96 protein-coding genes and 6 pseudogenes (1 of these 102 cut by a window edge) are annotated in these 113,385 nt (G+C 62.8%); 57 read left to right on the top strand and 45 right to left on the bottom strand.

Annotation, left to right across the window (positions count from 1 at the left end):
- The 3 genes from ACOKS3_RS14455 to ACOKS3_RS14445 all read right to left on the bottom strand — a co-directional run.
- Positions 1-655, bottom strand: the 5' portion of a protein-coding gene (locus tag ACOKS3_RS14455) for an anti-sigma factor (protein ID WP_422764005.1). 44 nt of this gene lie to the left of the window's left edge; 655 of the gene's 699 nt are visible here — the first part of the coding sequence; its start codon is at positions 653-655; the stop codon falls past the left edge of the window.
- The gene (locus ACOKS3_RS14450) at positions 652-1,200 is read right to left on the bottom strand and encodes a sigma-70 family RNA polymerase sigma factor (RefSeq protein WP_422764004.1); all 549 of its coding nucleotides are present in this window, start codon (positions 1,198-1,200) and stop codon (positions 652-654) included. Before ACOKS3_RS14450 ends, ACOKS3_RS14455 begins: the two co-directional genes overlap by 4 nt.
- A gap of 104 nt (positions 1,201-1,304) precedes the next feature.
- The gene (locus ACOKS3_RS14445; RefSeq protein WP_422764003.1) at positions 1,305-1,832 is read right to left on the bottom strand and encodes a DUF3455 domain-containing protein; all 528 of its coding nucleotides are present in this window, start codon (positions 1,830-1,832) and stop codon (positions 1,305-1,307) included.
- A gap of 176 nt (positions 1,833-2,008) precedes the next feature.
- Between ACOKS3_RS14445 and ACOKS3_RS14440 the strand changes: the two genes are divergently transcribed.
- The 3 genes from ACOKS3_RS14440 (at position 2,009) to ACOKS3_RS14430 (ending at position 3,919) form a co-directional block, all read left to right on the top strand.
- Positions 2,009-2,584 carry a sigma-70 family RNA polymerase sigma factor gene (locus tag ACOKS3_RS14440; protein ID WP_181004553.1) on the top strand — a complete coding sequence of 192 codons (576 nt, stop codon included), beginning with the start codon at positions 2,009-2,011 and terminating at the stop codon, positions 2,582-2,584.
- Positions 2,581-3,285, top strand: a complete 705-nt coding sequence (locus ACOKS3_RS14435; RefSeq protein WP_422764002.1) for an anti-sigma factor — start codon at positions 2,581-2,583, stop codon at positions 3,283-3,285. Before ACOKS3_RS14440 ends, ACOKS3_RS14435 begins: the two co-directional genes overlap by 4 nt.
- 73 nt (positions 3,286-3,358) lie before the next feature.
- Positions 3,359-3,919 (top strand): fasciclin domain-containing protein, encoded by a 561-nt coding sequence (locus ACOKS3_RS14430; protein ID WP_422764001.1) that lies wholly within the window; start codon positions 3,359-3,361, stop codon positions 3,917-3,919.
- Between the two features lie 190 nt (positions 3,920-4,109).
- Here ACOKS3_RS14430 and ACOKS3_RS14425 read toward each other — a convergent pair whose 3' ends face one another.
- Both ACOKS3_RS14425 and ACOKS3_RS14420 read right to left on the bottom strand, forming a co-directional pair.
- The gene (locus ACOKS3_RS14425; protein ID WP_422764062.1) at positions 4,110-5,126 is read right to left on the bottom strand and encodes an alpha/beta hydrolase; all 1,017 of its coding nucleotides are present in this window, start codon (positions 5,124-5,126) and stop codon (positions 4,110-4,112) included.
- A gap of 103 nt (positions 5,127-5,229) precedes the next feature.
- Complete coding sequence (locus ACOKS3_RS14420) at positions 5,230-6,030, bottom strand: iron-containing alcohol dehydrogenase (protein ID WP_422764000.1); 801 nt, start codon at positions 6,028-6,030, stop codon at positions 5,230-5,232.
- 26 nt (positions 6,031-6,056) lie between these two features.
- On the opposite strand from ACOKS3_RS14420, the gene ACOKS3_RS14415 reads away from it, so the two are divergent.
- Complete coding sequence (locus ACOKS3_RS14415) at positions 6,057-6,314, top strand: hypothetical protein (protein ID WP_422763999.1); 258 nt, start codon at positions 6,057-6,059, stop codon at positions 6,312-6,314.
- 83 nt (positions 6,315-6,397) lie between these two features.
- On the opposite strand, the gene ACOKS3_RS14410 is transcribed toward ACOKS3_RS14415, so the two are convergent.
- Positions 6,398-7,078, bottom strand: coding sequence for a nitroreductase (locus tag ACOKS3_RS14410; protein WP_422763998.1), 681 nt, complete (start codon positions 7,076-7,078; stop codon positions 6,398-6,400).
- 280 nt (positions 7,079-7,358) lie between these two features.
- Here ACOKS3_RS14410 and ACOKS3_RS14405 point away from each other — a divergent pair.
- Both ACOKS3_RS14405 and ACOKS3_RS14400 read left to right on the top strand, forming a co-directional pair.
- Positions 7,359-7,963 (top strand): annotated as a pseudogene (locus tag ACOKS3_RS14405) (integrase); the annotation flags it as partial.
- A 513-nt stretch (positions 7,964-8,476) separates the two neighbouring features.
- Complete coding sequence (locus tag ACOKS3_RS14400) at positions 8,477-9,379, top strand: alpha/beta fold hydrolase (protein ID WP_422763997.1); 903 nt, start codon at positions 8,477-8,479, stop codon at positions 9,377-9,379.
- Between the two features lie 34 nt (positions 9,380-9,413).
- Here the strand turns inward: ACOKS3_RS14400 and ACOKS3_RS14395 are convergent, their stop codons facing one another.
- Positions 9,414-10,364 (bottom strand): GlxA family transcriptional regulator, encoded by a 951-nt coding sequence (locus ACOKS3_RS14395; RefSeq protein ID WP_422763996.1) that lies wholly within the window; start codon positions 10,362-10,364, stop codon positions 9,414-9,416.
- Positions 10,365-10,469: 105 nt separating this feature from the next.
- Here ACOKS3_RS14395 and ACOKS3_RS14390 point away from each other — a divergent pair, with 105 nt between their 5' ends.
- From ACOKS3_RS14390 to ACOKS3_RS14375, 4 genes are all read left to right on the top strand, one after another.
- Positions 10,470-11,267, top strand: a complete 798-nt coding sequence (locus ACOKS3_RS14390) for an SDR family NAD(P)-dependent oxidoreductase (protein WP_422763995.1) — start codon at positions 10,470-10,472, stop codon at positions 11,265-11,267.
- A gap of 23 nt (positions 11,268-11,290) precedes the next feature.
- Positions 11,291-11,809 (top strand): carboxymuconolactone decarboxylase family protein, encoded by a 519-nt coding sequence (locus tag ACOKS3_RS14385; protein WP_422763994.1) that lies wholly within the window; start codon positions 11,291-11,293, stop codon positions 11,807-11,809.
- Between the two features lie 134 nt (positions 11,810-11,943).
- A complete protein-coding gene (locus ACOKS3_RS14380) occupies positions 11,944-12,951 on the top strand; it encodes a zinc-binding alcohol dehydrogenase family protein (protein WP_422763993.1) in 1,008 nt (335 codons plus the stop codon).
- Positions 12,952-13,014: 63 nt separating this feature from the next.
- A complete protein-coding gene (locus ACOKS3_RS14375; protein ID WP_422763992.1) occupies positions 13,015-13,275 on the top strand; it encodes a carboxymuconolactone decarboxylase family protein in 261 nt (86 codons plus the stop codon).
- Positions 13,276-13,294: 19 nt separating this feature from the next.
- Here ACOKS3_RS14375 and ACOKS3_RS14370 read toward each other — a convergent pair whose 3' ends face one another.
- On the bottom strand, positions 13,295-14,920 hold the full coding sequence (locus tag ACOKS3_RS14370) for a mechanosensitive ion channel family protein (RefSeq protein ID WP_422763991.1): 1,626 nt from the start codon (positions 14,918-14,920) through the stop codon (positions 13,295-13,297).
- 165 nt (positions 14,921-15,085) lie between these two features.
- On the opposite strand from ACOKS3_RS14370, the gene ACOKS3_RS14365 reads away from it, so the two are divergent.
- Positions 15,086-15,952 carry a patatin-like phospholipase family protein gene (locus ACOKS3_RS14365; RefSeq protein WP_422763990.1) on the top strand — a complete coding sequence of 289 codons (867 nt, stop codon included), beginning with the start codon at positions 15,086-15,088 and terminating at the stop codon, positions 15,950-15,952.
- Positions 15,953-16,175: 223 nt separating this feature from the next.
- Here ACOKS3_RS14365 and ACOKS3_RS14360 read toward each other — a convergent pair whose 3' ends face one another.
- The 3 genes from ACOKS3_RS14360 to ACOKS3_RS14350 all read right to left on the bottom strand — a co-directional run bounded on the left by ACOKS3_RS14360 (position 16,176) and on the right by ACOKS3_RS14350 (position 19,275).
- A complete protein-coding gene (locus ACOKS3_RS14360; protein ID WP_422763989.1) occupies positions 16,176-17,702 on the bottom strand; it encodes an FAD-dependent oxidoreductase in 1,527 nt (508 codons plus the stop codon).
- Positions 17,703-17,718: 16 nt separating this feature from the next.
- Positions 17,719-18,342: a dTMP kinase gene (locus tag ACOKS3_RS14355; protein WP_422763988.1), complete on the bottom strand. Its 624-nt coding sequence runs from the start codon at positions 18,340-18,342 to the stop codon at positions 17,719-17,721.
- Between the two features lie 180 nt (positions 18,343-18,522).
- Complete coding sequence (locus ACOKS3_RS14350) at positions 18,523-19,275, bottom strand: SDR family NAD(P)-dependent oxidoreductase (RefSeq protein WP_422763987.1); 753 nt, start codon at positions 19,273-19,275, stop codon at positions 18,523-18,525.
- Positions 19,276-19,379: 104 nt separating this feature from the next.
- Between ACOKS3_RS14350 and ACOKS3_RS14345 the strand changes: the two genes are divergently transcribed.
- Complete coding sequence (locus ACOKS3_RS14345; protein ID WP_422763986.1) at positions 19,380-20,303, top strand: LysR family transcriptional regulator; 924 nt, start codon at positions 19,380-19,382, stop codon at positions 20,301-20,303.
- 156 nt (positions 20,304-20,459) lie between these two features.
- Here the strand turns inward: ACOKS3_RS14345 and ACOKS3_RS14340 are convergent.
- A pseudogene (locus tag ACOKS3_RS14340) lies at positions 20,460-20,780 on the bottom strand (flavohemoglobin expression-modulating QEGLA motif protein); the annotation flags it as partial.
- A gap of 32 nt (positions 20,781-20,812) precedes the next feature.
- Positions 20,813-21,754 (bottom strand): GlxA family transcriptional regulator, encoded by a 942-nt coding sequence (locus tag ACOKS3_RS14335; RefSeq protein WP_422763985.1) that lies wholly within the window; start codon positions 21,752-21,754, stop codon positions 20,813-20,815.
- A 118-nt stretch (positions 21,755-21,872) separates the two neighbouring features.
- On the opposite strand from ACOKS3_RS14335, the gene ACOKS3_RS14330 reads away from it, so the two are divergent.
- From ACOKS3_RS14330 to ACOKS3_RS14320, 3 genes are all read left to right on the top strand, one after another.
- Positions 21,873-22,664 (top strand): SDR family NAD(P)-dependent oxidoreductase, encoded by a 792-nt coding sequence (locus tag ACOKS3_RS14330; RefSeq protein WP_422763984.1) that lies wholly within the window; start codon positions 21,873-21,875, stop codon positions 22,662-22,664.
- A 147-nt stretch (positions 22,665-22,811) separates the two neighbouring features.
- Positions 22,812-23,837, top strand: coding sequence for an HlyD family secretion protein (locus tag ACOKS3_RS14325; protein WP_422764061.1), 1,026 nt, complete (start codon positions 22,812-22,814; stop codon positions 23,835-23,837).
- Entirely contained in the window at positions 23,834-25,399 is a 1,566-nt protein-coding gene (locus tag ACOKS3_RS14320) for a DHA2 family efflux MFS transporter permease subunit (protein WP_422763983.1), read from the top strand. Before ACOKS3_RS14325 ends, ACOKS3_RS14320 begins: the two co-directional genes overlap by 4 nt.
- 62 nt (positions 25,400-25,461) lie before the next feature.
- Here the strand turns inward: ACOKS3_RS14320 and ACOKS3_RS14315 are convergent, their stop codons facing one another.
- The gene (locus ACOKS3_RS14315) at positions 25,462-26,955 is read right to left on the bottom strand and encodes an aldehyde dehydrogenase (RefSeq protein ID WP_422763982.1); all 1,494 of its coding nucleotides are present in this window, start codon (positions 26,953-26,955) and stop codon (positions 25,462-25,464) included.
- Positions 26,956-27,222: 267 nt separating this feature from the next.
- On the opposite strand from ACOKS3_RS14315, the gene ACOKS3_RS14310 reads away from it, so the two are divergent.
- Positions 27,223-28,596 carry an APC family permease gene (locus ACOKS3_RS14310; RefSeq protein WP_422763981.1) on the top strand — a complete coding sequence of 458 codons (1,374 nt, stop codon included), beginning with the start codon at positions 27,223-27,225 and terminating at the stop codon, positions 28,594-28,596.
- 109 nt (positions 28,597-28,705) lie between these two features.
- Positions 28,706-29,893, top strand: a complete 1,188-nt coding sequence (locus ACOKS3_RS14305) for an MFS transporter (RefSeq protein ID WP_422763980.1) — start codon at positions 28,706-28,708, stop codon at positions 29,891-29,893.
- 132 nt (positions 29,894-30,025) lie between these two features.
- Here the strand turns inward: ACOKS3_RS14305 and ACOKS3_RS14300 are convergent, their stop codons facing one another.
- Entirely contained in the window at positions 30,026-30,949 is a 924-nt protein-coding gene (locus ACOKS3_RS14300; RefSeq protein ID WP_422763979.1) for a LysR substrate-binding domain-containing protein, read from the bottom strand.
- A gap of 328 nt (positions 30,950-31,277) precedes the next feature.
- Between ACOKS3_RS14300 and cprA the strand changes: the two genes are divergently transcribed.
- Complete coding sequence (gene cprA / locus ACOKS3_RS14295) at positions 31,278-32,426, top strand: cationic peptide resistance protein CprA (protein ID WP_422763978.1); 1,149 nt, start codon at positions 31,278-31,280, stop codon at positions 32,424-32,426.
- A gap of 15 nt (positions 32,427-32,441) precedes the next feature.
- Here cprA and ACOKS3_RS14290 read toward each other — a convergent pair whose 3' ends face one another.
- The 14 genes and pseudogenes from ACOKS3_RS14290 to ACOKS3_RS14225 all read right to left on the bottom strand — a co-directional run bounded on the left by ACOKS3_RS14290 (position 32,442) and on the right by ACOKS3_RS14225 (position 48,263).
- A complete protein-coding gene (locus ACOKS3_RS14290; protein ID WP_422763977.1) occupies positions 32,442-33,416 on the bottom strand; it encodes a 2-hydroxyacid dehydrogenase in 975 nt (324 codons plus the stop codon).
- A 17-nt stretch (positions 33,417-33,433) separates the two neighbouring features.
- A pseudogene (locus tag ACOKS3_RS14285) lies at positions 33,434-34,718 on the bottom strand (MFS transporter).
- Positions 34,719-34,781: 63 nt separating this feature from the next.
- The gene (locus tag ACOKS3_RS14280) at positions 34,782-35,732 is read right to left on the bottom strand and encodes a sugar kinase (RefSeq protein ID WP_422763976.1); all 951 of its coding nucleotides are present in this window, start codon (positions 35,730-35,732) and stop codon (positions 34,782-34,784) included.
- Positions 35,725-36,504 carry a sugar phosphate isomerase/epimerase family protein gene (locus ACOKS3_RS14275; protein ID WP_422763975.1) on the bottom strand — a complete coding sequence of 260 codons (780 nt, stop codon included), beginning with the start codon at positions 36,502-36,504 and terminating at the stop codon, positions 35,725-35,727. Before ACOKS3_RS14275 ends, ACOKS3_RS14280 begins: the two co-directional genes overlap by 8 nt.
- A 69-nt stretch (positions 36,505-36,573) precedes the next feature.
- The gene (locus tag ACOKS3_RS14270; RefSeq protein WP_422763974.1) at positions 36,574-37,596 is read right to left on the bottom strand and encodes a LacI family DNA-binding transcriptional regulator; all 1,023 of its coding nucleotides are present in this window, start codon (positions 37,594-37,596) and stop codon (positions 36,574-36,576) included.
- A gap of 264 nt (positions 37,597-37,860) precedes the next feature.
- The gene (locus ACOKS3_RS14265) at positions 37,861-39,099 is read right to left on the bottom strand and encodes a c-type cytochrome (protein ID WP_422763973.1); all 1,239 of its coding nucleotides are present in this window, start codon (positions 39,097-39,099) and stop codon (positions 37,861-37,863) included.
- Between the two features lie 12 nt (positions 39,100-39,111).
- Complete coding sequence (locus ACOKS3_RS14260) at positions 39,112-40,896, bottom strand: GMC family oxidoreductase (RefSeq protein ID WP_422763972.1); 1,785 nt, start codon at positions 40,894-40,896, stop codon at positions 39,112-39,114.
- Between the two features lie 3 nt (positions 40,897-40,899).
- Entirely contained in the window at positions 40,900-41,646 is a 747-nt protein-coding gene (locus ACOKS3_RS14255) for a gluconate 2-dehydrogenase subunit 3 family protein (RefSeq protein ID WP_422763971.1), read from the bottom strand.
- Between the two features lie 250 nt (positions 41,647-41,896).
- Complete coding sequence (locus ACOKS3_RS14250; protein WP_422763970.1) at positions 41,897-43,180, bottom strand: OprD family porin; 1,284 nt, start codon at positions 43,178-43,180, stop codon at positions 41,897-41,899.
- A 41-nt stretch (positions 43,181-43,221) separates the two neighbouring features.
- Positions 43,222-44,538, bottom strand: a complete 1,317-nt coding sequence (locus ACOKS3_RS14245; protein WP_422763969.1) for an MFS transporter — start codon at positions 44,536-44,538, stop codon at positions 43,222-43,224.
- A gap of 67 nt (positions 44,539-44,605) precedes the next feature.
- A complete protein-coding gene (locus tag ACOKS3_RS14240) occupies positions 44,606-45,130 on the bottom strand; it encodes a gamma carbonic anhydrase family protein (protein ID WP_110638521.1) in 525 nt (174 codons plus the stop codon).
- The gene (locus tag ACOKS3_RS14235) at positions 45,131-46,333 is read right to left on the bottom strand and encodes a CaiB/BaiF CoA transferase family protein (RefSeq protein ID WP_422763968.1); all 1,203 of its coding nucleotides are present in this window, start codon (positions 46,331-46,333) and stop codon (positions 45,131-45,133) included.
- Entirely contained in the window at positions 46,333-47,253 is a 921-nt protein-coding gene (locus tag ACOKS3_RS14230; RefSeq protein ID WP_422763967.1) for a hydroxymethylglutaryl-CoA lyase, read from the bottom strand. Before ACOKS3_RS14230 ends, ACOKS3_RS14235 begins: the two co-directional genes overlap by 1 nt.
- 98 nt (positions 47,254-47,351) lie before the next feature.
- Entirely contained in the window at positions 47,352-48,263 is a 912-nt protein-coding gene (locus ACOKS3_RS14225; protein WP_422763966.1) for a LysR family transcriptional regulator, read from the bottom strand.
- 90 nt (positions 48,264-48,353) lie between these two features.
- Between ACOKS3_RS14225 and ACOKS3_RS14220 the strand changes: the two genes are divergently transcribed.
- Both ACOKS3_RS14220 and ACOKS3_RS14215 read left to right on the top strand, forming a co-directional pair.
- Positions 48,354-49,205: a LysR family transcriptional regulator gene (locus ACOKS3_RS14220; protein WP_422763965.1), complete on the top strand. Its 852-nt coding sequence runs from the start codon at positions 48,354-48,356 to the stop codon at positions 49,203-49,205.
- 99 nt (positions 49,206-49,304) lie between these two features.
- Complete coding sequence (locus tag ACOKS3_RS14215) at positions 49,305-50,300, top strand: aldo/keto reductase (RefSeq protein WP_422763964.1); 996 nt, start codon at positions 49,305-49,307, stop codon at positions 50,298-50,300.
- 24 nt (positions 50,301-50,324) lie between these two features.
- On the opposite strand, the gene ACOKS3_RS14210 is transcribed toward ACOKS3_RS14215, so the two are convergent.
- The 4 genes from ACOKS3_RS14210 to ACOKS3_RS14195 are packed head-to-tail and all read right to left on the bottom strand — an operon-like array spanning position 50,325 to position 54,581.
- Positions 50,325-51,671 (bottom strand): MFS transporter, encoded by a 1,347-nt coding sequence (locus ACOKS3_RS14210; RefSeq protein WP_422763963.1) that lies wholly within the window; start codon positions 51,669-51,671, stop codon positions 50,325-50,327.
- Between the two features lie 50 nt (positions 51,672-51,721).
- Positions 51,722-52,039 (bottom strand): NIPSNAP family protein, encoded by a 318-nt coding sequence (locus tag ACOKS3_RS14205; RefSeq protein ID WP_422763962.1) that lies wholly within the window; start codon positions 52,037-52,039, stop codon positions 51,722-51,724.
- Positions 52,039-53,757 (bottom strand): FAD-dependent oxidoreductase, encoded by a 1,719-nt coding sequence (locus ACOKS3_RS14200; protein WP_422763961.1) that lies wholly within the window; start codon positions 53,755-53,757, stop codon positions 52,039-52,041. Before ACOKS3_RS14200 ends, ACOKS3_RS14205 begins: the two co-directional genes overlap by 1 nt.
- On the bottom strand, positions 53,754-54,581 hold the full coding sequence (locus tag ACOKS3_RS14195; RefSeq protein ID WP_422763960.1) for an SDR family NAD(P)-dependent oxidoreductase: 828 nt from the start codon (positions 54,579-54,581) through the stop codon (positions 53,754-53,756). Before ACOKS3_RS14195 ends, ACOKS3_RS14200 begins: the two co-directional genes overlap by 4 nt.
- 177 nt (positions 54,582-54,758) lie before the next feature.
- On the opposite strand from ACOKS3_RS14195, the gene ACOKS3_RS14190 reads away from it, so the two are divergent.
- The gene (locus ACOKS3_RS14190) at positions 54,759-55,637 is read left to right on the top strand and encodes a helix-turn-helix domain-containing protein (protein ID WP_422763959.1); all 879 of its coding nucleotides are present in this window, start codon (positions 54,759-54,761) and stop codon (positions 55,635-55,637) included.
- 35 nt (positions 55,638-55,672) lie between these two features.
- Here ACOKS3_RS14190 and ACOKS3_RS14185 read toward each other — a convergent pair whose 3' ends face one another.
- The 8 genes from ACOKS3_RS14185 to ACOKS3_RS14150 all read right to left on the bottom strand — a co-directional run bounded on the left by ACOKS3_RS14185 (position 55,673) and on the right by ACOKS3_RS14150 (position 65,205).
- On the bottom strand, positions 55,673-56,737 hold the full coding sequence (locus ACOKS3_RS14185) for a lipocalin-like domain-containing protein (RefSeq protein WP_422763958.1): 1,065 nt from the start codon (positions 56,735-56,737) through the stop codon (positions 55,673-55,675).
- Entirely contained in the window at positions 56,727-59,174 is a 2,448-nt protein-coding gene (locus ACOKS3_RS14180; RefSeq protein WP_422763957.1) for an ABC transporter permease, read from the bottom strand. Before ACOKS3_RS14180 ends, ACOKS3_RS14185 begins: the two co-directional genes overlap by 11 nt.
- A complete protein-coding gene (locus ACOKS3_RS14175; RefSeq protein ID WP_422763956.1) occupies positions 59,174-59,830 on the bottom strand; it encodes an ABC transporter ATP-binding protein in 657 nt (218 codons plus the stop codon). The genes ACOKS3_RS14180 and ACOKS3_RS14175 overlap by 1 nt, the downstream gene beginning before the upstream one ends.
- A gap of 96 nt (positions 59,831-59,926) precedes the next feature.
- On the bottom strand, positions 59,927-60,700 hold the full coding sequence (locus ACOKS3_RS14170; protein WP_422763955.1) for an IclR family transcriptional regulator: 774 nt from the start codon (positions 60,698-60,700) through the stop codon (positions 59,927-59,929).
- Between the two features lie 69 nt (positions 60,701-60,769).
- The gene (locus ACOKS3_RS14165; protein ID WP_422763954.1) at positions 60,770-62,227 is read right to left on the bottom strand and encodes an amidase; all 1,458 of its coding nucleotides are present in this window, start codon (positions 62,225-62,227) and stop codon (positions 60,770-60,772) included.
- The gene (locus ACOKS3_RS14160) at positions 62,224-63,534 is read right to left on the bottom strand and encodes a citrate-proton symporter (protein ID WP_422763953.1); all 1,311 of its coding nucleotides are present in this window, start codon (positions 63,532-63,534) and stop codon (positions 62,224-62,226) included. Before ACOKS3_RS14160 ends, ACOKS3_RS14165 begins: the two co-directional genes overlap by 4 nt.
- An 84-nt stretch (positions 63,535-63,618) precedes the next feature.
- Positions 63,619-64,794: a M20 aminoacylase family protein gene (locus tag ACOKS3_RS14155; RefSeq protein ID WP_422763952.1), complete on the bottom strand. Its 1,176-nt coding sequence runs from the start codon at positions 64,792-64,794 to the stop codon at positions 63,619-63,621.
- 246 nt (positions 64,795-65,040) lie between these two features.
- Positions 65,041-65,205, bottom strand: a complete 165-nt coding sequence (locus ACOKS3_RS14150) for a hypothetical protein (protein WP_422763951.1) — start codon at positions 65,203-65,205, stop codon at positions 65,041-65,043.
- Between the two features lie 505 nt (positions 65,206-65,710).
- Here ACOKS3_RS14150 and ACOKS3_RS14145 point away from each other — a divergent pair.
- From ACOKS3_RS14145 to ACOKS3_RS14025, 25 genes and pseudogenes are all read left to right on the top strand, one after another.
- Positions 65,711-66,460 carry a hypothetical protein gene (locus tag ACOKS3_RS14145; protein WP_422763950.1) on the top strand — a complete coding sequence of 250 codons (750 nt, stop codon included), beginning with the start codon at positions 65,711-65,713 and terminating at the stop codon, positions 66,458-66,460.
- 64 nt (positions 66,461-66,524) lie between these two features.
- On the top strand, positions 66,525-67,058 hold the full coding sequence (tssB, locus tag ACOKS3_RS14140) for a type VI secretion system contractile sheath small subunit (protein ID WP_422763949.1): 534 nt from the start codon (positions 66,525-66,527) through the stop codon (positions 67,056-67,058).
- Between the two features lie 14 nt (positions 67,059-67,072).
- Positions 67,073-68,573 (top strand): annotated as a pseudogene (gene tssC / locus ACOKS3_RS14135) (type VI secretion system contractile sheath large subunit).
- A 32-nt stretch (positions 68,574-68,605) separates the two neighbouring features.
- Entirely contained in the window at positions 68,606-69,088 is a 483-nt protein-coding gene (gene tssE, locus ACOKS3_RS14130; RefSeq protein ID WP_422763948.1) for a type VI secretion system baseplate subunit TssE, read from the top strand.
- Complete coding sequence (gene tssF, locus ACOKS3_RS14125) at positions 69,088-70,920, top strand: type VI secretion system baseplate subunit TssF (protein ID WP_422763947.1); 1,833 nt, start codon at positions 69,088-69,090, stop codon at positions 70,918-70,920. Before tssE ends, tssF begins: the two co-directional genes overlap by 1 nt.
- Complete coding sequence (gene tssG / locus ACOKS3_RS14120) at positions 70,884-71,954, top strand: type VI secretion system baseplate subunit TssG (RefSeq protein WP_422763945.1); 1,071 nt, start codon at positions 70,884-70,886, stop codon at positions 71,952-71,954. The genes tssF and tssG overlap by 37 nt, the downstream gene beginning before the upstream one ends.
- Positions 71,951-74,548: a type VI secretion system ATPase TssH gene (gene tssH, locus ACOKS3_RS14115; RefSeq protein ID WP_422763944.1), complete on the top strand. Its 2,598-nt coding sequence runs from the start codon at positions 71,951-71,953 to the stop codon at positions 74,546-74,548. Before tssG ends, tssH begins: the two co-directional genes overlap by 4 nt.
- An 83-nt stretch (positions 74,549-74,631) precedes the next feature.
- The gene (gene tssJ, locus ACOKS3_RS14110; RefSeq protein WP_422763942.1) at positions 74,632-75,354 is read left to right on the top strand and encodes a type VI secretion system lipoprotein TssJ; all 723 of its coding nucleotides are present in this window, start codon (positions 74,632-74,634) and stop codon (positions 75,352-75,354) included.
- The gene (tssK, locus tag ACOKS3_RS14105; protein ID WP_422763941.1) at positions 75,351-76,694 is read left to right on the top strand and encodes a type VI secretion system baseplate subunit TssK; all 1,344 of its coding nucleotides are present in this window, start codon (positions 75,351-75,353) and stop codon (positions 76,692-76,694) included. The genes tssJ and tssK overlap by 4 nt, the downstream gene beginning before the upstream one ends.
- Positions 76,691-77,404: a type IVB secretion system protein IcmH/DotU gene (gene icmH / locus ACOKS3_RS14100; protein ID WP_422763940.1), complete on the top strand. Its 714-nt coding sequence runs from the start codon at positions 76,691-76,693 to the stop codon at positions 77,402-77,404. Before tssK ends, icmH begins: the two co-directional genes overlap by 4 nt.
- A gap of 21 nt (positions 77,405-77,425) precedes the next feature.
- Positions 77,426-81,337, top strand: a complete 3,912-nt coding sequence (locus ACOKS3_RS14095; protein WP_422763939.1) for a type VI secretion protein IcmF/TssM N-terminal domain-containing protein — start codon at positions 77,426-77,428, stop codon at positions 81,335-81,337.
- A gap of 34 nt (positions 81,338-81,371) precedes the next feature.
- Positions 81,372-82,292 (top strand): type VI secretion system-associated protein TagF, encoded by a 921-nt coding sequence (gene tagF / locus ACOKS3_RS14090; RefSeq protein WP_422763938.1) that lies wholly within the window; start codon positions 81,372-81,374, stop codon positions 82,290-82,292.
- Positions 82,292-84,784 carry a type VI secretion system membrane subunit TssM gene (gene tssM, locus ACOKS3_RS14085; protein ID WP_422763937.1) on the top strand — a complete coding sequence of 831 codons (2,493 nt, stop codon included), beginning with the start codon at positions 82,292-82,294 and terminating at the stop codon, positions 84,782-84,784. The genes tagF and tssM overlap by 1 nt, the downstream gene beginning before the upstream one ends.
- Before the next feature lie 107 nt (positions 84,785-84,891).
- Complete coding sequence (locus tag ACOKS3_RS14080) at positions 84,892-85,410, top strand: Hcp family type VI secretion system effector (protein WP_028687575.1); 519 nt, start codon at positions 84,892-84,894, stop codon at positions 85,408-85,410.
- 101 nt (positions 85,411-85,511) lie between these two features.
- Positions 85,512-86,606 (top strand): type VI secretion system protein TssA, encoded by a 1,095-nt coding sequence (tssA, locus tag ACOKS3_RS14075; RefSeq protein ID WP_422763936.1) that lies wholly within the window; start codon positions 85,512-85,514, stop codon positions 86,604-86,606.
- 35 nt (positions 86,607-86,641) lie between these two features.
- Complete coding sequence (locus ACOKS3_RS14070) at positions 86,642-86,896, top strand: PAAR domain-containing protein (RefSeq protein ID WP_145192806.1); 255 nt, start codon at positions 86,642-86,644, stop codon at positions 86,894-86,896.
- An 11-nt stretch (positions 86,897-86,907) separates the two neighbouring features.
- Positions 86,908-88,029, top strand: a complete 1,122-nt coding sequence (locus ACOKS3_RS14065; RefSeq protein WP_422763935.1) for a hypothetical protein — start codon at positions 86,908-86,910, stop codon at positions 88,027-88,029.
- Complete coding sequence (locus tag ACOKS3_RS14060; protein ID WP_422763934.1) at positions 88,029-88,439, top strand: hypothetical protein; 411 nt, start codon at positions 88,029-88,031, stop codon at positions 88,437-88,439. The genes ACOKS3_RS14065 and ACOKS3_RS14060 overlap by 1 nt, the downstream gene beginning before the upstream one ends.
- 113 nt (positions 88,440-88,552) lie before the next feature.
- Positions 88,553-89,350 carry a hypothetical protein gene (locus ACOKS3_RS14055; protein WP_422763933.1) on the top strand — a complete coding sequence of 266 codons (798 nt, stop codon included), beginning with the start codon at positions 88,553-88,555 and terminating at the stop codon, positions 89,348-89,350.
- Positions 89,351-89,385: 35 nt separating this feature from the next.
- Positions 89,386-90,513, top strand: a pseudogene (locus tag ACOKS3_RS14050) (type VI secretion system Vgr family protein); the annotation flags it as partial.
- A 245-nt stretch (positions 90,514-90,758) separates the two neighbouring features.
- The gene (locus ACOKS3_RS14045; RefSeq protein ID WP_422764652.1) at positions 90,759-92,159 is read left to right on the top strand and encodes an esterase/lipase family protein; all 1,401 of its coding nucleotides are present in this window, start codon (positions 90,759-90,761) and stop codon (positions 92,157-92,159) included.
- 76 nt (positions 92,160-92,235) lie between these two features.
- The gene (locus tag ACOKS3_RS14040) at positions 92,236-93,114 is read left to right on the top strand and encodes a T6SS immunity protein Tli4 family protein (protein ID WP_422764651.1); all 879 of its coding nucleotides are present in this window, start codon (positions 92,236-92,238) and stop codon (positions 93,112-93,114) included.
- A gap of 263 nt (positions 93,115-93,377) precedes the next feature.
- Positions 93,378-94,139 (top strand): hypothetical protein, encoded by a 762-nt coding sequence (locus tag ACOKS3_RS14035; RefSeq protein WP_422764654.1) that lies wholly within the window; start codon positions 93,378-93,380, stop codon positions 94,137-94,139.
- Positions 94,140-94,227: 88 nt separating this feature from the next.
- Positions 94,228-95,208, top strand: coding sequence for a T6SS immunity protein Tli4 family protein (locus tag ACOKS3_RS14030; RefSeq protein ID WP_422764650.1), 981 nt, complete (start codon positions 94,228-94,230; stop codon positions 95,206-95,208).
- A 219-nt stretch (positions 95,209-95,427) separates the two neighbouring features.
- A complete protein-coding gene (locus ACOKS3_RS14025) occupies positions 95,428-96,315 on the top strand; it encodes a T6SS immunity protein Tli4 family protein (protein ID WP_422764649.1) in 888 nt (295 codons plus the stop codon).
- A gap of 338 nt (positions 96,316-96,653) precedes the next feature.
- Here ACOKS3_RS14025 and ACOKS3_RS14020 read toward each other — a convergent pair whose 3' ends face one another.
- A complete protein-coding gene (locus tag ACOKS3_RS14020) occupies positions 96,654-96,944 on the bottom strand; it encodes a hypothetical protein (protein WP_103449915.1) in 291 nt (96 codons plus the stop codon).
- A gap of 113 nt (positions 96,945-97,057) precedes the next feature.
- Between ACOKS3_RS14020 and uvrA the strand changes: the two genes are divergently transcribed.
- From uvrA to ACOKS3_RS13995, 5 genes and pseudogenes are all read left to right on the top strand, one after another.
- Positions 97,058-99,574, top strand: coding sequence for an excinuclease ABC subunit UvrA (gene uvrA, locus ACOKS3_RS14015; protein WP_422764648.1), 2,517 nt, complete (start codon positions 97,058-97,060; stop codon positions 99,572-99,574).
- A 141-nt stretch (positions 99,575-99,715) separates the two neighbouring features.
- Positions 99,716-101,470, top strand: a pseudogene (locus tag ACOKS3_RS14010) (L-lactate permease).
- A 77-nt stretch (positions 101,471-101,547) separates the two neighbouring features.
- Positions 101,548-103,197: an MFS transporter gene (locus ACOKS3_RS14005; protein ID WP_422764647.1), complete on the top strand. Its 1,650-nt coding sequence runs from the start codon at positions 101,548-101,550 to the stop codon at positions 103,195-103,197.
- On the top strand, positions 103,194-104,336 hold the full coding sequence (locus ACOKS3_RS14000) for an HlyD family secretion protein (RefSeq protein ID WP_422764646.1): 1,143 nt from the start codon (positions 103,194-103,196) through the stop codon (positions 104,334-104,336). Before ACOKS3_RS14005 ends, ACOKS3_RS14000 begins: the two co-directional genes overlap by 4 nt.
- Positions 104,337-104,450: 114 nt before the next feature.
- Positions 104,451-105,092 (top strand): hypothetical protein, encoded by a 642-nt coding sequence (locus ACOKS3_RS13995; RefSeq protein WP_103447263.1) that lies wholly within the window; start codon positions 104,451-104,453, stop codon positions 105,090-105,092.
- 3 nt (positions 105,093-105,095) lie between these two features.
- Here the strand turns inward: ACOKS3_RS13995 and ACOKS3_RS13990 are convergent, their stop codons facing one another.
- Entirely contained in the window at positions 105,096-105,971 is an 876-nt protein-coding gene (locus ACOKS3_RS13990) for an AEC family transporter (RefSeq protein WP_103447262.1), read from the bottom strand.
- A 413-nt stretch (positions 105,972-106,384) separates the two neighbouring features.
- Between ACOKS3_RS13990 and ACOKS3_RS13985 the strand changes: the two genes are divergently transcribed.
- The 3 genes from ACOKS3_RS13985 (at position 106,385) to ACOKS3_RS13975 (ending at position 108,700) form a co-directional block, all read left to right on the top strand.
- On the top strand, positions 106,385-107,683 hold the full coding sequence (locus tag ACOKS3_RS13985) for an MFS transporter (RefSeq protein WP_422764645.1): 1,299 nt from the start codon (positions 106,385-106,387) through the stop codon (positions 107,681-107,683).
- Positions 107,684-107,794: 111 nt separating this feature from the next.
- On the top strand, positions 107,795-108,100 hold the full coding sequence (locus ACOKS3_RS13980; RefSeq protein WP_103447260.1) for a hypothetical protein: 306 nt from the start codon (positions 107,795-107,797) through the stop codon (positions 108,098-108,100).
- Positions 108,101-108,148: 48 nt separating this feature from the next.
- A complete protein-coding gene (locus ACOKS3_RS13975) occupies positions 108,149-108,700 on the top strand; it encodes a YbhB/YbcL family Raf kinase inhibitor-like protein (protein WP_103447259.1) in 552 nt (183 codons plus the stop codon).
- Between the two features lies 1 nt (position 108,701).
- Here ACOKS3_RS13975 and ACOKS3_RS13970 read toward each other — a convergent pair whose 3' ends face one another.
- Complete coding sequence (locus tag ACOKS3_RS13970; RefSeq protein WP_103447258.1) at positions 108,702-109,634, bottom strand: LysR family transcriptional regulator; 933 nt, start codon at positions 109,632-109,634, stop codon at positions 108,702-108,704.
- Between the two features lie 125 nt (positions 109,635-109,759).
- Here ACOKS3_RS13970 and ACOKS3_RS13965 point away from each other — a divergent pair, with 125 nt between their 5' ends.
- On the top strand, positions 109,760-110,020 hold the full coding sequence (locus ACOKS3_RS13965) for a DUF2790 domain-containing protein (protein ID WP_103447257.1): 261 nt from the start codon (positions 109,760-109,762) through the stop codon (positions 110,018-110,020).
- 1 nt (position 110,021) lies between these two features.
- Here ACOKS3_RS13965 and ACOKS3_RS13960 read toward each other — a convergent pair whose 3' ends face one another.
- The gene (locus ACOKS3_RS13960; protein WP_103448252.1) at positions 110,022-110,717 is read right to left on the bottom strand and encodes a tRNA (adenine(22)-N(1))-methyltransferase; all 696 of its coding nucleotides are present in this window, start codon (positions 110,715-110,717) and stop codon (positions 110,022-110,024) included.
- 134 nt (positions 110,718-110,851) lie between these two features.
- On the opposite strand from ACOKS3_RS13960, the gene ACOKS3_RS13955 reads away from it, so the two are divergent.
- On the top strand, positions 110,852-111,217 hold the full coding sequence (locus ACOKS3_RS13955) for a RidA family protein (protein ID WP_103447256.1): 366 nt from the start codon (positions 110,852-110,854) through the stop codon (positions 111,215-111,217).
- 59 nt (positions 111,218-111,276) lie between these two features.
- Entirely contained in the window at positions 111,277-113,373 is a 2,097-nt protein-coding gene (locus tag ACOKS3_RS13950; protein ID WP_422764644.1) for a TonB-dependent receptor family protein, read from the top strand.
- Positions 113,374-113,385 lie beyond the last annotated feature (12 nt).

Genomic DNA, 113,385 nt, shown 5'->3' with positions numbered 1-113,385 from the left:
TCGGCAGCCCGGTAGGTGAACCGCTGGATTTCTCCAGTGTAAGCTCGAACAACTGGTTGGCCTCCAGCGGTGGTAGGCTCTGTAGCGGAACACGATAGGGCTCTCCGGGCTTGACCAGGCCCAGTGAAACTGGTGCGCGCCACTGTTCACCCTTGGTCCAGAACTGAAGGGCCATGCCTTCGGGGACAACATCCAGGCCAAGCGGGATCAACTCGATCATGCGGCTGTCGCTGGTCTGCATCACCCAGCCGGCTGTCTGGCTGCTGGGTGCCACCAGTACCACCACGAATTGAGTGGTGGGCGGGGGCGCAGTAAGCAATGTAAACGCTAGGGCCGCGCTTGCAGCCAGCCCCGCAGCACTCAGCCCTTGCCAAAGGCCGAGGCGTCGCCACCATTTGACTCGCTGTTGTACGGCGGGTGCGGCCAGTTCACTCAGGCTGCGCTGGATACGGCCCCACAGGCGAGCGCTTGCTGGTTGCGGCGCAGCCAGCGCGGTCAGCTCCAGCAAACGTGCCTCCCAGGTATCCACGGCGGCGCGCAAAGCCGGATCGCTGCCCAGGCGCTCAATCACTGTGGCATGTTCCTGTGGCGACAGGGTTCCCAGCACAAACTCGCCGGCGAGGCTGTCCAGTTCCTCGGCGGTATCTGGCTTCATTCCAGGCACTCCCGCAATGCCTTGAGGCTGCGCTTGATCCAGGCTTTGACGGTGCCCAATGGCGCCCCCAGAAGCCCAGCGATTTCGGCGTGGCTGCAGCCGTCCACATAGGCGTGCAGGATGCAACGCTGCGGTGCAGGCTGTAGTTTTTCGAGGCAACGGTAGATCTTCGCCGATCCCGACCAGAGGTCAATGTCATCGAGCCCTTCGTGCACGGTGGGCGCCGTATCCATATCAGCTTCGTCCAGCACGGTTTCACGGCGTGAATCACGGATCGAATTCAGTGCCAGGTGGCGGGTGATGCTGTAGATCCAGCCGCGCGCAGAACCGCGTGCGGGGTTGAAGCTGGCGGCGCGGGTCCAGATGCGGATGAACGCATCGTGGACGATGTCTTCTGCACTCGCGTCGTCACGCGCGATGCGCCGGGCAACGCCCAGCAGGCGCGCGCCTTCATGGTCGTAGAGCGCCTGCAGGGCGCGCCGGTCGCCCTGTGCGCAGGCCTGCAGGCAGCGGTGGAAGTCGAACGGGGCGACAGGCGAGTTCAACGTGTGCGGCTTCCTTGTGTCATGCAAGGTACCCCGGCCATCCGGCCGGGGGGCTTGCCAACGAGCGTAGATGAACAATTGCAAGGTGTCTGCTCAAGTGCGTCTTACTTGGCTGTCCAGAACACATAGTCGGCCTGGTACTGGACGACCTGCTTGGTACCTTTGTTCTGCGCTGTGCAGTCGCTTGCCGGTGCCACGCCGCCGCGGGTGGCCAGGCGCTGGATATAGCTGACCCCTTGCATGGCGCCTTTGCCTTCGGCCGGGTTGGCCTTGACCAGTTGATAGGGTATGGCTCCTTTGTCTGCGGGTGACACCGCCAGCTGGGTACCGGTGACTTTCGAACCATCCTTGGCTTGCCAGGTGGCGGGGGGGCCGAAGTAGTCGCCCACCTGTTTGCCTGCACGGTCATTGAGCACGGCCTTGGGGCCGACGAAGGTCCATTCGGTTTGGCCAGGAGTGTTGGCCTTGTCGCGGCACTCGTAGGTGATTTCGCCGACGCCGACGGTCTCGAGTAAGACGCGATGGCCATCGGGCACCTTGACCGAATCTGGCACTGCGGATTGGGCGTGAGCGGGTTGCACCGCCAGGGCGAGGCAGCAGGCGAACAGACAGGCGGAGTGTTTGAGGCTCATGGGTAGTGCTCCTTACAGGTCATTTGGTTGGGCAGTCACAAGGCTGCCCATTCAGCAATACCCGCCAACGGTCGAACTGGATGCACCGGATGGAAAAAAAGCTGCGCCATGGCCACCCGAGCAGCGCCTGCAAAGCAGGCTAGAGTGAATGAATGCATCGCAGGAGACCGCCCACTTTGCCTATCAGACCGAACACTGCGGAGTCCGCCCCACGGGAACCCGAGGTCCAGGCACAGGATGTGCTACTGCAGGCGTGCGGCAGCGGTAACCGCCTGGCCTTCGAAACCTTGTACTGCGCCACTTCGGCCCGACTGTTCGGGATCTGCCTGTACTACCTGGGCAACCGCGCCGAGGCAGAAGAGGTACTGCAGGAGGCCTACACCAGTATCTGGCTCAAGGCTTCCAGTTTCGACCCCGGGCTCGCCAGCGCCTACACATGGCTTGCGACCATCACTCGGCACAAGGCCATCGACCGGCGCCGCGCCCGGCGTGTACACGAGCCACTTGAAGCCGCCACGCAATGGGCTGCCAAGGACACGGTCATCGACAGCATCGAGCGCGAACGCCAGGGCAATGCGATCGATCGCTGCCTGGCAACGCTGGCGGAGGATCAGCAACGCTATATCCGCGTGGCATTCTTCGAGGGCTGCTCGTATGCCGAACTGGCCGAACGCCACAGTATCCCGCTGGGCACCATGAAAAGCTGTATCCGTCGGGGGCTGCTGGTCTTGCGTGGGTGCCTGGGCCTATGAACGAGCAAGGTGTGCCATCCGACGAACGCGATCAGTTGATCGCCGAATACGTGCTGGGCGTGCTCAGCGCCGAGGACCGCGCCCAGGTCGAGGCCATGGCTGCACGGGACCCCAATGCTCAGGCGGCAATTGCAGCATGGCAGTCTCACTTTGCGTGCTGGCTTGATCGACTGCCCGAGGTCAGCCCGCCAGCGCATGTCTGGCAGGTGATCGAGGCGAAACTGTTCCCAGTAATCGGCCAGCCGCAGCGCGAACGACCGGTTTGGTGGCGCAGCCTCGGGTTCTGGCGCTGGACTTCGGCGGCTCTGGCGGCCTGCCTGCTCGCAAGCGTTATCACGCTCGTACAGCCGCCACACCCAACGCCGCCTGCAATGCTTGCCCGGCTGGAGCAGAGCGACGGGGTTACACTTTTCGCCGCGACGGTTCAAACCGGTGGCACCAGCGTGCTGTTCGTCCCCACCCGAACCAGCACCTGGCGATACCGCACTGCCCAAGCCTGGGTGATCGGCGGCGATGGCACGCCACGTTCGCTCGGTCTCTTGGCGGCCAATGCAGCCACTGCACTGACCGTGCCTTCGGAGCTTGCTGGAGCACTCACCGACGGTGCGGTGCTGGCGGTATCTCTGGAGCCTCTGAAAGGCTCGCCGACCGGGCTGCCGACCGGGCCGGTCATCGCTCAAGGAAAAATATCGTCGTTGTGATGCATCCGTTGGGATTGCTGCTCCGTATATTCCTCACCTTCATCCGAAGGCCAAAGAATCGAGGAGACGCATCATGCTTACCTTTGTTCAACGTGTTACCGCGACCTGCCTAGTCGCCCTTTGCCTGACGGCATCCCCTAGCTTCGCCGCCAGCCCGCTTATGGTCGGCGGTGCGCCGATGTACCCCAACAAGACCATTGTCGAAAACGCGGTGAACTCCAAAGACCACACCACGCTGGTGGCGGCTGTCAAAGCAGCGAGTCTGGTGGACACCCTCAACAGTAAAGGTCCTTTCACTGTCTTTGCACCGACCAACGAAGCCTTCGCCAAGCTACCTGCCGGTACAGTCGACACCTTGGTGAAACCTGAGCACAAAGCGGATCTGACCAAGATACTGACCTACCACGTTGTGTCCGGCACCCTCACTGCCAAGCAATTGATGACCGAGGCCAAGGCACACGGCGGCAAGATCATGCTGAAAACCGTCCAGGGTGAACCTCTAACCGTCATGCTACATGGCAGCCAGCTTTGGGTGATGGACGCCAAAGGTGGTAAGGCCGCGGTCACCATCGCCGATGTGATGCAGGCCAATGGCGTGATTCATGTGGTCGATACGGTGTTGATACCGAAGTAGCGTTGTTGGCCATGGCGGGCATTCTGGCGATGTCCGCTATGGGTCGATTGCGGTCGGTGGTGAGCGGGTGCTCTCGCCCTATTGCGGACGCTGAATTGAACTTGGCCAGGGATGGTTTGGAAATGCCGGCGAACCGGTTTATCGGCAGTTGAGCCAGACGTACCGGCGCTCGGTAACCACCAGAGACGACTTAGCTTTTCAGATACTTGTTGAAGAACGTGGTCATCGCATCGAAAGGAATTTTGTTCTTGTTGTCGTATAGGTCGACGTGAGTGGCGCCTTTGACGATCAGCAGTTCCTTCGGCTGTTCCGCTGCTGCGTATGCGGTTTCAGAGAAGTAGCGTGAGTGTGCCTTCTCGCCATGCACAAACAGAATGGGGCGCGGCGAAATCTCCTTGATGTAGGTCAGAATTGGCATGTTCATGAATGCCTGCGGGGTCGTGATCGTCCAGGAGTTGCCAGAGTTGACTGCGCGGGGGTGATAGCCACGAGGGGTCATGTAGTAATCGGCGTATTCGACCAGGAATTGCGCCTCACCACCTTTGAGCTTGTTGTAAGCAGGTTGATAAGCAGGGGTTCCGTTCTTGGCGTCTTCCCAGCGTTGCCGGCTCAACTGTTCCAGAGCCTGCGTGCGCTGCTCAGCCGTCACGCTGTCGTTGTAGCCTTTAGACATGACCCGGCTCATGTCGTACATGGTGCTGGCGACAACCGCCTTGACTCGCTTGTCGACGGCTACGGCATTCAACGCCATACCGCCCATGCCGCAGATGCCGATCACGCCAATGCGCTCCCGATCAACGTAGGGCTGCAACCCTATTAAGTCCACTGCCGCCATGAAGTCTTCGGTGTTGATATCTGGCGAGGCAACGTTGCGAGGCTCACCGCTGCTTTCGCCGGTATAGGACGCATCAAAAGCCAGGGTGACGAACCCGCGCTCGGCCATCGTTTGTGCGTATAAGCCAGAAGCTTGCTCTTTGACTGCACCGAAAGGACCGCCGACGACGATCGCTGCCAGTCGCTGATTGCCACGGTGTTTGGGGATATAAACATCGGCCGCGAGCGTGATGCCGTAGCGGTTTTTGAAGGTGACCTTCTGGTGATCGACCTTGTCACTTTTCGGGAAGGTCTTATCCCAGGTCTGGACCAGATGCGTTGAAGGATCAGCGGGGCTGGTCTGGGACTGAGCCGTGGCTGACTCGATACCCATCATCCCAACGGCAAACGCAAGGAGGGTGGCTTTGAACAGGTTCGTGGGGACGTAGTTGAGTGTCATGACGGTGTGCCTGTCAGTAATGATGGTCAAAGGTGTGTTACAGCGCGCGCTTGAGGATGTCGGTCACAACCTGCGGCGGGTAAGCCTCGGCGATGCCAAACGCCCTCACATTGATCTGGACGTTATCAACGATTGCGGGGAGGTCCGACTCCTCGATGCCTAATTGCCCGAGCCGCGTCGGCGTACCGATTTCATCGAACCAGTGCTCAAGAGCAGTGATGCCTTCCTCGGCAGAATCCAGGCCGAACACGTACTTCGCGAAACGCTCGAACTGAGCCTTGTTCTGGCCCTGATACCATTTCATCCACGCGGGCATTACGACCGATAGTCCTGCACCGTGGGGCACATTGAAGAGCGCCGACAATGAGTGCTCTATCGCGTGGTTGGGGTAACTGAACCCGGCACAGCCAGAGAAGGTCAGGCCGTTCTGCGCCAGCGTCGCGGCCCAGGCGAACTCTCCGCGCGCAGCATCATCCGAAGGGTTTTTTAGCAGCACTTGAGTGGTATCGATTACGGTATTGATCAGAGACTCGACCAGCCTTGACTGCAGCTTGGGCTGCACCTTGGCGGTAAAGTAAACCTCGATCAGATGAGAAATGATGTCGGCCGCTGAGTACACCAGGTACTCGCGCGAGACGCCGGCCATGAGCGCCGGGCTCAGGATCGATATTTTGGGGCGCGTGTTGTCATTGCCAATAGATGGCTTCTCCTGGGTCGCCTCATTAGTGACCACGCCATAGCCGTTCGCTTCACTGCCCGTGGCGGCAATGGTCAGAATTGCAAACAAGGGCAAGGCAGATGTCTGGCTGTGGCGATGGGGTCCATTACGAGGTCCCATCGCCTGCGTAACTTAGGAGGTTCAACATGAATGCGAGCCCGCTACCTACTCCGCAAATCTGCTTTCCCGGAGGGAACTATCTATACTTCAATGTAATCGCCAAAAATTTCAACGTACCGGTTCAGGATCAGCTCACACGGATCAAAACAAAAGTCTTGAAAACAATCAAGGGTATTGACGACATCCACCTCGGCCTTAACCACATGACGATCCTTTACAACCCCTATTTGATTTCTCCGATCAGCTTGGCGAACGATCTGCGGAAACACTGGCTTGCCACGTGATCGCCGAAGGTAACTCCGACTCAAACCTTTTGTACTCCAAAGCGACGCCCGGTAAGAAGATCGGACGTCGTGAGGAGTCGATCTTAACCGTGGAAGGTTACGCTTTGCGAAACCGGAATTCGACCTACGGTGATGTCATTGGCAACTGCAGCTCGGTCTGCATAGCCGAAAGAAATACCAAAAAGCATTTTCATATCCGAGTCAATACCCAGCACCTCGCGGACAGTATGGGCATACATTCCCAAAAGCGTCTGCGGGATACCTGCCAATCCATGGGCAGTCAATGACAACAAGAATGTCTGGCCGTACATGCCTAGGTCACTGGCCACCCGAACGCTGTCCCCTAGCGCTGGCATGAAGAGTAAGGCCACATGTGGCGCGCCGAAGAAATTCAAGTTCTGACGCATAGCTTTAGCACGGCCTTCTTTATCCTCACGAGTGACATGGATGGCATCGTAACGCGCTTTCGCGCTGGATCGAGCCCGCGCCGCATAGATTTCAGGGTATTCAGTCATATCAAAGTAGTAGTCCGGCGTGAAGCGCTCGGCATCATCAGCAGCCGACAGTGCCATAGCGAGCTCGTCACGTTTAGCGCCTGACACCACGTGGACCTGCCATGGCTGAGTGTTGCAGTTGGAGGGGGCCTGCTGGGCGTCTTCTAGCACCGCCTGGATCAGTTCGGAAGGAATCGCCTGCGGCAGAAACTCACGCATGGATCGACGATGACGTACTACATGGCTGAAATGGTGGCTCGACGTATTCATTGAATTGACTCAGGTAATGAAAAGGTCGAGCAGGCTAAGCCGGTTCAATGTGTGGATAAATAGTTAACGGGTCACAACTTTAACTACTCGCAGTTGTTAATAGATTAGCGCTGAAGCGGTATGTATCGGCGCTGCCTTGCGCTCGGATCACGCCAGCTTGGTAGGTCAGGACCTGCGTTAATCGGGCGCGCATCTGGGAGCAGTTCCGAATCTGAATACTGACAGCACCTCCCTCACCTCGCTATATTAGGTCTGATAAGCCACAGGTTATTCGATCCAGATGCCCTCCTGCCAGCCGCTGGTGCTAGCAGAGTTGGCCGACAGCACCCGCGCCGCGGCCGAGGCATTCATTGCGGCCGGCACCGCAGCCAATACCGTGCGCAGCAACCAGAGCGCCCTCACCTACTGGTCCGCGTGGCTGCGTTTGCTTTATCGCCGCTCGCTCAGCGACGGCGCCTTGCCATCCGAGGTCGCCGTGCAATTCTTCGTCGACCATTTCGCCAGGCCCGATACTTCTGGTAACTGGACACACCTGCTGCCGCCGGCCGTCGATACCGCGTTGGTGGAAGCCAAGATCAAGGCCAAGCCGGGGCCACTGTCGTTTAGCACAGTTACCCATCGCTTGGCAGTTTTGGCTAAATGGCATCGCCTCCGACGCTGGAATAACCAAGTGATGCTCCTGCGGTGAAGACGCTTCTTCGCGAAGCACGTAAGGCCCAGGCGCGCCAAGGCGTATCCGTGCGGAAGAAAACCGCGGTGGTGTTGGAGCCGCTGCAGGCGATGCTCGCCACCTGCACTGACGGCGTGCGTGGCACGCGCGATCGAGACCCGCTGTTGCTGGCCTGGAGCGGCGGTGGCCGGCGCCGCTCGGAAATCGTGGGTTTGTAGATCGGAGACCTGCGACGTCTGTACGCCGACACCTGGCTGTATGCACTCGGAGCCGTGTAACGGATACACGAAAAATGACAGAAAACATGTTCGCCAGATACTTTTTATAACGTTACGACATATGACGTTACAGTACGCATCTTCTGCAGCTCAAAAAGGATAAATCCCTAAGATTTTGCTAATTTTTTATCCTTTATGGATTTCACTTTTGCTAACGACTTGATTTTATTGAATATACGTTTTCATCATTTATGGATAACAGTCACACCCTGTCATCGTCGTGGACTTTACAAAATCGGCTTCGGGTGTGAGTACCCGAAACGATTACTCCGCCGAGGTAACGCGTTGAGCAACAGCTTTGGCGAGTACAGTTCCGGGTTGCTGCACAACGATTGAATGAGCACTGCATCTACCACCTCCTGAGCGTTTCACTCGCCGCTGGCTCACTTCGTTCGGTTGTCAGCGACATGTTGTTTGACGCGTCCTGAATCACACCCCTAAACGACGTTTATGGACCTTCGTGTCGAGGTCAGGATTGCAGACAACCTCATCCAGGATGTGCAAATCATGAATGCTTCAGTCACAGCCATTACCGCTCCAACCCAATTTGTTGAAGTAAATGACCGTCGCCTGGCTTATCGAACCATCGGTAGCGGCCAGCCACTGGTACTGCTGGTTCGATACCGCGGCACGATGGACGATTGGGACCCGCTGTTCCTCGACAACCTGGCCGAGCGCGGTTTTCAGGTGACCGTCTTTGACTACAGCGGACTGGGCCAGTCTAGCGGCACTCGTAGCTACAATCCCGGAGCACTGGCCAAGGATGCAATAGAACTCATTCAGGCGCTGGGGCTTGGTAAAGTTGTGATTGGCGGGTGGTCGCTTGGTGGAATTGCCGCTCAGGTGGTACTGACGCAGGCGCCACAACTGGTAAGCCATGCCGTACTGATGGGTACGACGCCACCGGGTCTGTTGGCCAAACCCGGTGAAGCCCTGTTCTACGAACTCGCTCGTCGAGAGAATGACTTCGAGGACTTCGTAAGCCTTTTCTTCGAGCCAGCCTCGGATACCAGTCGAGCATCAGCAGAAAGGGCCTGGGCACGACTGGCTTCACGCGTGGCGGATCGCAGCCCCCAAGTGCCTGTCGACTGGGCGGCCCAGCAACTCGGAGACGGCCCCAAGAACACGGTCTTTCCTGTTGAAGCGGTGTTGCATGCACTGAAGAGTACTACTATCCCCCTACTCCACCTGGGCGCCGACCACGACATCGTATTCCCGGTCGAGAACTGGTACGCCCTGAACAGCCAGCTGCCGACGCTGACTGTCGTGAGCTTCCCAAGCGCTGGCCACGGCCCCCATATGCAGTATCCGGAGGCGGCTGCTGGTCACATTGCTGCTTTCTTCTCGGCTTAGGCTACTCGCGGGGCCACACGAGTGGCCCCTTTTATCAGCCGACTACCACTCGCCTGGCATCTCTGCGCACTGCCTGAGGCGGCACGCCAAAACCGCGAACAAACACTTCTCGCATGTGTCGGCGATCCCGGAAGCCTGTCTCCTTGGCCACCACATCCAGGCTGTGCCGGCTTTGCTCGATCATCAACCGAGCTGCCTCCAGACGCAGGCTTTCCACTGCCTTGGCCGGTGATTGCCCAGTCTCTGCGGTGAATACGCGAGTGAATTGCCTGGGGCTCAAGTGCGCGACTTCAGCAAGTTCGTCGACACTCAACTGACGGTTCAAGTGCTTGCGGGCGTAATCCAGCGCCATCTGGATGCGATCGGACTTTGGCGAAAGCGACAGCAACTCGGAGTGTTGGGATTGCCCGCCGGAGCGGCGCTGGTGCATCACCAACTTGCGCGCCACCGACCGGGCCATGTCGGCTCCCAAGTCCTTTTCCACCATGCCCAACGCCATATCCAGGGCGGCGGTCATGCCTGCAGACGTCCATATGGGCCCATCCACGATGAAAATCCGGTCTTCTTCGACTTCTATTTTCGGGTGGTGCTCGCGCAGCTTGTTGGCATAGGCCCAGTGTGTCGTTGCCCGCCGATTATCGAGGACGCCTGCCTGCGCCAACACGAAGCAGCCTGTGCACAGGCCTGCCGTGCGCCGCGCCCCGTCGACAAAACCTCGCACACTGGCAAGTACCTCTTCACTCGGCGGCGTCAGCGGAGTAAACGTCCCGGTAATCATCCAGGTGTCGGCCAAGCCGGGCGCGCCCAAGGGAAGCGTGTCGATGTACATCCCCAGCGAGGAGCGCACCGTTCCGCCCTCGATGGAAAAATTCTGGATCTTGTAAGCCGTTTCGCCGGCAACGATGTTGGCAAACTCGAACACGGACTGCGTGGCCAAAGACATGACCTGGAAACCTTCGGTTATCAGATAGCCGACCCGGTGCATCGAATGACTCCTTATGCGATGTCCTGAAAACGTATCTTATGCGTCGTTTAAGACGAAAGCGACCTTCTGCATCATGGCTCCACACCCACACAACGGAGCATGACCATGACGCAGCAATCCAAAGGCACCGCGCTCATTACCGGCGCTTCCAGCGGAATCGGGGCGATCTACGCAGAGCGCCTGGCTCGCCGGGGCTATGACCTCGTGCTGGTGGCCCGCAATCGGGAGCGCCTCAACGCCCTGGCCAGCCGGATCACCACCGAAACCCAGCAGAACGTGGAGGTTTTTCCGGCTGATCTTTCCAAAGCAGATGACCTGGTGAAGGTCGAGCGCAAACTACGTGAAGACGTCAGCATCAGGCTGCTGGTGAACAATGCCGGCATCGGCACTCACACAAGCCTGCTGGAAAGTAACGTCGAACGCATGGCCGAAATGATCAGCCTCAACATCACCGCCTTGACCCGCCTTACCTACGCAGCCGTTCCAGGTTTCGTCGCCCGCCAGCAAGGCGCCGTCTTCAACATCTCGTCCATCGCAGGTTTGGCCCCAGAGCTGCTCAACGGTGTATATGGCGGCAGCAAGGCCTTTGTCACCGCCTTTAGCCAATCCCTGCACAAAGAGCTTGCAGACAGCGGCATCAAAGTCCAGGCGGTTTTGCCAGGGGCCACCGCGACCGACTTTTGGCAGATCGGCGGCCTGCCTGTCGAGAACCTGGACCCCGGTATCGTCATGTCAGCCCATGACCTGGTCGAGGGTGCACTGCAGGATTTCGACAACGATGTGCTGCTCTCCATCCCGTCGCTGCATGACCTGCAAGCTTTTTATCACTACGAGTCCAGCCGGCAAGCACTGTTCAGCCAGTTATCCAGCAACCAGCTTGCTCCGCGCTACAACGCCAAGTGAACACCCGCACAGGAAACGCAATCATGACTCGCATCGCTGCACTGACGCTCGACCAGGCGCCCACCGCTGCCCGTACCGCCTTGCAAGGCGTGGAAAAAGGCTTGGGTTTTGTTCCGAATGCCTTCGCCACCCTCGCCCATTCCCCTGCAGCCCTCGGTGGCTATCTTGCGCTGTCGCAAGCGCTGAACAAGAACAGTCTCAGCCCCGCCGAGCGTGAAGTAGCGGCACTGGCCGCATCAGCGGTAAATGGCTGTGACTACTGCATCGCCGCTCACAGTTTCTTTGGCGGCAACGTTGGTCTGGAGGCTGACGCGCTGCTGGCTGCGCGGGCCGGCACACTCGATGGCGTTGCTGCATTCGCCAGGGCGGTTACGCTGACTCGAGGCCAGGTCAGCGATGCGCAGCTGGCGGCGGCACGGGAAGCAGGGCTCGATGACGTGAAAATCGTCGATATTATCGCCCAGGTTTCCCTACTGACGCTGACCAACTACCTCAACAATGTGGCCATGACGGAGATTGATTTTCCACCGAATGGCAATTGATGACTGGCACGGACGCACGCGCTCCACATCATTTTCATTGCCAGCGAGAAAGTCTTACTCCATTCAGGCTGTTTTTTGCGTGAATCAAAACGAATAGCCTGCACCCACTTTTCGATTTTCAAGAGGTAGAGCCCATGAAGGCTGTCGTTTACACCCAGGCTGGTTTACCGATCCAGGATCCCCAGTCACTGTTCGACGCGCAGTTGCCATCACCGAAGCCCGGTGCCCGGGACCTGCTGGTCGAGATCAAGGCAATTGCGGTCAACCCGGTTGATACGAAGATTCGGGCCAGCCGTGGCGGGGAGCAACCACAGGTTCTCGGCTGGGATGCCGTGGGCGTTGTCCGCGAGACTGGCCCGCAGGTAACGCTATTCAGGCCTGGGGATGAGGTGTTCTACGCCGGCGCCATTGATCGACCAGGCAGCTATAGCGAGCTCCATGTGGTGGATGAGCGCATTGTCGGCCACAAGCCTCGCAGCCTGGACAACGCCAGTGCCGCCGCCCTGCCCCTCACGTCCATCACTGCCTGGGAATTACTGTTCGACCGTTTAGCCGTCGAAGAAAATGGCGGTAACGGGCAAAGCCTCCTCGTTGTAGGTGCTGCTGGCGGAGTGGGCTCGATCCTGGTGCAGCTGGCAAGAAAGCTCACGCAGCTTACCGTCATAGGCACTGCCTCAAGGCCTGAGACTCAAGCCTGGGTCAAAGCGCTGGGCGCTCATCATGTCATTGACCACGCTGAATCGATCCCCCTTCAGCTGGAAGAGCTCGAGCTGAATCCGATCGATTATGTGATCAGCCTGACGCACACCGACACCTACCTGCCGCAACTGGTGGAAGTGCTTCGTCCACAAGGCAAGCTCGCACTGATTGATGATCCGGCACAACTGGATGTCATGCCGCTCAAGCGCAAGTCGCTGTCATTGCATTGGGAGCTCATGTTCACCCGCTCGCTGTACAAGACCGAGGACATGATCAAGCAGCACCAACTGCTCGAGCGTGTTTCGCAGCTGGTTGACGACGGCGTACTGAAAACGACTGTCGGGGAGCATTTCGGGAGCATCTGTGCCGACAATCTCAAACGTGCCCACGCCTTGATCGAAAGCAGCAAGGCCCGAGGCAAGATTGTCCTGGAAGGGTTCTGATCACGGCTCAAACAAGCGCCCGCGTGAAAGCGCGGGCTCATCAGCCAGTACCTGCGCGCCCATTTGCTTGGCGATATCTTCGAGCGAGACAACCTGGATTGGCAAACCCGAGAACTGGCGACGGTGGGCATGCTGTCCCCGTTGATTGGGGTGGAGCCGCAGCTTCAGGCGCACATGCGGATCAGCATGAATACCGGGATCACGCAGGCGCAGCTTGAGCGGCTTTGGCAAATCCTGAAGGTGGGCGTCGACGAACAGGCGGGCAATCGAGCAACGAGCGCCTTGGAGAGGCATCTGGCGAGCATGGCTAGCCCCTCCCGCTAGGCTCGCCTTACCCTGTCGATCATCGCTGGCTGTCCTCGGGTGGCGACGCCGGGGCGGTGTACCAGTTTTCCCTCGGTACGACCTTGTCCTGCTCAGGGTCACCCAGATAGTGAGGCGACATGATCTGCACGCCGTACTCGTTGAACACGTCCTGGATATTGGCATGCAGCATGGTCAGCAGCTCTGCCCGTGGGCGAGGCTCGCTCGGCACGGCCTGGGCCACCAGGCGGTATTCGGGGTAGAAATCCGACAAGGCGGTCTGGAACACCTGGGGCCGGGGAGCCTGCAGCACCCCGTCCGTGCGCTTCGCCGCCTCCAGCAGCATCGCCTCGACCTGGCGCCAGGGCGTGTCGTAGCCGATGGTGACCGTGGTATCGACCACATACCCCTGCCCTTGCACCACACGTGAGTAGTTCTTGGTCACCGCCCCGGTGATCATCGAGTTGGGCAGCGTCAGCACCTCGCCCAGGCCGGTGCGAATGCTGGTGGTGAACATGCCCAGCTCGGTGACCGTGCCTTCGTGCTCGCCAATGCGCACGTATTCGCCGGGGCGCAGGGTGCGCGTGTAGGTGAGGATCAGCCCCGCGGCGGCCTGGCCAACCACACTGGTCGCGCCCAGAGAAATCATCAGACCGATCAGTACCGAAAGCCCCTTGAACGCGTCGGTGTCGGCACCGGGCAGATAGGGGTAGGCCATGGCCACGGCGAACAGCCAGATGGCCAGGGCCGTCAGCCGGGTGGTCGGTTGCAGGGTTTCCTGGGTCAGCCAACTGATCGTGCCGGGCCGCGCCAGGCGCTCGAGCAGGCGCTTGCTGAAGGCACTGAAGCCACGAGCGATGAAGAAGATCAGCAAGGCGATCAGCAGCCCAGGCACTGCATCGACGATACCGGTCAGCACGTGGCGCAACAGACCCAGCAGGTAAAGGTTCAGGCTCTCGCCCCACGGCCGCGTATAGGGGAATCGTTGCAGGACGAAAGTAAGCCATTCATAGGTCAGCAACAGGATCAACGTCCAGCGCAACAACGCCAGCAGGCGCCGCAACAAGGGGTAGAGGTTGCTCGATTCGACCAGCTGGGTACGCCCGATGCGCAAGGCGCTGGTGTGTTTGCGCACACGCTGGGGTAGCCACGACAGTGCCTTGCCGTGCAACCACAGGCAGAGTTTGACCAGCGCCAGGTAGATCAAGGTCGCAGCACCGCTCAAGCCGACCGCGACCAAAAGGAAACGCAGGCTGTGTGCCTGCCGGGCTTCTTCCACCACCTGGCTCAAGCGCTGGGCAGCCAGGTCGGCGCCCTGGCGAGCATCCAGGTCGCCGCCAATCAGGTCCCTGGGTGAGACGATGAATGCCCGGCGATCCCCCAGCAGCACCATGTAACTGTCCTGAATCGGGTCCACGCTGACCTGGCCAGCAAAGCCATCGTCGAGCTGTTCATTGATGACCGCTTCGGCGCGCCGGACACGGGCAGCAGGCACTTCGCCCAGCACCGTGGCATGCAAGACCACGATCGAACGGTTGGCGATTTTCAGCTCGGCAGGCTCGGCGCTTGCCGACCCCACCTCCTCGACTGCCTGGCTGCTGCCGCACAGCAGTGTGGCTGCCAATGCCAGGCACGCCGCCAGGCCGGCGAGCATCCGCCTAGCCATGAACGCGCACTCCAAACGTGGGCATGGGCAGCATCGGCGCTCTCCTGGCAAGCGTGGGTATCAGCAGCGTAGTACACCGCATGTGGCAAGCAAACGGCGTGCACAGTCCAGCGTTGCCCCGCCGACTACACTTAACCCACACACGCCTGCACAGAGACTGCCGCCATGACCACGCAAACCGCAATCGTGTTCGCCGGCGGTGGCAGCCTGGGGGCGGTTCAAGTGGGCATGTTGCGAGCCTTGGTGGAGTCCAATGTCCAGTTCGACAGGGTGATCGGTGCCTCGGTCGGTGCAATCAATGGCGCCTACTTTGCCGCCAGGCCCGACGCGCAGGGTGTCGAGACGCTCGCCGATTTCTGGCGAAACCTGAACAGAGCCGACATCTTCCCCCTGTCCTGGCTCGATACCTGTAGAGGGCTGATCAAACGGCGCGGTTTTCTACTCCAGCCGGCAGCGCTGCACCGCTTGCTTGGCCAAGCGCTGCCTATTCATCGCATCGAGGATGCGCAACTACCCCTGCATATCGTGACGACCGACCTGCTCAGTGGTGCCGAAACCGTCCTGTCCAGCGGTGAACTGGAGCAGGCGTTACTGGCCAGCGCCGCCATCCCGCTGGTGTTCCCCAGCGTGCAAATTGGCGACCAGTTCCTGGTCGATGGCGGTGTGGCCAGCAACACGCCCATTTCCACAGCTGTCAGCCTCGGGGCGAACAACGTAGTGGTCATCCCTACGGGATTCAGTTGTGCCTTGAAACAGCCACCCAAAGGGCTGGTTGCCCTGGCCTTGCACACTGTCAACCTGATGAGCATGCGCCAGTTGGTGAGCGATATCGAACACTTCCGTACGCTTACCAGCCTGCACATCGTTCCACCGCTGTGCCCAGTGGATGTCTCAGTGTTCAACTTTGACCAGACCGACGCTTTGTTGGAGCGCGCCTATGAGCAAACGCTTCGATGGCTGGACCACGGCGGCCTCGAGCGCACCAAGGTGCCGGGTGCGTTGACCATCCACTCCCACGCCCACGAGCACTGAACGACGCTATCTGGCTTTTCCGCCTGTCCCCCCTGTTCCGCCGTTACAGCCGGAACAGATACTTAACCCTGCCAATTGACCCGATATAGGGTGTCGCAAACCCGAACATGGGTGCCATGGTCTGGCGCGCAGATAGCAATGGTCTACAGGGAGCATGGCCGGATTACCCACTTTGTGGAGTTTCCCTGGCTTACAGCAAGTCCCGTTCCAACGCTCCGGCATCTTAAGCGGACAGCGTGATGCCTTGTTCTTCAAAATATCGGCTCAACACCGCTATGTCGCCCTGAGGATCAGCCACAGCGACATAGGTATCAGGCCGCAACAGGTAAGTGGCATTTCTGGCAATGCCGGCCTGCTCGTACTCAGGCTGCCAAGGGAAAACCTGCAGTGCAATGCCGTGATGCGTGCACCATTGGGCCAGGTCTGCCTTGGCTTCGCCGTAAACGTGCACGTGCCACGCAATGGCTGTCAGTGATGCGTAGTTGTCCGCCGTGGCTCCAGGCAACCAAGGTAGGCGATCACCGCCCTGAACCTCGCCGGCCTTGCCTTGGCTCAGCGGGCTGTCGCGATAGTCGATGCGGGTTTGCGAAACCAGGCGAAACAGGTACTCACGGACGCTTTCGCGCTTGTACGCAACGCTGGCGATGACTGGCGCAACATGTGTGCGCACAAATTCGGCGAGGCCGCCTTGGGCAGTAACCAGCGCGAACAGCCTGTCCGTGGTCTCCACCAGTTTGCGGGCAAAGGCCTGGCGCTCGATCGGGTAGCTGTCGAGCAATCTATCGGGCGCCTTGCCTTTGATCACCGCAGCCAACTTCCAGGCCAGGTTGTTCGCATCCAGAATGCCGGTGTTCATGCCCTGCCCGCCTGCCGGGCTGTGGACATGCGCAGCATCGCCAAGCAGAAACGCTCGGCCACGGCGGAAATGGTCCGTGACACGATGGTGCACGCGATAGGCGGAAAACCAGTTCACCTCGGTAATCTTCAGGTTCAAGCCGTTGATGGCGTCATGCCCGACGTCGGCGAACGTCAGTTGCTCGGGATGCTCCGCACGCTCGTCCCGTACAGTGCCGATCAGCCGATATTGGTCCTTCTCGCCGTAGCACAGCAGCAGCACGAAGTCGGACTTATCAAACGCGATGTGTGCCTCACCCGCAGGTTCGATACCCGTTACCCGCACATCCGCGACATAGAAAAGCTGCTTGTAGGTACCGCCCTCGAAACCACTGCCGAGCGCATGACGGACCAGCGAACGAGCGCCATCACACCCGGCCAAATACGCCGCAGTGCATGCCACTTCCTGCCCATCTGCCTGTTTCAGAGTGGCGGTGACATGGCATTCCTCCTCTTCGAGGGACAGCAGTTCGGTTTGCCGTTCCACGTTCACGCCCAGCACATGGAGCTGCTGCTCCAGCAAGCGCTCATGGCGATCCTGGGGATAGATCAACACGAAGGGGTAGGCAGAAATAGATGCGCCGGCATCCGTCAAGGGAATGCGTGCTCTGCGCCGGCCTCGGGCCCACAGGTTCATGGCCGGTGTTTTGTAGCCGGCATCAATAACAGCCTCGGCCAAGTCGAGCTGGCGATAGAGTTCCAGCGTGCGGGCTTGAACGGCCATGGCACGCGACGCTTCGCCTGGGCCACTGCTCTTGTCGATGATCCTGACGGCAACACCCTGCCGGGTGAGCCAAAGCGCCAGCGTCAGCCCGGTCGGGCCGGCACCTACAATGAGAACGTCGGTTTGCGCCATGATCTCATCTCGCACACTAGAGGTTGTTTGAGGCCAGCACGCCCTGAATCTCGGCGACCACCTGCTGTGTCGCGTCTTCGACCGATCCTTCGTTACGGCACAGCACCCAGCCATGGTCGGCAACCGCCCGCTCGAACGCCTCGGTGCAGGCGATCTGCTCATCCAGCCGGCGGATCACCGTACTGCCCAGCCCCCGCGTACGTGCCGCCGCCCTCGCCCAGGAGGTGTCAGGCGAGGTGACCACCCCGACATGCAGGTCCGGCACTTGCACGTTGCGCTCGCGGTTCATCTGCAGAATCTCGGCAAACGGGACTGCTCGGCGAAACGCGGCATCGGAGGGGTACCAGCGATCGATCAGGATGATGCTGTTTGCCGGTTGCCTGGGCAGCACGTTGCGGGAAATCCACGCACGGCTGTCGGCCAGGCGCGCACAGACATTCAGTTCCAGCTCCTGGCAGGGGTTTCTTGCCAAGTGATTGACCAGCGCCATGGTCTCGCCCCTGAAGGGGTCGCTTTTTTTCTCGCACAGCCGGATCACTTTTCTGTTGTCTGCCCTCAGGGCTTGGGTAACAGCCTCCAGCAAGGTGGTCTTGCCGGTGCCTTTTGGGCCATCTAGCGCGATGAATAGCGGACGATTCATTTTTCAGTACTGGCGGGAAGCGGATCTGGATATCGAGATGATCATGATGCACCGAAAGATGGCCTTGGTCTTGGTTATCGGCTTGGTGGTGTTTGCCGTTAGGTTTTCAGCGCCTGTGAAACTAACGGCGAACAGCTGGAGTACATTTGTACTCCATTGCGTAAACAACCATCATGCTGCTCAAATCTGCGCCTGCCCACCATCCACAAACAGCTCGGCCCCGTTGACGAAGCTGGCGTCGTCGCTGGCCAAAAACACCGCCGCGTTGGCGATCTCGACCGGCTCGCCCACCCGCCCCAGCGGTACCTGCGCAGCCAGGTAATCCAGCAGACCCTGCTGTTGCCCGGCATCCGGCCCGGCGAGCTCGACCAGCCCGGGAGTACGCGTGGCGCCAGGACTGAGCGTATTGACCCTGATTGCGCGGTCCTTCAGGTCCAGGATCCAGCTACGGGCCAGGGCTCGCACCGCAGCCTTGGACGCCGAGTACACACTGAACGCTGCGGTGCCGGAACTACCGGCCGTGGAGCCCGTGAGAATGATCGATGCGTTGCGCGCCAGCAGCGGCAGCGCCTTCTGCACGGTGAACAGCACCCCTTTCACGTTACGGTCGAAGGTGTCGTCATAGTGGGCCTCGGTAATCCCGCCCAAGGGCAGCATGGAACCGCCGCCAGCGTTGGCAAACAGCACATCCAGGCGCCCCTGTTCCTGGCCGATGCGGGCATACAGTTCATCCAGTTGCTCCAGCCGGGTGGAGTCGACTGCAATGCCGGTGGCATTGCCAACCAGCCCCACGGCCTTGTCCAGTTCCGCCTGGCGGCGCCCGGTGATGTAGACATGGGCGCCCTCCTCGGCAAAGCGTTTTGCCGTGGCCAGGCCGATGCCGGTGGTGCCGCCAGTGACCAGTGCGATCTTGCCTTCGAGTTTCTTGCTCATGGTGTTTCTCCCGTTGAGGTAGTGAGTTGCTGTGGGGAGAAGCGTATCGACTGACAGATCATTTCAAAATAGAATCATTTGAAAGCCATCATTACAGAAATGAAATGCCAAGAATTCCGGATTTCGAAGGCCTGGCGATGTTCGCCAAAGTGGCCGAAGAAGGCTCTTACGCCGCAGCCTCAAGGGCCATGGGCGTGTCGGTGCCCACGGTCTCGCGTGCGGTAGCGCGCCTTGAAGAACGACTGGGTGCGCGCCTGTTCAACCGTACCTCGCGCCAGCTCTCTCTGACGGAATTCGGCCTGCGCATGGTCGAGCAAGCCAGCGCGCTGTATCGCCAGGCCGAGGAAATGGAAAGCGAAGCCCAGGAGCTGTCGGTGCAACCGCGCGGGCTGGTGCGCCTGGCGGTACCGATGTCCTTCGGCTTGCGCTGGGTCGCGCCGCTGCTGCCCGAGTTGCTGGCCCAATACCCTGGGCTGGAACTTGACCTGCATCTGTCCGACTCGACCGTCGACCTGGTCGCCGAGGGTTTCGACGCAGCCTTGCGTATCGCTGCCCTGCCCGACTCATCACTGGTGGCGCGGCGTATCTGCGCGGTCAGCCAGTACCTGGTAGCGGCGCCGCCCTACCTTGCCCGCCATGGCCACCCCACACACCCGCGCGAACTGGCTGGCCATGCCTGCATGAGCTACGCCTATCGCGCCCGCAGCCAGGTCTGGCGCTTTAGCCACGCCGACGGCAGCGAGCACGACGTGACGCCCCGCGGGCCGCTGCGGGTGACCAACTCGGATGCCCTGATCGCGCCCTTGCTGGCGGGCATGGCGATTGCCGAACTACCGGAATTCATCGCCGCCGAGTACCTGGCCGACGGCCGCCTGGAGCATCTGCTGCCCGAATGGCGGATGACCCAAGGGGGCCTGTACTTCGTGACCCCGTCCGCACGCACTCGGCCGCGCAAGGTCCAGGTACTGGCCGATTTCTTCGTGGAACGGTTGTCGAACCCGCAGTGGCAATTGCAGCCGGCCGGGTAGCTATTCGGTGATGGCCCTGGTGTTGCACGAACTGGCGACCAACGCGGCCAAGGCCGCGCAGGTCGGCACCGCGGAAGATCCGCTGGTTCGAGCAGAACGACTCTTGCGGCGACTGCTCGGCCTTCACGAACCCTTCGAATACCTGGATGAAGTCGGCGCCATCAAGTGCCTGTTGAACTCAGGGGTGCCGATGGCCCCCAGCATGCGCCCGGCAGTGGCGTAGCTGCGGGCGGTCATCGCCAGGAAGCGTCCAGCCGGATGGCCCTGATCGCATTGCCCGAAAAAGGCCTCCAGCGCGGCAATGTCGGCGCTGTGCTCGCGTGGTCGCAACTGCACCTGGGGCAATTGCGCATTGCCGCCGCGCCACTGGCTGAGGAATACCTGCTCGATGCCATCCGGCCAGGCCAGGGCATCGAGCACGCGGATCTTGCGGGTCAGACCGGGTAGCGAGGCGGTACCCGTGGCAGTGTCCTCCAGATACTCGGCGGCATCTGAACAGCGTAGCCCGTTTACCCCACTGCCGTTCCGCTGCGCCGAATCATCTGCGGCGTCTGGCCGATCGTCCGCAGGAACGCCCGCCTCATCCGTTCCCGGTCGGCAAAACCTGCCTCCCTGGCAACGACTTCGATGGGGTGCCCACTGTCTTCGAGCAGCATCCGCGCTGCTTCAACCCGCAGATGCTCCACCGCTTTGGCCGGCGACTGGCCGGTCTCGGCGGTGAAGGCGCGGCTGAACTGCCGGGGGCTCAGGTGCGAGACCTCGGCCAGCTCCTCGACGCTCAAGGCGCTTGTCAGGTTGCGCCGGGCGTAATCGAGAGCCTTCTGGATGCGATCGGACTTGGGCTCGAGGTCCAGCAACACGGAAAACTGCGACTGCCCACCGGCCCGGCGGTGGTAGACCACCAGCTTGCGCGCGACGATGCGGGCGGTTTCCAGCCCGTGATCCTTCTCGATCATGGCCAGGGCCAGGTCGATGCTTGCCGTCATGCCTGCCGAGGTCCACACCGGGCCGTCGATGATGTAGATCCGGTCCGGTTCGACCTTGACCTTGGGGTAGCGGTCCTGCAGCTGCTTGGCGAACAGCCAGTGGGTGGTTGCCCGCCGGCCATCGAGCACACCGCTTTCGGCGAGGACGAAGGCGCCGACACAAGGCGCGGCAACGCGGCGGGCGGAGGTCATCGATGCCCGTACAAAGCTGGCAAGGCCGGCCGTGACCGGCATTACCGACGTGCCGGAGCCGAACATCACGGTATCGAACACATGTTCGCTGGCAAATGCGCGGGTCTCGATGCGAAAACCTGCCGAAGACGGCACCAACCCGCCATCTTCCGACAGCAGGGTGACTTCATACGCGGGCTTGCCCAAGGTCAGGTTGGCGATCTCGAAGGCCGTGATCGCGGTCAGCCCCATCAGCTGGAAGCCTGGAAGCACGACAAAACCGAGCGTGTGCATGGCTGAGCCTCATGTCCTAAAAGGTGTCTTATATGACATTTGAGTCAGCCCCACAAGGCCATAACATGTCCTCCAGACCAGCGCACAAGCCGTGCACGGGCAACCCCTGGAGACAGTCATGATCAAGCACCTGGGTACCGCACTCATCACCGGCGCATCCTCCGGCATCGGGGCGATCTATGCCGACCGCCTCAGCCGTCGTGGTTACGATCTGATCCTGGTCGCCCGCAGCGAAGCCCCGCTCAATGCACTGGCCAAACGCCTGACCGACGCCACCGGGCGCTCCATCGAGGTGGTGGTGGCAGACCTTGGCAGCCCGGCCGGCCTGTCGCGCGTCGAAGAGATCCTGCGCACCGATGCCAGCATCACGATGTTGGTCAATAACGCTGGCATGGGTGCCATCCAGCCGCTGCTCGAATCCGATATCGACACCCTGGATGACTTGCTCGCACTCAACGTGCAGGCGCTCACCCGCCTGACCTATGCAGCCATTCCGGGCCTGGTGGCACGCGGCGGCGGCACGTTGATCAACATCGCATCGATCGTGGCCATCGCCCCGGAAGTCCTCAACGGCGTCTACGGGGCCTCGAAGGCTTATGTCTACGCCTTCAGCCAGTCGCTGCGCAGCGAACTCAAGGAGCTTGGCGTGCAAGTCCAGGTGGTGTTGCCAGGGGCAACGGCCACCGACTTCTGGGCCACCTCTGGCAAGCCTGTCGAACAACTGCCTGGCGAGATCGTGATGTCCGCAGATGACATGGTCGATGCAGCGCTTGTCGGCCTCGATCTTGGCGAATTCGCCACCCTGCCGGCGCTGCCGGATATCGCCGACCTGGACGCCTATGAGGCCGCGCGGCAGAAATTGTTGCCGCAGCTTTCGTTGCGCGTGCCAGCGCCCCGCTACAGGGCGTAAAGCCTGTTCCCCCGAAGCCCAACCAGAGGACTGACCGTCATGAACGCTCAGGTCGACATCGAATCCGGCGCGACCCTGAACAGCGCCACCGCGCGCGGCAAGCGCTTTGGCCGCGCCGCCTTGCGCCTGGGCGCACTGGCGCTCGCCATGGTTGCTGGCGTGGCCTACGTGAGCCACTGGTGGCTCAGCGGCCGCTTCATCGAAGACACCGACGATGCCTACGTGGGCGCGGAGGTGACGGTGATCAGCGCAAAGGTCCCCGGCTATATCAGTGAAGTCGCGGTGGTCGACAACCAGTTCGTCAAGGCCGGTGACCTGCTGGCGCGGATCGACGTGCGCGACTACAACGCCGCCCTGGCCAAGGCTGATGGCGCCGTGGCGGCGCAGCATGCCCGCCTGGCCAATCTCGACGCGGTCGAACTGCTGCAGCAGGCGCTCATCAACCAGGCCAAAGCACAGATCGACGCCCGCAGCGCCGAGGCCCAAAGGGCCATGGACGACCGGGTGCGCTACCAGAATCTGGTGCAAAGCCAGGCGGTCTCGGTGCAAAGCGCCCAGCGCGTCGACACCGCCTGGAAAACCGCACAGGCCGACCGCGTCCACGCGCAGGCCGGCCTGGTGGCGGCACGCCAGCAACTGACCGTGATCGACACCCAGCGCCAGCAGACCCGTGCCGCCCTGGCCCAGGCCGAAGCGGACCGGGAACAGGCCCGGCTCAATGTCGGTTACACCGAACTGCGTGCACCAGTCGATGGCTATGTCGGCAACCGCCGGGCCAAGGTCGGCGCCTATGCCGCAGCCGGTAGCCAACTGATTTCGGTGGTACCGGCCCACGGGCTGTGGGTTGACGCCAACTTCAAGGAAGACCAGCTGGCACGCATGCAAGTGGGCCAGGCTGTCAGCATCACCGCCGATATCCTCCCGGGCCGTACCTTCCATGGCCGCGTCGAGAGCATCGCGCCGGCCACCGGTGCGCAGTTCAGTGTATTACCGCCCGAGAATGCCACCGGTAATTTCACCAAGATCGTGCAACGCGTGCCGGTGCGTGTGCGTCTGGCAGATGGCGACGCCGACTTCGGCGCCCTGCGCCCTGGCCTTTCGGTGTATGCCGAAATCGACACCAAGGCCCCGCGCGTGGCGCAGCCTGACCTTGCAACGGCAAGCCGGCCATGAGCAGCGAACTGCCAGTCCTCAGCCCCCGTCAGAAGGTCGCGGCCTTCGCCTGCATGTGCGTGGGCATGTTCATTGCCTTGATCGATATCCAGATTGTCTCGGCTTCGCTCAAGGACATCGGCGGTGGGCTTTCCGCCGGTGCGGACGACACCGCCTGGGTGCAAACAGCCTACTTGATTGCCGAGATCATCGTGATCCCGCTCTCCGGCTGGCTGTCGCGGGTGATGAGCACGCGCTGGTTGTTCGCCGCCTCGGCCGCCGGCTTCACCCTGACCAGTCTGCTCTGTGCGGTGGCCTGGAACATCCAGAGCATGATCGCTTTCCGGGCACTGCAAGGCTTTCTGGGAGGCTCGATGATCCCGCTGGTGTTCACCACCGCATTCATCTACTTCAGCGGCCCACAACGGGTGATTGCCGCCTCGGTGATCGGCGCCATCGCCTCGCTCGCGCCCACCTTGGGGCCCGCAGTTGGTAGTTGGATCACCGATGTTTCGTCCTGGCACTGGCTGTTCTACATCAACCTGGTACCCGGCATTTTCGTCACCCTCGCCGTACCGATGCTGGTCAAGGTCGATCAGCCCGACCTGGGGTTGCTCAAGGGCGCCGACTACCTGGGAATGGCCTTGATGGCGGTGTTTCTGGGTTGCCTGGAGTACACCCTGGAAGAAGGCCCGCGCTGGAACTGGTTCAGTGATAGCACCATAGCCACCACGGCCTGGCTGGCAGGCCTGTGCGGCATCCTGTTCGTCTGGCGCAGCCTGAGCGCCGCGCAGCCCATCGTCGACCTGCATGCCCTGCGCGACCGCAACTTTGCCCTGGGCTGCCTGTTTTCCTTCATCACCGGCATCGGGATCTTCGCCACGATCTACCTGACGCCGTTGTTCCTCGGCCGTGTGCGCGGTTACGGGGCCTTGGATATCGGCCTGGCGGTGTTTTCCACCGGCGTGTTCCAGCTCATGGCCATCCCTGTGTACGCCTTTCTCGCCAACCGGGTGGACTTGCGCTGGATCTTGATGTTCGGCCTGGCGCTGTTCGCTATCTCGATGTGGGACTTTTCGCCCATTACCCATGACTGGGGCGCCAGGGAGCTGCTGCTGCCCCAGGCCATTCGCGGCTTCGCCCAGCAGATGGCGGTGCCGCCGACGGTCACGCTGACCCTGGGCGCGCTGTCGCCGGCACGCCTGAAGCTTGCGTCGGGCTTGTTCAACCTGATGCGCAATCTGGGCGGCGCACTGGGCATCGCGGCCTGCGCCACGATACTCAATGACCGTACCAACCTGCACTTTCTGCGCCTGGCTGAGCACCTGAACGTGCACAACGAAACCCTGAACACCAGGCTCGAACAATGGAGCGACAGCGCCCAGGCACTGGGCCAGAACAGCCTGGATGCTGGCCAGACGGCGCTGCATCAACTGTGGGCGTTGACCTGGCGCGAAGCGCAGACGATGACCTACGCCGACGCCTTTCTGGTGATCATGGTGTGCTTCGTGATCGCCACGTTGCTGGTGCCTTTGATGCACAAGGTCCAGCCACCGCGGCAACCGTCGGCCGATGGCCATTGAATCGGCCACATGCGCATGCCCTGAGAGGTGTAGCGCCCCCCCGAAACCCCAAGCCCTCCCTGTCAGCCGCGCAGCTGATACCAGGTGGTCTTCAACTGCGAGTACTTGTCGAACGAATGCAACGACAGGTCGCGACCGAACCCGGACTGCTTGCCACCACCAAACGGCACCGTCACATCCAGCGCATCGACCGTGTTCACCGATACCGTACCGGCCTTGAGCGCACGCGCCACCCGGTGCGCACGGTTCAGGTCATCGCTCCACACCGACGCCGCCAGGCCGTAGATGCTGTCATTGGCCAAGCGAATAGCCTCTTCCTCGGTATCGAACGCACTGACCGCCAGCACCGGCCCGAACACCTCGTCCCGGGCCAGGCTCATGCGGTTGTCGACGTCAGCGAAAATGGTCGGTTCGATATAGTTGTCCGAGCCACCGATGGTCAGGCGTTGTCCGCCACAGACCAGGCGCGCGCCCTCCTCGCGGGCCTGGCCGATGGCCCGGGCTATGCGCGTGGCCTGCTCGACATCGACGATGGCGCCGGCACGGCTGGCCGGGTCCAGCGGGTTGCCTGGCAGCCACTGGCGGGCCTTGGCCTGCAGGCGCTCGATGAGTTCGTCGTGGATCGAGCGCTGCACATACAGCCGCGAGTTGGCCGAGCACACTTCGCCCTGGTTGAAGAAGATGCCAAAAGCGGCCTTCTCGGCGGCCAGGTCCAGGTCCTGGCAGTCGTCGAACACCAGGTTCGGGCTCTTGCCGCCACACTCCAGCCACACCTGCTTGAGGTTGGACTGCGCCGAGTACTGCATGAAGTACTTGCCCACCTGAGTGGAGCCGGTGAACACCAGGCAGTCGACATCAGGGTGCAGGCCCAGCGCACGGCCCGCGGTTTCACCAAGGCCCGGGACCACGTTGAGCACACCTTCCGGCAAGCCAGCTTCCAGCGCCAGTTCGGCCAGGCGCAGGGCCGAGAACGGCGATTGCTCGGCGGGCTTGAGAACCACGCTGTTGCCCGCTGCCAACGCTGGGGCGAGCTTCCAGGCGGCCATGTCCAGCGGGAAGTTCCACGGCACCACCGCCGCGACCACGCCCAGCGCTTCGCGGGTGATGGTGGCCAAGGCATTGGCAGCGGTCGGTGCCACCTGATCGTAGAGCTTGTCGAGCGCCTCGCCATACCAGGCAAAAACGTGGGCCGAACCCGGCACGTCGATGTTGTAGGCGTCCATGACCGGCTTGCCCATGTTCAGCGAGTCCAGCAGCGCCAGTTCTTCACGGTGGGCCATGATCAACTCGGCCAGGCGCAGCAGCACCTTCTTGCGCTCGACGGGCGCCATGCGTGGCCACGGCCCTTGCTCGAAGGCCTTGCGTGCGGTGCTGACGGCGAGGTCGACTTCAGCCAGGTCACAGGCAGCGACACGGGCGAGCACCTGATTGGTCGCGGGGTTGATGGCGTCGAACGTTGCACCGCTGGCGGCCCCGAGCTGGCGGCCACCGATCAAGGCCTTGTCTGGCAAGCTCAGGCCTGCCGCGCGCTGTTGCCAGTATCCGAGATCGTACATACACACTCCTGACGACCGTCCGTGCGGTCCGCTTGTTATGGGTCTGGACAACATTCTTGGCGCAGCCGCGGGCCCGGCGAAACCAGCTTTTTGCTGCCCCTTGCAGAGGAAAAAACTGCTCCCCCCAAAGGGTGATTTCGAGGCCTGCCCGAGTGTGGGAGCATTCGAGCCGCCCCACCTGAGCCACACCTACGATCAGACTTCCTCACCAGTAGCGAGCCCGCTCGCCTGCTGCGGCTTCCTGCATCCCATTTCAGGAGTTAGCAAATGCATACAACAACAAATACAGCCCAACCCCAGCATCCTGCGTCGCCCAGCAACACCTCCGGCCGTTTCCGCAAATCCATGGGCATGACCGCGCTGGTCCTGTTCGGCCTTGCCTACATGGTCCCGCTCGCCGTCTTCACCACCTACGGGCTGGTCACCCAGATGACCAAGGGCCACCTGCCCATCGCCTACATCCTCACCCTCGCCGCCATGCTTCTGACCGCCTACAGCTACGGCTGCATGGTCCAGGCCCATCCCTACTCCGGTTCGGTCTATACCTACACGCGCAAAGCCTTCGGCAGCCACTTCGGCTTCATCGCCGGCTGGACCTTGCTGCTCGACTACATCTTCCTGCCGCTGCTCAGCTACCTGCTGATCGGCATCTACATGTCCGAATACTTCCCGGCCATCCATGCCTGGGTGTGGGTCGCCGGTTCGATTGCCCTGGTGACCTTCCTCAACCTGATCGGCATCGAGTCGATCACCCGGGTCAACTGGATTTTGGTGGTGGCACAGCTGGTGTTCATCGTGGTGTTCGTTGCGCTGTCGGTACGCCACATGAGCGGCCAGACCGCGCCGGTCTCGCTGCTGGCGCCGTTCCACCACGAAGGCTTCAGCGTGCCGTTGATCATGACCGGCGCGGCGGTGCTGTGCCTGTCGTTCCTCGGCTTCGATGCGGTGTCGACCATGGCCGAGGAAACCAGCAACCCGACCCGGCGCATTCCCCAGGCGATCATGGCGGTGTCGGTGATCGGAGGCCTGCTGTTCCTGGTGGTGTCGTACTGCGCACAGATGGTCTTCCCCGACTGGGCCAGCTTCGCCGACCCGGATTCGGCGTCGGTGGACGTGATGCGCCGGGTCGGCGGCGAAATGCTGGTGACAGCCTTCACCGCCACCTACGTGGCCGGCTGCTTCGCTTCGGCGATGGTGTCCCAGGCCAGCGTGTCGCGGGTGCTGTTCGCCATGGGCCGCGATGGCGCGCTGCCCCGGGTGTTCGGCCAGCTGGTGACGAAGAAGCGCGTGCCGGCGACGGCGATCATGCTGGTCAGCCTGCTGTCGCTGGTGGCGCTGTTCATCACCCTGGACACCGTGGCCAACATGATCAGCTTCGGCGCCCTGTTCGCCTTCTCGGCGGTGAACCTGGCGGTGGTCAAGCACTACCTGGTGGACCAGCAGTTGCGAGGGATGCGCAACTGCCTGCTGTACGGCGCCATTCCGGCACTCGGGTTCCTCAGCACGATCTGGCTGTGGACCAGCCTGTCGAGCATGTCCTTCACCATTGGCCTGTGCTGGATGGGCGTGGGGTTCCTCTGCCTGCTCGGGCTGACCAAGGCCTTCCGAGTCAAGTTGCCAGAATTGCAGATGGCCGAGTGATCGGATGCGTGCCTGGAGTGCTTTAGCGCCCTACCCATTGCGCCCAACCAATCTCCTGAATGTTATGATCCCCCATTAAACGTTTCAGTATGTTTCTCAAGGGACCGTAATGTCTGTTCAGGAATTACCGCCGCTCGCAGCATCCAAGGGCGGCGTCGGCAAGATGGAAGCTGCCATGGCGCTCGGCAGCTTCGCCATCGGTACCGGCGAATTCGCCATCATGGGCCTGATGCCCGATATCGCCACCAACCTGCAATTGAGCGAGCCGCAAGTCGGCCATGCCATCAGTGCCTACGCGCTGGGGGTGGTGGTCGGTGCGCCGACCCTGGCCATCCTCGGAGCCAAGCTGCTGCGCAAGCACATGCTGCTGTTGCTGATGGCGCTGTATGCCATCGGCAACCTGGCCACTGCCTTTGCCCCGTCGTTCACCAGCATGGTCGCCTTCCGCTTCATCAGCGGCCTGCCCCATGGCGCCTACTTCGGCATCGCCGCGGTGGTGGCGTCGAGTATGGTGCCGAGCAACCAGCGTGCCGGCGCCGTGGCGCGGGTGATGATGGGCCTGACCCTGGCGATGCTGCTGGGCAACCCGGTGGCGACTTTCCTCGGCCAGTTCTTCGGCTGGCGTTCGGCGTTCATCCTGGTCGGTGCCATTGCTCTGTGCACCATTGCGCTGGTCTGGCGATACGTCCCGCAGCCCGTTGATGAACCGCGCAGCGACCCGCGCAAGGAGCTGCAAGCCTTCACCCTGCCCCAGGTGTGGATGGCGCTGGGCATTGCCGCGATCGGCTTTGCCGGCATGTTCTGCGTGTTCAGTTACCTGGCACCGACCATGCTGCAGGTGACCCAGGTGGCACCCGAGTGGATCCCCTTCGGCCTGGCCGCGTTCGGTGCTGGCGGCATCATCGGCAACATTGCCGGTGGCAAGCTGTTCGACCGCCTGCAGTTCCGCGCCGTGGGCATCGTCCTGGTGTGGTCGGCGGTCGTGCTGCTGTTCTTCAGCTTCGCCGCCCATGCACTGTGGTCGGTGCTGCTGGGGATCGGCCTGGTTGGCACCATGATCGCCCTGGCCGCGCCACTGCAGATCCGCCTGATGGACATCGCCCACGAAGCGCCAAGCCTGGCGGCCGCGTCCAACCATGCCGCCTTCAACCTGGCCAACGCCCTGGGGCCCTGGTTTGGCGGCATGGCCATCAGCGCCGGTTTGGGCTGGACCAGTACTGGGTACATCGGGGCGCTGACGGCCTTGGCGGGGTTGGTGATCTACCTGGTGGCACGGCGGATGAAGGGCGGGCATTGAAACTGCTATCAGGTGGGCCTTGAAGGATGCCTGCCTTGAGTTTTCAGTGATGGCATGCATCGAGCGCCTCGCGGGCGGCGCTCGATCTCATAGGCGCCAAAAATGCCAAGGCGAACACCCCCAGCATCCCCCCTACCCAATCCTGATCTCACGATTACCACTCATGTAGTACTCCAGCCGTCCGCGCAGCCAGCGCTCGGCCGGGTCGCTGTCGGTGGTGCTCAACCAGACCATGGCCAACTCCAGCGGCACGGTGTCGAACGGCAGCGTTTCGGCCTGCAGGTTGCCCCAGCTGGCCATGGCCTCGGCGGCGTAGTCGGGGCAGCAGGCGAGCAGTTCGGTGTCGGCCAGGATCGCCGGCAATGAACTGAACTGGGGCACCGACAACACCACGTTGCGCGCATGGCCGATCTCCTTCAGCCATTCATCGACCACGCCCTGGGTATTGGCCGTTGGCGAGACCTGCACGTGAGGGCGTTGGCAGAACTCCTCCAGGGTCAGCGGTTGCGCGGACTTGTCGGCCCTGAGCACCCGCGCCTGCATGGTACGTAATACTTTACGTTTGGCATTGGCCGGCAGGCCGCGGGTCTGGCTGATGGCCACCGTGACATCGCCCGACGCCAGCAAGTCGGGGATACGCCAGTAGTCGACATGCTGCACGACCACCACCACATGCGGCGCTTCGGTGCGCAACGCCCGCAACAATGGCGGCAACAGCCCGGATTCGACATCGTCGGACAAGCCGATCCTGAAGGTCATCTTGCTGGTCGGCGGGTCGAAGTCGTGGGTCAGGCTGAGCGCCGCCGACATCGCGTCCAACGCCGGGGTGAGGTGCTTGATCACCTCCGCCGCCCGTGCAGACGGCTCCATGCGGTTGCCGACGCGGACCAGCAGAGGGTCGTTGAACATCGTGCGCAGCCTGGCCAGCGCCGCGCTGACCGTGGGCTGGGCGAGAAACAGCTTTTCGGCGGCGCGGGTGAGGTTGCGCTCTTGCATCAACGCCTCGAACACCACCATGAGGTTGATGTCCGCCTTGCGCAGCTCGTTTCGATTCATGCCTGCTCCTGATGGTCGTCCACTGCCAACAGGATAGGCGCCCGGTCAGTGCACCGCCCAGCCCCCTCAGAGGCCGAAGGTATTTTTCACATTCATCTCACTTGCTGATAACAAAGCATCTGGCATCTTTGCAGTGCGCATCATTTAATTAATGAGGGCTGAAACTTTCATTAACTTTTGTTTCATATGAAACCCGCATTTCGTTAATTGCAACTTCCCTCCCAAAGCCCTGACAATCGCCTCGCTCCGAGCTGAACGCCAGTCCCTGCGCGCTCTAGGCACGAGCTCAAACCTCGATTCCCGCCAATAAACTTTTCAGAGGAAGTTTATGAACGCGCCTGCCCCACATATCAACTTCGATCTGCACGAACATATACTGCTGACTGGCGCCACCGGTTTTCTCGGTGGTTCGGTAACAGCTCAATTGATTGCCAATGGCCGCAGCGCCAACCTGTATTTTCTGGTGCGTGCCGACAGCCAGGAGCAAGGCCTTGAACGCCTGCGCGACAACCTTCGCCAACATGGCGTTGACGAGCACGACTGCCTGGCCCTGCGCGCCGACCAGATCCTGTGCGGCGACTTTCTCGATACCCGCTGGCTGGCCGAGGCCACGCCGCGGCTGATGCAGATCGACCGGGTGATCAACTGTGCGGCGGTGGCCTCGTTCTCGAAGAACCCGAACATCTGGCCGGTCAATGTCGAAGGCACCTATGCCTTCGCCGAGGTGATGAGCCGCTCGACGCGCCTCAAGCGCTTCCTGCACGTGGGCACGGCGATGAGCTGCGGCCCGCAGCGCGAGTCGCCGATCAGCGAATCGTGGGAGTTCCCAGCGGCCGAGAAGCAGCTGGTCGACTACACCGCGTCCAAGGCCGAGATCGAACGGCGCATGAGCGAGCAACTGCCGCAACTGCCGCTGGTGGTGGCGCGCCCGTCCATCGTGGTAGGCCACCGCACCCTTGGTTGCCAGGCTTCGGCCAGCATCTTCTGGGTGTTCCGCATGGGCTTCGCGCTGGAGAGCTTCACCTGCGAGCTGGACGAGCAGATCGACGTGATCCCGGTCGACTACTGTGCCGAGGCGCTGATCGGCCTCACCCTCAAGCCACGCCTGGAGCACAACCTGTACCACATCTCGGCTGGCCACCAGGCCGCCTGCACCTTTGGCGAGATCGACCAGGCCTTCGCCCATGCCAACGGCGCGCAGCCGGTGGGCGAGCGTTACCGCAAGGTCGATGTCGATGACCTGAAAAGCCTGGCGCAGGACTTCGAAGCGCGCATCGGCCCGGCCAACCCGCGCCTGGTGCTGCGCGCACTGCGCCTGTACAGCGGCTTTGCCGACCTCAACTACCTGTTCGACAACAGCCGCCTGCTTGAGGAAGGCATCGCCGTGCCGCCGCGCTTTACCGATTACCTGGATGTGTGCGTGAAGTCGTCCAGCGGCGTCAGTATCGCGACCCAGATGCAGTGGGATTTCAAGTAAGCCACCCTACTAAGTTCATGCAGGGCTGTTGTGATTGACCAGGTTGGGCGGGCGTTGGCCTGCCAAGGCGCTTAGCAGATTGTCCACTGCACAACGCGCCATGGCCTCCCGCGTTTCATGGGTCGCCGAGCCGATATGTGGTGTCGCTACTACGTTAGCGAGCCGCAACAGCGGCGAATCGACAGCCAACGGCTCCTGCACGAACACATCCAGCCCTGCCCCGCGAATCCGATTCTGCTGTAGCGCCTCAATCAACGCGGCCTCATCCACCACCCGTCCACGGGCAATGTTCACCAGTATCGCCTCGGGCTTCATCAACCCCAGTTCGCGGGCACCGATCAGCCCCTCGGTGCTGGCACTGAGCGGCACCGTCAGGCACACATAATCCGCCTCGGCCAGCAACACATCCAGGCTGCAGTAACGCGCCGCATAACGCGCCTCCACCTCGGGCTTGGGCCGCGAACTGTGGTACAGCACACGCATGCCGAACCCGGCCACACCGCGCCGGGCCAATGCCTCGCCGATGCGCCCCATGCCGACGATACCCAGGGTCTTTCCATGCACATCGGTACCGAAATGCGCCGGCCCAAGGCTCGCCTGCCATTGCCCCTCACGCACCCAGCCGGCCAGTTCCACCACCCGCCGTGCCGTGGCCAGGATCAGGGCGAAGCCAGTATCGGCGGTGGTTTCGGTCAGCACATCGGGGGTGTTGGTCAGCATCACACCGCGTCGTGTCAGGTCGGCGATGTCGTAGTTGTCGACTCCCACCGAAACACTGGAGACCACCTCCAGCTGCGGCGCCAGGTCGAGCAGCTCGCTGTCCAGGCGCAGGCTGGCGCCCAGCAGGCCATGGGCGCCCGGCAAGGCGTCGCGCAGACGCGCCAGGCCATCTGCCGCGCCGGTGTCCACCCAGGTCACCTCCACCTGTTCCTCCAGCCTGGCCAGCAAGGCGTCGGACAGGCGTTTGTACAAGACGATGCGTTTCTTCATGGCTACTTCCTATTGGCTCATGGCCAGGCGTGGGCCGCCGCGCTTGGCGCGGCCGGAGGTCTGTGAGGTTTTCAGTACGGCGGTCAGCGCCACTGCGGCCAGCAGCGCCCCCGACATGAACAGGTATGAGGCACCCGGGCCGCCCGTGGCGCCGTTCAGGTAGCCCACCAGCCACGACCCGCCGAACGAACCCAGCGCGCCCATGCTGTTGATCAGCGCCATGGCGCCACCAGCCACGTTGCTCGGCAAGATCTCCGGGACAATGGCGAAGAACGGGCCATACGGTGCGTACATGCACGCACCGGCAATCACCAGCAGCATGTAGGACAGCCAGAAATGCTCGGTACCCAGTGCGTAGGAGCCATAGAACGCCACGGCGGCAATCAACAGCGGTGGCCAGACAAAGCGCTTGCGCTTCTGCAGCCGGTCCGACGCCCACGACACCCCGATCATGCCCAGCACCGCCGCCATGTACGGCACCGACGCCAGCCAGCCGGCCTCGACGATATCGACATTCGCTGCCTGCTTGAGGATTGACGGCAGCCACAGCACGAAGCCGTACACACCGATGCTCCAGCAGAAGTACTGCAGCGATAGCACGATCACCTGTGGCGAGCGGAACGCCTCGCGGTAGTTCTTCACCGGTTTGATGCCTTGCTGCTCCGCCGCCAGGGCCTGCTGCAGGCTGGCCTTTTCCTGCTCGCTCAGCCATTTCACCTGGGCTGGCCGGTCATCCACCAGGCGCCACCAGATAAAGGCCCAGAGCACCGCCGGCAGGCCTTCGATGATGAACATCCAGCGCCAGTCGAAGTGCTTGATCAGGTAGCCCGACACCACCGACATCCACAGGATGGTCACCGGGTTGCCGAGCATCAGGAAGGTGTTGGCCCGCGAGCGTTCGGCGCGGGTGAACCAGTGGCACAGGTACACCAGCATGGCCGGCATCACTGCAGCTTCCACCACGCCGAGCAGGAAGCGGATGGCGATCAGCAGGTAGACGTTGCTGATCATCCCGGTCAGGGTCGCCAGGCCACCCCAGAGGATCAGGCTGACGAAGATCAGCTTCTTCACGCTGCGCTTTTCGGCGTAGATCGCGCCGGGTACCTGGAAGAAGAAGTAGCCGAGGAAGAACAGCGCCCCCAGCAGCGAGGACAGCACGGGCGTGATCTTCAAATCGTCGGCCATGCCCGAGGCCGCGGCAAAGCCATAGTTGGCGCGGTCCAGGTAGGCCAGGCTGTAAGTGATGAAGACGATCGGGATGATGTACCACCAGCGGCGTGGTGCGAGGCGAGTCGATTGCATGAAACGTTCTCCTGAGCTTGTTGTTCTTGTCGCAACAGGGCCGGCAAGCCGGCGTTCAGCGGTTCAGGCACTTCTGCGCAGTTCGTGCGCGTGGAGTTGGTGACGATGTGGCAGGCCTTCCATGTCGCCACGCGATTGCACGGCGCGGCTGCCGCACCAGTTGCCGCGCGCCACCGCGTCGGCCAGCGGGCGGCCTTCGAGCAGCGCGCTGACCACGCCGACAGCAAAGGCATCACCGGCACCCACGGTGTCCACCACCTGGGCCACCGCTACCGGCGCGACCTGCCCGGCGCCATGGCCATTGCGGTAATAGGCCCCCGCATCGCCCAGCTTGATCACCACGTGTTCTACCCCCTGGTCGAGGTAGAAGGCGGCGATGTCGGCGGGGGTGTGCTGGCCGGTGAGCAAACGCCCTTCTTCCAGGCCGGGCAGGACCCAGTGGGCCTTCAAGGCCAGGGCGTTGATCTCACGGACCATGGTCGCTCGGTCGGGCCACAGCGACGGGCGCAGGTTCGGGTCGAAGGAAATACTCCGCCCGGCCTCGCGCATGCCATCGATCAGGGCATGGGACAATGCCCGGCAGCTGGCCGACAGCGCCGGCGGAATGCCGGTAGCATGCAGGTGGCGGGCCTGCAGCAGCGTCGGGTCGAGCAGCGCGGTGGAAAGCCGGCTGGCGGCCGAGTCGCTGCGGAAGTACTCCACCACCGGGTCGCTGCCATCATCGCAGCGGCTTTTCAGCTGAAAGCCGGTCGGGTGGCAGCCATCGACTTCGACACGGCTGCAATCCAGGCCTTCCTGGCGCAGGCTGGCGAGCACGAAACGCCCCAGCGAGTCATCACCGACCCGGCTCAGCCAGCGCACGCGAAAGCCCAGCCGCGCCAGGCCGATGGCCACGTTGCTGTCGGCGCCGGCGATGCGTTTGCCGAAGCTGCCGACACTGGCCAGGTCGCCGCTGTGCTCGGCGACGAACATGGCCATGGTTTCGCCGAAACACAGCACGTCATGCTCAAGCATGGCTTACCTCCTCGCCCAGCCCCAGCCGCGCCAGGTTATGCACCTGGGCACGGGTCAGCGCCAACAGGTCATCGCTTACCAACGGGTACTCGACCGCACGCACCAGCCCGGGGCTGAATTCGTCGAACAGCGCTTCCCAGGCCAGCAGGTCGGCGGCTTTCGGCGGCACGGCATGCAAGCGGCCATCTGTGCCTTGCTGCACGGCTTTGCAGTGCACGTAGCGCACCCAACGGCCGAGTTGGCGAGCGGCCTGCAACGCGGACTCGCCCTGCCATTGCCAGTTGCCGATATCGAAGGTCATGCCCAGCGGCAGCGCCCAGCCCTGGGCATGCTGGAAGAACCGCAGCAGCGGCTCGATGCGCCCGCCTTGTGGCGTCTGGTCATTCTCCACCAGCAACACAGGATCACCTTCGCGCAGTTGTGCCTGCAAGGCACCGACATCGCATTGCTCATGGTAATGCCCAAGTGAAACTTTCAGCGCCACGGCGCCCAGGGCCTTGGCCAGTGCCAGCTTCGCAGGCAGCTGCGGGTCTGGCTGGCCTTGCGCCGTCCACAGCTCCAGTGGAGAGGAATACAGGCACTCCAGGCCTGAGGCTGCGATCGCTGCCGAAAGCGCGACAGTGTCGGGCGCCTCATCAAACAACTCTTCGCGCAATTCGATGCGACTGACGCCAGCTGCCGCCAGTAGGCCGATAAAACTCATCTGGCCACGTTGCCGCACAAGGCTGGCGCCGTAGCTGGAGAGACTGATGGAAACGGGGTTCGCGTGCATTGTTCTTGTCCCTATGAAACCGGTTTCATTTTTGATTGCAGCCATGCAGGCAGCCCTGCAGCCTGCGGATTAATCGTGTGCTTGAGTGGACCCTCGGGTGATCAGCTGAGCCTTGAAATCGATGCGTCGAGGCGCGTCACGGCTGCCGCGCAGGCGTTCGAGCAGGCACTCGAACGCAGCCACGCCGATGCGCTCGGTGGGCTGGGCCAGTGCGGTAATACCGCTGCCGACCAGGGGGTACCAGTCCAATTCGTCGAGGGCGATCAGGCCCACTTCGCTGAACAGTTTGCAGCCCGAATCGTGCAATACGCGGGTAACCGCCAGGGTCGCCACGCCGTTGAAGGTGAAGATTGCCTGCGGGCCATGACCCTTGCTGGCCAGGAAGGCGCCGAGCTTGGCCGGCAAGCCCGCATCGACTTCCAGCAGCTGCTGACGCATGCCATTGCGATTGCTGATCGACGCGGTAAAGGCCTGCACTCGCTCCAGCCGCGAACTGGTGCCATCCAGGGGTTCGGTGACTGCGAGAATGTCGCGGTAGCCTTGCGCCTGCAGGTGGTCGAGCGCTTGCTCGATGGCATCGGCATTGTCCAGGCCGACCAGGTCGACCTTGAGCTCCGGCAGTTGCCGGTCGACCAGCACCATGGGGATGTCGCGCTGCAGGTTGAGCAGCTCGCCGGGGTGGCGGCCGAGGGTGTTAACGATCAGCCCTTCGACGTTGTAGGACTGCAGGGCCGTCAGGTGGTGGCGCTCCTGCTCGTCGTCGCGGTTGGTATTGCACACCACCAGGCTGTAGCCGTGCTGGCGGCAGGCGGTTTCCACGCCGTGCATCACGGCCACTGAATAGGGGTTGAGAATGTCGGCCACGAGCATGCCGATCAGGCGTGTCTGGCCACGCTTGAGGCCGCGGGCCATCTGGTTGGGCCGGTAGCCCAGGCGCTCGATGACCGTTTCCAGGCGTTTGGCGGTGGCCTCGGCCAGCAGCTGGCGATCGCCGCCGATGTAGCGCGAGACCGTGGCCTTGGACACACCGGCCACACGTGCCACTTCGCTGATGGTCACCCGCTCGCGGGGGTTGGAGGGTGAATCGGTCATTGCGGGTCCCTTGTGATTGTTGTCGGTGACGGCGAATGAAACCGGTTTCAATACAGCAAAACCTTGCGCGTTCGTCAACCTCCCTTTTATCGGGAGTGTCACAGGGAGGATAAGGTAACGCAACAGGTATGCTACCTAACCTATTGATGCAGCTATCAAATAGTACGCAGAGCAGTGTGAGAGTGGGTGTACCTGCGAATGCGATGTTGAATTTACCGACGCATTCGCGGGTGAACCCGCTCTCACAGGGTGACCGGGGTGCAGTTACCGGAGGTGTTTCACATCAGCGGCGCTGACTGGGCTGCCCTGGTTACCCCAGCTGGTGCGAATGAAATTGACCACATCCGCCACTTCCTGGTCACTCAGGCGCCAGCCGAACGCCGGCATGGTGAAGTTCGACGGCGCGGTGTGCGTCGCCGGCACGGTCCCGCCCGCCAGCACCACATGGATCAGCGAGGTGGCATCCGCCGTCTGCACCACCGGGTTACCCGCCAGCGCCGGGAACACCCGGGTATAGCCGTGGCCATCGGTGCGGTGGCAGGCCGCGCAGTTGTCGATGTACACCGACGCCCCCGGCTTGCTGTCGTCGCCCTGCCACAAGGCATCGGCCACTTGCTTGTCATACACATGCGGCTGGTCGTTCGGGTCGCTCGGCGGCAAGGTCTTCAGGTAGCGGGCAATGGCGGTCAGGTCGGCATCACTCAAGTGCTGCATGCTGTGCTCGACCACATCGCTCATGCCACCGAACACCGCGCTGCGGTCACTGCGGCCGGTCTTGAGGAACTGCACCAGCTGCTCTTCGCTCCAGCTGCCCAGGCCGTCCTTGTGGTCGCCACGCAGGTTCTTGGCGATCCAGCCTTCGAGCGGCGCACTGCCGGCCAGGAACTGCTCGCCATCGGCCGGGCTCAGGGCCTTTTCCTGCATGGTCAGGGCTCGCGGGGTGTGGCAGGCGCCACAGTGGCCCAGGCCTTCGACCAGGTAGGCGCCACGGCTGACCACCGGGTCTGCGCCGGCGGGTGCCTGCCAGGCCTGCACCTCGGGGGCGAACAGCCCGCGCCAGATCGACAGCGGCCAGCGCATGCTCAACGGCCAGGGGATATCGGTCGGCTTGTTGGGCTGGGCGACCGGCTCGACGCCTTGCATGAAGTACGCATACAGCGCCTGCATGTCGTCGTCGCTGACCCGCGCGTAGGACGGGAATGGCATCGCCGGATACAAGGTGCTGCCATCCCGGGCGATGCCTTTGCGCACCGCCTGGTCGAAGTCGGCGTAGCTGTACTGGCCGATACCACTGGCGTCCGGGGTGATGTTGGTGGAGTAAACCGTACCGATCGGGGTTTCCATAGGCAGCCCGCCGGCAAAGGGCTTGCCGCCCTTGGCGGTATGGCAGGCCACGCAGTCACCCGCGCGGGCCAGGTATTCGCCCTTCTTCACCAGGGCATCATCGGCCTGGGCCGCCGCCGTGGCGCCCAGCAGCAGGGTTGCGATCAACAGGTTCTTCATGTTCATCGCTCCTCAAGCCTGGACCAGCGGGCCGGGGTTCTTCAGGTACAGCTCGCGGATCGCCTGGGCCGACCAGTAGGTCAGCGCCGCCACCAGGCCGGTGGGGTTGTAGCCCAGGCCCTGGGGGAATGCCGAAGCACCGGGGACGAACACGTTGTGCACGTCCCAGCTCTGCAGGTAACGGTTCAACGCACTGGTGCTCGGGTGGCTGCCCATGATCGCACCACCGTTGAGGTGGGTGGTCTGGTAGCTGGCGGTGTTGAAGTGTTCCTTGACCTTCTTGCCGAGGATGGCGATTGACTTGGGGTTCATCGCCTGGGCGATCTTGCTCAGCTTGTCGACCATGAACTGGTTCATCCTGATGTCGTTTTCCTGCCAGTCGAAGGTCATGCGCAGCAGCGGCTGGCCGTAGGCATCGCGGTAGGTCGGGTCGAGGTCGAGGTAGTTGCCGCGGTACGACTGGTGCGCGCCGTGGGCGTCCATCGACACCTGGTGGGTGTAGTAGTCGGCGGTGGCCTTCTTCCAGGCGCTGCCCCAGGCCGGGGTGCCGGGCGGGTTGGCGACCCCGGCGATCGGCCGGCTGCCGGCCTGGTTGACCCACATCGGCGAGCCACCGACGAAGCCGTGCGGGCCATGGTCGAAGTTGTCGGCGTTGAAGTCGTCGATGGCCACGCCGTTGCCGCCGGCACCGATGAAGTTGTTGGTGTAGGTGTCCTTGTCGAAGAACGCCTTGACCGTGCCCATGTTCTGGTAGGCGAAGTTGCGCCCAACCACCCCTTCGTTCTTGACCGGGTCATAAGGCTTGCCGATGCCGGACAGCAGCATCAGGCGCACATTGTTGAACTGGAACGCGGCGAGGATGACGATGTCTGCGGGCTGCTCCACCTCGCGGCCCTGGGCGTCGATGTAGGTCACGCCGGTGGCCTTGCGCTTGCTGTCGTCCAGGTTCACCCGCAGCACATGGGCGTTGGCGCGCAGCTCGAAGTTCGGCACCTGGCGCAGCGCCGGCAGGATGTTCACGTTCGGCGAGGCCTTGGAGTACATGTAGCAGACGTAGCCGCTGCAGAAGCCGCAGAAGTTGCACGGTCCCATCTGCGCGCCGTACGGGTTGGTGTACGGCCCAGAGGTGTTGGCCGACGGCAGGTTGTACGGCTTGTAGCCGAGGCTGGCCGCGGCCTTTTCGAACAGCTTGGCCGACACCACGTTCTTTTGCGCTTCGAGCGGGAACGGGTTGGAGCGGTCAGGGGCGTAGGGGTTGCCGCCCTTCCCTTCACCCACCCGCTTGCCGTTGACGGTCCAGGCCTGGCCCGAGGTGCCGAAGACCTTCTCGGCAAAGTCGAAATGCGGTTCGAGCTCCTCGTAGCTGACGCCGAAGTCCTGAATCGTCATGTCTTCGGGGATGAAGCGCTTGCCATAGCGCTCTTCGTAGTGGCTGCGCATGCGCAGCTCCATCGGGTCGACCCGAAAGTGCACGCCCGACCAGTGCAGCCCTGCGCCGCCGACGCCCTTGCCCGGCAGGAAGGCGCCGAGCTGGCGGTTGGGCAGTGCCACGTCGTTGATGCTGTGGCGGATGGTGACGGTCTCTTTCGAGACGTCGACGAACAGCTTCTTGCGCACGCTGTAGGTCAGTTCGTCGATCACCTGCGGGTAGCTGCCATCCGGGTAAGTGTCCTGCATCGGCCCGCGCTCTAGCGCCACCACCTGCAGCCCGGCTTCGGTGAGCTCCTTGGCCATGATCGCACCGGCCCAGCCGAAACCGACGATCACCACGTCAGCCTTCTTCATTGCATTGGCCATGCCTTACGCCCTCTCGCCACGAATCGAAACTGCCGGGAACGGGTAAGGCTCGTTGCGCTCGACCCAGTCCATGAAATCTGCCCGGGCACCCGGGAAGCCGATCTGCGTCCAGCCGACCATGTTTTTGTTGCCGCCGTGAATCGGGTCGCAGAAGAAGCCCTCGCGGGTGTTCTGCACCAGCAGGCTGAAGAACAACTTGGCCGGCAACTGCTCGAAAACGATCTCACCGGCTTCGATCTTGCCGAGAATCTTGTCTCGGGTAGCGCTATCTTGCTCGGCAAAGGTTTTACCGCTGGCGTTCTTGACCCACGCCTCCGTGGCGGCGATGCCCAGGCGGTAGATTTGTTGCGGGCTGAGTTGCAGCTGGTAGCCGAGCTCCGGGGCGGCATCGGCCTTGAACGGGCCTTGCATGTACCACTGGGCGCCGGTGGCGTAAGGGGTGTTCATCTGGCGGTCGATGAACTCGGCGGCGCCAGCTTCCAGTGCGCCGGGGCCGAGTTCGTCGGCGGGGATGATGCGCGACACGGCCGCTTGCACGAAGGCCCACTCTTCGGCAGTGAAGAAGGTTGGCTGATAGTTGCCCGCAGGGGGCGTGGGCGGCACCTTGCCGTGCAAGGGTTCGTCGCGCACCGGCTCAGCCAGCAGCTGGCTTGCACCAAGGCCGGTACTGGCCACAGTGACCACCGGGATCAGGGTCAGGGTCTTGCGCAGGAAGTCCCGGCGCGGGTTGTCGGGGGCATGCTCAGGCATTTCGGGTCCTCATCAGCATTGGGGCGGCCTTGGGTTGCCATCTGGTGACCGGCCGGGGCCGGAAAAGCCGCGTAATCTAGCTGGTTTGGACATCTTTTGAAACCGGTTTCAAAGCCTGCGACATCCTGAGCCTTGACACACCTCCCTTGTAGGAGCGGGCTTGCCCCGCGAACACCGGCGAAGCCGGCGCCATGCACCGTGCTGCCTTCTTCGCGGGGCAAGCCCGCTCCTACAGGAGAACTGCTACCCCCTAGAACTCGAAGGTGTAGCCGACAATCACCCGGTTCTCGTCCGCCGCATCGGCAAAGTTCGAGCGCATGCTCGCGTTGCGCCAGCGCAGCGACACATTTCTGAACGTTCCCGACTGCACCACATAGGTGATGTCTGTGGTCCGCTCCCACTCCTCACCCTCACCACCTCGTGCCTCAAGCGCCCTGCCCTTGCTCGTGGCGATGCGCTGCGGGTCGACCTGGTCACCCGTCACGTAACGCACGTTGAAGGTCAGCCCAGGGATGCCCAAAACCGCAAAGTTGTAGTCATAACGCAGCATCCAGGCACGCTCGTTGGCCAGGGCGAAGGTACTGACCTGCTGTTCGCTGAAAAGATAAGTGTCGGTGCCGCCCACATAGGCGTAGGCGGTATCGCCACTGACCTTCTGGTAGCCGCCGCTGAAGGTATGGCCTTGCAGGCTGTAGCCGAAGTTGGTGCTCAAGGTGCGGTTGTCCACCTCGCCCAGCAACGCCCTGCCCTGTTCCCTGGCATTGAACCAGCGCCACTCGGTGAACGCCTCACCCGGCCCCACAGCGATGCGGTACTTGAAACCGGCGAAATCACGGCGGAACAGGTCTTCGAGTTCGCTGGCGTGCAGGCTCACGGTCAGGTTCTTCAACGGCTGGTAATCCGCCCCGGCGTAATACAAGCGGTCACTGCCCACCGTCGCTGAATAGGCGCCCTGTTGTGCCATCGCCGTCAGGTCTTCGAAATCGGTGGAGTCCCGCAGCTTGGTCGCATCGACCTGCAGCACGGTGAAGGTGAAATCGTCCAGATCCTTGCTGACCAGCTGCGCCCCGTTGAACCACTGCGGGAACAGGCGGCTGTAGTTCGACGCCAGCAGCGGCAACTGCGGGCTCAGCCCGCCGACCTGCAACTCGGTCCGCGACAGCTTCGCCTTGAACGTGGCAACCGCCTTGCCATACTCGTCCGCTGCGCGCTTGTCGCTGCCGCGCGGCAACAACCCGGTGCCGCTGCGGTCGGGCGAAGAATCGAGCTTGATGCCGAGCATGCCAGCTGCATCCAGGCCAAAGCCGACAACCCCGTCGGTATAGCCGGACTGCCACTTGAGCATGAAGCCCTGGGCCCACTCGCCGCGCCGCGACTGGCTGGCGGTATCGCCATGGAAATCGCGGTCGAAGTAGAAGTTGCGCAGCTCCAGGCTGCCCTTGCCAGCGTCGACAAAGCCTGCCTGGGCCGCCTGGCACGCGCAGCCAAGCGCCGCGAGCATCAGCGATGCCCGCCGGGAGAGGGAAATGTTCATGGTTACGCCTTGTTGTTGTTCTTGTTGGAAAGCGTTGCGGTTCAGGCTTTGGGGTTTCTGACGTAGCGCATCACCACCAGGCAGGCGATCAGGATCAGCGGGGCAATCGACAGCATGCCCATGTAGCTGCTGCCGGTAAGGTCGTTGATCTTGCCCACCATCACCGGCGCGACGATGCCGCTCAACTGGCCGACCGAGTTGATCGCCGCCGTGCCGGTGGCGATGGCCAGGCCCGAGAAGGTCGACTGCGGGATGGTCCAGAAGATCGGGATGGCGATGAAGGTGCCCGCCGTGGCCAGCACCAGCGCCGCCATCATCGCCCAGGACGAGTCCGCGTTCAGGCAGGCCAGCAGGTAGCCCAGCGCCGAGGCCAGCAAGCAGTACACCAGGTAACGCTTGCGTTCGCCGGTGCGGTCGGAGCGCCGGGTCAGCAGCACCATGCCGATGCAGGCCACCGCATACGGCAGTGCCGACAGCATGCCAACCCAGAGCATGTCCTGCACACCGGACGACTTGATCAGGTGCGGCATCCAGAAGTTCAGGCCGTAAGAAGCGGTTTTCACCACGTAGTAGATGAACGCCATGATCGCCACTTCGCGGGTCAGCAGCACCCGCCAGAGCGACCCCAGCACCGGCTTCTGCACGCGCCGGTCCTGGGCCAGGTTCTCCAGCAGCAGGTCTTTCTCCTGGCGGCTCAGCCAGCGGGCCGACGCGATGTCGCGGTCCAGCTTCCACAGCACCAGCACGCCCAGCAGCACGCACGGCAGCCCCGACATCAGGAACAGCCAGTGCCAACCGGCCAGGCCCAGCACGCCGTCCATGGTCCCCAGCAGGAAGCCCGCCGCCGGCCCACCCACCGCACCAGCCAGGGGCACGGCGAGGAACCACAGGCCATTCATCTTCGCCAGGTGCTTGCGGGGGAACCAGCAGGCCAGATAGAACAGGATCGCCGGGCCGAAACCGGCCTCCATCACCCCGATCAGGAAACGCAGGAAATACAGCGTGTACTGGGTGTAGGCAAACACCAATGCCGCCGTGGCCAGGCCCCAGGACACCATGATCCGGCAGATCCAGGCCGGCGCCCCGTAGCGCTTGAGGCCCAGGCTGCTCGGCACTTCGAACAGCACGTAGCCGATGAAGAACATGCTCGCGGCCAGGCCGTAGGCCGCGTCGCTCAGGCCCAGTTCAGCCTGCATCTGGGCTTTGGCAAAGCTGATGTTGATGCGGTCGAAGTAGGAAAACAGGAAGCAGATGATGGCCAGCGGCATGATGCGCCAGGCCACGCGGCGGTACAGCAGCAGTTCATCGATGTGGCTGTCGGCGCGCTCGCGCGCCACTTCGCCGGTCAAGGCAACCATGGTGGATCTCCATTCTTGTAGTTATTGGAGAGCGACGGCGCCCGTTGTGGGCGCCGCGTGCAACGGGTCAGCCAATGCGCACGAGCTTGTCCTTGAAGGCCTGGCCCTTGCGCACGTACTCGGCAGCATTGGCGTGCATGCCGGCGATGGCTTCAGGGCTGAGCTCACGCACCACCTTGGCCGGCGCCCCGAGGATCAGCGAGTTGTCGGGGAACACCTTGCCTTCGGTGACAATGGCGCCGGCTCCGACCAGGCAGTTGCGGCCGATCACCGCGCCATTGAGCACCACGGCCTGGATCCCGACCAGTGCGCCGTCGCCGATGCTGCAGCCGTGCAGCATGGCCTGGTGGCCGATGGTGACGTTGCGGCCCACGGTCAGGGCAAAGCCTGGGTCAGCATGCAGCACCGCCCCTTCCTGAACGTTGCTGTGCTGGCCGATGCGGATCGGCTCGTTGTCACCGCGCAGCACCGCCTGCGGCCACACGCTCGCGCCCTGCTCCAGGGTGACATCGCCGATGACCGTGGCGTCCTCGGCAACGAAGGTTTCCGGGTGAAGGGTCGGTGTCAGCGTGTCGTATCGATAGATGGCCATTCAGTGCGCCCCCTGGGCCTGGTCGTCGGTTTTCAGCACACCGGCCGCACACAGCTCTGCGATGTGTTCATCGCTGTAGCCCAGCTCGCGCATGACCTTATGTGTATGCTCGCCAATCCGCGGGATCGGCCGGCGCGGCTGCAGGCGCTGGCCGTCCAGCGACAGCGGCAGCAAGGGCATCGGCGTGCTGCTGCCATCTTCCAGTTGCAGGTCCGCCATGCCGCCGCTCTGGGTCAGGTGCGGGTCGTCGAACAACTCTTCCGGTCGGCGGATCGGCGCGAAAGGAATGCCGTTGGCCTCCAGTTCCACGGCCAACTGCCGGGCATCGAGGTTGGCGAACACCTCGGCCAGGTGCGCCAGCAGCCGTGGCCGCTGCACTACCCGGTCATTGTTGGTCGCCAACGTCGGGTCATCGAGCAAGGCCGTCTGGCCCAACAGCTGGCACAGCGCCTGCCACTGGCCTTCACCCGTGGCAGCGACGAACATCTGCTCGCCGCCGGCGAAGGTGAACACGTCATAGATGGCCCAGGCGCTGATGCGGTTGGGCATCGGCGCCGCTGCCTGGCCGGTTACCACGTACTGTTGCATGTGCTGGGCCGCGAGCAGCACGCAGTTCTCGTACAACGCGCTCTGCACTTCACGGCCGACACCGGTGGTGTGGCGCTCGTTGAGCGCGGCCAGCACACCAATGGCGCCGAACATGCCGCCCATGATGTCGTTCACCGAACTGCCGGCGCGCAGTGGGCGGCCCACCGGCCCGGTCATGTAGGCCAGGCCGGCCATCATCTGCACCACTTCGTCCAGGGCCAGGCGGTTGTCGTACGGGCCGCTGAGGAAACCCTTGTGCGAGGCATAGATCAGCCGGGGGTTACGCTGGCGCAGCGTGGCGTAGTCGAAGCCCAGCGTGTGCATGCGCCCGGGCTTGAAGTTTTCGATGAACACGTCGGCGCTGTCGATCAGCGCCAGCACCGCCTCACGGCCCTGGGGCGTGTCGAGGTCGACGGCGATGCACTGCTTGTTGCGGTTGAAGGTGCGGAAGAACCCCGCCCCCGCCCCGAGCAAGCGGCGTGTGCCGTCACCACGGGTGGGCTCGATCTTGATCACTTCGGCACCCAGGTCGCCCAGGATCATGCCGCAAGTGGGGCCCATGACCATGTGCGAAATCTCGACGACACGAATGCCGTCCAAAGGGAGTCTGGACATTACGCGTTACCCGGGTAGTTGAGTGGCAGGCCGGCGCGGGCGATGGCGCCGTAAAGCGGCTCATCCGGCAGCGCATCGCGCAGCAGCTGGCGCGAGGCGATCAGCGCTGGCAGGTCGATGCCGGTGTCGAAGCCCATGCTCTGCAGCATGAACACCAGGTCCTCGGTCACCGTGTTGCCCGACGCGCCCGGTGCGAACGGGCAACCGCCAAGGCCAGCGAGCGAGGCATCCAGCTCGCGGATGCCCTGCTGCACAGCCACCAGGCTGTTGGCCAGGGCCAGGCCACGGGTGTCGTGGAAGTGCGCGGCGCGCAGGCGCTCGCCAGCAATGGCGCGCACGGCCTGGATCACCGTCGCCACCTGGCCGGGGTTGGCATAGCCCGTGGTATCGCCCAGCGAGACCAGGTCGCAGCCCGCCTCGATCACCTGGCGGGTCAGCTCACATAGGTCGCCCAGTGGCACCTCACCCTGGCGGGTGCAGCCAAAGGCCACCGACATGCCGGCGATCATCTGCACCTCATGCCGCCCCAGTTCGCTGCGCAGCTGGCACATGCGCCCCAGCTCCTCGACCATTTCCTGAGGCGTGCGACGCACGTTGGCCAGGCTGTGGGCGGTGCTGACCGACACCGGCGCGACAATCCGTTGGGCGCCGGACTCCAGTGCATCCTGCGCACCGCGCAGATTGGGTGCCAGCACAGTCACCAGCAGGTCGGGATACGTCAGGGCGTGGGCCACCACTTGTTTGGCATCGGCCATCTGCGGCAGCAGCCGGGGCGGCACAAACGAGGCGACTTCCATGTGGCGCACGCCGGCTGCATAGGCGCTATCGATCCAACGCAGCTTGGCGGCGGTCGGCATCACCGTGTGCAGGCTTTGCAGCCCATCGCGCATGCCGACTTCATTGATGGTTATTGTTGTCATCACGGTCTCTCTGTCTGAAGCGTGAGGCCAGACTAAGAGCAGCGCGACAGGCAGAAAAGACGTGTTTCACGGGCTGATCCATCGTCAGCCGCGATGGATCAATCCCGGGTTTGCCAGGCCGGCGCGCGCAGCAGCAAATGGTCGAGCAGGCGGCGCGCAGACAGGCTCAAGGCATGGCGGTCGCGCATGCAGATGACGAACTCGCCCAGCGCCCAGTCATCGGTCAGCGGGATCACCCGCAGGTCGAACAACTGCGCATAGCGCGCCACCGCCTCCTGCGGGAACACCGCCAGGCCCAGGCCGAACTGCACCAGGCGATAGGCTGCGTCGAACGACGACACGTACGAGCGAAAGCGCAACGCCTTGCCCGCCGCCTCGGCGCTGTTGCGCATGAAGGTATTGAGCGTGGCGAAAGCCGACAGGCCCAGGTGCTCGTAATCCAGTGTCTCTTCGAAGGCGATGCTGTCACGCCCGGCCAACGGGTGATCGGCGCCGACCACCACGGCCAGGTGATCCTGCCGGTATGGCACGAACTCCAGGTCGCCAACGGCCATGGACTTGCGGCAGATGCCCAGGTCGGCACTGCCCTCCGCCACCCCGCGTACTACATCCGGGCTGAAACGTTCCTCGATATCGGCCTGGATCAGCGGGTTGTCGAGCATGAACGCCGACAGTTCCTCGGGCAGGAACTCCATGATCGACGACACATTGGCCAGCACCCGCACATGCCCGCGCGCGCCTTCGGCGTACTCGCTCAATTCGCTGTCCAGGCGCTCCATGGCCCGGGTCAGGCCGCGCGCATGGCGCAGCAGCGCAAGGCCCGCCGGGGTCGGTTCGACACCGCGCTTGCTGCGCTTGAGCAACGCCGTGCCAAAGCGCGCTTCGATATCCGAAATCCGCTTGCTGACCGCCGACGGCGCCATGAACGCCCGCTCGCTGGCACGCGCAATGGTGCCGGCTTCGCAGACCACGATGAACAGGTGCAACGACAGGTGATCGAGGGGTTGCATGGCGGTACCTGATCGGGAGGTGGCAGCCATCCTAGCACCTGCCAGGCCGCATAAGGCCGTATCATGGCCCCTCTACTTAAGAGGCCCGCCATGTTCGATTGGGAAGATCTGCGCCATTTCTCCGCCTTCATCAGCACCGGCTCACTGTCGGCTGCGGCCAGGCAGCTTGGTGTCGACCACGCCACCGTGACCCGGCGCATCGCCGCGCTGGAGGCCGCCTTGAACCTCAAGCTGGTCGACCGCCGCCCCAGGGCCTACGCGCTGACCGAGGAAGGCCGACGCGTAGGTGAATACGCCGAGCAGATGACCCAGTCGTCGTTCGCCCTGGAGCACTTTGCCAATGCCGGCCAGCAGCAGGTGGAAGGCGAAGTGGTGCTGGCCGCCCCGCCCGCGCTGCTCGGCAGTATCATCGCCCGGCGCCTGGGTGCGCTGATGCAGCGCTACCCGCAACTGCGCCTGAAGCTGGTCGGCAGCAAGTCGCGGGCCTCGCTGGCCCGTCGCGAGGCCGATATCAGCATCACCCTGGCCAGGCCCACCGAGCCGACACTGGTCGCCAGCCTGCTGGGTTATCTGGATTACCGTTTGTACGCCGCGCCCGCCTACCTGCGCAGCGCTGGCACGCCGCGCTACATCGGCTACGACGAATCCCAGGCCAGGTCACCGCAGCAGCAATGGCTGCTCAGCCAGACCGGCAACCCGCCCTTCGTGTTGCAGAGCAACGACCTGCGCATCCAGGCCCAGGCGGCCGCAGGCGGGGTTGGCATCGCCTGCCTGCCGGCTTTCATGGCGCAGGAGCATGGCCTTGAGGTTGCCGGCAACGACGAGCAGACCATGAGCATCGAAATCTGGCTGGCCGTGCACGAGGATGTGCGCAACACGCCGCGCATCAAGGCCGTCACCGACTTCCTGCAGCAACAGGTCAAGCCGCTGCTGCGCTTGTGAATTTATGCGGATGGCGCCTGCACCGATTCGGAATTTTCGCAGCCAGCCAACACCGCTAAGCTTCCCTGCGTCGCACAACCGATTACTGAGGAGCAGCGGATGCAATACGTCAAACTGGGCAACACCGGCCTGGACATCTCGAAACTGTGCCTGGGCTGCATGACCTTCGGCGAGCCGGACGCCGGCACCCATCCATGGACCCTCGGCGAAGCCGACAGCCGCCCGATCATCCGCCACGCCGTCGAGCAAGGCATCAACTTCTTCGACACCGCCAACAGCTACTCGGCCGGTACCTCGGAAATCATCCTCGGCAAATTGCTGAAGGAGTTCACCCGCCGCGACGAGACGGTTATCGCCACCAAGGTGTTCTTCCCCGCCAACATGTGGGAAGGCAGCACCCGCCCTAACGAACAGGGCCTGTCACGCAAGGCGATCATGGCCAACATCGACGCCAGCCTGGCCCGGCTGGGCACCGATTACGTCGACCTGTACCAGATCCACCGGTGGGACTACCACACGCCCATCGAAGAGACCATGGAAGCCCTGCACGATGTGGTCAAAGCCGGCAAGGCACGCTACATCGGCGCCTCGTCGATGTACGCCTGGCAGTTCGCCAAGGCCCAGCAGGTCGCAGCCAGCAACGGCTGGAGCCGCTTCGTGTCGATGCAGAACTACCTCAACCTGATCTACCGCGAGGAAGAGCGCGAGATGATCCCGCTGTGCCTCGACCAAGGTGTTGGCCTGATGCCCTGGAGCCCGATGGCCCGCGGCCGGCTGACCCGGCCCCATGGGCAGCAGACCGAGCGTACCCGCACGGACATTTCCGGGCAGTCGTTCTACGAGAAGACCGAAGTGGAAGATGGCCGAGTGATCGATGTGGTCGAGCAGATTGCCGGCGAGCGTGGTGTGCCGATGGCGCAGGTGGCGCTGGCCTGGGTGCTGGGCAAACGCGGGGTGTCGGCGCCGATTGTCGGGGCCTCGAAAGTGGCGCAGCTGGACGATGCGATTGCGGCGTTGGCGTTCCAGCTGAGTGAAGAGGAAATCACCCGGCTGGAAGCACCCTACGTGCCGCATTCGGTAACCGGGTTCAAGTAAGCCTGCACAGGCCTCTTCGCGGGATTACACTGGGCGGAGTACATCTGTACTCCTGCTGGTATTGGCGTACCACCCCTGCAGCAACACCGCCAATGCCGCCAACCCAGCCGGTACCAGCAGCGAGGCGAACACCTGGGCGAAACTCCAGCCCAGCGCCAGCATCTGGGCACCGGCAAAGGCGCTGAGGATGGCACCGAAACGGCCAATGCCACTCATCCAGCTGGCACCGGTGGCACGTGCCTCGGTCGGGTAAAACGCCGCCGCCAGCGCATTCATGCCCACGCTCGCGCCGTTCAGGCCAAAGCCCACGGCCCAAGCGATGGTGCACAGCCAGGCGAAATCACCGGCTACCTGGCCAATGGCGAAAATCACCGCGCCACTGAACAGGAAAGTCAGCATCAGCACCCGTTGCGGGTGGCAGCGGTCCATCGCCCAGCCCACCGAAACTGCACCGACCGGCCCGCCGATCTGGAAGCATGCGGTGACGATGGCGGCTTGCGATACCGAGAAGCCACCGCCCTCCTTCACCAGGGTCGGCAGCCAGCCACTGAACAGGTAGACCAGGAACAGCGCCAGCACATAGCCCGTCCACAGCATCAGCGTGCCGAAGCGATAGCGTGGCGAGAGTATGGTGCCGATGGCACCGCCCTTGTGCGCGCTGGCGGCGGGAACCACGAAGGTGCTGTCGGGGCCGCAGTGTGCCGGTGCCAGGCGCTGGACGATGCGCCGGATGCGCTGCGGGTCGGCACCCTGGCTGACCAGGAAGGTCACCGACTCGGGCAGGCGCCAGCACAGCAACGGCAAGACTAGCAGCGGCAACACCCCACCCAGCGCCAGCACGCTGCGCCAACCCAGGTTAGGGATCATCCAGGCGCTGACGAAACCGCCCAGCGCCGCACCCAGCGAGAAACCGCAAAACGCCAGGGTAATCAGCAGCGAGCGGCTGCGCGCCGGGGCGTATTCGCTGACCAGGGTGCTGGCGTTGGGCATCGCCGCGCCAAGGCCCAGGCCAGTGAGAAAGCGCAGTGCGACCAGGGTTTCCAGGTTGGGGGAAAAGGCCGAGGCCAGGGTCCACAGGCCGAACAGCAGCACGCTGCCGAGCAGTACCGCCTTGCGCCCGTAACGATCGGCCAAGGGGCCTGCAACCAGGGCACCAAGGGCCAGGCCGATCAGTGCGGCGCTGAGCACCGGGCCGAGCGCCTGGGCACCGAGTTGCCATTCGCTTTTCAGTTGCGGGGCGATGAAGCCGATGATGGCGACGTCCAGGCCGTCCAGGGCGATGATCAGGAAGCCGAGGAAGACCACCCATTTCTGGTAGGCACCGATGGGTTGCTGGTCGATCAGTTGGCGTATGTCGATTGAGTGATTCATTTACCTGACCTCTTGTTGTTCTTATTGAGGGTGCTGGCTAGCGGGCAACATCAACTGCGCAGGTGCACCGGCTTGATGATTCGCGTCTCCTGCGCCACCACCAGATCGCGGGTAGCCTGCAGGTACGCGGCAAAATCCGGGTCGGCATCGCGCGCAGCACTGCGCCGCTCGAAATCCTCCAGGCTGTCATAGCCCCACAGGTGCACCACCTGGTTCAGCGGCCCGATGCTGCTCACGTAGAAGCCCAGCGGCGTGCCCAGGTGCCGGCGCAGAATGGGCATCGCCAACTGGTCGAAGGCTTCGAGAAACGCCGCCATGCAACGCGGCCGGATGGTGTAGATGCGGTGGTCGACAATCGCCTTGTCCATCACGCCACCTCCTGTGCCAGGTCGGCACTGGCCAGCCCCTGCTCGACCCCGGCCAGGTGGCGCCCGGTGATGTAGCCGAAAGTCATGATCGGCCCCAGGGTGATGCCCGCGCCGGGGTAGTTGCCGCCCATGATGCTGGCCCGGTCATTGCCCACTGCGTACAGCCCGCTGATGGCGCGCCGTTCGCCATCGAGCACCTCGCCGACCACGCTGGTGCGGATGCCATCGAAGGTGCCCAGGTCGCCCATGACCACCTTCACCGCGAAGTACGGCCCCTCGCCCAGCGGCGCCACGCAAGGGTTGGGCTGTTGTTGCGGGTCGGCCAGGTAGCGGTTGAACGTGGTGCTGCCGCGGCCGAATTGCCGATCCTCACCGTGCACCGCGCCGAGGTTGTACTCGCGCACCGTGCGCTCCAGCCCTTGGCCATCGATGCCCGCCTTGGCTGCCAGCTCGCCGAGGGTGTTGCCCTTGAGCAGGTAGCCATTGCGCAACAGCGGCCCCAGTGGCATCGGAGCCGGCTTGGCGTAGCCCAGGCCGTACTTGGCCAGGGTGCGCCGGTCGCAGACCAGCCACATGGCGGTCTCTGGCTGATCGGCACAGGCTTCGATCAGTGCCGCGCCGACATCGTGATACGAGTTGGATTCATTGGTGAAGCGCTGGCCTGAGCGCAGTACCCCGATCACCCCAGGCTTGTAGCGATCGAGCAGGTGCGGGAACGCCACAAGCTTGCCACCCGCCATCGGTACCTTGGATACCGGCATCCAGGCCGCCGCTGCCTGCAGGCGGATATCCACCTTGCCACCCAGCGCCTCGGCCATGCGTGCGCCGTCGCCAGTGTTGCCGGCCGGCACCGGTGAAAAGTGTTCGCCGCCACGGCGCACATGCGGGTAGGCCTGTTGCAGGCGCTGCAGGTCATGGGAGAACCCACCGCACGCCAGCACCACGCCGCGCCGCGCCTCGATGCGCAGCTCGCCCCCCTGTTGCTGGGCCAGTGCCCCGCTTACCCGCCCGCCTTCGCGCAGCAGCTGCCGCGCCGGGGTGCCGGTGAGGATCGGGATGCCAAGGTCCAGCGCCGACTTCACCAACCGCGCCGCCAGGGCATTGCCGCTGGTGACCTGGGTGCCGCGGCGGTACAGCAGCAGCTCCTTGAAATGGGTCAGCAGCCGTTTTGCCACATAGCTGAACGAGGTCAGCGAGCGGGTGACGTTGAAGAAGTGCTTGAGGTCGGCATTCGACGAATTGAACATCATGCCGATGAAGGTGATGGTCTTCAGCGGCGGGCGCAGCCGTGCCATGTCCGCGCCGAGGCCACGGATATCGTAGGGCGCGGCCAGGATCGAGCGGCCGATATCGACACCACCCCCGACCTGCGGGTGGTAGTCCGGGTACAGCGTGGGGACGAACCTGACCGTGGTCTCGCGCTCGAAAAACTCGACCATCTGCGGCCCGTATTGCAAGAACGCTTCCACGCCAGCCGCATCGAAACAGGCACCGCTTTCGTTGCGCAGGTAGGTCAGCGCCTGGTCATGGCTGTGGTTCGGGTCATGCCGGTTGCCCGGCACCCACAGCACACCACCGGAAAACGCCGTGGTGCCGCCGAAGCAGTCGTCCTTCTCGATCACCACCACGTCGAGGCCATGCTTCTTCGCGGTGATCGCCGTCGCCAGGCCGCCGGCCCCGGCGCCGATCACCAGCACATCGCAGCTGCGCGTGTTCATGCCTTCACCCCCTCGAAGCCGGGGCGCGGGATCAGGGCCATGGGCATGCTTTCCAGGCCGCCATCCACGGTCAGCTCGGCACCATTGATGTAGTCCGCGCGCGTGCTGGCGAGGAACAGCACGGCGTCGGCGATATCCTGCGGCTCGCCGATGCGCTGGTTGGCGGTCATCGCGCTGCGCTGGCGTTCCACCTGCGGGTCGGCATAGAACGCCGCCGACAGCGGCGTGCGGATCAGCCCCGGGCACACGGTATTGCTGCGCACCCCACGCGGCCCCCACTCCACGGCGATCTGCCGCGACAGCATGCTGACCCCGGCCTTGGCCGCGCTGTAGGCGCCGCTGTTGGGCTGCGGGTAGTGCGCGGCAATCGAGGCCACATGCACGATGCGCCCCTGGCCACGGGCAAGCATCGCGCGACCGAAGCCTTGCGCGCACAGCAGGTAGCCGCTGAGGTTGACCGCCAGCACCTGGTTCCACTGCTCCAGGCTCAGCGCCTCCAGCGCCCCCGGGCGCAGCACGCTGGCATTGTTCACCAGCACATCGCAGCGCCCATGCAGCGCCTGCACCTGGGCGGCGGCTTGTTCGACGCTGGCCGGGTCGGCGATGTCGCAGGCCAGTGCGCTGACTTCACCAACACTGTGCTCAGCCAGGCTGGCGGCCAGCTCGCGGCACTTGTCGAAGTCACGGTCCAGCAGCACCACGTGGGCCTGTTGCTCGACCAGCGCAGCGGCCAGCGCCGCACCGATGCCACCGGCCGCGCCGGTGACCACGCAAACGGCTGAATCCAGGCCCAGCCAGTTGGAGGAAATCTTGTTGTTATGCATGCTGCTCTCCAGAGTGTCGCTTGATCTGGTGAACAGCCTAGGGCCGAGGGGGCGGCCGGCAGAATGGACAAAACCTGCAAGCGTCGCCACATTCCGGTCATTTTCGTGCCTGCCACCTGAAGCCTGCGTCTGGCTGTGGCACAGTGGCCGGGTAGCGATCAGAACAATTACAACAATATGAACAAGATCCCCAACTACGCCCTGTACGGCGAAACCGCGCAGCCGGTGTGGCACGAGTCCCTGCATGTGGAGCAGATCTCCCAGCGCTCCGGCGCACACAACTGGGAAATCGCCGCGCACCGCCACGACGGCCTGCTGCAGCTGCTGTACCTGCAGAGCGGCAGCGGCGAAGTGCTGTTCGACAGCGAACGCGTGCAAGTTTGCGCGCCTTGTGTGGTGTATGTACCGGCGCAGGTCGTGCACGGTTTCCACTGGGCTGGCAAGGTCGAAGGCCAGGTGATTACCGCTGCCCAGCCACCGCTGGAGAGCATCGCCCAGGTACTTGCGCCCAACCTGCTGGCACCGATCCGTAAACCCCAGGTCATCGCCCTGCCCCTTTGGCCCGCCGAGGAAGACCCGCTGCTGCCGCTGTGCCTTGCCTTGCGCGAGGAATACCACAACCGTGCCCGCGAGCATGTCGCCAGCAGCATGGCGCTATTGTTGACGTTGATGATCCAGGCCCTGCGCCATACCCAGGAGACGCCTGACCTGGCGCATCGCCCGGCGTCACGGCGCAGCCAGCAACTGACCGGGTTTCGTGAGCTGGTGGACAGGCACTACCGCGAGCACCGGCCGTTGGGCTTCTATGCCAGTGAACTGGGCATGACCCTGGCGACGCTGGGGCGCTTGTGCCAGGAGCATCTGGGGATGACCCCGATGAATGTGATCAACGCTCGGCTGGTACTGGAGGCCAAGCGGGTGCTGGGGCATTCGGATGCGAGCGTGAAGGCGATTGCCCATGAACTGGGGTTTGCCGATGTAGGGTATTTCAGCCGGTTTTTTCGCAAGCAGTGTGGGGTGAGCCCGACTGCGTTTCGCGAGGACAAACCTGGTTGATGTACTGCCTGGGGCAGCCTCGGTACATTGCTGCGCTAGTACCCCGTCATCTCCAGATACCCCCGCCCTTGCGTACCTCCACTCACCCGCACCGGCCCTTCCCAGTAGGGAAAGCGCGTGCCCATCCAGGCCTTGGTCTGCACCGCCTCGACTTGCACATCCAGTTGCACGGCGGGCACTTGAACCCGCCAGCGGGTCGGCACGCGCTTACCGTTGGCCTGGTCGGCCCAGGCCAACGGCATCAGCTCGACCTCAGCCCCCTGCAACGCACGCACCTGCCCGTCAGGGCCAATCCAGGTTCCAGCGCGGTACGGCTGCCCCTGGTCCTCCCTCACCTGAAACAACATCAGCTTGGCGCCACTGCCCAGGTGCAGCGAAAACCAGTCCCAGCCGCTTTGCCCGGCCGCCAGCGGCTGGCTGCTCCACTCCCGGTCAAGCCAGGCCTGCCCGGTCACCGCGATGCACTGCCCGTCCCGCTCGATCTCGCCGGTGACCTGGTAGAACGGCTGGCTGTAATAGTACGAAGCCTGGCCTTTGCCAGACTTCTCGCTGTAACCGTGATCGCCGTGCAGCACCAGCGGCTGTTCGCTGGCCAGGGTCAGGTCATAGCTAAATCCCTGGCCGCTGGCACGCATCTGCAAACGGTGGATGTTGTCATCGCCTTGCAGCGACCAGTCATTGATCCACGCCCGGAACGGCCCGGTTTCGACGCCGGCCTGGTCGATGCCGCCACGCGCCAGTGTTTCACTGACCTGGTGGCCACTCGGGTCAGTCAGGGCCGCGTGGCCCATCCACAGGTTGGGGCTGCTCCAGCCTTGGGTCTCGGGGCCGGGGCGCAGGGCCGAACGGAACAGCGTCCATTGCACACCCCAGTCGCGGCCTTGGGCGTCGCGCAGGTTGGCGGTGACGTACCACCATTCGATGCGATAGCCGTCGTGGGCGCCGTGGTCGCGGGGGAACACCAGCGCGGTGTTGCGTGTGACCTGCCGGAACGCCGCCGCCTCGGCACCGAGGCCGGCATAACTCCTGGCCGGCGGCGCAGGCGCGTCACACCCGGCCAGCAGCAGGCAGGCCAGCAACAGCCAGGTTTCAACCTTCATCGGCGAACCGCCGCAACAGGTCGCCTGGCTGGCGCCGCGCCAATTGCCACAACGGCCAGGCACTGGCCAGCAGGCTGGTCAGCACGCCGAGCGCGGCCAGTTGCGCGAGCTGGCCGGCAAACACATGCCAGGGCAGCCGCCAGCCGAATGCCTGCACGTTCACCACTGCCACCAGGCACCAGGCCAGCAGCAGCCCGAGGGGGATCGCCAGCAGTACGGTGAAACCGCTGAGCATCAGCGTCTGGCCCAGGCTCAGCCAGGCCAGCCAGCGGCGCGGAACGCCCAGTGCCCACAACGGTGCCAGTTGCCCCAGGCGCTGCTGGCCCAGGGTCAGCTGACTGATGAAAAGCGCCACCCCAGCGACGCCAAGGGTAAGGCTGTTCAGGGCTGCGGTGACGGCGAAGGTACGGCTGAATATCTGCGTCGACCAGGCTTTCAGGCTTGCCTGCTCGACCACTTGCGCTTCGTCCAGGCCGAAGCGCTGCTGCAAGCTGCCCTTGACCGACGCTATCTGCCCGGGCCGGATCAACAGGCTAAGGCTACTCAGGCTGGCCGTCGCCGCATGCTGGCGCAGCCAGTCGGCATTGACCAGCACATGCCCTTTCGGGTTGCCATAGTCGGCGTGAGTGCCCACCACTCGCATGCCCTGTGGCGGGTCGCCCGGCAGCTGCACTTCATCTCCGATCCCAACGCCAAGGCGCCGCGCCAATTGCTCGCTAAGCAGGGCACCCTGCCCTTTGGCCAATTGTTCCCAGGCGTCCGGCGCCTGCTCCAGCAGTGGCCAGTGGCTGCGGTAGAACGGATGATCGATCACGCCTTGCACCTGCACCGGCCACTGTTGCAGGCGCCATTCCACTCGCCAGCTTGGCAACACGGCGTTGATACCTGGGTCATGCTGCAGCTGCTGAAAGATCTGCAGCGCCTGAGTGCTGTCGCGGGGCGTGACATACAGGTCCGCGGCCAGTCGCTGGTCAAGCCAGCCGACGAAGGTACGGCGGAAACCTTCGGTCATGCCGCCCACGCCGACGCTGGCGGCCAATGCCAGCAGCAATGCCATCAGCGCCAGGCTCAGCGCCGGCAATTGCTGGCGGCTGTCGGCGACGAACCACTGCGCCAGCGGCCGTCGGGTATGCCGCGCCAGGCCAGCGAGCAACAGGGCCAGCGCGCCCGGCAACAACAAGGCTGCCGCCAGCAACAGTGCGGCAAGCAGGGTAAACGCACTGGGCAGGCTGTTGCCGAAAGCGCCGCAGCCCAGGGCAATCAGCGCCAACCCTGCCGCGGCCAGGGCCTGGCGCTTCAGCCAGGGCACCTGGGCCAGGCGCCAGGCCTGAGGTTGAGCCAGTGCCAGCAAGGGCAACCGCGCTGCGCGCAACAAGCTGTCGATGCCCGCCTGCAAGGCGCCGAGCAGGCTCACGGCAATGCCCGCCAGCCACCAGTACAGCGGCAAGTGCAGGTGCCCGGAGACCTGGGCGCCATACAGGCCGCGCAGACTGGAAGCGAAATCGGGCAGCAACAGTGCTGCCAGCAGATAGCCCGCTGCCACACCTGCCAGGCCACCCACCACGGCGAACAGCCCAAGCTCCAGGGCCAGGGCCGCCAGCAACACCCTCAGGCTGACACCACAAGCACGCAAGGTGCGCATCAGGCCCCGTCGTTGCTCCAGCGCCAGGCCGATCGCCGCATGGGCGATGAACAACCCGACCACGAAGGCCAGCAGGCCGAGGGCCGTCAGGTTGAGATGAAAGCTCGCGGTCAGGCGTTGCAGGTCAGTGTCATCTTCCGCTGGCTGTACCTGCAAACGTTCGGCGAAGACTGGCGGCAGAAGCTGGTCGGTGTCGCTGATCAGCCGTGAAACCTGACCTGGCGCCTCCAGCAAAGCCTGGGCCACGCCGATGTCGACCAGCATCACGCCGGGCGCCAACTGTTCATTAAGGATCAGCGGCGGCAACGCCAGGCCATCGGCCGTGCGCAGCCTGCCCGCCAGCTGGCGCAAGGTATCCGGCCCGACCCAGGCTTGCCCGGGTGTGCCGATGAAGGCCTGCAAGTCGAAGCTCGCCGGCTCGGCACCGGCGACGGCCATGCCCGGCAGCAGGCTCAGCGGCTCGATGCCGATCAGCCTGACGGACACGGCTGGCTCGCCTGCCAGGCGCAAACGCCCCTCCAGCACTGGCGTCACCTGCCAGCCCTGCCTGCGCAGTTGCACGTAAAGCGCCTGGTCGAAACGCTGCCCATCGCGGGCAACGATCTGCCGGTGCGCCGCCCCGCTCAGCACGGCGCTGGCCTGGGCATAGTCGCTGCGCGCCTGGGCGTTGAGGGCCTGCACACCGGTCCACAGGGCAGTGGCCAGCCACAGGCCAGTGAAGATGCTGAGGCACTGCAAGCGATGGCGCAACCAATGGCTACCCAGCGCCTGCAGCGCGATCAGCAGGTGGCTCATCATCCTTGCACCCGGCCCTGGTGCAGCACACAGCAGTGCTGCAGGCAGGCGGCCAGGCGCGGGCTGTGGGTCACCATCAGCACGCTGCTGCCGGCTTCGCCGACCAGTTGCAGGAGCAAGGCCAGCACCTCGTCGCTGCTGGCTTCGTCGAGGCTGCCGGTGGGTTCGTCGGCAAGCAACAGCGCCGGCCGGCTGGCCAGTGCCCGGCCGATGGCGACCCGCTGCTGCTGGCCGCCCGACAACTGCTCTGGATAGCGGTCCAGCAATGCCGCCAAGCCCAGGCGCTCGGCCAGGTAGGCCAGCCATTGCGGGTCGTGGCGCTTGGCCAGGCGCGCCTGGAAGGCCAGGTTGGCGGCCACGTCGAGGCTGCTGATCAGGTTGTATTGTTGGAACACCAGGCCAATGCCCTCCCGACGCCAGCGGGCCAGGGCGGATTCGCCATGGCCGTGCAAGGGTTCGCCGTCGATGAGGATGCGACCGCTGTCGGCACGGTCGAGGCCAGCGACCAGATGCAGCAAGGTGCTTTTGCCGCTGCCGGATTCGCCCATCAGAGCGAGACTGCTGCCGCGGGAGAGGGACAGGTCGACGCCGCGCAGGACCTGGAGTGGACCCTGGGCGGTGGGGAAGGATTTGTGCAGGTGCTCGATGACCAGCATGGGGTTACCTTTCGGGAGGTAATTTCCGGGGTGCATGCCTTGAATTCTATAGCGCCTGGGAGATCGAGCCCACCCAAATGCTATCGCCAAACACCCCTAACCCACCAAAGCATGCTGCACTTCACCCACAGTCGCCGCCAAGCTATTCAGGTGCAGGCTCAACACCCGCTCCACCGGCGCCTGATCCAGCGGCCAGTGCAAGGCAATGCTCCCGGCCAGCTGCCCCTGCACCCGCACCGGCAAGGCAATCGCCCGGATCAGGAACGGCAAGCGCACCGGGTACTCCCAATAGCCTTCGGTGCGCTGCCCGAAGCCCTTGTGCGCATCCCCTTCCAGGTCACGCAGCAGCTGTTCACCGCCCACCCGCTCATGCCCAGCCAGGCGCCGCACCTCGTCCACCGCCAGCTCCTTCAGGCACGCCCGGCCCATCGCTGAATGGAACAGGCTGGCATGCTGCCCGACGATCTGGCAGTTGCTCGGGTAACGCTTGCGCAACACCTGCGGAATCGCGCTTTCCATCACCTCCAGCCGCTCACCGTCGAAGCACGACAGGTCGACTACCAGCCCGGTGCGCTCGCTCAGCTCCAGCAGCAGCGGCGCGGCGCTTTCCACCAGCTGGCGCTTGAAACGCTGTTGGCGGTCGCCGAACAGGCGGCGGGCGCACAGGCGGTAACGCCGGTCGCTCAGGCCACGGTAAACCCAGCCCTGCTCCTGCAAGGTGGCAAGCATGCGCGAGGCCGTGGCCTTGGGCAGGCCGGTGAGGTAATGCAGCTCCTCCAACCCCAAGGCCTGGTGTTCGCCAAGCAGTTCGACGATGGCCAGCGCGCGCTCTACCGAACGCACGCCACCGCTGTCTGTCGCTGTGCCCATGTCTCCGACCTCCCTGTCTGTGCGTGGATGGTCATCATGCCCAGCAAGATACGGGCCGGGCCAGGCCTTTCAGCGTGCCAACAGGCTCGGCGGCGGGCGCCGTTCCACCCAGCGGGTCAGCTGTTCATGGGCGTAGGCCAGCTGCAGCACGGCATGGTCGGCCTGGGCCGGGCCTATGATCTGCAGGCCCGTGGGCAACCCGGCGGCATTGAAACCGACCGGCACGCTCATGCTCGGCAGGCCGGCCAGGGTCGGCCCGATCACCACTTCCATCCAGCGGTGGTAGGTGTCCATGGTCCGCCCCCCAACTACCTTCGGCCACGCCTCGGCTGCGTCGAAAGGGAACACCTGGGCCGAGGGCAACAGCAGGAAATCGTAACGCTCGAACAGCCTGTTCAATGCTTGGTACCACGCGCTACGGTCCACTGATGCCTGATAGACAGCGGCGGCGCTGAGCTGCAAGCCGCGCTCCACTTCCCATTGCGCCTCAGGCTTGAGCAGCGCCCGCTTGCCCGGGTCGGCATAAGCCGCCGCCAGGTTGCCGTGCACCAGGAAGTGGCGGTGGGTCAGCCAGCATTGCCACAACCGGGCCTGATCGAACGCGGGTTGACAGGCCTCGACTTCACAGCCGAGCTCGGCGAAATCGGCCAGGGCCGATTCGCACAGGCCCAACACGCCGTCTTCCATCGGCAGGTAGCCGTCGTAATCACCAAGCCAGCCGATGCGCGCGCCCTTGAAGTCACGCTGCAGCCCAGCCGCGAAATCACGCCCGCCGTCATTGAGCGACAACGGCACCCGCGGATCATGCCCGGCCTGCACGGTCAGCAAACGGGCGACATCGGTGACGCTGCGCCCCATCGGCCCCTCGGTGGCCAGCTGCTGCATGAACAGCTCCGGCGTCGGCCCATAGGGCACCCGCCCCAGCGACGGGCGCAGGCCGAACACGTTGTTGAACGCCGCCGGGTTACGCAGCGAACCCATCATGTCACTGCCATCGGCGACCGGCAGCAGGCGCATGGCCAGCGCTGCCGCCGCGCCACCGCTGCTGCCACCGGCCACGCGGTTGGAGTCGTAGGCATTGGTGGTGGTGCCGAACAGAGTGTTGTAGCTCTGCGAGCCCAGGCCGAACTCCGGCACGTTGCTCTTGCCAACGATGATCGCCCCACTGGCCCGCACTCGCGCCACGCTGATGGCGTCGTGTGCCGGCACCTGCTCGGCGAACAGCGGCGAGCCCAGGGTGGTGCGCAGCCCGGCGGTGGCGGCCAGGTCCTTGATCGCCTGGGGCATGCCGTGCATCCAGCCACGGGACTGGCCACGCGCCAGTTCGCGGTCGCAGGCATCGGCCTCGGCCAGCAGATCTTCACCGGCGCGCAGCGACACCAGCGCATTGACCTGCGGGTTGCAGCGCTCGATATGGCCCAGGTAAGCCTGCATCACCTCGCGGCACGCCACCTGGCGGGCATGAATGGCCCGGGACAGGGCCTCGGCGTCGAGGGCGACGATCGGGTCGATAGCTAACGCGTTCACGGTTTCACTCCAAGGTTGTAGGCGACGGCCTTGCCGGCGCGCGGTGCTTCTTTCAGGCAATAAGTGCCGAGCAGGGTCAGCAGGCAGGCGAACAGCACGTAGAACGACGGTGCCACCGGGGTGCCGAGCACCTTGCTCAGCCAGGTGACGATCAACGGCGCGAAGCCGCCGAACACCATCACCGCCACGTTGTAGGCCACCGACACTCCGGTGGAACGTACCTCGACCGGGAACTGCTCGGCCAGCGCGGTCGGCGCCGGGCCGAAGAAACCGCCGATGGCCGTACACAGCAGCAGCTGCATCACCAGCAGGCGCTCGATCGATGGCGCCGCGGCCACCCACACATACAGCGGGTAGACCATGACGAAGAACGCCAGGGTAAAGGCCATCAGCACTGGCCGCCGGCCGAGCCGGTCCGACAGCGCGCCGGACAGCGGAATCACCACGGTCATCAGGCCCACGGCGAGCATCTGCACCAGCAGCACCTGGTCCAGCGGCAAGCCAAGGTTCTTGTGGGCGAAGGTCGGCATGTTCACCAGCACCACGTAGAACGACACCGTCGCGCCACAGGCCAGACCCATCGACACCAGCAGGGCGCGGCGGTGCTCACGCAGCACTTGGCCCAGGCTCGGCGCCTGGCCCTTGGCCTGCTTGCGTGCCTCCAGAAACTCCTCGGGCTCTTCCATGTGCTTGCGAATCCACAGCCCCACCGGGCCGATCAGCAGCCCGAGCACGAACGGGATCCGCCAGCCCCAGCTGTCCAGTGCCTCGGGCGTGCACAGGTGGGTAACCAGCGCGACCATCGCCGCCCCGGAGAACACCGCCAGGCACTGCCCCACCAACTGCCACGAGCCATACAGGCCCTTGCGGTTGGCCGGCGCGCTCTCCACCAGGAACGCCGTGGCACTGGCGTACTCACCACCGGTGGCAAAACCCTGCAGCATGCGCGCGACCACGATCAGCAGCGGCGCGCCCATGCCGATGGCGAGGTAGCTGGGGGCGAAAGCGATCATGGCGATCGACACCGTCATCAGGCGGATGATCAACTGCATCGCTGCCTTGCGCCCCTTGCGGTCGGAATACACACCCAACAGCACCCCACCCACCGGGCGCATGAAAAAGCCCACGCCGAAGGTGGCCAGGGCCATCAACAGCGAGCTGTATTCGTCGTCCGAGGGGAAGAACTGGCGGGCGATGATGCTCGCCAGAAAGCCGTACACGATAAAGTCATACCACTCCAGCGCATTGCCGATGACCGCCGCCACCACTTGCCGGGTACGCGACGCGCCTGTATTGGAAATCTGCATGCGGAACACTCCATCTTCTGTTCAAGTGATCACCCAGGCGCAGCCGCACCCGGGTTCCAGCGGCAGTCGTCAATACAGGGTCCATCAGGCTGGCTTGAGCCAGCTCTCGGTCAGCGCGCCCCAGTAGGCGGCGCCGGTCAGCAGGATGTCGTCGTTGAAGTCATAGGCCGGGTTGTGCACCATCGGCCGCTGCACCCCGTTACCGATGAACAGGTAGGCGCCGGGGCAGCGCTGCAGCATCCAGGCGAAGTCCTCGCTGCCCATCAGCTTGCGGGTGTTGCCATCGACCTTGTCGACGCCCAGCAGCGCTTCGCCGACCTGCTGGGCAAAGGCGTTCTCCGCGGCGTGGTTGACCAGCACCGGGTACGCCGGCCGGTGCTCGATACTGGCCTTGCAGCCAAAGCTCTCGGCCTGGCTGACGATGATCGCCCGCACCCGCTCCAGGGTCTGCGCCCGCACCTGGGCATCCAGCGCCCGCAGGCTCAGGCGCAGCAGCGCCTGCTGCGGAATCACGTTGGCCGCCTCGCCCGCCTGCAGCGCGCCGACCGTCACCACCGCCGCCTCCTGGGCATCGATGTTGCGCGCCACCACCGTCTGCAGCGCCATCACCACACTGGCCGCCGCCACCAGCGGGTCGACCGTCAGGTGCGGCATCGAACCATGCCCGCCGACACCCTCGAGGGTGACGGTGAGCAGGTCCTGCGAGGCCATCATCGGCCCCTCGCGGAAGCCCAGGTGCCCTGCCGGTAGCCCCGGCATGTTGTGCATGCCGAACAGTGCATCACAAGGGAAGCGCTCCAGCAGCCCATCGGCAAGCATCGCCTCGGCCCCGCCCTGGCCCTCCTCGGCCGGCTGGAAAATCAGCGTCAGCGTGCCATCGAACTGCCGCGTCGCCGCCAGGTAGCGCGCCGCACCGAGCAGCATGGTGGTGTGGCCGTCATGGCCGCAGGCGTGCATGCAGCCCTGGTGACGGCTGCTGTAGGCGGCGCCGGTGGCCTCATGGATCGGCAACGCATCCATGTCGGCACGCAGGCCCAGCTTGCGCGGGCTGCTGCCGTTGCGCAGCACCCCCACCACGCCGGTCTTGCCGATGCCGGTGTGCACCTCGTAGCCCCACTGCTGCAGCAGCGAGGCGACCAGGGCCGAGGTGCGGCTTTCTTCGAAACCGAGTTCCGGGTGGGCGTGGATATCATGGCGGATGGCGTGCAGGTCGCTGGCCACGTCGTTGAGCCAGGCCAGGATGTGCTGGTGTTGCTGCATGGGGAATCTCCTCGCGCGGGTGGGTCCCGTTCTTGTTGTTCGCTTTGAGATCACGACGGGAAAGGCAGGTCGTGCTTGGCGACAGATAAGCGCGAGTGGCGAGGGAGTACAAACGAATGTGGTTCCGCGTAGTGGAACAGGTCGGCCAGTGGCTGCCTTTCCTCACTCCCCAAGGGCTGGCGCGATCCTTGTGGAACGGGCTTGCCCCGCGAACACAGGCGAAGCCCGTGCCATACAAGACATTTTTCAGCGGCCACTTGGCGATGCTGCAACTTTGTCTTGAGTACGGTACACCTGGCGGTGCAGGTCGTCGCGCTCCGTGTCGCTGACGTCACGCGCAGCTGCTTGCCAATACCACTTCCGGTCACCGTCGTCATAGGTGAACTGCTGCCCGAAGGCGATGAATTGCATGCCTTGCTCGGGTGATTGTGGGAGTGGGCAATCGAGGGTCGCATGGTGGGCGCAAAGCCGCTCTGACAACCCTCACGAAACCGCTTTGGTGCGGCATATTCCGTCGCATTGCCATCATTGAAACGCGCCGCGATGGCAGACAAATGCCACCGGCTCTACGCAAAAAAATGAGACACGTTTCACTTTTTTAAAAAGAATTTTTACGCCAATTTTTATCGATCTCTTAGCACTTCAGCCCCCTGACTTTAGGGGGCAAAGCCCCATTTCCCGCGCTCGAAACCGACCGCCAATAGCATGGCGCCATCATTGCGCCGCATCACAAAACAGGGAAAAAATCGCACCCCTCGCCGGAACTTCTTCCGCAGCGGGGTGCCCTACTCGGCATTGCTGGCAACACGATATTCATGTGCCAGCACTCAAATTTGCCGCAGCCGAGAGGCGCGATTTTCAGGTCCACGCCATTGGCATTTCAGGACGATCAAGCAGGCTCATGGACGATGTACCAATGACACAGACATTCGATGTCGAAGCACTGATCAAGCTGCGTAGCCAGACGCGGGCGATCTCCGATGCGCTGAAGGCGCAGGCGGCAGATTACCTTGCCACCGTGGCACCGCTGATCCGTCCGCAAACCCTGTTTGGCGAATACCTGCAAGGCGCCCAGCGCAGCAGCGGGCGCGAAACCCAGGGCCATTTCCAGTCGTTGATCGAACTCTACGAGCGCATTGGCTCGGCCGCGCCGTTCCAGCTGGTCAGCGAGCTGGAAGTGCCGCTGAACCTGATCAGCACTACCCCCGAACTGTTCCCGCTGGAATACGACAAGGTCCTCGAACAGAGCGGCCAGGTCATCCGCATCACCAGCCCGACGCGCTGGGTGGTGGGCTTCCGAGCGTTCGACCTGGCGCAGTTTCGCAACGTCATCAAAGACCCCAATCGCAGCAGCGCCGAGCTGTACCGCTTCGTGGTGCACTACCTGGTGCTGTTCTACTGCCTGAGCAAGTCGCCAGGCCTGGGCCGGCTGTTCGAAGGCCTGCGCTACGGGCTGAGCTTCGAGCGCCTGAAGGGCTTTGGCGACCTGCCGTTCTGCGTCATCAGCTCACCGGTGCGCTCGGAACTTCCCGACGATTCGGTCATCCGTAGCAGCACGCAGATTGCCGGCAACACCAGCTTCGAAGAGCTGGTGGGGCGCGACAACATCCTGGAAATGAACGACGACATCCGTCAGCGCCTGCTGCTGACGATCGAAGGACTGTAACGCGCAGGGCCCACTGGCGGGCCGCGCAATGATTCGCAGCGAATTGCTCGCACTGGAGAACACGATGGCGAAGAAGGAAAGCACCCAGCACAAACTCGACCGCGTTCGCGCGCCTCGGGTCCATATCACCTACGACGTGGACATCGGTGATGCCATCGAGAAAAAGGAGCTGCCCTTCGTCGTCGGCGTGCTGGGCGACTTCTCGGGCAACCCGCTGGAGCCGCTGCCCAAGCTCAAGGACCGCAAGTTCGTGTTCATCGACCGCGACAACTTCAACGGCGTGCTCAAGGGCATCAAGCCACGCCTGACCTACCGCGTCGACAACACCCTGGCCAAGAACGGCACCCAGCTGGGCGTCGAGCTGAACTTCAACAGCCTCGAAGACTTCGAGCCACAGAACGTGGTCAAGCAGGTCGAACCGCTGCGCAAGCTGCTGGAAGTGCGCAACAAGCTGGCTGACCTGCGCAACAAGATGGGCGGCAACGACAAGCTCGAAGAGCTGCTGATGGACGTGCTGCAGAACACCGAGAAGCTGAAAACCCTGGGCAAGGAATTCGGACGCGAAGCCGCCGTACCTGCCAACGAAGGCAAAGAGTAAGCAGGAGCCAGACGATGACCGATAAGCAAGCATTGCCCCAGCAGGAATCCGACTTGGTCGAAGTCGAAAACTTCGCGCCCCAGGCCTCCCTGCTCGACAGCATCATTTCCGAAAGCCGCGTGGCCCGCTCGGAAACCGAGCGCAGCCGTACCCGTGACCTGATCGGCGAACTGGTCGGCCAGGTACTAGAGGGCGAACTGCCCCAGCAAGGACCTGATCGCGGTACTCGATGCGCGTATCGCCGAAATCGATGCCATGCTCTCCGAGCAAATGAACGAGATCATGCATGCCAGCGAATTCCAGCAGTTGGAAGCCTCCTGGCGCGGCCTGAAATACCAGGTCGACCAGACTGAAACCAGCACCACGCTGAAGATCCAGTTGCTCAACGCCTCGAAAAAAGACCTGGTCCGCGACCTCAAGGCCGCTTCCGAATTCGACCAGAGCGCGCTGTTCAAGAAAATCTACGAAGAAGAGTACGGCACCTTCGGTGGCGCGCCGTTCGGTATGCTGGTGGGTGACTACGAGTTCACTCGCAGCCCCGAAGACATGTACCTGCTCGAAGAAATCTCCCACGTCGCCGCCGCCGCCCACGCACCGTTCATTTCTGCGGCATCGCCCGAGCTGTTCGGCTGGGACTCGTTCACCGACATGTCCGGCCCACGCGACCTTGCAAAAATCTTCGACACCGTCGAATACGCCAAGTGGAAGTCGTTCCGCGCGTCCGAAGACTCGCGCTATGTCGGCCTGACCCTGCCGCACGTGCTCGGTCGCTTGCCCTACGGCCCGGATACGGTGCCCGTTGACGAGTTCAACTTCGTCGAGAGCGTCGATGGCCGCGACCACAACAAATACCTGTGGATGAACGCCGCCTACGCCCTGGGCACCCGCGTGACCGACGCCTTCTCCCGCTACGGCTGGTGCGTGGCGATCCGTGGCGTGGAAGGCGGCGGCCTGGTAGAAGGCCTGCCGACCCACACCTTCAAGACCGACGACGGTGAGATCGCACTCAAGTGCCCAACTGAAATCGCCATCACCGACCGCCGCGAGAAAGAGCTGTCCGACCTGGGCTTCATTCCCCTGGTCCACTGCAAAGGCACCGACTACGCCGCGTTCTTCGGCACCCAGTCGACCCAGAAGCAGAAGCAGTACAACACCGACATCGCCAATGCCAACGCACGCCTGTCGGCGCAGTTGCAGTACATCTTCGCCACTTCGCGCATCGCCCACTACATGAAGGCGATCATGCGCGACAAGATCGGCAGCTTCGCCTCGCGCAAGGACGTCGAGTCGTTCCTGAACGAATGGCTGGCCGACTACGTGCTGCTCGACGACACCGCCAGCCAGGAGGCCAAGGCCAAGTTCCCTCTGCGTGAAGCCAGCGTCGAAGTGGTCGAAGTGCCGGGCAAGCCAGGTGCCTACAAGGCCGTGGCGTTCCTGCGCCCGCACTACCAGCTCGACGAACTGACCGCCTCGTTGCGCTTGGTCGCCGAGCTGCCGCAATCCACCCGTAGCTGATCGAACGCAAGCCAGGAAGGCGCCATTCACCCATGAGCCGTAACTATCAATTAGTGCCAACACTGTTGGATCGTTTGCTTGATGACACCCCTCATCAGGCAAGCGAGGCGGTTTCCAGGCGGCTGTGCTCCCTGGCCGATTACAAGGCAAGCCTGATCCGCGACTTGGAAGTGCTGGTCAACACCCGTCAGTGCATGGTCGCCGAGCGCCTCGGTGGCCATGCGCATCTGGCCGGCACCATCCTCGAATACGGCATGCCCGACTTCACCAGCAAGGGCGTGCTCAACCCCGAGGACCGGCGCCTGATCCAGGCCCAACTGGAGCGTGCCATCACCGTCGGCGACAAGCGCTTTCGTGCCGTACGCGTTCAACTGATGACCCAGCAAGTAGGCCACCGCATGCTGACCTTCCGGGTCGATGCCGTGCTGCATCTGCAGGACGCCACACGCCAGGTTTCGTTCGACGCCGTACTGCAGATCAATACCCAAGAATACAAAGTGCAGAACCTCAACTGATGCTCGACGATCTGCTGCCCTACTACGAAAAGGAACTCTCGCACCTGCGCTATCTCGGCCAGGAGTTTGCCCGCGAGTACCCGAAAATTGCCTCGCGCCTGCTGATCGAGGGGGACAACTGCGAAGACCCCCATACCGAACGCCTGATCGAAGCGTTTTCGTTCCTTTCCGCGCGCATCCACAAGAAACTCGATGACGAGTTTCCGGAAATCGTCGAAGCCTTCCTCGAGGTGCTGTACCCGCATTACCTGCGCCCGACCCCGACGCTGTCGATTGCCGAGTTTTCTGCCGGCAACCGTTCGCCTTTGGCGGCTCGATACGATATCGCCCGCCATACCGAAGTCGCCTCACGCAGTGTCGAGGGCGTTGCCTGCCGATTCCGCACCTGCTACCCGGTGCAACTGTGGCCCGTGGCGGTGCAGGACGCCTCGTTCAGCGAACTTGAACGTTCGGTATTCAACGGCCACAGTGCCGACCTCGTGGCGCACCTGAAAATCGGCCTGGTCGCCACCACCGACCTGCACTTCGGCCAGCTCGACATCCACGCGCTGCGTTTCTTCCTCGACGGTGAAAGCACGCTGATGCTGCAGCTCTACGAGCTGCTGTTCAACAACCTGGCCAAGGCCACCGTCAGCTTCAACGAAAACGGCCAGCGTCGGGAGATCGGCCTGCCGGCCGATGCCTTGCAGGCCGTCGGTTTCGAACAGGATGACGGCCTGGTGGATTATTCGGCGCGTTCGTTTGCCGGGTACCGATTGCTGCACGATTACTTCACCTTCCCCGACAAGTTCATGTTCTTCGACATTGGCGGGCTCAAGCGAGGCCTGGCAGGTCGTGACGTCCAGGCCATCGAGCTGAATTTCTACTTCTCCCACTTCGAACTCGGCGAGCGCCTGGTACGCCTGGCGCAGAACCTGGGGCGGCACAACTTCAAACTCGGCTGCACACCGATCATCAACCTGTTCAAGCAGCAGGCCGAACCGATCAAGCTGACCCATACCCAGCATGAATACCCGGTCACCCCGGATGTGCGCCTGCAGGGCAACGCCGAAGTGGTGTCAATCGACCGTGTGCAACGCGTACGCAAGCTCGGTGGCCGCGACAAGGTCAGCGAGTGCAGCCCGTTCTTCGAGCCACGTGGCGAGCTCGGCCCGGATGCCTGCTACTGGATCGGCCGCCGCCAGCCATCACGACGCGGCAGCCAGAGCGGCACGGACATGGTGATCCGCGTGGTTGACCGGGAACTGGACCTGATCGACAGCAGCAGCGATACCCTCAGCATTGCCCTCACCTGCAGCAACCGCGACCTGCCGCAACTGCTCAGCTATGGCGGCAGCCAGAGTGACCTGAGCCTCGACCAGGACAGCGTGGTCGACACCATCCGCCTGTTGCGCAAACCCACTGCCACCGCGCGCGTACCACTGGGTGACGGCCTGATCTGGCGGCTGATCTCGCACCTGTCGCTGAACCATATGTCAATGGTGGCGCAGGGCAAGGAAGTGCTGCAGGAAATGCTCAGCCTCTACAACTACCGGCGCGGGTTGGCTGTGCGCAAACAGATCGGCGGCATCCTGTCGATCAAGAGCGAACCGGTCGTCGCCCGCATCGGCCACCCACGGCCAAACTTCGTTCGCGGCGTGGGCATCACCCTGGAGCTCGACGAGAGCCAGTACATCGGCAGCGGCGTGTTCCTGTTCGGCAAGATTCTGGACCATTTTTTCGGCCAGTACTGCACCGTCAACAGCTTTACCCAACTGACCCTACGAACCCGCCAGCGGGAAAAGAGTATCGTAAAATGGCCACCCAGAACCGGCGATCAGCCACTGGTTTGATCGACCAGGCGCGTGCCCAGCCCTACCGGTTCGAATTCTTCCAACTGGTGCGGCTGCTGCGCCTGCACTACAGCAGAGCGGGACGTATCGACCCGGAAACCCGGCCGCATGACGATCCGCTGCGCTTTCGTTCGCAGCTGTCGCTGGCGTTCCCGGTCAGCGAAGTGAGCGAGCTGAAATTTGAGCGCGCCGAACGCACCAACGCAAACGATCAACCATTGTCCGAGGTGCAGGTCACCTTCATGGGCCTGGTCGGCCCTTCCGGGGTGCTGCCACGGCCGTATACCGAGCTGCTGATCAATCGCCACGTCCAGCACCGCGACGATGCCGCGCACGCGTTCATGGACCTGTTCTCCCACCGCATGGTCGCGCAGTTCTACCAGGCCTGGCAGAAGTACAAGTTTCACATCGAGCACGAACGCAAAGGCAGTTCGGACTTCGAGCGCTACCTGCTGAGCATGGTGGGCTTTGGCGAGCAGGCGCGTCAGCGCAAGTTCACTAGCAAAGATTCGGGCCTGCGCCACGAACTGTTCAGCTACTTCGCCGGCTTGTTCAGCCAGCGTCCGCGCAACCCGCAGAACCTGCAGGCCATGCTCAGCTTCTATTTCGCCCTGCCCTTCACCCTGCGCCCGTTTGCCGGGCGCTGGCTGAAACTCGAACCTGAGCAATGCACGCGCCTGGGGCGGCAGAACGCCCAACTGGGGCAGAGCAGCGTGATTGGCAACCGCGTGTGGGACTACCAGTCGTGCGTGCGGATCGAAATCGGCCCGCTGGAGCTGGCTGACTACCAGCGCTTTCAGCCCGGCACCGAGGACTACCACAAGCTGGTGGAGCTGGTGCGCTTCTACCTCGGCCCCAGCCTGGACTTCGAACTGGCACCAAAACTCAAGCCCGAGGCTGTGCCGGTCGCCCGCCTGGGACGTGAAGGCGGTGTGGCTCTCGGCTGGCTGGGCTGGCTGAAGCGCCCTGGCAGCCAGGTCGAACCTGCGCGCTGCGGCATTTTTAGTATTCCTTTTGATGGGGTCTCGCTGTGAACCTTAAGTCACTGTTTGCCAAGCTCAACGACACCTGCCGCGGCGCCACGGAAAGCGCAGCCGCGCTGTGCCTGGCCGAGCGTCACTACGAAGTGGACATCGAGCACATGCTGCTGCAACTGCTCGAAGGCGATGACAACGACCTGCTGCCCGTGCTGCGCCACTACGATGTAGTAGTCGAGCGGTTGCAATCACAGCTGGCCGACGCCCTGCAGGGCTTCAAGACCGGCAATACCCGCACCCCGGCGTTGTCGCCGCACATCACCCAGCTGATCGAGCGCGCCTGGGTGCTGGCCTCGATCGAATACGGCACCAGCCAGATTCGCAGTGGCTACCTGCTGCTGGCCCTGCTCGATGACGCTGACCTGCGTCGCCTGCTGCTGGCCAGCGCGGCAGAGCTGGACAAGATCAACGTCGACGACCTGCGCGCCAACCTCCAGGCCTTGACCAGCGCCAGTGGCGAATCCCAGCAGGCCACGGCTTTGCCAGCCGACGCCAGCGGCCCTGCCCCACTGCGTGGCGCGGGCAAGACGCCAGCGCTGGACCAGTACACCGTCGACCTGACTCGCAATGCCCGCGAAGGCCGGATCGACCCGGTACTGGGGCGTGAGTTCGAGGTTCGGCAAATGGTCGACATCCTCACCCGCCGCCGGCAGAACAACCCGATCCTCACCGGCGAAGCCGGGGTCGGCAAAACAGCCGTGGTCGAAGGCCTGGCGTTGCGCATCGCCCAGGGCGAGGTGCCGGAGCCGCTCAAGGGCGTTGCCATCCATACCCTCGACCTGGGCTTGCTGCAAGCCGGTGCCGGCATCAAGGGCGAGTTCGAGAACCGTCTCAAATCGGTGATCGAGGAAACCAAGCGCAGCGTGCACCCGATCATCCTGTTCATCGACGAAGCCCATACCCTGATCGGCTCCGGTGGCCAGGCTGGGCAAAACGATGCCGCCAACCTGCTCAAGCCGGCACTGGCACGTGGCGAGCTGCGCACCATCGCTGCCACTACCTGGGCCGAGTACAAGAAGTACTTCGAAAAAGACGCCGCCCTAGCCCGTCGCTTCCAGGTGGTCAAGGTCGAAGAACCTGAGGAAGACCAGGCCATCTACATGCTGCGTGGCCTGCTGGAAAAGATGCAGAGCCACCACCGGGTAGCGGTGATGGACGATGCGCTGGTCCAGGCCGTACGCCTGTCCAGTCGCTACATCACCGGTCGGCAGCTGCCGGACAAAGCCGTCAGCGTGCTCGACACGGCCTGCGCCCGGGTTGCCCTGGGCCAGACCTCGCAGCCCGGCCGCCTTGAAGACTGCCTGCGTCTGGTCGACAACCTGCGCACCGAGATCGACCTGCTGGAACAGGAACAAAGCAAGGGCAGCGACCACCAGCGCCGCCTCGCGCAACTGCACGAACAGGTCGAACAGGCTGGCCAACGCCAGCAGAGCCTGGAGCAGCAGTGGCAGCGCGAGCTGGAACTGGTCAAGCAGATCCATGCCTTGAGCGAGGCCAGTGACAGCGACCACCGCGCGGCCTTGGCCGAACTGCGGGTGCAACTGGCCGATGTCCAGGGTGAGGAACCGCTGGTCCATGCCCTGGTCGATGGTGCCACCATCGGTGAAGTGATTTCCGGCTGGACTGGCATTCCCCTGGGCAAAATGCTGCGCGACGAGATCGACACCGTGCAGCGTCTGCCAGCGCTGATGGCCGAGCGCGTGCTGGGCCAGGACCATGCCCTGCACGAGATCGGCAAGCGCATCAAGATTTCCCGGGCGCGCATGGAAGACCCGAACAAGCCGATCGGCGTGTTCCTGCTGCTTGGCCCCAGCGGGGTCGGCAAGACCGAGACCGCGCTGGCCCTGGCCGACACCCTGTACGGTGGCGAGCGTAATGTCATCACCATCAACATGTCCGAATACCAGGAAGCGCACACCGTCTCCAGCCTCAAGGGCTCGCCCCCCGGCTATGTCGGCTACGGCGAAGGTGGCGTGCTGACCGAAGCGGTACGGCGCAAGCCTTACAGCGTGGTGCTGCTCGACGAGGTGGAAAAAGCCCACCCGGACGTACTCGAACTGTTCTTCCAGGTGTTCGACAAAGGCGTGCTGGACGATGGCGAAGGGCGCGAGATCAACTTCCGCAACACCGTGATCATCCTTACTTCCAACGTCGGCACCGATCACATCATGCGCACCTGCCTGGGTGCCGAACAGGTACCGGCACCGGCACAGCTGGTCGACGACCTGCGTGACCAGCTCAACGGCGTGTTCAAGCCGGCCTTCCTCGGCCGCCTGAGCATCGTCCCCTATTACCCGGTGCAGGACGCCATCCTCGAGCGCATCGTCGGCCTCAAGCTGGAACGCATCCGTCAGCGTTTCGAGCGTAATCACCAGGCCCAGTTGCACTTCAGCCCGGCGCTGGTGCCGGCGATTGCCGCGCGTTGCACCGAGGTCGACAGCGGGGCGCGCAACATCGACAACATCCTCTCGGGCAGCCTCATGCCGGAGCTGGCCGAACAGGTACTGGCACGCATGGCCGAAGATCAGCCGATCAACAGCCTGCGCATCGACCTGGATGAAGCCGGCGGCTTCGCCTACAGCCTGGCGTGAAGGTGCGGCCGTTGACGCAAGGACCCTCAGCAGCGCCCCGGGGCACCCGGGCGCTGCAAGAACAAGATTTCAGGAGCAGGACAATGGGCAGGTTACTGGGTGTACTGATCATGGCTTCGGCGCTTTGTGCCTGCGGCATCACTGACCGCGTCGGCAAGCGCGTCGACGACACCTGGGCAGGCGACATGCTGTTCAGCAGCGACGAAAAAGTCGTCCTGATCATCGACGGCGGCAATCAGCTGAACCCGGACGTGGCCGGCACACCGCTGTCGGTGGTGGCGCGCGTCTACCAGCTGACCAGCCTTGATCGCTTCATCACCAGCAATGCCGACACCCTTCTCGACCACCCTGAGCAAGCGCTGGGCGAGACCGTGCTGGATACCCGCGAAACCGTGGTGCTGCCAGGTATCGGCAGCGTCCAACAGTGGCCGCTGGCCAAGCAGGCACGGTATGTCGCCGTGGCCGCGTTCTTCCGCGACGAAAGCGGCGGGCGCTGGAAGATGGCCTTCAATGCCGACGCCTTCCGCAAGGACGGCATCTTCTTCTCGTCCGAGGGCGGGCGAGTGTTGCTCGACCTCAACCAGATCACCGCCGAGCGTGGCCAGGATGTACTCCAGCTCCCGGCCCAGCAAGCCATCGCCACCTTGCAGCCTGCGCAGCCGCTGGAAACAGAGCCGACCGTCACCCAGCAACTGCAGGCCAAGGCGTTGGACGCTGCCCAGCAGGCCGCTGGCGATGCCGCCGAGCAATCGGCCAAGAAAGCCATGACCAATGTGTTCGACTCAGCACTGGAAGGTATCCAATGAGCAACAAGAGCCGCGTGATGTGGTCGGAGGGCATGTTCCTCCTGCCCCAGCACTTCCAGTATCAAGACGAGTTCCACCAGCACCAGCTGGCCCAGGCGACCTTACGCTCGTCCCCCTTCCACTGGGGGGTGCAGGCGCTCGAAGTCGATGAACAGGCACTGAGTAGTGGCGTGCTGCAACTCAACCGCCTGCACATGGTGTTCCCTGATGGCTCGGTGTTCGACGCCCCACAGCATGACCCGCTGCCTGCTGCGCGTGACCTCAAGGAGGTGTTGCAGGGCTCCGGACTGAAGGTGTATGCCGCACTCAAGCTGGCAGAGCCATACAGTGCCAACTACCTGGAAGAAGGCGCCGAGCGCAAAGGTGCGCGCCGCTACCGCAAAGCCTTCGCCACGCTGCCCGACCTCAACGAAGGCGACCTGGAGAACGAAATCACCAGCCTGCGCCTGAACGTGGTGCTGCTGGTCGATGGCGATGCACTGGATGGTTACAGCTACTGCCCGCTGCTGCACCTGCAGCGCAATAACGTCAACGCGTTCAGCGTCGACAGCCAGTTCGTCCACCCGGCCTTGCACCTGGGCGCCCACGAAACCCTGCTGACCATCGCCCAGCGCTTGTTGGCGCTGCTGCAGAGCAAGAGCGAGACCTTGTCCGGGCGCCGCCGCGAACGCGCCGACCAGATCGCCGAGTTCGGCTCCAGCGACGTCAGCCTGTTCTGGCTGCTGTACACCGTTAACCGTGCCTATCCGGGCCTTGCGCACCTGCTGCAACACCCGCGCCTGCACCCGGAGCAGCTTTATCGCTTCCTCGCCGAGCTGGCCGGCAGCCTGCTGACCTTCTCACTCAATGCACGCCTGGACGATATCCCGGCCTACGACCATCAGGATCCGGCCGCTTCGCTGCTCAAACTCGACCGCCTGGTGCGCGAGCTGCTCAACAGCGTGGTGCCGAACCAGTACATCCCGATTCCGCTGGACCAGACCCGTTCGTCCTACTACGTCGGCCGCCTCAACGACCCGCGCCTGGTCGACGCCGACTTCTACATCTCGGTGCACGCCGACATGCCCGGTGCCCAGGTGCTGGAGCTGGTACCGCGGGCCTTCAAGGTCGGCTCGCCGGAAGACATCGAAGTGGTCGTCAACACCGCCATGCCGGGGGCCACGCTCAACCACTGCGTGCGCACGCCCAATGCGATCCCGGTGCGCCTGGACAACCAGTACTTCGCGATCGAACCCCACGGACGGGTGTATGAACGCATGATGAGCGCCCACGCCATCGCCTTCTACGTCCCTAGTGCCTTCAAGAACCTCAAGCTCGAACTGATGGCGGTGCTCAAATGACTGTTGCCGTAATGCCAGGCGGCGTGACCGCCGTCGAACAACCTTCCACCCTCAAGGCCATGGTCAAGGACTTCCTGACCATGGCGCTGATGATCCGCCGCGGCAACAAGGTGGTCGACGTGCAGCGCCTGCGTGCCGGCGTCGACGAGTTCTTCCCGGCCCTGGAGCGCGATGCCCGCCGTGCCAACTACAGCGTCGAGCAGGTCAAGGACGTGCAGTACGCGCTGTGCGCCTTCCTCGACGAAAGCGTGCTGAACGCTGGCCCCAGTGAAATCCGCAACCAGATAGAGATCAACCCGCTGCAGTTCCAGTATTTCGGCGTGCATCTGGCCGGCCAGGGTTTCTTCGACAAGCTCGAAGCCCTGCGCACCGACGTCAAGCGCAACCTCGACGTGCTGGAGGTGTACCACCTGTGCCTGGCTCTGGGCTTCGAAGGCAAGTACAGCCTCGAACAGAAAGACCAACTGCGTTACATCGCCAATACCTTGGGCCAGGACATCGCCCGCCACCACCCGCCACGCAAGGCTCTGGCGCCGCAGTGGGCGCTGCCGGACCAGGTGTCGCAAATGCTGCGCTACGAAGTGCCGCTGTGGTTGTACCTGGTGTTCATCGCGCTGGTCTGCGGGGCGGTCTACCTGACCCTCGACTGGTTGCTGGGCAAGGAAGTCGCCGCGTTGGCGGAGCAGGTCCGCCGGCTGTTCGGCGTTTAACTCGGGTACGGTCAGGAAGACATGAAAGCACTACTGCGCTGTTTGAAAAATTTCTGGTTTGCCTTGGCACTGGTCTGGGCCATCGGCCTGCTGGCCTGCTGGTTCGCCTTGCCGCGCTGGCAGTTCACGCCTGAGCAGGTGTATGTGGCGATGACGCTGTTCAGCGCCGTGTGCCTGTTGTTGATCGTGTTGCGCCAGTACCGTCGTATTCGCGCCGAGCAGAACATCGAGAATCTGGTGCAGCTGGAAGTCGACCGCTCGCTGGGCGCCGAAGGCGAGTTCCGCGACCAGCACGTGTTGCGCGAACGCCTGAAACACGCCATCGCCATGTTGCGTTCGGCGCGCTCGGCCGGTGGTGGCGGTGCCTCGGCACTGTCCGACCTGCCCTGGTACCTGGTGATCGGCATGTCGGCCTCGGGCAAGACCTCGCTGCTGACCCGCTCCGGGCTCTCGGCCTCGATCGCCGGGGCCCAGGCCAGCGGCTTCGACAGCGGCACCCAGCACTGCGACTGGTACTTCAGCCCCGAAGCGGTGCTGATCGACACCGCTGGCCGCTACCTGCGCGATGACGCCTCGGCCAGCGAGTTCGCTTCGTTTCTCAAACTACTGCGCAAGCAGCGCAGCAAGCCTGCGGTGAACGGCCTGGTGCTGGTGGTGAGCCTGCCGGAAATCATCTGCGCCACCGTGGCCGAGCGTGAAGCCATGGCGGCGCGCCTGGTCAGCCGCATCGACGAATACAGCGAGTGCCTGGGGGTGAACCCGCCGCTTTACCTGATGCTCAGCAAGACCGACCTGCTGCCAGGCTTCAACCAGGCCTTCGAAGGGCTGGACAATGCCCAGCGCCAACAACCGCTGGGCATGACCTTCCCGCTCGCCGAAGTGCGCCACAAAGGCCTGCGCAGTGTCGCCGAAGCCCGCTTCGCCCAGCTGCTGGGCAGCCTGCGCGAACATGTCGAGCACCAGGTGATCGCCGCCGGCAACAGCGCCAACGTCGAGCTGCTGCAGTTCCCCAGCTACTTCGCCGAGCTGTCGAGTGTGCTGGGTGGTTTCCTCGAACAGTTCGAGCGCACCGCCGACGGTCGTACACCGCCGATCGTACGTGGCGTTTACTTCACCAGCGCGCTGCAGACCGACGAACAGCTGCCACCGGTCTACGAAGAGGCCCTGGGCGCGCATTACGCCCTGCAGCCCAGCGAGCGCCCGGCCTCGAGCAAACCGGCCAGCAAGATTGGCGACAAGAGCTTCTTCATTACCGAAACCTTCCGCCAGGTGGTGTTCCCCGACCGCAACCTGAGCCTGTACTACTCGCGCCAGGGCCGCACCCGCGCCCTCACCCCTGCCCTGGCCGGCGCTGCCGCGCTCGCCGGTGTTGCCCTGCTGGCCTGGGAAGGCGTGTCGTTCCACAACAACCGCCAGGTGCTGGCCACCATCGGTGGCGAGCTGAGTGAACTGGAACAGGCCCCCGACCAGGCCGAACGCCTGGCATCCGGGCAAGCCATGGAACAGTTGCGCCATTACCTCGGCCAGTTCGAAGGCTACGACAGCGAGGGTGTGCCGCTGGCATTGGGCGCCGGCCTGTACAGCGGTGCCGAACTGCTCAGCCCGCTGCGCCAGGCCTACCTGCAGCAACTGCGCACCCAGGCCCTGGAGCCGATCGGCAAGCAGCTGCAAGTGCAACTGCGTGCGCTCAACCAGTTCGCCGAAACCGTCGACCGCACGCCGCTGGCCGACACCAGCAAGCGCCGCGCGGCGAAAGCCCAGGCAGCGGATACCGCGCCGGGCAAAAGCGTCAAAGTGTTCAAGGCACCGACTGCTGCCGCACTGGCCACCAACGTTCCACGCAGTGGTGCGCAACTGGCCGGCCAAGTGCAGGCCGCTGCCAGCGAAGCTGGCCAGGCTGGCCGCCGCCGCGCACTCGATGCGCTGCATGAAAAGGCCCGCTCGGTGTCCAGCGCCGACCCGTCCGAAGACACCGCCCTGACCGCCGGCCTGTCGCTGTCCGAGGACAGCCTCGGACGCCTCAGCGAGCAGCAGGTGGCGTCGGTGATCGAAGCCTACAGCGCGCTGAAGCTGTACCTGATCCTGACCCGCCCGCAAGAGCACCCGGACGCCGACTTCGTCTCCGCCGAACTGCCCCGCGCCTGGGCTCAGGCCGCCCAGGCCCAGGGCCATGACGTCGAGCCGGCGCTGGTCGAGGCCAACAGCGCCCTGTACGTGCGCTACCTGCAGCAAGGCACGGCACCGGCACTGCGCCGCAACGAGCAACTGATCAGCGATGCCCGCCAGAGCCTGCGTTCGTTCATGATCGCCAGCTCCCTGGTCGATCGTGAGTATCTGCGCCTGCAACTGGAATCCGGCCGCCAGTACCCGAACCTGACCCTGGCCGACATGGTCCCGGCCACCAGCCGCAACCAGCTGTTCTCCGCCGAAGCCGTGCCGGCCTTCTACACCCGCCAGGGCTGGGAAGAGTTTGTGCAGCCAGAGCTGATCAAGCTGCTCTCGGGCGACTTGCGCAACGACAGCGACTGGGTGCTCGACGGCGAAGGCGGCAATGGCCTGGTGCAGAAAGCCAACTTCATGCGCGAGTTGCTGGCCCGCTACAAAGCCGACTACGCCGAAGCCTGGTTCAACCTGCTCGAAGGTGTTGGCGTGCGTCACTTCACCGACATGGCCAACGCCAACGAGCGCCTGGCAGTGCTCAGCGACGTGCAGAACTCACCGGTCAAGAGCCTGCTGGCTGCCGTCAACCACAACACCGACTGGGACCTGCCCAAGCAAGCATCCGCCTCCCCAGCCGGCGCGGCTGAAGACAGCTTCTGGAGCAGCATCAAGGGCGCCTTCAGCAGCCAGGGCGCCGCGGTGGAGAACGTAGTCGCGCAACTGCCGCGCGTCGATGACGGCAGCCTGGCCAAGCGCTTTGAACCGGTCTCGCGGCTGTTCGCCGCGCAGAATGCCGAAGGTGCCGACAGCACCGTGATGGACCGCTACCTGGCCGCACTGCGCAAACTCAAGGTGCGCCTGAGCAACATCCAGCGCTCGCAGGACGTTGGCAAGAACAGCAAGCTGCTGATCAGCGAAACCCTCGAGGGCCAGCCGTCGGAAGTTACCCTGGTGCGCAATTACGTCGAGACCAGCGTCGACACGTCGGCCGGCAAGCTGTCCGGCGCCCTGCTGCGCTTGTTCAATTCGCCGCTGCAGTACACCTGGGAAACCTTGCGCGACCCGGCCGGGCAACAGATCGCCAAAGCCTGGGCACAGGACGTGGCACGCCCGTGGCAGCAGGTCATGGCGCACCGCTACCCGATCGTCGCCGACAGCAACAACGAAGCCTCGGTCAAGGACCTGCAGCGTTTCGTCGACCCCGAAAGCGGCCTCCTGCCGGCTTTCAAGCGCAATGAAATCGGCAACCTCGCCGGTGGCGAAGGCCTGGGCATGGGCACTGGCAACAGCACCAGCCCACTGGTGAACACGAAAATGGTCGACAGCATCGACAAGGCCAGCTCGGTTGGCCAGGTGATCGCCAGCCTCTCGGACCGCGAGAACGGCTTCGAGATCATGCTCGAACCCTCTGCGCGCTACACCGACATCATCTTCACCCTCGACGGCCAGGAGCAGCACTACCGCAACGGCCGCACCAGCTGGAACCGCTTCGCCTGGCCAGGCAGCAACAACGCCCCGGGCGCACGCCTGGAAGTGGTCACCCTGGAAGGCCAGCGCATCACCGTGTTCGACTACCCCGGCCGCTGGGGCCTGCTGAAGATGAACGACAGTGCCCGGGTCAGCGACCTGGACACCGTGCAGCAGCGCTTCACCTGGCAGTCGGTGGCCGGCCCAGTGAGCCTGGTGGTGCGCAACTATGGCGGCGTGAAGATGACCGACCTGGCCCAGGTCAAGGCACTCAGCGTGCTCAACGACAGCGCACGGGTGAACTGATGCTGACCCTCACCCTGACAGGGGCGCCCGGCCAATGATCGGATGTTTCGGCAAAGTCCCGGCCAGCGCCGACTTCGTCAGCCTCAACGGCGCCTTGCCAGAGGTATGCGAATTCGACCTGTGGCTGCAGAACGGCCTTGGCCGCATGCAGGCGCAGGCCGACTGGCGCGAGCGTTTCGATGCCTTGCCGGTGTGCTTCTTCTGCTACCGCAGCCGCGCCGGGCAGTGGCTGCTCGGCGGCTTCATCAGTTCGCGCGATACCAGTGGCCGGCGCTACCCGTTCATGGTGTTCCAGAGCATCCGCATGGACCACGATGCGCGCTTCGTCAGCCCGCACATCCTCTGCGAGCTGTTCGCCGGGCAGATCAAGCCGTTGCTCATGCAGGCCGCCCAGGGCGCCGACATGACCGAACTGTTCGAGCGGATCAAGGCCATGCGCGGCTGGACCGCCCAGGACCTGGACCTGTATCGCCGGGTGCACGAGAAGTTTCTTCACGACTTCAACCTGCGCGATGTCGCCCGGCCGCTGCGCCACAGCTACCCGGAGTTCGACACCCAGGCCGGCATGGCCAGCCTGTATCGCCTGCGCGCCGCCCTGCAGCAAGCGCACACAGCGCCAATCTGCCTGCCGCTACCGGCCCAGAGCGGCCTCAAGCGCCCCATGGCCGACCTTTGGTGCACGCTGCTGTCGCGCCTGCGCGGCAGTGCCGGCATGCCCGACGTCAGCGTGCTGGTGGACAACTTCATGCGTCCCGGGCTGCTGTGCTTCGCCTCCCGTGGCAGTGACGAGATCTACCGGCTGCTGACCGGCATTGCCGACAGCAGCGAGCGGCATGACCTGCTGGACCCTTTGCCGTACCCATCGACCGGCAGCCCCCTGGCGCTGCCAGCCGATGACCTGGCCCTGAACGATTTCATAGAGCGCTTCGCCAGCGCGCGGGACGAACAGTATTGATGAACAGGCTCAAGTACTACTTCTTCAAATATCAGCCGTACGTGCTCGGCGTGGTGTTTTTCCTGGCCATCTTCCTGGTCTGGGCGGCCGGCATCGCGCTGGGCTTTGCCTCGCTCTCCAGCCTGCTGGCCGGCATCGGCGTGTTCGTGCTGCTGTCTGCCCTGTATGTATTGCTGATGTACCGCGGCGTATCGCAGCACCATGACCTGCAGGCGCTGCTGCGCGAGGACGCCGACCAGGCGGTGCTCAACGCCAACCCGCAGGACCGCGAAGAAGTCAGCCTGCTGCGCGAGCGCCTGCTGCAGAGCATCGAGCGCCTGCAAGGCAGCAGCAAAGGCGGTGCCAACAAGGATGCGCTGTATGCCCTGCCCTGGTACCTGGTGATCGGCCAGCCGGCTTCGGGCAAGAGCACCATGCTCTACCAGTCCGGCCTCACCTTCCCTTACGCCGAGCGTGAAGGCGCACGGGTCGCTGGCCTCGGCGGCACACGCAACTGCGACTGGTTCTTTAGCTCCGAGGCGGTGCTGCTCGACACGGCCGGCCGCTACATGGACAACCAGGAAGAAGCCGGCAAGTGGCGCGCCTTCCTCGGCCTGCTGCGCCAGCACCGCCAACGCCGCCCGTTGAACGGCCTGATCGTCGCGGTCAGCATCGAAGACATCCTGCACGCCGGAGCCGATGGCCGCGAGCGCCTGGCCAAACGCCTGCGCGAACGCATCCAGGAAGCCCATGAGCTGCTGGAACTGCGCCTGCCGATCTATCTGGTGTTCACCAAGTGCGACCTGTTGCCGGGCTTCACCCACTTCTACCACCAGCTGGACGCCCACTCGCGGGACGAAGTGATGGGCAAGACCTTCAGCCACGAGGGCTTCGAACAGTCCGACTGGAGCACACGCTTTGCCACCGCCATGAACGAGCTGGTCGGGCACTGGCAGGCGCTGGCCGACCAGCAACTGCTGCAGCAGGACATCCAGCTGACCCGTCGCGATCCGGCCGCCTACCGCTTGCCGCTGGAGCTGGCGGCGCTCAAGCCGCTGCTCAACACCTTCGTTGCCGATCTGCTGCGGGCCAACCCGTACCAGGGTGCCGAGCTGCTGCGTGGTTTCTATTTCACCAGCGCCCTGGATGCCGACGAACCGGCCCATGGCCGCTATGCCAGCGAGGTCCGCGAGCGTTTCGCCCTGGCGGCGCCGAGCAAGGACGCTGCGGCAATCAGCCAGGCCGAGCCGTTGTTCATCGCCAGCCTGTTCCGCAAGGTGATCATCCCCGACCAGCATCTGGTGGCGCTGTACACCAGCAACCGCCGCGAACACCGCCGCAAGGCCGGCTGGGTCGGCGCGGCGAGCCTGGCCGGCCTGCTGCTGTGCCTGGCCTGGGGCTGGTCGTACAGCAACAACAAGGCGGCGATCCAAGCCGTGGCGGCCAACCTCGACAGCGCCCGCCAGCAGGATGCCGCCGCCCGCCAGCAGTACACCGCCTGGCACAGCCTGGACCAGTTGCGCCAGGCTGCCGCCGAGCTGTATGCCCGCCACCATGGCGAAGGCGTACCGCTGAGCATGCGCATGGGCCTGTACAGCGGCCACGACATCGAGCCGTTCGTGCGCCAGGCGTACTTCGCACAGCTGGAAAAGGTCATGCTCAAGCCCACGGCCGACAACCTGACCCGTTCGCTATACCTGCTCAGCAGCATCAAGATCTACCAGCGCAACGCCTCGCGCCTGGAGACCGTCAGCGGTATCGACAGCGTCGAGCCACGGGCCCTGCCGGTGGACAACCGTGCGCAGTCGGTGGCGACCTTCGGCCAGACCACCCTGGACACCTACCTGATGCTGTCCAAGGCACAGCGTGAGCAAGCCCAGCCGGCGGTGCTCAAGGCGCGCATCCCGGATTTCTGGTACCCGGCCATCTCCAAGCAGGTGCCGCGCCCGGCCGGGCAGTCGGCACAAGACTTCGGAGAGGGTGAGGACTACCAGTTCGCCGGGCGCCAGATCGCCTTCTACAGCGACCAGATCCACGAAGAAGATGTGCCGCGCATCCTCAACAACGCGTTCCTGGTGTCCAGCTCGCGCAACTACATCAACAGCCTGCTGACCCGCTCGCTGCGCGCCATCGAGACCATCACGCTGGAGTCCGACACCCTGTTCGCCTTCGGCCGCGCCGACTTCCAGAGCCTGGAAGCCGCCGGCCAGCGTCAGCTAAGCAGCATCGCCAACAAACTGCTGAACACCCCCAACGTCGGCAAGATCGTGATCACCGGCCATGCCGACCAGCTCGGCGACCGGCAGAGCAACCTGCAGGTTTCGCGGCAACGTGCGCAAACCATCAAGACCTACCTGGTGGGCAAGGGCCTGCCGGCAGAACTGGTCGATGCGGTGGGCGAAGGCAGCAACAAACCCCTGGTGCGCTGCAACATGCAAGCGCCGCGCGCCGAACTGATTCAGTGCCTGGAACCCAACAGGCGCGTCGAGATCGAGGTCCGGGCACTTGATTAATGCACGGTCTCAACACGACGCCTGCGGCTGCTCCGCAGGGGTCACACTCAGGGCAGGTCCAAGTACTGGATCAAGGAAGCCCTTTATACCTATGGAGAAAAGTAAAAATGGCATTTGACGCTTACCTCAAGATTGACGGCATCCCAGGCGAAGCTCTGGATGACAAGCACAAGGACTGGATCGAAGTACTGGGCTACCAGTATGGCGCTACCCAGGCGACCTCGGCGACCGCCAGCTCCTCCGGTGGCGCTTCGTCCGAACGTGTCAATCTGAGCGACTTCACCATCCGCAAGTACGTCGACAAAGCCTCTGCCAAGGCCTTCGAAGCGTGCTGCAAAGGCCAGCACATCAAGGAAGTGGTGCTGAACGTGAACCGTGCCGGTGGTGACAAGGTGACCTACCTGACCATCACCCTGGAAGAAGTCGTGATCTCCTCGGTCAACTTCCTCGGCAACCTGCCGCTGGATGGCGAAGCCAAGGCCGAAAGCGACCTGCCGATGGAAGAGATCAAGTTCAACTTCTCGCGCATCAAGACCACCTACACCCAGCAGAAGCGTTCCGATGGCGCGGGTGGCGGCAAGGTCACTGGCGGTTGGGACCGTTCGCTGAACAAGGTCTACTCCTGAGCCTGACCTGAGCTGGCGCCGATAACGGCCAGCTCGCCAGAGGGTCCCGTGCCTGCAAGGGCACGGTGACCTTCCTTTCACCTTTGCACACAGAGCCGTCCATGCACGACATTCTTGACGACCTTTCGCTGTCTGCCCTGCGTACCCCGATTGACGGTGGCGCCGGCGAGGACCTGAGTTTTTCCAGCCTGTTCGATCAGATCAAGGAAGCGCGCCGCGCCGATCCTGAATACTTGACCCAGGGCGACTGGCAGACAGACCTCAAGCAGGCCGACTGGGAGCAGGTGATTCAGCTGGCAGCCACCGGCCTCACCGAGCAAAGCAAGGACCTGATGCTGGTGGCCTGGCTGAGTGAAGGCCTGGCCCACAGGAAGCAGTTTCCGGGCATCCGTTTTTCCCTGGCGGTGGCGCAAGCGCTGCTGGAAGATTTCTGGGACACGCTCTACCCCTCCCTCGACGAGGGCGTGGACGAGCGTGCTACCCGTCTGGCATGGCTGACCACCACGCTGACCGAGGTGGTCCGCACCTTGCCGATCACCCAAGGGCAAGGCTATAGCCTGCTCAAGTATGAAGAGTCGCGTCAGGTCGAGAACCTGGCCCGGCAAAACCCGTCGGCCATGCACCAGGCCCTGGAAGAAGGCAAGATCAACGCCGAACTGTTCCAGCGTTCGGTGGTACTGACCGACACCGAGCACCTGCACACCAGGTACGCGCAGATCAGTGAGTGCCTGGCTGCCTGCCAACAGCTGCAAGCCACCGCCGATGCCGCATTCGGTCATGACGCGCCGAGTTTTCTCGCCCTCAACGATGTACTGGTGCACGCTCGGCAACTGGTCGAACGCCTGCTCAAGGAGCGCGGTGTGGAGCTGGCACAAGCACCAGGGGCGTCGGCCGAAGAGACCGCGCAGCCCGAACGGCCGGCAGCAGCGGGGACGCTCCCGGCCGCTGCACAGCGTGGCGACAATGCGCCGTTGCGAACCGTGCCGCTGAACCGTGAAGAAGCCTTCACCTTGCTCCAGGGCGTGGCGCAGTTCTTCAAGCAGACCGAGCCGCACAGCCCGGTGCCGTACCTGGTGGAACGCGCCATCAAGTGGGGCAACATGCCGCTGGAATCCTGGCTCAACGATGTGATCAAGGACAGCAGCGTGGTCGACGGTATTCGCGATGTACTTGGCACTTTGCAACCTCGTGACTGATTTGTGGTCCTAGCCGGCTGAAAAGGAGTTTCGACATGCGCCCCATCATTCTCTTGAACGACCCCACCGACCGCGGCGGCATGGTCGTGCAGGCCTCCTCCTCGACCCTGGTCAACGGCCGTGCCGTGGCCAGGCTCGGAGACAAGGTGATGTGCCTGCACGGTGCCTGCGTGATCGCCAGCGGCGACACCACCACCTTGGTCGACGGCATGCCGGTAGCCCGCCATGGCGACAAGACCGCCTGCGGCTCCAGCCTGATCGCCACCAACAGCGACACCGGAATACTGTAAGGACTGCCAGCATGTTGAAACCCTTCGCCCAGGGCCATCGCTCGTTGTGGGACGTGATCGGCGAACGCCGCGAGCAGGCGCAGCGCCTGGCGCCACCGCCACGCCCGCGCGCCGAGTACGACACCACCCGCATCGGCGTCAGTGATGCCTGGCTGTGGCTGCCCAATCTGACCCCGGCCGAGGCCAAGGCAGGCAAGGCGCTGGGCAAGGTCAACGCCGACTTCGAGCACGATCCGCGGCTGGTAACCCCGGCCGGTCATCGCCACACCGTGCGGCGCATTCGCGCAGGCAGCGCGCGTGCCGAAGTCAGGATCTTGCCCAGGGCCCTGCAGTTGTTGCACGCCATGCTTGGCCAGTGGCACGACTTCGCCGGCAGCCTGGACTGGGACCAGACCCAGGTGGTGGTGTTCGCCCCCTCCGGCATAGACGCCGACCCCTGGCTGGATGCGCTGCTCGAAGCTTGGCCGTTCGACTACTTGCCCGGCCACGGCTTTAGCGCCCCCGAGCAGACGTTCGCCACCTGGTTGCCCTGGGCCCAATGCAACGAGCTGGAAGCCGCCAATCTGCTGTGTATAGGCATCGACAGCTGGGTCACGGTGGACCGCGCCGGTAGCGTTAAAGGCGAGCGCATGGCCGGTGAAGCGATTGCCGTGCTCAACCTGCAACGCATCGACCTGGCCAACCCCGAGGGCAATGCGCGCTGGCAATTGCGAGCTGCGGTGAGCCACGACCATGGGCCACGGGCGCAGCTGTCGCGCAAAGGCTGCGGCGGCCTGGAGCAGGTGAGCGAGCAGCTGTGCGAACAGGCCGGCATTGCCTTGACCGATGTGAAAGGCCTGGTTACTGACGGCCACCACGACGACAACCGCCTGGAGCACCTGTACCAGTTGCTCGACACCCACCTGCCCGACTGCGACATGCAGCAACACGTGATTGGCCATGCCCTGCTCGCGGGTGAATACGCGCCGGGCATCAGCGAAATGAGTGCGCTGGCGCTGGCGTTGCAGGCGGCCAACAGCCTGGAAGGTGCTGTGCTGGTGCTGGATCGCCATGCATCGGCACAGACCCAAGGCTGGTTGCTGGGGCCGTTGCAGGCGGCGGTTGCCGAGCAGCGGCCGAGCGAGGGCGTTTGATGATCAAGTACGCCAGTTGTGCGTTTTTCCTGGCGCTTGCCGGGTGTGGGGACGCGAACACGAATGTGGAAAAGCCCTCCATACGGTTTGAACTGGACGCGCCTGTCGAGAATGCCTTTTCGGGTTCATCTGTGCAGTTTCAGAAGGAGTGCATGCTGCGGCTTTGCATGTACGAGTACTCGTTGACCTTCAGCGAGCCCCTTCGAGCGGACCTGGAAATTGTTTCTGACGCTGGCAGCTTAAAGTTTGACGACGTAGTCAGCACAAAGCTAACTACATTTGAAAGCGATATTGTGACTAGCGCCAACGTAACGTTAGGCGGTGTGAAACCGGACGCCGAGCACACTGAAGCCATGAAGTATCACGCCCAATGGCAGCATCGCAAACACTTACCACTACCTCATGCTTAACGAAAAAGAGCAAACGGAAAGCATCATAAAAACCATATCAACCTGGTGCGACAATGCGTAAGTTTATTCATATACTAATTTGCCTGGCGCTTTCCGGGTGCGGAGACAACGACATGAAAACAACAAGACCAACCATCAACTTCAGAATGAACGAGTCCGTACAGAAAATTTTTGACTCATCAAGTGCCCCCCTGAGCAAAGACTGCAACAGCACACTGTGCATGTATCAGTTCGACATCCCATCAAGCAGCCCTAACAAAGCAACAGTTACAATTTCTTCAGCTTCAGCCCCCTTGATTCTCGATGATGTCATCAGTGCAACCCTGAGCACTTACAAAAGCGATCAGCTGAATCATGCTTATATAACGTTGGGCGGTGTGCCATCGAACGTTCGGCACGAGCAGGCCATTGATTATTTTTACACCCTGCTGGATAAGTTGCACGCTGCAGGATGGAAAAGGTACATCCTGCCTGACGAAGCGCGCATCCCTGGCACTCAAGCGGACAAATTTGATGACCCGGACATGGTCCTTGGTACTCCAGTGAGCACAGGGCCTTGGAAGGACCCTGCACTTAAGCTCAAGAAAGAAGAATGGCTGTCACTTCCAACGTTCAGCAGCTGGTACTTCAATAAAGACGATGTTTATGTACTTCTTCGCGTGCAGAGGGAGAATAGTGCTGGTGAAGAGAAAACTCTTGGGTCTTATTTGTTCACCCTGACCTTCAGGACCGAATCTGAGTTTTACAAGGGCTTCGTAGATGATGAAGCACGAGAAAAATGGACCACCCTCCTCCCCGCCGAACTCAAACGCATGGCCCAGGAACGCGCCCAAACCGAAGCACGCCTGAAAAAAATGGGCATCGCCATCGATGAGGACTACCAGGACCCGCCCATCAAGGCCCTGGAATAACCACCCGATCAGCCCCACTCAGGAGACCCCTTGTCATGGACCTGACCTTCGGCACCCCGCTCTCGCAGAGCGGCCGCCTGCTTCAGCTGACCACCCCGTTGGGTGCCGATCAGCTGCAGGCCCTGCGCGCCCATGGCGTCGAACGCATCGGCCGTACCCCGCGCTACACCCTCGACGTGCTGGTGCAGGACACCGAGTACGACCCGGAAAAACTCATCGGCCAGCCCGTCAGCCTCGCCCTGCTCTGCGACGACGGCAGCCAGGCCCAACGCCACGGCCTGGTCGAGAGCGTACGTTACCTCGGTAGCGACGGCGGCCTGCACGACTGGCAACTGGTGTTCGCGCCCTGGTTCAGCCTGCTCGAATACCGCAGCGACTGCCGCATCTGGCAGGACAAGGCCCTGCCCGCCATTCTCGAGTCCGTGTTCGCCCAGTACGAGCAGGCCAAGGGCAACTACCGCCTCGACCTGCGCCGCGAATACGCACCGCTGTCCTACGTCACCCAGTTCAACGAGACCGATGCCAACTTCGTCCAGCGCTGGTGCGAGCTCGAAGGCATTTTCTGGTACGTCGAGCACAAGGCCGACAGCCACTGCATCGTCTTCACCGACAGCGTCGACACCCTGCCCGCGCTCGCCCCGCAACAAGTGCCGTTCCACACCCAGAGCGTGACCCAGAAGCAGGACGGCATCACCCAGTGGAGCACCGGCTCGCAACTGCTCAGCGGCAAGCTCAACTGGCGCAGCGTCGATTACCTGGCTCACAGCCAGCCGCGTGAAAGCGTGATGCCGGCCTTGCAGGCCGCCTCCGCGCCTGCCGCCCTGGAGCGTTACGAATACCAGGGCCAGTACAACTGGCAGAAACAGGAGCGCGGCGACTGGCTCAGCCGCGTGCAGATCGAACAGCACGAATCCCAGGCCCGCCGCGTCCACGGCCAGGGTGGCGTGCGCCAATTGCAGGCCGGTCGCTGGTTCGAACTGACCCAGCACCCGCTGTACGAACGCAAGGCCGCCGAGGCCCGGCAGTTCCTGCTGATCGAGGTGCAGTTCTTTGCCGAAAGCAACCTGCCCATGGCCCAGCAGCGCCGCGAAGCGCCTGGCAGCCTGGCACCACTGTTCAAGACCGTGCGCCCGGCCGACACCGACGTGACCTACGGCAACGACAACAGCAGCCCGAGCCAGGGCCCGAGCGAACAGCAACGCAACGGCGGCGACACGGCCTGGGCGATCCGCAGCGGCGGCCGCGGCAAGACGCCGGGATACCAGAAGCCACTGCTGATCGCTTCCTCCCCGGCCGACATCGCTACCGCCACGCCGCAGAACACCCACCTGCAATTTTTTTAAAGCTCAGTGCGCTTGGAACGGCTATTGCCGCTTTTTTCAGTACCGCTAAAGACAGGCAAAATGACTTGGACGCTAGCGATGGAGTCATTACTGTTTATCAGGATGGCCCTATTGGCAGTGACGGCTTATTAACTCCAATCAGTAAAGAGGAACTGAAGCGGAGAGGATGGGGTGGAATAATGCGTTCTGCTTACCATCCAATTATGGTGCAAATGCAGAATGAAATGAACTCCATCAGGAGAGATGGTAAGTTAGAAGGCTGGTGGGAAAAGTATAGTAACACGACCCCTGCCTACTGGGGCGACTGGAGTAATAACCCATGTCTCAATAGCCTTCTGAAGGCCGAGGGCATGGACCACGCAGCTGAAATACGCTACGAAGTTTGGGCTGCAGGATACAACTGGCTGCAGTCAAACATTGATTCAGCAAAAAATATAATGGACTTCATAGACAATACTGTATTACCTAGCTACTCCAACGCGGAGGGAGTTATCATTGTCACCCACTCAATGGGGGGACTGGTTGCTCGCGCCATGGTAGGAGCCCATAAATACTCTAAAATTTATGGAATAGTACACGGTGCGATGCCCGCCACGGGAGCGCCAGCAGCTTATCGACGGATCCGTGCTGGCTTCGAAGGCGATGGGTTCGAAGGTGCGATTGCTAGCCAAATTCTCGGGCCGACAGCGGCAGAAACTACGGCTGTACTTGCTTATTCCCGTGGAGGGCTCGAGCTGCTGCCTAGCGCCGTATACAACAAAAAAGGGAAGTGGCTATTCGCGAGAAAAAAACACGAACCAGCTAAAGACCTGATAGCACTTCCAACTTGCGCGGATCCGTATAGTGAAATTTACAAATCTGATAAATGGTGGGGTCTCATACCAAAGGAAAATGAGAAACTCATTGATCCAAATGAGTTCTACAAAACAAGAAAACCAAACATTTGGGGCGCCCCATCTTCCAAAAGAAAAATATTTGAAAAAAACATTGATCTTGTGAAGGTTTTTCATGGAGCGATTGCGGAGGCTTATCACGAAGACACTTACGTACACTATGCAGCCGATGCAACCGTTCAAAAACTCGTAACTTGGAATGAAATAGTGTGGTGCTCTGACTGGATTGGATGGGGTGATATAGAATCTTTCAAGATCACAAGCGATGATCATTCGGGCAACATTGAACTGGACGCAAGATTCAAGTTTAGTTTCGCCCCAAAAATATCACCAGGCGATGGAACAGTTCCTGTTGTCTCATCTGCGAGCTCAAGAGACTTCCCTCAAGTTAAAGCTGCTTTCGCCCATGGGAAAAACTCAACTTTACACCCGGACGTCTGTAAAACTGGCATCTACAACAACTCGCCCGGCTACGATCACCAAAGTGCTTACAACGATCCAGATGGCCGAACTCTTTATGCCACTTTGTATAGCATAGTGAGAATATCAAAAAATGTACAAATCAAATTGTAAGCGCCAACCCCATTTCAAACCAGTTCTAATTTTAGCCACCCTACTAGTTTTTGTATTTAGTACAGGAGCACACTCAATGCCCGAAACAAACACGAGATTTTACTTTGGACGATTTAGCTTTGAAGCACCAAGTACAAACCCTAATGTATGGTCAGCTTATAAAATCGGCGAAAAGAAAATCGAATTAATCAGCAAAAATGGCAAGCACGAACTTGACAAAAGAATAAGTAGCACCATCAGCGAAATAAATAAACTTCACGAATCTGGATACCCGGCCTATGCCGAAACAGTAAAGCTGGATGGCGGTGGAGCTGTCGTTGTTTCAAAGTCTACAGATTATACCTTTGATATATTTTATCTCACCGATAAGAATACCTTATACAAGCAGCGAGTAGAATTTATTGATCTTGACTCGTACAAGAAAGCCATGTCGGTTGTGATTGAACTAAACGCCAGCATTCATTTCCGAGCCCCTGCTGCAAAACCACCGGCTGGCACTTTCTCTATAGAAGCCGGCTACATGAACTTCCCGCTGGATAAATTCCCTGAACAAGTGTCTATAGGTTTACCTGTCACATCCAAGCCCGGAATCCGCTTGACATTTGACACGCAAGTGATCGGCGCACCTGAAGAAGGACTCATTTCACGATACGAAAAAAGACAATCGGGCGTAATCACACCTCTCCTGAGCAGTGTTCTCTCACGAACAACGCTGATTCGAAAATCAAAAAAAACCGTTAGCGGCCTTCAATTCGAAGAAGTGCTGCTTAAATCGACTGCCGATGGCAAAATATTGTATTCGTTTCGATTGGAGTATCCCGGTACACCGGAGTCCAGCCTAGAGTCTTATACAGTTTTGGAATTGAGTACTGTAGAAGGCGGTCCGGGGTTCAAAAGTGACGAAGAGGCCCTTCTTTTTTGGGACAACATTGTTGCGTCCTTGGAACGCTCCTGAACTATCCAGAACCTTTTTGCAAGCTTAAAGATTAACGAATGAGCACTGGCGGCTATAAGCGGACTACTGACTACGAGCACCAGAATGCCTATAACGATCCGGACGGACGGACGGACGGACGCTATACGCCACGTTATACAGCATAGTGAGGCTCTCCACCCATAGTGAACTTTGATATTTACCAAAACTTAACGCGCACATTAAAAATCTTTAGTGTTGTCGCAATATTTTTCTCATCCACTGCCGAGAGCGGGACACTAGGCATGAACACTCAATCAAATACTTTTTACTTTGGCCGCTACTCTATCTCGGCCCCTACAGATGGGTCAGGCATCTGGACGTCATATAAAATAATCCAGAAAGACCTACAATTCATAAGCAAAAATGGAAAGCGAGACATCAATATAAAAGTTGACGAATCCATTGCTGAAATCAATACACTCCATAAAACGGGATACAAAGCATTTGACCAGAAAATTCCGCTAGATGGCGGAGGCATTATTGTAGTATCCAAATCAATAAATTATGATTTTGACATATACTATCTAACCCCCAGCAATACTCTCTATCGCCAAACTGTAGAATCTATTTCAATAGATGCTTTCGATAAAGCCGTTGGACTCGCGAAAGACTTAAATTCAATGATCCATTACCGCCACCCAAATTCAAATCCTCCCGAAGGTACTTTCGCTATAGATGCGGGTTATATGACCCTTCCTTCCGACAAGTATCCTGAGCAAGTCTCAATAGGCCTACCCATTTCCACAATACCAGGGATTCATGTCATTTTCGACACGCAGGTAATACGAAAGCCCGAACCTGGATTGGACACCCTGCCCGCCCTCGCCCCGCAGAGCCTACCGTTCCACACCCAGAGCGTGACCCAGAAGCAGGACGGCATCACCCAGTGGAGCAGCGGTTCGCAGCTGCTCAGCGGCAAGCTCAACTGGCGCAGTGTCGATTATCTGGCTCACAGCCAGCCGCGTGAAAGCTTGATGTTACGGCCACCAAGATGCCTATACTGACAAGGCTGGGCGCACTCGTTATGCAACGCTGTACAGCCTTGTTCGCCTTTCGTCGCAAATCGGCTGACAGCGGATTGGGGAGCAATAAATGCGCAATGTACACCGCACTTTTTTTATGTTGTCCATCCTTTGGGTATTCCATAGCACCGCTTCGGCAGCAGCCACTACAAAAGGCAATGCAATGAATGAAATCAATTGGACCCCTCACTACTTTGGTCGCTTTGCAATTTCACTGCCGAAAAACTCGGAAGTATCAGCAGACTACAAACTTTTTAATGAAAAGCTTGAACTAATCAGCAAGAATGGGCGTGCTGATCTCGCAAGCCAGGTGACCGAAAAAACCGAAGAATTAAAAAAAGGCATTGCTCGAGGCACTAGCAGTCGCTACGAAAAAACAATACCACTTGACAATGGTAGTGTACTACTGCTGTCTCGACTGGGCGACTTTTACACGTTCAATGTCTTTTTGCTCACCAGTAAAAATACGCTTTATCACCTGATGGCAAAAACGTTAACCGAAAAGAGCGTGCCCGGCGGTATTGAGAAAATGCGCATGCTAAGCAATGCTATTTACTTCAGGCGCCCAAGCGACGCCCCTCCGCCAGGAGGCTTTGCCATTGAAGCCGGCTATACGACACTACCCAATGACAAATTTTTTGAGTCCATCTACATGGGCGCCCAGATTCCAGGGCATTCTGGCACCTACATAAGCCTTCTTACCAAAGGTATTCTGGAAAAAGAACCCACTCTTTTACAGCGCTTTGATGACCGGCAATACGACAGCGCTCTGAGCGAACTGGCCAACTCAGGCCAGATGCATACGCTACGCAAACGAAAGAGAATCATTGGCGATATGAGCGGCGAGGAGGTAGCGATCAGCGCATCTATCGACGGAAAGCGATTCTATGCATTTCAATTCGAGTATGAAGGAACCTTAGAGTCCAACACGCGTCCCTACATTGCCATTGAGCTAGGCACGCACGAGGAAGGCACTAATTTCAAATCAGATGAAGATGCACTCGCGTTCTGGGATCGATTGGTAGAAAGCTTCAAGCCTCTCCCGGAGTAACCTCTGAACATCGCGCTGAGTGGCTGCAGGCATCATTGAAACTGCGGTCATTCAGTTGCGTTTATCTATTCAGTGTCGAGTCGCCAAAAATAGCCGCCACTCACTGCACAAAAAGGACGAACAGATGTGTTTATAATATCGCGCACTACGTATAGCTTCTTGATCGTAATGCTCTTTACCCTATTCACCATGAAAGCCTATGCTACAGGGGAAACCCTCATGAAAAACGTCAACTGGCGCACCTTCTACATGGGACGTTTTCAACTATCACTTCCTCGAGGCTCGGAAGTCTCGATCGACTACAAAATATTCGACCAGAAAATAGAACTCTTAAGTCAGAATGGGCAATCCGTTTTACCCTTGACCATAGAGCGTCAGATTAACGACCTGCAAAGAGGCGTTGCTCGCGGAACAAGCAGCAAATACGAAAAAACAATCTCGCTCGACAATGGCAGTATTTTATTGCTGTCGCGCCTCACAAGCTTGTACACCCTCGATTCTTATTTCCTTACAAACAGAAATGCACTCTATCGAATGATGATCAAGCGCGTCACCCCAATGGGTGTGCCTGAAGCTGTGGAAAACCTGCGCAAGCTGAGCAACTCTATCTATTCCAGGCGTCCTGAGGCAGCGCCTCCACACGGTGCATTCGCTCTGGAAGCTGGTTACTCCACTCTCCCAAATGATCAATTTTTCGAGTCGATCTATATGGGCGCTCAGATTGAAGGACACACTGGAAACTATGTAAGCTTTCTTACACGAAGCATTACCGAGAGAGAACCGAGTCTTCTTGAGCGATTTCATAATAAAAAATATGACCCTATAGTAGGCGAACTATCAAATAACGGCCACCTGCAGACTCTACGCATGAACAAACGAATGGCCGGCGGCCTCGAGGGCGAAGAGATAGCCGTTAGCGCCACAATAGAAGGCAAAACATTTTATGCCTTCCAGTTTGAGCACGGCGGCACATTGGAGTCCAACACACGTCCCTATATCGCCATTGAACTAGGCACTCATGAAAATGGAAGCAACTTCAAATCAAATGATGAGGCATTGGCCTTTTGGGATAAGCTCCTGGACAGTTTCAAACCTCTTCCGGAGTAAGCAGATGACGGTACTGAGAAGCGCCCTTATAGTCACAGTCAACACAGACTCGTGCGAAACGAGAGACACGGCATCGCTTAGCCTGCTTTGCTTTGCTTTGCTTTGCTTTGCTTTGCTTTGCTTTGCCGATAGGCTGCGGCTTCTTTGTCGGAGTGCTCGCGTCCTCCTTTCTGCGGATGGTTACCTTACTGAAATCAACGCTACTTGGTACTACCCAGGAATACCTTACGGCAATGACAACCCCGAGCTTCGCCTGGACTTCGCACATAAAGCAGTAAAGCGGCCAACACTTTGAAGGGGCTTGAGTGCGCAGTCGATCTTCGCCACTTGCAAAGCGCTCAACCCTCCACGAACAGCAACCCGATCGCCAACAGCATCTGCGCCGCAATGGTCCAACTGAGCCAGGCAGGTCGGCGTCCGCACAGCCACACTGCGGCATTCAGCACCAGAGTGATCACGTTGGTCAGCCAGAAGAACGCCAGGCCCCACATGGCCGGGTCGCTGCCCAGAAACGGCACATAGCCGCCTGAATCGACGGCGACATACAGCGAGAACAGCACACCGACTACCGCAATGGCGAGAGAGGTAAAACCAAGGTAGCGAGACAGGCGAGTTACAAAAGGCTTCATGCGGGGGCGGTGCTCCTTGAAAAGGCGCAGTCTACCCAGAACCACCCGTGCAAGCGCCCCTGCTTTTGGAATTGCTGTTAACTTGAGCGCTCCCCACCCCCAAGGACAGCGCCATGCCACCACGCCCCACCACTCCCACCGGCTTCATCCGCGTCCGTGGCGCCCGCGAGCACAACCTCAAGAATATCGACGTCGATATCCCCCGCGACGCCCTGGTGGTGTTCACCGGGGTGTCCGGCTCGGGCAAGTCCTCGCTGGCCTTCTCCACCCTCTACGCCGAAGCCCAGCGCCGCTACTTCGAATCGGTCGCGCCCTATGCCCGGCGCCTGATCGACCAGGTCGGCGTGCCGGACGTCGACGCCATCGAAGGCCTGCCCCCGGCCGTGGCCCTGCAGCAGCAACGCGGCACGCCCAGCGCGCGCTCGTCGGTGGGCAGCGTCACCACCCTATCCAGCTCGATCCGCATGCTCTACTCCCGCGCCGGCAGCTATCCTACCGGGCAGCCGATGCTGTATGCCGAGGACTTCTCGCCCAACACCCCGCAAGGCGCCTGCCCGGAGTGCCATGGGCTGGGGCGGGTCTATGACGTGACCGAGGCGACCATGGTTCCCGACCCGTCGCTGACCATCCGCGAGCGTGCCGTGGCGGCCTGGCCGATGGCCTGGCAGGGGCAGAATCTGCGCGACATTCTGGTGACGCTGGGCTATGACGTCGACATTCCTTGGCGCGACCTGCCGCAGGAGCAGCGCGACTGGATTCTCTACACCGAAGAAACCCCCACCGTGCCGGTGTACGCCGGCCTGACACCGGCGCAAACCCGCGCCGCACTCAAGCGCAAGCTCGAACCGAGCTACCAGGGCACCTTCAGTGGTGCCCGGCGCTACGTGCTGCATACCTTCATGCACTCGCAGAGCGCACAGATGCGCAAGCGCGTGTCGCAGTACATGCGCCCCAGCCCCTGCCCGGTGTGCCAGGGCAAACGGCTCAAGCGTGCGGCGCTGGACGTGACCTTCGCCGGTCGCGACATCGGCGAGCTGTCGCGGCTGCCGTTGCAGGCGCTGGCCGAGGTGTTTCGCCAAGTGGCTGCGCCGGGCTACCTGGAGCAACACGACGATAACCTGACCCTGGAAAAGCGCCTGGCCGCACAGCGCATCGCCAATGAGTTGCTGGAGCGCATCGACACCCTGATCGACCTGGGCCTGGGCTACCTGGCGCTGGAGCGCAGCACGCCGACGCTGTCGTTCGGCGAGCTGCAACGCCTGCGCCTGGCAACCCAGCTCAATTCGCAGCTGTTCGGCGTGATATACGTGCTCGACGAGCCTTCCGCCGGCTTGCATCCGGCCGACAGCGAAGCGCTGTTCGATGCCTTGCAGCGGCTCAAGCAGGCGGGCAACTCGGTGTATGTGGTGGAGCACGACCTGGATACCATGCGCCGCGCCGACTGGCTGGTCGATGTAGGCCCTGCTGCCGGCGAGCATGGCGGGCAGATTCTCTACAGTGGCCCGCCCGCCGGCCTGGCACAGGTCGAGGCCTCGCGCACAGCCGCCTACCTGTTCGCCGAACAGCAGCGTACCCTGCGCACGCCACGCCAGCCGCACGACTGGCTGGCGCTGGAAGGCATCACCCGCAACAACCTGCACAACCTCAGTACCCGCTTCCCACTCGGATGCTTCACGTCGGTCACCGGCATTTCCGGCTCGGGCAAGTCGAGCCTGGTCAGCCAGGCCTTGCTGGAGCTGGTCGGTACCCATCTCGGTCAGGCCGAACAGACGGCTGAACCTGACGAGCAAAGCCTTGAAGATGAGCCCGAGCAATTCAGCGCTGGGCGTGTCACTGCCGGGCTCGACAGCATCAAGCGGCTGGTGCAGGTGGACCAGAAGCCGATCGGCCGCACGCCGCGCTCTAATCTCGCCACCTACACCGGACTGTTCGACCATGTCCGCAAGCTGTTTGCCGCTACCGAACAGGCCAAGGCCCGCGGTTTCGATGCGGGTCGTTTCTCGTTCAACGTGGCCAAGGGCCGATGCGAGAACTGCGAGGGCGAAGGCTTCGTCAGTGTCGAACTGCTGTTCATGCCCAGCGTCTATGCGCCCTGCCCGACTTGCCACGGTGCACGTTACAACCCCGAGACACTGGCGGTGAGCTGGCAGGGCATGAACATCGCGCAGGTGCTGCAGCTGACCGTCGAGCAGGCGCTTGAGGTGTTCGCCGAGCAGCCGGCGCCGCGGCGTTGCCTGCAGGTGCTGCAGGACATCGGCCTGGGCTACCTGCGCCTGGGGCAGCCGGCTACCGAGCTGTCCGGTGGCGAGGCGCAACGGATCAAGCTGGCCACCGAGCTGCAACGCGTGGCCCGTGGCGCGACCTTGTATGTGCTGGACGAACCTACCAACGGGCTGCATCCGCAAGATATCGACCGCTTGCTGGTGCAGCTCAATCGCCTGGTCGAGGCCGGGCACAGTGTGGTGGTGGTCGAGCACGACATGCGCGTGGTGGCGCAGAGTGACTGGGTGATCGACATCGGGCCGGGGGCCGGGGATGCTGGCGGTCAGGTGGTGGTCAGTGGTACGCCGCAGGTGGTGGCCGGGTGTGGTGACAGTCGTACTGCCGCGTTTCTGGCTCGCGCCTTGTAGCGCCTGTGCTGGCCTCTTCGCGGGCTTGCCCCGCGAAGAGGCCGGAACAGGTGAAAATTCCTTTCTATACTCCCTCTGGCATCCCTGCATGCCGTCTGCCCAAAAATCGCGATACCTCAATAACAACAAACGAGGTGGCAAATGGTCTGGCAGCAAATCTACGATCCGTTCGCAAGCCCCGTGCTCTCCACGCTCATGGCCGCCGTGCCGGTGGTGGTGATGCTGGCGGCATTGGCCTTCTTCCACATCAAAGCACACATCGCCGCCCTGCTCGCCCTGGGCTCGGCGCTGCTGATCTCGATCTTCGCCTTCGGCATGCCGGCCAACATGGCCGGTTCCGCAGCGTTGTACGGCGCAGCCAACGGCCTGCTGCCGATCGGCTGGATCGTGCTGAACATCATCTTCCTGCACCGGCTCACCACCGAGAACGGCTCGTTCAAGGTGCTTCAGGACTCGCTGGCACGCATCACCGACGACCGCCGCCTGCAGCTGCTGCTGATCGCCTTCTGCTTCGGTGCCTTCTTCGAGGGCGCGGCGGGCTTCGGCACGCCCGTGGCGGTGACCGGGGCGATCCTCATCGGCCTGGGCTTCTCGCCGCTGGCGGCTTCAGGGCTGGCGCTGATCGCCAACACTGCACCGGTGGCGTTCGGCGCACTGGGCACACCGATCATCACCCTGGCCAAGGTCACCGGGCTGGATGAAATGGAACTGTCGGCCATGGTCGGTCGGCAACTGCCGTTCTTCTCGGTGATCGTGCCGTTCTGGCTGATCTGGGCGTTTGCCGGATGGCGCAAGATGCTGGAAGTATGGCCGGCGATCCTGGTGGCCGGGGTCACGTTCGCGGTGCCGCAGTTCGTGGTGTCGAACTTCCACGGGCCGATGCTGGTGGACGTGATCGCCGCGCTGATCTCCATGGCCTGCCTGACTGGCTTCCTGCGGGTGTGGAAGCCGGCCACCGTGCACACCTCGGCGGCGCTCACCGGGCGGGTGGACGACTCCAAGGTCGAGGACGACGGCAAGGCCGGCGCCGCAACCACCTTTACCCAGAGCGACCAGCGCAGCGTGTTCAAGGCCTGGCTGCCGTGGATCATCCTGACCGTGTTCGTGTTCGCCTGGGGCACGGCGGGCTTCAAGAACCTGTTCGACACGCGCCCGGCGCTCGACCCGGCCAGCGGCGCGGCCATGCTCGACCCGCAAGGCAAGCCGCTGCGTGAAGGTAACCCGGTGTTCGCCCCGGTATTCACCTTCGACTCGATCCACCAGCAGATCGAGAAAGTGCCCCCTGTGGTACCCACGCCGAAGAAAGAAGACGCCCAGTACAAGTTCACCTGATTCACCGCCACCGGTAGCGGCATCTTCCTCGCGGCCATCCTCGGCGGGCTGTTGATGGGTTACTCGCCTCTGGAGCTGGGGCGGCAATATCTGCGCACGCTTTGGGTGGTGCGTTACTCGCTGATCACCATCGTCGCCATGCTCGCGCTGGGCTTCCTCACCCGCTACTCGGGGCTGGACGCGACCATGGGCTTGGCGTTTGCCGCCACGGGCATCTTCTACCCGATGTTCGGCACCCTGCTCGGCTGGCTGGGCGTGGCGCTGACCGGCTCGGACACGGCCTCCAACGTGCTGTTCGGCGGGCTGCAACGGGTGACTGCGGAGCAGCTGGGGCTGAGTCCGGTGCTGATGGCGGCGGCCAACAGCTCGGGCGGGGTGATGGGCAAGATGGTCGATGCGCAGTCGATCGTCGTGGCCTCCACTGCCACCCGCTGGTATGGGCATGAGGGCGAGATCCTGCGTTATGTGTTCTTCCATTCGATCGTGTTGGCGGTGCTGGTGGGTTGCCTGGTGACCTTGCAGGCCTATGTAGCGCCGTTCACCGCCATGGTGGTGGGCCACTAGGGCTTGCAGGAGCGGCCCCTTCGCGACACAAGGCCGTTCCTACAAAAAACGCATGAGGCAGTGTTACAGTCAGTTGCATGGACAAATACACCCCGCGCCAGTGGCTCCCGCACGAGAAGCCCAGCCTCCCCGGCTCCCCTTCCACGCCCCTGCACACGCCGGCCAAGCGCCTGGCGTACGGCGTGGTCGGCCTGCTGGTGGCGATTACCGGTGGCCTGGGTAACGCACTGGTCACCGCCAACCTGGTGTTCCTGCAGGGGGCGCTGGGCGCGACCAGTGCCGAGATGGCCTGGTTGCCGGCGGCGTATGTCATGACCAACGTGTCGATCAACCTGCTGCTGGTCAAGTTCCGTCAGCAGTTCGGCCTGCGCGCCTTCACCGAGGTGTTCCTGGTGCTGTATGCCCTGGTCACCTTCGCCCACCTGCTGGTCAACGACCTCAATTCGGCCATCGCCGTGCGCGCTGCCCACGGCATGGTCGGCGCGGCGCTCAGTTCGCTGGGCCTGTACTACATGATCCAGGCGTTCCCCGAACGCTGGCGGCTCAAGGCCATGGTGCTGGGCCTGGGCGCCTCGCAACTGGCCCTGCCGCTGGCGCGGATTTTCTCCGAAGACCTGCTGCAGATCGCCGAATGGCGAGGCCTGTACCTGTTTGAACTGGGCCTGGCGCTGGCTGCACTGGGCTGCGTGCTGCTGCTCAAGCGGCCCCCCGGTGACCGCTTCAAGACCTTCGAGCCGCTGGACTTCCTCACCTTTACCCTGATGGCCAGTGGCGTCGCCCTGCTCTGCGCCGCGCTCTCGCTGGGGCGCATCGACTGGTGGCTGGAGGCACCGTGGATCGGCATCGCCTTGGCCTCGTCGATTGCCTTGATCTTCACCGGCCTTGCCATCGAGCACAACCGCCAGAACCCGCTGCTGATGACGCGCTGGCTGGGCAGTGGCGCAATCATTCGCCTGGGCCTGTGCGTCATTCTGATTCGCATGGTCACCTCGGAGCAGTCCACCGGTGCGGTGGGCTTTTTGCAGATGCTGAACATGGGCAGCGAACAGATGCGCTCGCTGTACTGGATCATGCTGCTTGGCGCTGTGGCGGGCCTGGCCAGCAGTGCGCTGACCATCGACCCCAAGCACTTGGTGATCCCGCTGTTCGTCTCGCTGCTGGCGATGGCCGCCGGGGCATTCATGGACAGCAGCTCGAGCAACCTCACGCGCCCGGCACAGATGTACTTCAGCCAGTTCCTGCTGGCCTTCGGCAGCACCTTCTTCCTTGGCCCGTCGATGGCCTTGGGCATCAGCCATGTACGCGCCAACCCGCGCAACCTGGTGAGCTTTTCGGTGCTGTTCGGCATCTGCAACAACCTCGGCGGCCTGATCGGCGCGGCGCTGCTGGGCACATTCCAGACCTGGCGCGAGAAGTTCCATTCCAGCCACCTGATGGACCGCCTCAGCTACCTCGAACCGCTGGTCAATGCGCGCGTGCAAAGCGGCGGCGGCGGTTATGCCGGGATCCTCGCCGACCCGGCGCTGCGCAGCGAGGCCGGCATGCGCGTGCTGGCCACTGCCGCCACCCGCGAGGCCAACGTAATGGCCTACAACGACGTGTTCGTGCTGATCGGCTGCATCGCCGTGCTGACCATGATCTGGATTACCATTCGCGGCTCCTGGCTGTGGTATGTCGCCCGCCAGGCTGCTTCATCCGACTCCACCAGCGGTACTGCCAGCCGATGACCGAAGAAACCCGCACCACGACCACCACCGCCCTCGCCGAAACCCCGGAAGGCAGCACGCCGCCCAGCGAACCGACCAGCCCGGTGCGCACGCGGCGGGTGCGCATCCTGTCTACGATCAGCTTCGCCAGCGTGGCCCTGGTCGGCATCCTGGTAGTGCTCTACGCCTGGAACCTGCCGCCGTTCAGCAGCACCATCGAAAGCACCGAAAACGCTCTGGTGCGCGGCCAGGTGACAATCATCGGCCCGCAGCTGAGCGGCTACATCGTCGATGTGCCAGTGCATGACTTCCAGTTCGTCAAGGCTGGCGACCTGCTGGTGCAGCTCGACGACCGCATCTACAAGCAACGCCTGGCCCAGGCCATCGCCCAGTTGCAACAGCAGCAGGCGGCGCTGGCCAACAACCTGCAGCAGCGCAACAGCGCCGAAGCCACCATCGCCCAACGCCAGGCGGCAATCGGAGATGCATCGGCCCAGGCGACCAAGGCCAAGGCCGACCTCAGCCGCAACCAGGCGCTGGTCAGCGATGGTTCGGTGTCGCGCAGCTCGCTGGACCTGGCCCGCGCGAGCGAGGCTGCCGCCGTCGCCAACCTGGCCCAGGCCAAGGCCGCGCTGGAAATCGCCCGCCAGGACCGCGAGACGGTGATCGTCAACCGCGCCTCGCTGGAGGCCTCGGTGGAGAACGCCAAGGCCGCCGTCGAGCTGGCCCGCATCGACCTCGACAACACCCGCGTCACCGCCCCGCGCGACGGCCAGCTGGGGCAGATTGGCACGCGCCTGGGCGCCTACGTCAACTCGGGTGCGCAACTGATGGCGCTGGTGCCCGACACCCTGTGGGTGATCGCCAACATGAAGGAAACCCAGATGGCCGATGTACGCATCGGCCAGCCGGTGACTTTCACCGTGGACGCCTTGAACCACCTCAAGCTCTACGGCCATGTACAGCAGATTTCGCCGGCCACCGGCTCCGAATTCGCCCTGTTGCAGGCCGACAACGCCACCGGCAACTTCGTGAAGATTGCCCAGCGCATCCCGGTGCGCATTACCGTCGACCCCGACCAGCCAGACGCCGCACGCCTGCGCCCGGGCATGTCGGTGGTGGTGGGCATCGATACCCGGGAGCCGCAAGGGCACCATTGACAGCGGCTTTGTGAACCCTGTCCAGATGCCGTACTGCCACGATTGCGCCGCTCTAGACCGTGGGTTTTAATTCCCGCCCACCGGTTTATCTTCGCAATCCAAGGACGTTTCATCATGCACAGGAAGATCGTACCGCTGGCACTGCTGGCCACCCTGGCCGGCTGCTCGGACACCCAGGACGCCAGCGAGGCCAGCGAGGCCAATTTCCATAAAGCAGCCCAGGCTTACCTCGACACGCAGTATCCCCATTGCTTTGTGGTCACCGACTTCCCCACCAAGACCCAGGACTTCGACGTCACCGGCACCAACAAGGCGCTGCATGCCCTGGCCCGGGTGGGCATCGTCAGCGAGCAGGAGATCTCCCGGGTCGAAGTGCCGGAGCGCTTGTGGCAACCGGCCCGTACCGACATCTACTACGCCTACGACCTCACCGATGAGGGGCGCAAGTACTACAAGGCCGATGCCCAGAAGATGCTCAACGGCCAGACCCGCGGCGGGCTGTGCTTCGGCAAGGCCGAGGTAACGTCGATCGAGCAGTTCAGCGAGCCGGGGCAGATGATGGGGCACACCGTTTCCGATGTGACCTATGCCTACAAGATCACCGGGTTGCCGGACTGGGCGGCCAATGACGAGGTCAAGGCCGGCATCCGTGACCTGGGCAAGGCTGTAGCGACCAACGACACGCCTGCCAGGGAAAAGCGCGTGATGGTGCTGACCAACAACGGTTGGGTGCACGAGCGCCTGTTCGACAAATAAGGCCTACATCCACCAGGCCAGCACCACCGGCAGCCAGACGAACGACAGCACGGTCGAACACATCACCAGGTTGGCCACCTGCTCCGGCTGCCGGTTGGCCCTGACCGCCATCAGGTAATTGAACACCGCCACCGGCATCGCCGACTGCACCATCAACACCGCCCGTTCCATTGTCTGCATGCCTAGGGCTGTTCCCACCGCCCACCCCACCGCCGCGCCCAACACGATGCGCAGGCCGCCGAGCACCAAGCCGCCGCCGATATGCTGCGGGCGGATGCTGGCCAGTGACACGCCCAGCGTCAGCAGCATCAGCGGGATCGACATGCCGCCCAGCAGGTCGGCGGTGTTGGCCAGCCAGCGCGGCAGTTCGAAGTCGAGGAAGATGATCGGCATGGCGCCGCCCAGGCTGATGACGATCGGGTTGCGCAACAAGGCCTTGAACGAGGCGACCGTACCGGAAATGGCCATACCCACGGTGAACTGCACGATCGACAAGGTCAGGAAGAACGCCACGGCCAGGGCCAGGCCGTGCTCGCCGAAGGCATACAGGCTGATCGGCAAGCCCATGTTGCCGGTGTTGGGGAACATGAACGCCGGCAGCAGTACGCGCCAGTGCTGGCCTGAAACGCGGCACACCAGCAGCCCGGCCACAGCCATGCCCACGGTGCACAACAGGCAGGCCAGGGCCATGCTGGTGAAGGCCGTGGCGTCCAGCTCGGTACGGCTCAGGGTCGACAGCACCAGCGATGGCGTGCCGACGGTCATGACCATGCGGGCGATGAATTCGGTGGGGTAATCCAGGCCTTTGCGGGCCCAGGCGAAGCCGATGCCGGCGACGATGAAGACCGGGGCGAGGACGGCGAACAGCGAAGCGAGCATGGGGCGGGCCTTCCTTGTTGAGAATGCCGATTATGCCGCAGGCTAGAGGCGCCTGGATGTCGGATTGGGGCACAAAGCTGTCGCATCCTGCCCTGCGTCGTCGCGTCGCAGGCCTTAGCCTCTTGGGCAAATCGATCACAACCCGTAGAATCGCGCTTCCTTTTCGCCCGTCGCCTTGAACGGTGGCAACCGGCAGCAACGACAGAGTCCAGGCCTGAACACATGACGCCCATGTGAAATATGGCTCAACCCACCCCGCCCGGCCCGGCTATTCCAGGGTCCAGCGGTTGAGTCTTGCCCAGGTCGCATCCAGCCCAGGCACATCCGTGCACTTCTTCGGCCCTAGATGGGTCCGTTTGGCGTGCGCGTTCGAAGAGGCGCTCCCTGAATCGCCACATCAACTTGAGGTATGTATGTCTCCGCGTTTGCTGGCCATGGCGCTGGCGCCCCTGCTCGGGCTGTTCATCATTGCCCTGGGCAACGGCTTCATGTCTTCCCTTACCACCTTGCGCCTGGACGCTGCCGGCGAATCGGCAACGACCATCGGTATCGTTTCGTCGACCTACTTCATCGGCCTGACCCTCGGCGCCATCTTCAACGACCGGCTGATCCTGCGCATCGGCCATATCCGCGCCTACACCAGCTTCGCCTCGCTGATCGCCGCGACCATCCTGCTGCAAGGGCTGTTCTACGACGCCACCTGGTGGTCGGTGCTGCGCCTGATCAATGGCTGGGCGGCCGTCGGCGTATTCCTGGTGATCGAAAGCTGGCTGCTGCTGGCCGGTGACGCGAAGATCCGCGGACGCCTGCTGGCGCTGTACATGATCGCCTTCTACGGCGCAGGCGTGATCGCCCAGGCCGGTCTCGGCGTGATCACCCACCTGGGCGATAGCGCACCGTTCATGCTGGCCGGCATGCTGGCTGCGCTGTCGGTGCTGCCGATCGTGATCCTGCCGCGGGTATCGCCGCTGCTGGACCAGGTCGAGCCGCTCAAGCCACGGCAACTGCTGGGCGTGGCGCCGTCAGGGCTGGTCGGCTGCTTCGGCTCCGGTGTGGTCATTGCCGGTATCTACGCCCTGCTGCCGCTGTACCTGCAGCGCATCGGCCTGGATGTCGGTGAGGTCGGCAACATGATGGCCTGGGTGATCCTCGGCGCCATGCTGCTGCAATACCCGGTGGGCCGCTGGTCCGACCGCAAGGACCGCCAGGATGTGCTGATCGCCCTGGCTGCGCTGTGCATGGTGCTGTCGCTGATCACGGTGTTCCTGCCGTCGGATTCGGCCCTGCTGCCGGCCATGCTGTTCCTGCTCGGTGGCGGCGTGTTCGCGCTATACCCGGTGGCGGTCAGCCATGCTGCCGACCGCGCTCCGTCCGACGCCCTGGTACCGATGATCCAGGGCCTGCTGCTGATCAACTCGCTGGGCTCGGCCATGGCGCCGCTGGCGATTTCGCCGGCGATGACCGAATTCGGCGAAGTGGGGCTGTTCTGGGCCTTTGCCGTGGTCAACCTGGGGATGGTGTGCTTCTTCCTCTGGCGTCGCGGCAAGCGCCCGGCAGCGGAGCACCCGGCACCGTTCACCGCATCGACCACGTTCTCGCCGACCGGCGCAGAGCTGCGAGTGACCGAGGACCTGATGCATGCAGCACAAGAGCATCCGCCGCTGGAACCGGTGGAAGCCGCTGCACCGACAGCGCAGCCAGAAACCACGTGAACCAAGGGGCCGCCATCGCGGCCCTTTTTTCGACCGCCCGTCGCCCATGGGGCACCCCAGCGCCCTCCGCCAGCCAAACGAATGACAGATCATCCGCCCAGGAGAGTTGCCATGATTCGCATTCACTCGCTGTTGCTCGCCCTCGCCATGGGGATCGCCGCCACCACCAGTTACGCCGCGACAGACGCAACCAACACCGACAGCCATCCGAAAACCGACCAACGCGGCGGCAAGACCGCCGGGGAAGGCAGCAGCGTCAACAGCCCGGGCAGCGCCCAGGACAATGACAGCAGCGACACCAGCGGCAACTCGGATGCCGCCGATGGCGCGGCCGGTGGCTCCAACAGCACCGGTGAAGCCACAGGCTCCGGCGCCGGGCACACCGGCGGCACTGCCGAAGACCAGGACAGCCACTGACTGGCAGCTGGTCTACACTGCGGCGCAAAGGCCTGCCGAGGAACCGTCATGAACCTCAAACCCTGGCTGCTAGCCGCCCTACTGCCAGGCACCGCCGTGGCTGCCGGCGGCGACTCTGCCGCGCTGTCGATCAGTTCGTCTTCGTTCACCGATGGCGGTGTCATCGGCCTGCAGCAGGTCGGGCCGGATCCGGCCTGTGGTGCCGGTGAGGGGCGCACGCCGCAGTTGAGCTGGAAGAACCTGCCCAACGGCACGTTGTCACTGGCCCTGGTGATGTTCGACCCGGACGGCGGCAAGGGCCTGGGCGTGGTGCACTGGCTCGCCTACGACATCGACCCGGCGCTCGACGGGCTGGAGGCAGGCGCCGGCTGGCAGACCAGCCAGGCGCTGATTGTCGGGCGCAATTCGCACGGCACCATGACCTATCGCGGGCCTTGCCCGCCCGCCGGGGACAGGCCACACCACTATGCACTGACCCTGATTGCCACTGACCTGCCGCTGGGCACCTTGCCGCCGGAGCTGGATCGCGGCGGCTTGATGGAACTGCTCAAAGACCATGCGCTAGGTGCGCAGAGCCTGGTCGGCCGTTACGGCCACTGATTCAACGCCAGAACTGCGAGTCGTCGACAATCCGCTCATGGCTGGCAAACATCCCCGGCAGCTGCTCCTTCAGATAGTCGATCCAGGTCCGCACCTTGGCATCGAGGTAATGGCGCGACGGGTAGATCGCATACAGCGCATTCTCACGTAGCCGGTACGGCGCCAGCAACCGCCGCAGGCGCCCTTGCTCGATGGCCTGGCTGGCGGTGTAGAACGGCAACAGGCCAATGCCCATGCCCAGTTCGCTGGCCACCAGCATGGCGTCGGCGACGTTGGTCAGGAAGCTGTCGCGCGGGGCGATCACGCAGTGGTCGACGCCCTGAGGGAATACCCAGTCGCCTTCATGCATCGGATAGGCCATGCGCAGGCAGCGGTGTTCGTGCAGGTCTTGCGGCCGCTCGGGTACACCATGGGTTTCAAGGTAGCTGGGCGCCGCGCAGGGGATGCTGAAGATGGTACCCAAAGGCACGGCAATCAGCTGCGAATCGGGCAAGGCCTCGTCCACGGTGATCACCACGTCGTGGCCCTCGGCCAGGGGGTCGGGGTTGCGCTGTGACAGCGTCAACTCGATGGCCACTTCCGGGCACAGGGCGTTGTAGCCGGCCACCAGCGGCATCAACAACATGCCCAGGCCATGCGGGCAATGCAGGCGCAGGCGGCCCCGCGGGGTGAGGTGCGCGCCGCGGGCTTCGTCCATGGCCTCGTCGGTCAGCGCCATGATCTGCCGCGCCCGTTCCAGAAAACGCTCGCCCGCCTCGCTCATGCGCAAACGACGGGTGGTTCGGTGCAGCAGGCGGGTCTGCAGCTGGTTCTCAAGCTCCGCGACGATCCTCGACACCTGCGCCGCAGAAATGTCGAGGGCATTGGCGGCGGCGGCGAAACTGCCGCACTCCACCACCCGGGCAAAGGTACGCATGGCGTGCAGCATGTCCATGGGGGCTGGGCTCCTTGATCGGTCTTATTCGTACGTTCCAGGCAGGAATCTATCACGACTTAGCCCATTTATTGAGGATCACCAATGAATACATCATTGGTAAAACATTGAAAAAGGAGCCTGCCATGAAACGTTCGATCGCTGTTGTCGCCCTGTCTGCCGCCCTTGCCGCGTTCGGTGCCTTCGCCGATACCCCGGCCAGCCAGCCGACCGCCAGCAACTATGAATACGGCATGCCGCTGGATGTGGCCAAGGTCATCTCGATCACCCCGGCCAGCAACGCCGCCGACTGCCAGGTCGGTACCGCGCACATGGTGTACGTCGATCACCAGGGCCAGAAACGCGAAGTCGACTACCGCGAAATGGGTAACTGCTCGCAGCAGTGAATCAGGCCAGCACCGCGTTGATCCAGCCGATCTGCCGGGCGAAGTCACGCAGCTTTTCTTGCGGAATGGCATCGCGGGCACGCTCGAAGTTGGCCAGGCTCTGCTGCTTCTGGCGCAACATGCGCTGCCACTTGGTCACGAATGCCGGGCTTTTCTCGCGCATCAGCACAGGGCCGAAATACAGCTCTTCGGCACTGTAGGCCACCACCTCGCAAGGTTCGGCGACGATGATCTCGTAGTCGAAACGGTTTTCCCGCAGCAATTCTTCGCTGACGATCCGGTAGCCGTTGTCCATCAGCCAGCCGCGCAATTCGCGCTCATCGCCATTGGGCTGCAGGATCAGGCGCTCGCTGCCGTTCAAGCGCGACTTGCCACGCTCGAGAATCTCGCACATGGTCTTGCCACCCATGCCACACAGGCTGATGGCGGTGATGCGGTCGTCGGGCTCGATTGCCTCCAGGCCATCGGCCAGGCGTACGGTGACGGATTCCGTCAGGCCATTGCGGCGCACGTTGCGCTGGGCTGAGGCATACGGCGTCTGCGCCACCTCGCCGGCCACCCCGGCTTCGATCACACCGCGCAGCGCCAGCGCCACCGGCAGGTAGCCGTGGTCCGAGCCGATATCGGCCAGGCGTGCGCCCTGCGGCACATGCGCCGCCACACGCTCCAGGCGCATCGATAATGTCTGTTCGTTCAACTTCAGCACCTTGCTCAACAATCGGCGGCGATTCTGACCGCCGGGGCGCAGCATTTCAATGCATAAGCGCCCATCGGCTCGACCCTTGCGACAGGCTCGCGTAGGCTTGCCGCTTTCCTTCCGTTGCAAGGCGAATACCCATGGCAGATCTTATCTACACACCGGATTCCGACGCCGAGTCCATTTCCTCCGACGTGGCTGAGTACAACGGCATCCTGGTGACCACGCAGATCCCGGCCGATCTCGATGCCGACATTACCCAGCAGAGCGAGAGCACCCTGCAGGCCCTGAAGGACGCCCTGGAAAAGGCCGGCAGCGGCATGGACCGGGTCATGCACCTGACCATCTACCTGACCGACATGGCCGACCGTGCTGCCTTCAACGAGGTCTACCAGCGCTTCTTCAGCAAGCCATGGCCGGTGCGTGCTGCGGTTGGCGTGGCTGCGCTTGCCTACCCGCAAATGCGCGTCGAAGTGACCGCCATGGCCGCCAAACGCTGATTACCGTTTTACTGGCTCCGCCTGCGGGCGGGGCCTTCTTTTCGAAAGCAGGACGCTGCATGCAATTCCCCCCGTTTCGCCGCAAGGCCCTGATTGCCTTGCTTCCCGGTCTGTGCCCATTGGCCCAGGCCGAACCCGTCACCACCTTCAATCTTCTCGAACCGGTGGTGGTGACCGGCAGCTACGCCCCCAACCCGAGCTTCGACCTGCCCTACTCCATCGACACCGTCGACCGCCAGCAGATCGCCGATGGCCAGTTGGGCGTCAACCTGTCGGAAGCGCTCAACCGCGTGCCTGGCCTGGTGGTGCAGAACCGCCAGAACTACGCCCAGGACCTGCAGATCTCATCGCGTGGCTATGGCGCCCGCTCGGCCTTCGGCATCCGTGGCATCAAGCTGCTCAGCGACGGCATTCCGGCCAGTACCCCCGATGGCCAGGGCCAGGCGGCCTCGTTGAACCTGGACGTGGCTGACCGCATCGAAGTGCTGCGCGGCCCGGCCTCCGCCCTCTACGGCAGCAATGCCGGTGGTGTGATCCAGATGTTCTCCCGTGATGGTTCGGGGCCGCCCAAGGTGGGCGCGCAAACCACCTTCGGCAGCGACGGCTTCAACAAGAACCACGTCTACAGCGAAGGCGGCAGCGAACAGGCCGGCTTCCTGGTCGATGCCTCGCGCATGGACACCGACGGCTACCGCGACCACAGCGCCGCCCGCCGCGACCAGACCTTCGCCAAGGTGCACGTCAAACCGGACGAGGACAGCCGCCTGGCGCTGATCTTCAGCACCCTGGAACAAAACAGTACCGAAGACCCGCTGGGCCAGACCTGGGATGCCTACAATCACGACCCACGTTCGGTGGCGGCGCGCGCCGAGGAGTACGACACGCGCAAGAGCATCCACCACCAGCAGGTGGGCATGAATTACGAGCGTTACTTCGGCGATGCGACCCTGCAGTTCAACCTGTATGCGGGCAAGCGCAGCGTCATCCAGTACCTGTCGATCCCCAAGGGCACCCCGGCAAACAACCGCGGTGGCGGCGTGGTCGACTTCGACCGCGAATTCCATGGCGGCACTCTGCGCTGGATCCAGCCGGTCAGCGCCGCCCCCGGCAACCTGACCCTGACCTTCGGTGCCGACTACGACCGCAGCCGCGACGACCGCCGTGGCTTCCAGAATTTCAGCGGCGACACCCTGGGCGTGAAAGGCGATCTGCGCCGTGATGAAAAGGACACCGCCACCAGCCTCGACCCGTACGTGCAGGCCCACTGGGAACTGGATCGCTGGACCGTGGATGCCGGCCTGCGCCACAGCAGCATGGAGATGGAGGTGGACGACCACTTCCTGGCCAACGGCGATGCCAGCGGTTCGAAAAAGTACCAGCGCACCACCCCGACCCTGTCGGTGATGTACGCCTTCACCCCCGACCTGCATGGCTACATCAGCGCCGGCCAAGGCTTCGAAACCCCGACCCAGGCCGAGATGGCCTATGCGCCCGGCGCCCTGGAAGGCTTCAACTTCAATCTGGAACCGGCCACCAGCACCCAGTACGAACTGGGCCTGAAGATGCGCCCGGATGAGCGCACGCGGATCAATGCCGCAATCTTCGAGCTCCGTACCAAGGACGAGATCGTGGTCGCGGCTTCCACCGATGGCCGCACCAGCTACCGCAACGCCGGCAAGACCCTGCGCCGTGGCTTCGAGCTGAGCGTGCAGCGTGAACTGAGCCCGCAGTGGCAGGCCAACCTGGCCTACACCCTGCTCGATGCCACCTATGACGAAGCCTTCACCCAGGGCACCACGTCCATCGACAAGGGCAACCAACTGCCTGGCGTGCCGCGCAGCAGCCTTTTTGGCGAGCTAGTGTGGAAGCCGCGTGATGGCATCAGCATGGGGCTCGAAGGTCAGTACCGGAGCAAGGTGTATGTCGAGGACACCAATGACCAGCATGCGGCGCCGGGTTATACGGTGTTCAACTGGCGTACGCAGTTCCAGCAGCAGGTCGGACCGTGGACGTTCCATCAGCTGGTGCGCCTGGACAACCTGCTGGACCGGCAGTATGTCGGGTCGGTGATTGTCGGCGATGGCAATGGCCGTTACTACGAGGCCGCACCGGGCAGGTCCTGGTATGCCGGGGCCGGGCTGGAATATCAGTTCTGACTTTTTGGGCTT

Origin of the sequence: Pseudomonas sp. HS6-2 (assembly GCF_049325675.2) — a bacterium.
Classification (GTDB): domain Bacteria; phylum Pseudomonadota; class Gammaproteobacteria; order Pseudomonadales; family Pseudomonadaceae; genus Aquipseudomonas; species Aquipseudomonas putida_N.
This window is presented reverse-complemented; position numbering and strand designations above follow the sequence as displayed.

What these genes read in the sequence shown, in the direction of transcription:
- ACOKS3_RS14215 (WP_422763964.1), top strand. Translation starts at nt 49,305, where the DNA reads ATGCAATACGTCAAACTGGGCAACACCGGCCTGGACATCTCGAAACTG.
- cprA (WP_422763978.1), top strand. Translation starts at nt 31,278, where the DNA reads ATGAACGCGCCTGCCCCACATATCAACTTCGATCTGCACGAACATATA.
- ACOKS3_RS14300 (WP_422763979.1), bottom strand. Translation starts at nt 30,949, where the DNA reads ATGAATCGAAACGAGCTGCGCAAGGCGGACATCAACCTCATGGTGGTG.
- ACOKS3_RS14180 (WP_422763957.1), bottom strand. Translation starts at nt 59,174, where the DNA reads ATGAGCCACCTGCTGATCGCGCTGCAGGCGCTGGGTAGCCATTGGTTG.
- tssG (WP_422763945.1), top strand. Translation starts at nt 70,884, where the DNA reads ATGGCCACCCAGAACCGGCGATCAGCCACTGGTTTGATCGACCAGGCG.
- ACOKS3_RS14230 (WP_422763967.1), bottom strand. Translation starts at nt 47,253, where the DNA reads ATGACAACAATAACCATCAATGAAGTCGGCATGCGCGATGGGCTGCAA.
- ACOKS3_RS14235 (WP_422763968.1), bottom strand. Translation starts at nt 46,333, where the DNA reads ATGTCCAGACTCCCTTTGGACGGCATTCGTGTCGTCGAGATTTCGCAC.
- ACOKS3_RS14185 (WP_422763958.1), bottom strand. Translation starts at nt 56,737, where the DNA reads ATGAAGGTTGAAACCTGGCTGTTGCTGGCCTGCCTGCTGCTGGCCGGG.
- ACOKS3_RS14260 (WP_422763972.1), bottom strand. Translation starts at nt 40,896, where the DNA reads ATGGCCAATGCAATGAAGAAGGCTGACGTGGTGATCGTCGGTTTCGGC.
- ACOKS3_RS14035 (WP_422764654.1), top strand. Translation starts at nt 93,378, where the DNA reads ATGAACACTCAATCAAATACTTTTTACTTTGGCCGCTACTCTATCTCG.
- ACOKS3_RS14335 (WP_422763985.1), bottom strand. Translation starts at nt 21,754, where the DNA reads ATGCACACGCTCGGTTTTGTCGTGCTTCCAGGCTTCCAGCTGATGGGG.
- ACOKS3_RS14155 (WP_422763952.1), bottom strand. Translation starts at nt 64,794, where the DNA reads ATGCAGCAACACCAGCACATCCTGGCCTGGCTCAACGACGTGGCCAGC.
- ACOKS3_RS14420 (WP_422764000.1), bottom strand. Translation starts at nt 6,030, where the DNA reads ATGGGACCTCGTAATGGACCCCATCGCCACAGCCAGACATCTGCCTTG.
- ACOKS3_RS14190 (WP_422763959.1), top strand. Translation starts at nt 54,759, where the DNA reads ATGAACAAGATCCCCAACTACGCCCTGTACGGCGAAACCGCGCAGCCG.
- ACOKS3_RS14305 (WP_422763980.1), top strand. Translation starts at nt 28,706, where the DNA reads ATGTCTGTTCAGGAATTACCGCCGCTCGCAGCATCCAAGGGCGGCGTC.
- ACOKS3_RS14410 (WP_422763998.1), bottom strand. Translation starts at nt 7,078, where the DNA reads ATGAATACGTCGAGCCACCATTTCAGCCATGTAGTACGTCATCGTCGA.
- ACOKS3_RS14315 (WP_422763982.1), bottom strand. Translation starts at nt 26,955, where the DNA reads ATGTACGATCTCGGATACTGGCAACAGCGCGCGGCAGGCCTGAGCTTG.
- ACOKS3_RS13995 (WP_103447263.1), top strand. Translation starts at nt 104,451, where the DNA reads ATGCACAGGAAGATCGTACCGCTGGCACTGCTGGCCACCCTGGCCGGC.
- ACOKS3_RS14425 (WP_422764062.1), bottom strand. Translation starts at nt 5,126, where the DNA reads ATGGGTATCGAGTCAGCCACGGCTCAGTCCCAGACCAGCCCCGCTGAT.
- ACOKS3_RS14360 (WP_422763989.1), bottom strand. Translation starts at nt 17,702, where the DNA reads ATGGCGCAAACCGACGTTCTCATTGTAGGTGCCGGCCCGACCGGGCTG.
- tssA (WP_422763936.1), top strand. Translation starts at nt 85,512, where the DNA reads ATGCACGACATTCTTGACGACCTTTCGCTGTCTGCCCTGCGTACCCCG.
- ACOKS3_RS14395 (WP_422763996.1), bottom strand. Translation starts at nt 10,364, where the DNA reads ATGCACCGGGTCGGCTATCTGATAACCGAAGGTTTCCAGGTCATGTCT.
- ACOKS3_RS14265 (WP_422763973.1), bottom strand. Translation starts at nt 39,099, where the DNA reads ATGAAGAACCTGTTGATCGCAACCCTGCTGCTGGGCGCCACGGCGGCG.
- ACOKS3_RS14290 (WP_422763977.1), bottom strand. Translation starts at nt 33,416, where the DNA reads ATGAAGAAACGCATCGTCTTGTACAAACGCCTGTCCGACGCCTTGCTG.
- ACOKS3_RS14020 (WP_103449915.1), bottom strand. Translation starts at nt 96,944, where the DNA reads ATGAAGCCTTTTGTAACTCGCCTGTCTCGCTACCTTGGTTTTACCTCT.
- ACOKS3_RS14200 (WP_422763961.1), bottom strand. Translation starts at nt 53,757, where the DNA reads ATGAACACGCGCAGCTGCGATGTGCTGGTGATCGGCGCCGGGGCCGGC.
- ACOKS3_RS14270 (WP_422763974.1), bottom strand. Translation starts at nt 37,596, where the DNA reads ATGACCGATTCACCCTCCAACCCCCGCGAGCGGGTGACCATCAGCGAA.
- ACOKS3_RS13985 (WP_422764645.1), top strand. Translation starts at nt 106,385, where the DNA reads ATGTCTCCGCGTTTGCTGGCCATGGCGCTGGCGCCCCTGCTCGGGCTG.
- ACOKS3_RS14065 (WP_422763935.1), top strand. Translation starts at nt 86,908, where the DNA reads ATGTTGAAACCCTTCGCCCAGGGCCATCGCTCGTTGTGGGACGTGATC.
- icmH (WP_422763940.1), top strand. Translation starts at nt 76,691, where the DNA reads ATGACTGTTGCCGTAATGCCAGGCGGCGTGACCGCCGTCGAACAACCT.
- ACOKS3_RS14320 (WP_422763983.1), top strand. Translation starts at nt 23,834, where the DNA reads ATGAGCAGCGAACTGCCAGTCCTCAGCCCCCGTCAGAAGGTCGCGGCC.
- ACOKS3_RS14160 (WP_422763953.1), bottom strand. Translation starts at nt 63,534, where the DNA reads ATGCAGATTTCCAATACAGGCGCGTCGCGTACCCGGCAAGTGGTGGCG.
- ACOKS3_RS14080 (WP_028687575.1), top strand. Translation starts at nt 84,892, where the DNA reads ATGGCATTTGACGCTTACCTCAAGATTGACGGCATCCCAGGCGAAGCT.
- ACOKS3_RS14255 (WP_422763971.1), bottom strand. Translation starts at nt 41,646, where the DNA reads ATGCCTGAGCATGCCCCCGACAACCCGCGCCGGGACTTCCTGCGCAAG.
- ACOKS3_RS14225 (WP_422763966.1), bottom strand. Translation starts at nt 48,263, where the DNA reads ATGCAACCCCTCGATCACCTGTCGTTGCACCTGTTCATCGTGGTCTGC.
- ACOKS3_RS13950 (WP_422764644.1), top strand. Translation starts at nt 111,277, where the DNA reads ATGCAATTCCCCCCGTTTCGCCGCAAGGCCCTGATTGCCTTGCTTCCC.
- ACOKS3_RS14240 (WP_110638521.1), bottom strand. Translation starts at nt 45,130, where the DNA reads ATGGCCATCTATCGATACGACACGCTGACACCGACCCTTCACCCGGAA.
- ACOKS3_RS14040 (WP_422764651.1), top strand. Translation starts at nt 92,236, where the DNA reads ATGCCCGAAACAAACACGAGATTTTACTTTGGACGATTTAGCTTTGAA.
- ACOKS3_RS14350 (WP_422763987.1), bottom strand. Translation starts at nt 19,275, where the DNA reads ATGAGCAAGAAACTCGAAGGCAAGATCGCACTGGTCACTGGCGGCACC.
- ACOKS3_RS14000 (WP_422764646.1), top strand. Translation starts at nt 103,194, where the DNA reads ATGACCGAAGAAACCCGCACCACGACCACCACCGCCCTCGCCGAAACC.
- ACOKS3_RS14005 (WP_422764647.1), top strand. Translation starts at nt 101,548, where the DNA reads ATGGACAAATACACCCCGCGCCAGTGGCTCCCGCACGAGAAGCCCAGC.
- ACOKS3_RS14400 (WP_422763997.1), top strand. Translation starts at nt 8,477, where the DNA reads ATGGACCTTCGTGTCGAGGTCAGGATTGCAGACAACCTCATCCAGGAT.
- ACOKS3_RS14145 (WP_422763950.1), top strand. Translation starts at nt 65,711, where the DNA reads ATGACACAGACATTCGATGTCGAAGCACTGATCAAGCTGCGTAGCCAG.
- ACOKS3_RS14205 (WP_422763962.1), bottom strand. Translation starts at nt 52,039, where the DNA reads ATGGACAAGGCGATTGTCGACCACCGCATCTACACCATCCGGCCGCGT.
- ACOKS3_RS14220 (WP_422763965.1), top strand. Translation starts at nt 48,354, where the DNA reads ATGTTCGATTGGGAAGATCTGCGCCATTTCTCCGCCTTCATCAGCACC.
- tssK (WP_422763941.1), top strand. Translation starts at nt 75,351, where the DNA reads ATGAGCAACAAGAGCCGCGTGATGTGGTCGGAGGGCATGTTCCTCCTG.
- ACOKS3_RS14250 (WP_422763970.1), bottom strand. Translation starts at nt 43,180, where the DNA reads ATGAACATTTCCCTCTCCCGGCGGGCATCGCTGATGCTCGCGGCGCTT.
- ACOKS3_RS14385 (WP_422763994.1), top strand. Translation starts at nt 11,291, where the DNA reads ATGACTCGCATCGCTGCACTGACGCTCGACCAGGCGCCCACCGCTGCC.
- ACOKS3_RS14435 (WP_422764002.1), top strand. Translation starts at nt 2,581, where the DNA reads ATGAACGAGCAAGGTGTGCCATCCGACGAACGCGATCAGTTGATCGCC.
- ACOKS3_RS14280 (WP_422763976.1), bottom strand. Translation starts at nt 35,732, where the DNA reads ATGCTTGAGCATGACGTGCTGTGTTTCGGCGAAACCATGGCCATGTTC.
- ACOKS3_RS14430 (WP_422764001.1), top strand. Translation starts at nt 3,359, where the DNA reads ATGCTTACCTTTGTTCAACGTGTTACCGCGACCTGCCTAGTCGCCCTT.
- ACOKS3_RS14150 (WP_422763951.1), bottom strand. Translation starts at nt 65,205, where the DNA reads ATGCAATTCATCGCCTTCGGGCAGCAGTTCACCTATGACGACGGTGAC.
- tssF (WP_422763947.1), top strand. Translation starts at nt 69,088, where the DNA reads ATGCTCGACGATCTGCTGCCCTACTACGAAAAGGAACTCTCGCACCTG.
- ACOKS3_RS14365 (WP_422763990.1), top strand. Translation starts at nt 15,086, where the DNA reads ATGACCACGCAAACCGCAATCGTGTTCGCCGGCGGTGGCAGCCTGGGG.
- ACOKS3_RS14055 (WP_422763933.1), top strand. Translation starts at nt 88,553, where the DNA reads ATGAAAACAACAAGACCAACCATCAACTTCAGAATGAACGAGTCCGTA.
- ACOKS3_RS14245 (WP_422763969.1), bottom strand. Translation starts at nt 44,538, where the DNA reads ATGGTTGCCTTGACCGGCGAAGTGGCGCGCGAGCGCGCCGACAGCCAC.
- ACOKS3_RS14415 (WP_422763999.1), top strand. Translation starts at nt 6,057, where the DNA reads ATGAATGCGAGCCCGCTACCTACTCCGCAAATCTGCTTTCCCGGAGGG.
- ACOKS3_RS14345 (WP_422763986.1), top strand. Translation starts at nt 19,380, where the DNA reads ATGCCAAGAATTCCGGATTTCGAAGGCCTGGCGATGTTCGCCAAAGTG.
- tssM (WP_422763937.1), top strand. Translation starts at nt 82,292, where the DNA reads ATGAACAGGCTCAAGTACTACTTCTTCAAATATCAGCCGTACGTGCTC.
- ACOKS3_RS14380 (WP_422763993.1), top strand. Translation starts at nt 11,944, where the DNA reads ATGAAGGCTGTCGTTTACACCCAGGCTGGTTTACCGATCCAGGATCCC.
- ACOKS3_RS14330 (WP_422763984.1), top strand. Translation starts at nt 21,873, where the DNA reads ATGATCAAGCACCTGGGTACCGCACTCATCACCGGCGCATCCTCCGGC.
- ACOKS3_RS14390 (WP_422763995.1), top strand. Translation starts at nt 10,470, where the DNA reads ATGACGCAGCAATCCAAAGGCACCGCGCTCATTACCGGCGCTTCCAGC.
- ACOKS3_RS13990 (WP_103447262.1), bottom strand. Translation starts at nt 105,971, where the DNA reads ATGCTCGCTTCGCTGTTCGCCGTCCTCGCCCCGGTCTTCATCGTCGCC.
- ACOKS3_RS13965 (WP_103447257.1), top strand. Translation starts at nt 109,760, where the DNA reads ATGAAACGTTCGATCGCTGTTGTCGCCCTGTCTGCCGCCCTTGCCGCG.
- tagF (WP_422763938.1), top strand. Translation starts at nt 81,372, where the DNA reads ATGATCGGATGTTTCGGCAAAGTCCCGGCCAGCGCCGACTTCGTCAGC.
- ACOKS3_RS13980 (WP_103447260.1), top strand. Translation starts at nt 107,795, where the DNA reads ATGATTCGCATTCACTCGCTGTTGCTCGCCCTCGCCATGGGGATCGCC.
- ACOKS3_RS14060 (WP_422763934.1), top strand. Translation starts at nt 88,029, where the DNA reads ATGATCAAGTACGCCAGTTGTGCGTTTTTCCTGGCGCTTGCCGGGTGT.
- ACOKS3_RS14175 (WP_422763956.1), bottom strand. Translation starts at nt 59,830, where the DNA reads ATGCTGGTCATCGAGCACCTGCACAAATCCTTCCCCACCGCCCAGGGT.
- tssE (WP_422763948.1), top strand. Translation starts at nt 68,606, where the DNA reads ATGAGCCGTAACTATCAATTAGTGCCAACACTGTTGGATCGTTTGCTT.
- tssB (WP_422763949.1), top strand. Translation starts at nt 66,525, where the DNA reads ATGGCGAAGAAGGAAAGCACCCAGCACAAACTCGACCGCGTTCGCGCG.
- ACOKS3_RS14310 (WP_422763981.1), top strand. Translation starts at nt 27,223, where the DNA reads ATGCATACAACAACAAATACAGCCCAACCCCAGCATCCTGCGTCGCCC.
- ACOKS3_RS14370 (WP_422763991.1), bottom strand. Translation starts at nt 14,920, where the DNA reads ATGGCTAGGCGGATGCTCGCCGGCCTGGCGGCGTGCCTGGCATTGGCA.
- ACOKS3_RS14170 (WP_422763955.1), bottom strand. Translation starts at nt 60,700, where the DNA reads ATGGGCACAGCGACAGACAGCGGTGGCGTGCGTTCGGTAGAGCGCGCG.
- tssJ (WP_422763942.1), top strand. Translation starts at nt 74,632, where the DNA reads ATGGGCAGGTTACTGGGTGTACTGATCATGGCTTCGGCGCTTTGTGCC.
- ACOKS3_RS14210 (WP_422763963.1), bottom strand. Translation starts at nt 51,671, where the DNA reads ATGAATCACTCAATCGACATACGCCAACTGATCGACCAGCAACCCATC.
- ACOKS3_RS14025 (WP_422764649.1), top strand. Translation starts at nt 95,428, where the DNA reads ATGAAAAACGTCAACTGGCGCACCTTCTACATGGGACGTTTTCAACTA.
- ACOKS3_RS13975 (WP_103447259.1), top strand. Translation starts at nt 108,149, where the DNA reads ATGAACCTCAAACCCTGGCTGCTAGCCGCCCTACTGCCAGGCACCGCC.
- ACOKS3_RS14070 (WP_145192806.1), top strand. Translation starts at nt 86,642, where the DNA reads ATGCGCCCCATCATTCTCTTGAACGACCCCACCGACCGCGGCGGCATG.
- ACOKS3_RS14275 (WP_422763975.1), bottom strand. Translation starts at nt 36,504, where the DNA reads ATGCACGCGAACCCCGTTTCCATCAGTCTCTCCAGCTACGGCGCCAGC.
- ACOKS3_RS14445 (WP_422764003.1), bottom strand. Translation starts at nt 1,832, where the DNA reads ATGAGCCTCAAACACTCCGCCTGTCTGTTCGCCTGCTGCCTCGCCCTG.
- ACOKS3_RS14095 (WP_422763939.1), top strand. Translation starts at nt 77,426, where the DNA reads ATGAAAGCACTACTGCGCTGTTTGAAAAATTTCTGGTTTGCCTTGGCA.
- ACOKS3_RS14355 (WP_422763988.1), bottom strand. Translation starts at nt 18,342, where the DNA reads ATGAATCGTCCGCTATTCATCGCGCTAGATGGCCCAAAAGGCACCGGC.
- ACOKS3_RS14195 (WP_422763960.1), bottom strand. Translation starts at nt 54,581, where the DNA reads ATGCATAACAACAAGATTTCCTCCAACTGGCTGGGCCTGGATTCAGCC.
- uvrA (WP_422764648.1), top strand. Translation starts at nt 97,058, where the DNA reads ATGCCACCACGCCCCACCACTCCCACCGGCTTCATCCGCGTCCGTGGC.
- ACOKS3_RS13970 (WP_103447258.1), bottom strand. Translation starts at nt 109,634, where the DNA reads ATGGACATGCTGCACGCCATGCGTACCTTTGCCCGGGTGGTGGAGTGC.
- ACOKS3_RS14325 (WP_422764061.1), top strand. Translation starts at nt 22,812, where the DNA reads ATGGTTGCTGGCGTGGCCTACGTGAGCCACTGGTGGCTCAGCGGCCGC.
- ACOKS3_RS14030 (WP_422764650.1), top strand. Translation starts at nt 94,228, where the DNA reads ATGCGCAATGTACACCGCACTTTTTTTATGTTGTCCATCCTTTGGGTA.